Origin of the sequence: Streptomyces sp. NPDC005775 (assembly GCF_042871565.1) — a bacterium.
In the GTDB taxonomy this organism is placed as follows: Bacteria; Actinomycetota; Actinomycetes; order Streptomycetales; family Streptomycetaceae; genus Streptomyces.
This window is the reverse complement of record NZ_JBIAIU010000013.1, coordinates 57,672-169,925: the sequence shown is the minus strand read 5'-3', so window position 1 is coordinate 169,925 and position 112,254 is coordinate 57,672. Positions and strand designations below refer to the sequence as shown.

Annotated in this window: 102 protein-coding genes, 1 tRNA gene and 2 pseudogenes (2 of these 105 running past the window's edge); 57 read left to right on the top strand and 48 right to left on the bottom strand. The window is 71.1% G+C overall.

Going from position 1 to position 112,254, the window contains the following annotated elements:
• The 3 genes in view from ACFYPA_RS27875 to ccsB are tightly spaced (at most 6 nt apart) and all read left to right on the top strand, a layout consistent with a single transcriptional unit that may run on beyond the window.
• Window positions 1-89, top strand: partial view of a cytochrome c biogenesis protein CcdA gene (locus tag ACFYPA_RS27875; RefSeq protein ID WP_359085732.1) — the end only. It extends 673 nt beyond the left edge of the window; only the last 89 of its 762 coding nucleotides appear in the window; its start codon lies beyond the left edge, outside the window; it ends in the stop codon at window positions 87-89.
• Between the two features lie 6 nt (window positions 90-95).
• Window positions 96-1,883, top strand: coding sequence for a cytochrome c biogenesis protein ResB (locus ACFYPA_RS27870; RefSeq protein WP_389134849.1), 1,788 nt, complete (start codon window positions 96-98; stop codon window positions 1,881-1,883).
• Window positions 1,880-2,962, top strand: a complete 1,083-nt coding sequence (gene ccsB / locus ACFYPA_RS27865) for a c-type cytochrome biogenesis protein CcsB (protein ID WP_359085734.1) — start codon at window positions 1,880-1,882, stop codon at window positions 2,960-2,962. Before ACFYPA_RS27870 ends, ccsB begins: the two co-directional genes overlap by 4 nt.
• 65 nt (window positions 2,963-3,027) lie before the next feature.
• Here ccsB and ACFYPA_RS27860 read toward each other — a convergent pair whose 3' ends face one another.
• The 4 genes from ACFYPA_RS27860 to ACFYPA_RS27845 form a co-directional block, all read right to left on the bottom strand.
• Window positions 3,028-4,593 (bottom strand): ABC transporter substrate-binding protein, encoded by a 1,566-nt coding sequence (locus ACFYPA_RS27860; protein WP_389134846.1) that lies wholly within the window; start codon window positions 4,591-4,593, stop codon window positions 3,028-3,030.
• Window positions 4,586-6,706 (bottom strand): hypothetical protein, encoded by a 2,121-nt coding sequence (locus ACFYPA_RS27855; RefSeq protein ID WP_389134844.1) that lies wholly within the window; start codon window positions 6,704-6,706, stop codon window positions 4,586-4,588. The genes ACFYPA_RS27860 and ACFYPA_RS27855 overlap by 8 nt, the downstream gene beginning before the upstream one ends.
• Before the next feature lie 134 nt (window positions 6,707-6,840).
• Complete coding sequence (locus ACFYPA_RS27850; protein ID WP_359085737.1) at window positions 6,841-7,296, bottom strand: nucleoside deaminase; 456 nt, start codon at window positions 7,294-7,296, stop codon at window positions 6,841-6,843.
• Window positions 7,293-8,642: an aldehyde dehydrogenase family protein gene (locus tag ACFYPA_RS27845; RefSeq protein WP_389134843.1), complete on the bottom strand. Its 1,350-nt coding sequence runs from the start codon at window positions 8,640-8,642 to the stop codon at window positions 7,293-7,295. The genes ACFYPA_RS27850 and ACFYPA_RS27845 overlap by 4 nt, the downstream gene beginning before the upstream one ends.
• Window positions 8,643-8,794: 152 nt before the next feature.
• Here ACFYPA_RS27845 and ACFYPA_RS27840 point away from each other — a divergent pair, with 152 nt between their 5' ends.
• The gene (locus ACFYPA_RS27840) at window positions 8,795-9,259 is read left to right on the top strand and encodes a MarR family winged helix-turn-helix transcriptional regulator (RefSeq protein WP_389134841.1); all 465 of its coding nucleotides are present in this window, start codon (window positions 8,795-8,797) and stop codon (window positions 9,257-9,259) included.
• Window positions 9,260-9,292: 33 nt separating this feature from the next.
• Here ACFYPA_RS27840 and ACFYPA_RS27835 read toward each other — a convergent pair whose 3' ends face one another.
• Complete coding sequence (locus ACFYPA_RS27835; protein ID WP_359315392.1) at window positions 9,293-9,670, bottom strand: PLD nuclease N-terminal domain-containing protein; 378 nt, start codon at window positions 9,668-9,670, stop codon at window positions 9,293-9,295.
• 521 nt (window positions 9,671-10,191) lie between these two features.
• Between ACFYPA_RS27835 and ACFYPA_RS27830 the strand changes: the two genes are divergently transcribed.
• The 4 genes from ACFYPA_RS27830 (at window position 10,192) to ACFYPA_RS27815 (ending at window position 14,150) form a co-directional block, all read left to right on the top strand.
• Window positions 10,192-10,902 (top strand): lytic polysaccharide monooxygenase, encoded by a 711-nt coding sequence (locus ACFYPA_RS27830; protein ID WP_389134838.1) that lies wholly within the window; start codon window positions 10,192-10,194, stop codon window positions 10,900-10,902.
• A gap of 131 nt (window positions 10,903-11,033) precedes the next feature.
• Window positions 11,034-12,491, top strand: coding sequence for a menaquinone biosynthesis decarboxylase (locus tag ACFYPA_RS27825; protein ID WP_359085741.1), 1,458 nt, complete (start codon window positions 11,034-11,036; stop codon window positions 12,489-12,491).
• Complete coding sequence (gene mqnP / locus ACFYPA_RS27820) at window positions 12,488-13,402, top strand: menaquinone biosynthesis prenyltransferase MqnP (RefSeq protein ID WP_359085742.1); 915 nt, start codon at window positions 12,488-12,490, stop codon at window positions 13,400-13,402. The genes ACFYPA_RS27825 and mqnP overlap by 4 nt, the downstream gene beginning before the upstream one ends.
• An 82-nt stretch (window positions 13,403-13,484) precedes the next feature.
• On the top strand, window positions 13,485-14,150 hold the full coding sequence (locus ACFYPA_RS27815) for a UbiX family flavin prenyltransferase (protein ID WP_359085798.1): 666 nt from the start codon (window positions 13,485-13,487) through the stop codon (window positions 14,148-14,150).
• An 11-nt stretch (window positions 14,151-14,161) separates the two neighbouring features.
• Here ACFYPA_RS27815 and ACFYPA_RS27810 read toward each other — a convergent pair whose 3' ends face one another.
• Window positions 14,162-14,296, bottom strand: coding sequence for a hypothetical protein (locus tag ACFYPA_RS27810; protein WP_359085743.1), 135 nt, complete (start codon window positions 14,294-14,296; stop codon window positions 14,162-14,164).
• 132 nt (window positions 14,297-14,428) lie between these two features.
• Here ACFYPA_RS27810 and ACFYPA_RS27805 point away from each other — a divergent pair, with 132 nt between their 5' ends.
• The 5 genes from ACFYPA_RS27805 (at window position 14,429) to ACFYPA_RS27785 (ending at window position 19,145) form a co-directional block, all read left to right on the top strand.
• On the top strand, window positions 14,429-14,884 hold the full coding sequence (locus tag ACFYPA_RS27805) for an Lrp/AsnC family transcriptional regulator (protein ID WP_148020139.1): 456 nt from the start codon (window positions 14,429-14,431) through the stop codon (window positions 14,882-14,884).
• A 276-nt stretch (window positions 14,885-15,160) separates the two neighbouring features.
• Window positions 15,161-16,324 carry an aminofutalosine synthase MqnE gene (mqnE, locus tag ACFYPA_RS27800; protein WP_326740653.1) on the top strand — a complete coding sequence of 388 codons (1,164 nt, stop codon included), beginning with the start codon at window positions 15,161-15,163 and terminating at the stop codon, window positions 16,322-16,324.
• Window positions 16,325-16,446: 122 nt separating this feature from the next.
• On the top strand, window positions 16,447-16,971 hold the full coding sequence (locus tag ACFYPA_RS27795) for a GNAT family N-acetyltransferase (RefSeq protein ID WP_359354095.1): 525 nt from the start codon (window positions 16,447-16,449) through the stop codon (window positions 16,969-16,971).
• Window positions 16,972-17,126: 155 nt separating this feature from the next.
• On the top strand, window positions 17,127-17,381 hold the full coding sequence (locus ACFYPA_RS27790) for a DUF4229 domain-containing protein (protein ID WP_359085745.1): 255 nt from the start codon (window positions 17,127-17,129) through the stop codon (window positions 17,379-17,381).
• Window positions 17,382-17,801: 420 nt separating this feature from the next.
• Window positions 17,802-19,145 carry a dicarboxylate/amino acid:cation symporter gene (locus ACFYPA_RS27785; protein ID WP_359085746.1) on the top strand — a complete coding sequence of 448 codons (1,344 nt, stop codon included), beginning with the start codon at window positions 17,802-17,804 and terminating at the stop codon, window positions 19,143-19,145.
• 72 nt (window positions 19,146-19,217) lie between these two features.
• Here ACFYPA_RS27785 and ACFYPA_RS27780 read toward each other — a convergent pair whose 3' ends face one another.
• Window positions 19,218-20,423 carry an alpha/beta hydrolase family protein gene (locus tag ACFYPA_RS27780; protein WP_389134833.1) on the bottom strand — a complete coding sequence of 402 codons (1,206 nt, stop codon included), beginning with the start codon at window positions 20,421-20,423 and terminating at the stop codon, window positions 19,218-19,220.
• A gap of 241 nt (window positions 20,424-20,664) precedes the next feature.
• On the opposite strand from ACFYPA_RS27780, the gene ACFYPA_RS27775 reads away from it, so the two are divergent.
• A complete protein-coding gene (locus tag ACFYPA_RS27775) occupies window positions 20,665-21,303 on the top strand; it encodes a TetR/AcrR family transcriptional regulator (protein WP_359085799.1) in 639 nt (212 codons plus the stop codon).
• Here the strand turns inward: ACFYPA_RS27775 and ACFYPA_RS27770 are convergent.
• Window positions 21,248-22,102 (bottom strand): MaoC/PaaZ C-terminal domain-containing protein, encoded by an 855-nt coding sequence (locus ACFYPA_RS27770; protein ID WP_389134831.1) that lies wholly within the window; start codon window positions 22,100-22,102, stop codon window positions 21,248-21,250. The two genes, ACFYPA_RS27775 and ACFYPA_RS27770, sit on opposite strands and share 56 nt — an antisense overlap.
• Before the next feature lie 5 nt (window positions 22,103-22,107).
• Window positions 22,108-23,427, bottom strand: coding sequence for a 3-oxoacyl-ACP reductase (locus ACFYPA_RS27765; protein ID WP_389134828.1), 1,320 nt, complete (start codon window positions 23,425-23,427; stop codon window positions 22,108-22,110).
• 88 nt (window positions 23,428-23,515) lie between these two features.
• On the opposite strand from ACFYPA_RS27765, the gene ACFYPA_RS27760 reads away from it, so the two are divergent.
• The 10 genes and pseudogenes from ACFYPA_RS27760 to ACFYPA_RS27715 form a co-directional block, all read left to right on the top strand.
• Window positions 23,516-24,790 (top strand): acetyl-CoA C-acetyltransferase, encoded by a 1,275-nt coding sequence (locus ACFYPA_RS27760; protein WP_359085750.1) that lies wholly within the window; start codon window positions 23,516-23,518, stop codon window positions 24,788-24,790.
• A gap of 77 nt (window positions 24,791-24,867) precedes the next feature.
• Window positions 24,868-26,781: an AMP-dependent synthetase/ligase gene (locus tag ACFYPA_RS27755; RefSeq protein ID WP_359315378.1), complete on the top strand. Its 1,914-nt coding sequence runs from the start codon at window positions 24,868-24,870 to the stop codon at window positions 26,779-26,781.
• 99 nt (window positions 26,782-26,880) lie between these two features.
• On the top strand, window positions 26,881-27,465 hold the full coding sequence (locus tag ACFYPA_RS27750) for a class I SAM-dependent methyltransferase (RefSeq protein WP_359315376.1): 585 nt from the start codon (window positions 26,881-26,883) through the stop codon (window positions 27,463-27,465).
• 150 nt (window positions 27,466-27,615) lie between these two features.
• A complete protein-coding gene (locus ACFYPA_RS27745; protein ID WP_389134824.1) occupies window positions 27,616-28,569 on the top strand; it encodes a TIGR03619 family F420-dependent LLM class oxidoreductase in 954 nt (317 codons plus the stop codon).
• Between the two features lie 10 nt (window positions 28,570-28,579).
• Window positions 28,580-29,365, top strand: a complete 786-nt coding sequence (locus ACFYPA_RS27740) for a glucose 1-dehydrogenase (RefSeq protein ID WP_359315371.1) — start codon at window positions 28,580-28,582, stop codon at window positions 29,363-29,365.
• Between the two features lie 125 nt (window positions 29,366-29,490).
• A complete protein-coding gene (locus ACFYPA_RS27735) occupies window positions 29,491-30,612 on the top strand; it encodes an LLM class flavin-dependent oxidoreductase (RefSeq protein ID WP_359085755.1) in 1,122 nt (373 codons plus the stop codon).
• Between the two features lie 197 nt (window positions 30,613-30,809).
• Window positions 30,810-32,549: a D-aminoacylase gene (locus tag ACFYPA_RS27730; RefSeq protein ID WP_359315368.1), complete on the top strand. Its 1,740-nt coding sequence runs from the start codon at window positions 30,810-30,812 to the stop codon at window positions 32,547-32,549.
• Complete coding sequence (locus tag ACFYPA_RS27725; protein ID WP_359085757.1) at window positions 32,546-34,024, top strand: aldehyde dehydrogenase family protein; 1,479 nt, start codon at window positions 32,546-32,548, stop codon at window positions 34,022-34,024. The genes ACFYPA_RS27730 and ACFYPA_RS27725 overlap by 4 nt, the downstream gene beginning before the upstream one ends.
• A 191-nt stretch (window positions 34,025-34,215) precedes the next feature.
• A complete protein-coding gene (locus ACFYPA_RS27720; protein ID WP_359315365.1) occupies window positions 34,216-35,595 on the top strand; it encodes an MFS transporter in 1,380 nt (459 codons plus the stop codon).
• Between the two features lie 497 nt (window positions 35,596-36,092).
• A pseudogene (locus ACFYPA_RS27715) lies at window positions 36,093-36,234 on the top strand (RNA polymerase subunit sigma-24); the annotation flags it as partial.
• 241 nt (window positions 36,235-36,475) lie between these two features.
• Here the strand turns inward: ACFYPA_RS27715 and ACFYPA_RS27710 are convergent.
• On the bottom strand, window positions 36,476-37,207 hold the full coding sequence (locus ACFYPA_RS27710; protein ID WP_389134819.1) for an SDR family oxidoreductase: 732 nt from the start codon (window positions 37,205-37,207) through the stop codon (window positions 36,476-36,478).
• Between the two features lie 70 nt (window positions 37,208-37,277).
• Here ACFYPA_RS27710 and ACFYPA_RS27705 point away from each other — a divergent pair, with 70 nt between their 5' ends.
• Window positions 37,278-38,135: a LysR family transcriptional regulator gene (locus ACFYPA_RS27705; RefSeq protein WP_389134818.1), complete on the top strand. Its 858-nt coding sequence runs from the start codon at window positions 37,278-37,280 to the stop codon at window positions 38,133-38,135.
• A 161-nt stretch (window positions 38,136-38,296) separates the two neighbouring features.
• On the opposite strand, the gene ACFYPA_RS27700 is transcribed toward ACFYPA_RS27705, so the two are convergent.
• Window positions 38,297-38,653, bottom strand: coding sequence for a hypothetical protein (locus tag ACFYPA_RS27700; protein ID WP_389134815.1), 357 nt, complete (start codon window positions 38,651-38,653; stop codon window positions 38,297-38,299).
• Window positions 38,654-38,751: 98 nt separating this feature from the next.
• Here ACFYPA_RS27700 and ACFYPA_RS27695 point away from each other — a divergent pair, with 98 nt between their 5' ends.
• On the top strand, window positions 38,752-39,597 hold the full coding sequence (locus ACFYPA_RS27695) for an LLM class F420-dependent oxidoreductase (RefSeq protein WP_389134813.1): 846 nt from the start codon (window positions 38,752-38,754) through the stop codon (window positions 39,595-39,597).
• Between the two features lie 126 nt (window positions 39,598-39,723).
• Here the strand turns inward: ACFYPA_RS27695 and ACFYPA_RS27690 are convergent, their stop codons facing one another.
• Both ACFYPA_RS27690 and tnpA read right to left on the bottom strand, forming a co-directional pair.
• Entirely contained in the window at window positions 39,724-40,026 is a 303-nt protein-coding gene (locus tag ACFYPA_RS27690) for a hypothetical protein (protein ID WP_389134810.1), read from the bottom strand.
• A 100-nt stretch (window positions 40,027-40,126) separates the two neighbouring features.
• Window positions 40,127-40,555 carry an IS200/IS605 family transposase gene (gene tnpA / locus ACFYPA_RS27685; protein WP_389134807.1) on the bottom strand — a complete coding sequence of 143 codons (429 nt, stop codon included), beginning with the start codon at window positions 40,553-40,555 and terminating at the stop codon, window positions 40,127-40,129.
• A gap of 48 nt (window positions 40,556-40,603) precedes the next feature.
• Between tnpA and ACFYPA_RS27680 the strand changes: the two genes are divergently transcribed.
• On the top strand, window positions 40,604-41,818 hold the full coding sequence (locus ACFYPA_RS27680; RefSeq protein WP_389134805.1) for an RNA-guided endonuclease InsQ/TnpB family protein: 1,215 nt from the start codon (window positions 40,604-40,606) through the stop codon (window positions 41,816-41,818).
• A gap of 16 nt (window positions 41,819-41,834) precedes the next feature.
• Here the strand turns inward: ACFYPA_RS27680 and ACFYPA_RS27675 are convergent, their stop codons facing one another.
• On the bottom strand, window positions 41,835-42,104 hold the full coding sequence (locus ACFYPA_RS27675; protein ID WP_389134803.1) for a hypothetical protein: 270 nt from the start codon (window positions 42,102-42,104) through the stop codon (window positions 41,835-41,837).
• Between the two features lie 40 nt (window positions 42,105-42,144).
• Window positions 42,145-43,518, bottom strand: a complete 1,374-nt coding sequence (locus tag ACFYPA_RS27670) for a hypothetical protein (RefSeq protein WP_389134801.1) — start codon at window positions 43,516-43,518, stop codon at window positions 42,145-42,147.
• Window positions 43,519-43,776: 258 nt separating this feature from the next.
• On the opposite strand from ACFYPA_RS27670, the gene ACFYPA_RS27665 reads away from it, so the two are divergent.
• Window positions 43,777-44,541 (top strand): MerR family transcriptional regulator, encoded by a 765-nt coding sequence (locus tag ACFYPA_RS27665; protein ID WP_389134928.1) that lies wholly within the window; start codon window positions 43,777-43,779, stop codon window positions 44,539-44,541.
• An 8-nt stretch (window positions 44,542-44,549) separates the two neighbouring features.
• On the opposite strand, the gene ACFYPA_RS27660 is transcribed toward ACFYPA_RS27665, so the two are convergent.
• The 3 genes from ACFYPA_RS27660 to ACFYPA_RS27650 all read right to left on the bottom strand — a co-directional run bounded on the left by ACFYPA_RS27660 (window position 44,550) and on the right by ACFYPA_RS27650 (window position 46,803).
• A complete protein-coding gene (locus ACFYPA_RS27660) occupies window positions 44,550-45,410 on the bottom strand; it encodes a helix-turn-helix domain-containing protein (protein ID WP_389134799.1) in 861 nt (286 codons plus the stop codon).
• A 284-nt stretch (window positions 45,411-45,694) separates the two neighbouring features.
• Window positions 45,695-45,940, bottom strand: a complete 246-nt coding sequence (locus ACFYPA_RS27655) for a DUF397 domain-containing protein (RefSeq protein ID WP_389134797.1) — start codon at window positions 45,938-45,940, stop codon at window positions 45,695-45,697.
• Window positions 45,937-46,803 (bottom strand): helix-turn-helix transcriptional regulator, encoded by an 867-nt coding sequence (locus ACFYPA_RS27650; protein WP_359315346.1) that lies wholly within the window; start codon window positions 46,801-46,803, stop codon window positions 45,937-45,939. Before ACFYPA_RS27650 ends, ACFYPA_RS27655 begins: the two co-directional genes overlap by 4 nt.
• Window positions 46,804-46,938: 135 nt before the next feature.
• On the opposite strand from ACFYPA_RS27650, the gene ACFYPA_RS27645 reads away from it, so the two are divergent.
• Window positions 46,939-47,367 carry an ATP-binding protein gene (locus ACFYPA_RS27645; protein ID WP_389134795.1) on the top strand — a complete coding sequence of 143 codons (429 nt, stop codon included), beginning with the start codon at window positions 46,939-46,941 and terminating at the stop codon, window positions 47,365-47,367.
• 103 nt (window positions 47,368-47,470) lie between these two features.
• On the opposite strand, the gene ACFYPA_RS27640 is transcribed toward ACFYPA_RS27645, so the two are convergent.
• Window positions 47,471-48,019: a hypothetical protein gene (locus tag ACFYPA_RS27640; RefSeq protein ID WP_389134792.1), complete on the bottom strand. Its 549-nt coding sequence runs from the start codon at window positions 48,017-48,019 to the stop codon at window positions 47,471-47,473.
• Between the two features lie 281 nt (window positions 48,020-48,300).
• On the opposite strand from ACFYPA_RS27640, the gene ACFYPA_RS27635 reads away from it, so the two are divergent.
• On the top strand, window positions 48,301-49,497 hold the full coding sequence (locus tag ACFYPA_RS27635; protein WP_389134790.1) for a serine/threonine-protein kinase: 1,197 nt from the start codon (window positions 48,301-48,303) through the stop codon (window positions 49,495-49,497).
• Here ACFYPA_RS27635 and ACFYPA_RS27630 read toward each other — a convergent pair.
• The 3 genes from ACFYPA_RS27630 to ACFYPA_RS27620 all read right to left on the bottom strand — a co-directional run bounded on the left by ACFYPA_RS27630 (window position 49,490) and on the right by ACFYPA_RS27620 (window position 51,284).
• Entirely contained in the window at window positions 49,490-49,897 is a 408-nt protein-coding gene (locus ACFYPA_RS27630; RefSeq protein ID WP_389134788.1) for a hypothetical protein, read from the bottom strand. The two genes, ACFYPA_RS27635 and ACFYPA_RS27630, sit on opposite strands and share 8 nt — an antisense overlap.
• Before the next feature lie 171 nt (window positions 49,898-50,068).
• Window positions 50,069-50,665 carry a hypothetical protein gene (locus ACFYPA_RS27625; RefSeq protein WP_389134786.1) on the bottom strand — a complete coding sequence of 199 codons (597 nt, stop codon included), beginning with the start codon at window positions 50,663-50,665 and terminating at the stop codon, window positions 50,069-50,071.
• 163 nt (window positions 50,666-50,828) lie between these two features.
• Window positions 50,829-51,284, bottom strand: coding sequence for a VOC family protein (locus tag ACFYPA_RS27620; protein ID WP_389134783.1), 456 nt, complete (start codon window positions 51,282-51,284; stop codon window positions 50,829-50,831).
• A 311-nt stretch (window positions 51,285-51,595) separates the two neighbouring features.
• On the opposite strand from ACFYPA_RS27620, the gene ACFYPA_RS27615 reads away from it, so the two are divergent.
• Window positions 51,596-52,207, top strand: coding sequence for a TetR/AcrR family transcriptional regulator (locus ACFYPA_RS27615; RefSeq protein ID WP_359085773.1), 612 nt, complete (start codon window positions 51,596-51,598; stop codon window positions 52,205-52,207).
• 56 nt (window positions 52,208-52,263) lie between these two features.
• Entirely contained in the window at window positions 52,264-52,857 is a 594-nt protein-coding gene (locus ACFYPA_RS27610) for an SRPBCC family protein (protein WP_389134780.1), read from the top strand.
• 49 nt (window positions 52,858-52,906) lie between these two features.
• On the opposite strand, the gene ACFYPA_RS27605 is transcribed toward ACFYPA_RS27610, so the two are convergent.
• From ACFYPA_RS27605 to ACFYPA_RS27575, 7 genes are all read right to left on the bottom strand, one after another.
• Complete coding sequence (locus ACFYPA_RS27605; protein WP_389134778.1) at window positions 52,907-53,725, bottom strand: HAD hydrolase family protein; 819 nt, start codon at window positions 53,723-53,725, stop codon at window positions 52,907-52,909.
• The gene (locus ACFYPA_RS27600; protein ID WP_359354135.1) at window positions 53,722-54,552 is read right to left on the bottom strand and encodes an inositol monophosphatase family protein; all 831 of its coding nucleotides are present in this window, start codon (window positions 54,550-54,552) and stop codon (window positions 53,722-53,724) included. Before ACFYPA_RS27600 ends, ACFYPA_RS27605 begins: the two co-directional genes overlap by 4 nt.
• Entirely contained in the window at window positions 54,549-55,427 is an 879-nt protein-coding gene (locus ACFYPA_RS27595) for an HAD family hydrolase (RefSeq protein ID WP_359354137.1), read from the bottom strand. Before ACFYPA_RS27595 ends, ACFYPA_RS27600 begins: the two co-directional genes overlap by 4 nt.
• Window positions 55,417-56,220: an HAD-IA family hydrolase gene (locus ACFYPA_RS27590; RefSeq protein WP_359315325.1), complete on the bottom strand. Its 804-nt coding sequence runs from the start codon at window positions 56,218-56,220 to the stop codon at window positions 55,417-55,419. Before ACFYPA_RS27590 ends, ACFYPA_RS27595 begins: the two co-directional genes overlap by 11 nt.
• 43 nt (window positions 56,221-56,263) lie before the next feature.
• Window positions 56,264-57,400 (bottom strand): ABC transporter ATP-binding protein, encoded by a 1,137-nt coding sequence (locus ACFYPA_RS27585; RefSeq protein WP_359315322.1) that lies wholly within the window; start codon window positions 57,398-57,400, stop codon window positions 56,264-56,266.
• Window positions 57,401-57,404: 4 nt separating this feature from the next.
• Window positions 57,405-59,297, bottom strand: a complete 1,893-nt coding sequence (locus ACFYPA_RS27580) for an iron ABC transporter permease (RefSeq protein ID WP_359085780.1) — start codon at window positions 59,295-59,297, stop codon at window positions 57,405-57,407.
• Window positions 59,298-59,422: 125 nt separating this feature from the next.
• The gene (locus ACFYPA_RS27575; RefSeq protein ID WP_359085781.1) at window positions 59,423-60,640 is read right to left on the bottom strand and encodes an ABC transporter substrate-binding protein; all 1,218 of its coding nucleotides are present in this window, start codon (window positions 60,638-60,640) and stop codon (window positions 59,423-59,425) included.
• Between the two features lie 291 nt (window positions 60,641-60,931).
• Here ACFYPA_RS27575 and ACFYPA_RS27570 point away from each other — a divergent pair, with 291 nt between their 5' ends.
• From ACFYPA_RS27570 to ACFYPA_RS27560, 3 genes are all read left to right on the top strand, one after another.
• A complete protein-coding gene (locus ACFYPA_RS27570; RefSeq protein ID WP_359354144.1) occupies window positions 60,932-62,239 on the top strand; it encodes a phytase in 1,308 nt (435 codons plus the stop codon).
• Window positions 62,240-62,310: 71 nt separating this feature from the next.
• Window positions 62,311-63,288 (top strand): inorganic phosphate transporter, encoded by a 978-nt coding sequence (locus ACFYPA_RS27565; protein WP_359085783.1) that lies wholly within the window; start codon window positions 62,311-62,313, stop codon window positions 63,286-63,288.
• Complete coding sequence (locus ACFYPA_RS27560; RefSeq protein ID WP_359085784.1) at window positions 63,285-63,920, top strand: DUF47 family protein; 636 nt, start codon at window positions 63,285-63,287, stop codon at window positions 63,918-63,920. The genes ACFYPA_RS27565 and ACFYPA_RS27560 overlap by 4 nt, the downstream gene beginning before the upstream one ends.
• Before the next feature lie 67 nt (window positions 63,921-63,987).
• Here the strand turns inward: ACFYPA_RS27560 and ACFYPA_RS27555 are convergent, their stop codons facing one another.
• Window positions 63,988-64,731, bottom strand: coding sequence for a GntR family transcriptional regulator (locus tag ACFYPA_RS27555; protein ID WP_359085785.1), 744 nt, complete (start codon window positions 64,729-64,731; stop codon window positions 63,988-63,990).
• 172 nt (window positions 64,732-64,903) lie between these two features.
• Between ACFYPA_RS27555 and ACFYPA_RS27550 the strand changes: the two genes are divergently transcribed.
• Genes ACFYPA_RS27550 through iolD form a run of 6 tightly spaced genes read left to right on the top strand, consistent with a single transcriptional unit; the run spans window position 64,904 to window position 71,308 of the window.
• Window positions 64,904-65,902 carry a Gfo/Idh/MocA family oxidoreductase gene (locus ACFYPA_RS27550; protein ID WP_359085786.1) on the top strand — a complete coding sequence of 333 codons (999 nt, stop codon included), beginning with the start codon at window positions 64,904-64,906 and terminating at the stop codon, window positions 65,900-65,902.
• Window positions 65,902-66,759, top strand: a complete 858-nt coding sequence (locus ACFYPA_RS27545) for a TIM barrel protein (protein ID WP_389134925.1) — start codon at window positions 65,902-65,904, stop codon at window positions 66,757-66,759. The genes ACFYPA_RS27550 and ACFYPA_RS27545 overlap by 1 nt, the downstream gene beginning before the upstream one ends.
• 32 nt (window positions 66,760-66,791) lie before the next feature.
• Window positions 66,792-67,736 (top strand): 5-dehydro-2-deoxygluconokinase, encoded by a 945-nt coding sequence (iolC, locus tag ACFYPA_RS27540; RefSeq protein ID WP_389134922.1) that lies wholly within the window; start codon window positions 66,792-66,794, stop codon window positions 67,734-67,736.
• Window positions 67,729-68,604 carry a deoxyribose-phosphate aldolase gene (locus ACFYPA_RS27535; RefSeq protein ID WP_359315317.1) on the top strand — a complete coding sequence of 292 codons (876 nt, stop codon included), beginning with the start codon at window positions 67,729-67,731 and terminating at the stop codon, window positions 68,602-68,604. Before iolC ends, ACFYPA_RS27535 begins: the two co-directional genes overlap by 8 nt.
• An 11-nt stretch (window positions 68,605-68,615) precedes the next feature.
• Window positions 68,616-69,455 (top strand): 5-deoxy-glucuronate isomerase, encoded by an 840-nt coding sequence (iolB, locus tag ACFYPA_RS27530; protein ID WP_359085788.1) that lies wholly within the window; start codon window positions 68,616-68,618, stop codon window positions 69,453-69,455.
• Window positions 69,452-71,308, top strand: a complete 1,857-nt coding sequence (gene iolD, locus ACFYPA_RS27525) for a 3D-(3,5/4)-trihydroxycyclohexane-1,2-dione acylhydrolase (decyclizing) (protein WP_389134770.1) — start codon at window positions 69,452-69,454, stop codon at window positions 71,306-71,308. The genes iolB and iolD overlap by 4 nt, the downstream gene beginning before the upstream one ends.
• A gap of 64 nt (window positions 71,309-71,372) precedes the next feature.
• On the opposite strand, the gene ACFYPA_RS27520 is transcribed toward iolD, so the two are convergent.
• On the bottom strand, window positions 71,373-72,059 hold the full coding sequence (locus tag ACFYPA_RS27520) for an HAD family hydrolase (protein WP_389134919.1): 687 nt from the start codon (window positions 72,057-72,059) through the stop codon (window positions 71,373-71,375).
• Between the two features lie 150 nt (window positions 72,060-72,209).
• Between ACFYPA_RS27520 and ACFYPA_RS27515 the strand changes: the two genes are divergently transcribed.
• On the top strand, window positions 72,210-74,792 hold the full coding sequence (locus ACFYPA_RS27515) for a bifunctional FO biosynthesis protein CofGH (RefSeq protein ID WP_359085790.1): 2,583 nt from the start codon (window positions 72,210-72,212) through the stop codon (window positions 74,790-74,792).
• A gap of 113 nt (window positions 74,793-74,905) precedes the next feature.
• Here the strand turns inward: ACFYPA_RS27515 and ACFYPA_RS27510 are convergent, their stop codons facing one another.
• The gene (locus ACFYPA_RS27510) at window positions 74,906-75,814 is read right to left on the bottom strand and encodes an aminoglycoside phosphotransferase family protein (protein ID WP_389134767.1); all 909 of its coding nucleotides are present in this window, start codon (window positions 75,812-75,814) and stop codon (window positions 74,906-74,908) included.
• Window positions 75,815-76,081: 267 nt separating this feature from the next.
• Here ACFYPA_RS27510 and ACFYPA_RS27505 point away from each other — a divergent pair, with 267 nt between their 5' ends.
• The 3 genes and pseudogenes from ACFYPA_RS27505 (at window position 76,082) to ACFYPA_RS27495 (ending at window position 78,831) form a co-directional block, all read left to right on the top strand.
• A complete protein-coding gene (locus ACFYPA_RS27505; RefSeq protein ID WP_389134764.1) occupies window positions 76,082-76,978 on the top strand; it encodes a hypothetical protein in 897 nt (298 codons plus the stop codon).
• Window positions 76,979-77,140: 162 nt separating this feature from the next.
• Window positions 77,141-77,494: pseudogene (locus ACFYPA_RS27500) on the top strand (hypothetical protein); the annotation flags it as partial.
• Window positions 77,495-77,715: 221 nt separating this feature from the next.
• The gene (locus tag ACFYPA_RS27495; RefSeq protein WP_389134762.1) at window positions 77,716-78,831 is read left to right on the top strand and encodes an ADP-ribosylglycohydrolase family protein; all 1,116 of its coding nucleotides are present in this window, start codon (window positions 77,716-77,718) and stop codon (window positions 78,829-78,831) included.
• 93 nt (window positions 78,832-78,924) lie between these two features.
• Here the strand turns inward: ACFYPA_RS27495 and ACFYPA_RS27490 are convergent, their stop codons facing one another.
• Window positions 78,925-80,496: a sodium:solute symporter family protein gene (locus tag ACFYPA_RS27490; protein WP_359085794.1), complete on the bottom strand. Its 1,572-nt coding sequence runs from the start codon at window positions 80,494-80,496 to the stop codon at window positions 78,925-78,927.
• Window positions 80,497-80,883: 387 nt separating this feature from the next.
• On the bottom strand, window positions 80,884-81,666 hold the full coding sequence (locus tag ACFYPA_RS27485) for an SDR family oxidoreductase (RefSeq protein WP_359085795.1): 783 nt from the start codon (window positions 81,664-81,666) through the stop codon (window positions 80,884-80,886).
• A gap of 79 nt (window positions 81,667-81,745) precedes the next feature.
• On the opposite strand from ACFYPA_RS27485, the gene ACFYPA_RS27480 reads away from it, so the two are divergent.
• On the top strand, window positions 81,746-82,630 hold the full coding sequence (locus ACFYPA_RS27480) for a hypothetical protein (RefSeq protein WP_359085796.1): 885 nt from the start codon (window positions 81,746-81,748) through the stop codon (window positions 82,628-82,630).
• 161 nt (window positions 82,631-82,791) lie between these two features.
• Here the strand turns inward: ACFYPA_RS27480 and ACFYPA_RS27475 are convergent, their stop codons facing one another.
• The 3 genes from ACFYPA_RS27475 to ACFYPA_RS27465 form a co-directional block, all read right to left on the bottom strand.
• Window positions 82,792-82,998, bottom strand: a complete 207-nt coding sequence (locus tag ACFYPA_RS27475; RefSeq protein WP_359085797.1) for a DUF397 domain-containing protein — start codon at window positions 82,996-82,998, stop codon at window positions 82,792-82,794.
• A 243-nt stretch (window positions 82,999-83,241) separates the two neighbouring features.
• The gene (locus ACFYPA_RS27470) at window positions 83,242-84,111 is read right to left on the bottom strand and encodes a helix-turn-helix transcriptional regulator (RefSeq protein ID WP_356350377.1); all 870 of its coding nucleotides are present in this window, start codon (window positions 84,109-84,111) and stop codon (window positions 83,242-83,244) included.
• 266 nt (window positions 84,112-84,377) lie between these two features.
• Complete coding sequence (locus ACFYPA_RS27465) at window positions 84,378-85,100, bottom strand: GPP34 family phosphoprotein (RefSeq protein ID WP_326736782.1); 723 nt, start codon at window positions 85,098-85,100, stop codon at window positions 84,378-84,380.
• A 178-nt stretch (window positions 85,101-85,278) separates the two neighbouring features.
• Between ACFYPA_RS27465 and ACFYPA_RS27460 the strand changes: the two genes are divergently transcribed.
• The 4 genes from ACFYPA_RS27460 to ACFYPA_RS27445 all read left to right on the top strand — a co-directional run bounded on the left by ACFYPA_RS27460 (window position 85,279) and on the right by ACFYPA_RS27445 (window position 91,558).
• Window positions 85,279-87,849: a serine hydrolase gene (locus ACFYPA_RS27460; RefSeq protein ID WP_389134758.1), complete on the top strand. Its 2,571-nt coding sequence runs from the start codon at window positions 85,279-85,281 to the stop codon at window positions 87,847-87,849.
• A gap of 195 nt (window positions 87,850-88,044) precedes the next feature.
• Window positions 88,045-89,880, top strand: coding sequence for an MFS transporter (locus tag ACFYPA_RS27455; protein ID WP_389134756.1), 1,836 nt, complete (start codon window positions 88,045-88,047; stop codon window positions 89,878-89,880).
• 155 nt (window positions 89,881-90,035) lie between these two features.
• The gene (locus ACFYPA_RS27450) at window positions 90,036-90,902 is read left to right on the top strand and encodes an adhesin (RefSeq protein ID WP_359315297.1); all 867 of its coding nucleotides are present in this window, start codon (window positions 90,036-90,038) and stop codon (window positions 90,900-90,902) included.
• 23 nt (window positions 90,903-90,925) lie between these two features.
• Window positions 90,926-91,558, top strand: a complete 633-nt coding sequence (locus ACFYPA_RS27445) for an ATP-binding protein (RefSeq protein WP_359086420.1) — start codon at window positions 90,926-90,928, stop codon at window positions 91,556-91,558.
• 5 nt (window positions 91,559-91,563) lie between these two features.
• On the opposite strand, the gene ACFYPA_RS27440 is transcribed toward ACFYPA_RS27445, so the two are convergent.
• Window positions 91,564-93,663 (bottom strand): restriction endonuclease, encoded by a 2,100-nt coding sequence (locus ACFYPA_RS27440; protein ID WP_389134752.1) that lies wholly within the window; start codon window positions 93,661-93,663, stop codon window positions 91,564-91,566.
• An 812-nt stretch (window positions 93,664-94,475) separates the two neighbouring features.
• Between ACFYPA_RS27440 and ACFYPA_RS27435 the strand changes: the two genes are divergently transcribed.
• On the top strand, window positions 94,476-95,027 hold the full coding sequence (locus tag ACFYPA_RS27435) for a tyrosine-type recombinase/integrase (RefSeq protein ID WP_389134750.1): 552 nt from the start codon (window positions 94,476-94,478) through the stop codon (window positions 95,025-95,027).
• 81 nt (window positions 95,028-95,108) lie between these two features.
• Here ACFYPA_RS27435 and ACFYPA_RS27430 read toward each other — a convergent pair.
• From ACFYPA_RS27430 to ACFYPA_RS27420, 3 genes are all read right to left on the bottom strand, one after another.
• Window positions 95,109-95,181: transfer RNA gene (locus ACFYPA_RS27430), tRNA-Arg, on the bottom strand.
• 468 nt (window positions 95,182-95,649) lie between these two features.
• A complete protein-coding gene (locus tag ACFYPA_RS27425) occupies window positions 95,650-96,291 on the bottom strand; it encodes a TetR/AcrR family transcriptional regulator (RefSeq protein ID WP_389134748.1) in 642 nt (213 codons plus the stop codon).
• Window positions 96,292-96,553: 262 nt separating this feature from the next.
• A complete protein-coding gene (locus tag ACFYPA_RS27420) occupies window positions 96,554-97,177 on the bottom strand; it encodes a glyoxalase (protein ID WP_359086426.1) in 624 nt (207 codons plus the stop codon).
• Window positions 97,178-97,472: 295 nt separating this feature from the next.
• Here ACFYPA_RS27420 and ACFYPA_RS27415 point away from each other — a divergent pair, with 295 nt between their 5' ends.
• On the top strand, window positions 97,473-99,275 hold the full coding sequence (locus tag ACFYPA_RS27415; RefSeq protein ID WP_389134746.1) for a class I adenylate-forming enzyme family protein: 1,803 nt from the start codon (window positions 97,473-97,475) through the stop codon (window positions 99,273-99,275).
• Here the strand turns inward: ACFYPA_RS27415 and ACFYPA_RS27410 are convergent.
• Window positions 99,262-100,539, bottom strand: coding sequence for a M6 family metalloprotease domain-containing protein (locus ACFYPA_RS27410; protein ID WP_389134743.1), 1,278 nt, complete (start codon window positions 100,537-100,539; stop codon window positions 99,262-99,264). The genes ACFYPA_RS27415 and ACFYPA_RS27410 overlap by 14 nt on opposite strands.
• A 365-nt stretch (window positions 100,540-100,904) precedes the next feature.
• Here ACFYPA_RS27410 and ACFYPA_RS27405 point away from each other — a divergent pair, with 365 nt between their 5' ends.
• Both ACFYPA_RS27405 and ACFYPA_RS27400 read left to right on the top strand, forming a co-directional pair.
• Window positions 100,905-101,567, top strand: coding sequence for a TetR/AcrR family transcriptional regulator (locus tag ACFYPA_RS27405; RefSeq protein ID WP_359355340.1), 663 nt, complete (start codon window positions 100,905-100,907; stop codon window positions 101,565-101,567).
• A 214-nt stretch (window positions 101,568-101,781) separates the two neighbouring features.
• Complete coding sequence (locus ACFYPA_RS27400; protein ID WP_359086431.1) at window positions 101,782-103,314, top strand: MFS transporter; 1,533 nt, start codon at window positions 101,782-101,784, stop codon at window positions 103,312-103,314.
• Between the two features lie 107 nt (window positions 103,315-103,421).
• Here the strand turns inward: ACFYPA_RS27400 and ACFYPA_RS27395 are convergent, their stop codons facing one another.
• Entirely contained in the window at window positions 103,422-103,934 is a 513-nt protein-coding gene (locus tag ACFYPA_RS27395) for a MarR family transcriptional regulator (protein WP_359086433.1), read from the bottom strand.
• Between the two features lie 133 nt (window positions 103,935-104,067).
• On the opposite strand from ACFYPA_RS27395, the gene ACFYPA_RS27390 reads away from it, so the two are divergent.
• On the top strand, window positions 104,068-104,850 hold the full coding sequence (locus ACFYPA_RS27390; protein WP_359086434.1) for a class III extradiol ring-cleavage dioxygenase: 783 nt from the start codon (window positions 104,068-104,070) through the stop codon (window positions 104,848-104,850).
• Between the two features lie 64 nt (window positions 104,851-104,914).
• On the opposite strand, the gene ACFYPA_RS27385 is transcribed toward ACFYPA_RS27390, so the two are convergent.
• Entirely contained in the window at window positions 104,915-105,955 is a 1,041-nt protein-coding gene (locus tag ACFYPA_RS27385; RefSeq protein ID WP_389134739.1) for a questin oxidase family protein, read from the bottom strand.
• A gap of 71 nt (window positions 105,956-106,026) precedes the next feature.
• Complete coding sequence (locus ACFYPA_RS27380) at window positions 106,027-106,581, bottom strand: N-acetyltransferase family protein (RefSeq protein ID WP_359355349.1); 555 nt, start codon at window positions 106,579-106,581, stop codon at window positions 106,027-106,029.
• 147 nt (window positions 106,582-106,728) lie between these two features.
• On the opposite strand from ACFYPA_RS27380, the gene ACFYPA_RS27375 reads away from it, so the two are divergent.
• Entirely contained in the window at window positions 106,729-107,727 is a 999-nt protein-coding gene (locus tag ACFYPA_RS27375; protein WP_359086439.1) for a sigma-70 family RNA polymerase sigma factor, read from the top strand.
• A gap of 150 nt (window positions 107,728-107,877) precedes the next feature.
• On the opposite strand, the gene ACFYPA_RS27370 is transcribed toward ACFYPA_RS27375, so the two are convergent.
• Window positions 107,878-108,849 (bottom strand): transcriptional regulator, encoded by a 972-nt coding sequence (locus ACFYPA_RS27370; RefSeq protein ID WP_359086440.1) that lies wholly within the window; start codon window positions 108,847-108,849, stop codon window positions 107,878-107,880.
• Between the two features lie 62 nt (window positions 108,850-108,911).
• Between ACFYPA_RS27370 and ACFYPA_RS27365 the strand changes: the two genes are divergently transcribed.
• Window positions 108,912-110,453: an MFS transporter gene (locus ACFYPA_RS27365; RefSeq protein WP_359086442.1), complete on the top strand. Its 1,542-nt coding sequence runs from the start codon at window positions 108,912-108,914 to the stop codon at window positions 110,451-110,453.
• Window positions 110,454-110,555: 102 nt separating this feature from the next.
• Here ACFYPA_RS27365 and ACFYPA_RS27360 read toward each other — a convergent pair whose 3' ends face one another.
• Window positions 110,556-111,326 (bottom strand): DUF6227 family protein, encoded by a 771-nt coding sequence (locus tag ACFYPA_RS27360; protein ID WP_359086444.1) that lies wholly within the window; start codon window positions 111,324-111,326, stop codon window positions 110,556-110,558.
• A gap of 184 nt (window positions 111,327-111,510) precedes the next feature.
• A protein-coding gene (locus ACFYPA_RS27355; protein WP_389134734.1) for a P1 family peptidase crosses the window boundary here: on the bottom strand, window positions 111,511-112,254 show its 3' portion. It continues 342 nt past the right edge of the window; 744 of the gene's 1,086 nt are visible here — the last part of the coding sequence; its start codon lies beyond the right edge, outside the window; it ends in the stop codon at window positions 111,511-111,513.

Sequence of the window (112,254 nt, the reverse complement as noted above, 5' to 3'; positions counted from 1 at the left end):
TGACCGGGCTGCTCCTGCTGACCGGCGCGTGGGGCAGCATGATGCAAGAACTGCAGGGCTGGTCTGCCGGCTTCACGGTGGGGATCTGAGTACCGATGAGCAACACCAAGTCCAACCCTCCTCAGGAGCGCGAGCGCCCCGATGAGCGGGAGGTGCGCGCGGAGCAGGACCGGGAGACCGCCCGGGAGCTCGGCGCCGCGGGCTCCCAGCTCTCCACCGCTCCGCGCGAGGAGGCCCTGGCGAACCTTCCCGCCATGGGCGTCATCGGCTGGGCACGCTGGTTCTGGCGTCAGCTGACCTCCATGCGGGTCGCGCTGATCCTGCTCTTCCTGCTGTCGCTCGGCGCCATCCCCGGCTCGCTGATTCCGCAGAACAGCGTCGACGAACTCAAGGTGCAGACCTTCAAGGGGCTCCACACCACCGTCACGCCGATCTACGAGAAGCTCCAGTTCTTCGACGTCTACAGCTCCGTGTGGTTCTCCGCGATCTACATCCTGCTGTTCGTCTCGCTCATCGGCTGCATCGTGCCGCGCACCGGCACGTTCATCGGCCAGCTGCGCAGCCGCCCGCCGGGCGCCCCCAGGCGCCTGACCCGGCTGCCCGCGTACACCACCTGGCGCACCGACGCCGAGCCCGAGCAGGTCCGCGAGGCCGCGCTCAGGATGATGCGCGGGCGCCGCTACCGGGCTCACGCGGCCGGGGACGCCGTCGCGGCCGAGAAGGGCTACCTGCGCGAGGCCGGGAACCTGATGTTCCACATCGCGCTCATCGTGATGCTGGTGGCGTTCGGCTGGGGACAGCTCTTCAAGTCCGAGGGTGCCAAGCTGATCGTCGAGGGCGACGGGTTCTCCAACACGATCACCCAGTACGACAACTTCAAGTCCGGCTCGCTCTTCGACGACGACTCGCTGGCCCCCTTCAGCTTCACCCTCGACGACTTCATCGGTACGTACGAGCGCAGCGGCCCGCAGATCGGCACGCCCCGGACGTACGAGGCCCGGGTGACGTACTCCGACGGCGCCTACGGCAAGCCGAAGAAGAAGGTCATCAAGGTCAACGAACCCCTCGTCGTCGACGGGACGAAGGTCTATCTCAACGCCCACGGCTACGCGCCCGTCATCTCCGTCAAGGACGGCAGGGGCAAGGAGGTCTACAAGGCCGCCGTGCCGCTGCTGCCCCTCGACAACAACGTCACCTCGTCCGGCGCGATCAAGGTGATGGACGGCTACCGCGACAAGAACGGCAAGAAGGACCAGCTGGGTTTCCAGGCCTTCTTCGTGCCGACCTTCGCCGGCGAGGGCAAGGGCACGATGTGGTCGCAGTTCCCGGCCGCCGACATGCCGGTCCTCGCGCTCAACGGCTACCACGGCTCGCTCGGCGTGGACTCCGGACTGGCGCAGAACGTGTACCAGCTCGACAAGTCCAAGATGACCGAGTTCAAGGACGCCGACGGCAAGCAGCTCAAGGAGCGGCTGCTCAAGGGCGAGACGATGACGCTGCCCGGCGGCGCCGGCTCCATCACCTTCGAGGGCCTCCAGGAGTGGGCGAGCTTCCAGATCTCGGAGCAGCCCGCCAGCGGCTGGGCGCTCACCGGAGCCATCGGCGCGATCGCCGGACTGGCCGGCTCGCTGTTCATCCAGCGGCGCCGGGTCTGGATCCGTGCCGTGCGCGGCGCCGACGGCGTCACGGTCGTCGAAATGGCGGGGCTCGGCCGCAGCGAGTCCGCGAAGCTTCCCGAGGAGCTGGCCGATCTCGCGGTCACGCTCAACGCCGAGGCGCCCACGGCGCCCGGCCCAGACACCGACCCCGACACCGATCCGGATTCCGGCACCCCCGCCGTCGCCGCGTCCTCCGCAGAGCCTTCCGAAGGGGCTGAGAAGTGAATCTCGCCGCCGCAACCAACGAGAACCTGGCACACACCAGCAATGTGCTGATCTATTCGTCGATGGCCGTCTACACCCTGGCCTTCTTCGCGCACATCGCGGAGTGGGTGTTCGGCTCCCGCAGCAAGGTCGGCCGCACCGCCGCCGAGCTGACCGCCGAACAGTCCACCGCCGGGACGGTGAAGGTCCAGGTCGCGCAGAAGGGCGGGACCACCGCCGTACTGGAGCGGCCGAAGGTCGTCACCCGTTCCGCGGCCGGATCGCGTGACGTACCGGACGGTCCCGGCGCCGCGGGCGGCACGTTCAAGGGCGACCTCTACGGGCGGATCGCGGTCTCCATGACCGTGCTCGCCTTCCTCGTCCAGGCCGGCGGGGTCGTCGCCCGCGCGATGTCCGTGCAGCGTGCCCCCTGGGGCAACATGTACGAGTTCTCCATCACCTTCTCCACGGTGGCGGTCGGCGCGTACCTGGCGCTGCTCGCCCTCAAGAAGAACGTCCGCTGGATGGGCCTGATCCTGATCACGGCCATCCTGCTGGACCTCGGGCTCGCGACCACGGTGCTCTACACCTCCAGTGACCAGCTGGTGCCCGCCCTGCACTCGTACTGGCTGTGGATCCACGTCTCGACGGCCATCATCTGCGGCGCGGTGTTCTTCATCGGGGGCATCGGCACCCTCATCTACCTCTTCCGCGACAGCTACGAGAGCAAGATCGCCAATGGGGGGGAGCCGGGCACGTTCGCCCATTCCGTCCTCTCCCGGATGCCGTCCGCGTCGACCCTCGACAAGTTCTCGTACCGGATCAACGCGGCGGTCTTCCCGCTGTGGACGTTCACGATCATCGCGGGCGCGATCTGGGCCGGTGACGCCTGGGGCCGCTACTGGGGCTGGGACCCCAAGGAGGTCTGGTCCTTCATCACCTGGGTCGCGTACGCCTGCTACCTGCACGCCCGCGCCACCGCAGGCTGGAAGGGCCGCAAGGCCGCCTACCTGGCGCTGATCGCCTTCGGCTGCTGGATCTTCAACTACTACGGCGTCAACATCTTCGTCACCGGCAAGCACTCCTACGCCGGCGTCTGAGCCCTGGGACCACGGCTGCCCGTTCCCGCTCCGGCGGGGGCGGGCAGCCGTTCTCGTAGCGCGCGTCAGGGTGCGGACGACGGGGGCAGACACTGCTCCTTCGGCGGCGCCCCCTCCGGCCACGCCAGCTCCGCGAACCGCTGATGCGGCGGGTCCGGTGCCAGTTCCACCACCGGTACGGCCTTGTTGTACGGGTTGCCGTGGTTGTCCAGGCAGATCCAGCCGCCGGCCCCCCGCACCCGCAGCGACCCCTTCACGCGGGGCCACTGGCCGCCCACGTCCTCCAGCCCCGGGAGCTGTTTCCCGTCCGTGGTCGCCCGCCGGATGCCCGCCACCGCGAGCGTCATCGCGTCATGGGCGATGATCACCTGCCCGTCGGTCAGGTCGTCGTGCGCGGTCGGCCCGATCGGGCCGACCGGCTTCTTCCCCACCTCGGCCAGCAGATCGGTGAACGCCCGGTAGTCCTCCGCCGAACCGCCCGTCGGCGTCTTCTTCCCCGCCGCCACCGCGGGCCAGGCGTCCGGGTGCGCCAGGGAGGCGTAGCGGACCGTCACCTTGCGCCGCAGGGCGTTGCGGTCGAGCTTCTTGTCGTCGCCCAGGTAGGAGCCCTCGTCGCCGGTGAGCACCGTGAAGCTCCGGCTCTGACAGCCGCGCGCCCCCAGCGCGTTGACGAACTGGCGGAGCTGCACATGACGCCCCGCGAAGAACACCGTCTCCGCGTCCGTGTCGCAGATGAGGTGGGTGATCTGCTCGAAGGTGTTGGCGGTGGTGCCCTCGTCGTACGGGTCCTTCCGCGAGGTGAACAGCTCCGGCTCGTACTTCGAGCCCTTCAGCAGCGTGCTGAACGCCGACTTCAGGGTGTCGGTGTAGTGGTCGCCACTGCGGGTGTCCTGCACGAGCAGCGCCCTGTCCGCCTTGACCTCGCCGAACGAGGCGAGGGCGCGGGCCTCGTCCCGGTTGGTCGGTGACACCCGGGCGAGGCCGGGGAACGGGTCGCCGGAGGGGCCGTTGGCGATGTCGTCGGCGGTGATCGTGGAGCCCACGACGGGGATGCCGGCCCCGGTCAGCTCCTTCACCGCCTCCTTGGCCTGGGTACTGCTGATCGCGACACCCGACACCGCGCGCAGCCGGTCCGGTGCCCCCGTCATCGTCACCAGCCGGTCCACCACCGGCCGCCACAGCAGGCTGTTGTTCCCGATGTTGGCGAGCACCACCCGGATCTGCGGGACCTGCCCGTTCGCGTGGTGGTTGGCCCGGTACTGTGCGGCGAACGCGCCCTGGAGCTCGTGCAGCACCTTCGTCCGCATCGACCCGTCGGTCGAGGTGAGCGGGAGCAGCAGCGCCACCGTCGCGTACTTCCCGGCCTTGAGCGAGCTGTTCTCCCGGCCGATCGCCGCGGCGACGGCGGTCAGCTGTGACTGCCCGAAGTCGTAGCCGCTCCCGGACACCCCGACGCACTCGTCGCTGCCCTGCGGACGGGCGACCCCCGCCGTGCAGGAACGGTCCTCGGGTGCGGTCAGGCGGTCCACTCCGTACCAGCCGGTCGTGATCAGCAGGGCGCCCACCACGACCGACGTGACGATCTTCTGCCGGGTCGTCCACCACAGGCGGTACCGCAACGGGTTACGCATCCGGGCCACCGCCCCCCGGGCCGAGCGCCGCGGCCCCGGCGGGTACGGGCGCCCCCGGTGGCATGGACAGCGCCCGCCAGTCCCGCAGGTCGCGCGGCCAGTGCGTCGCCGCGTCCCAGAGCACGGCGTGACCCGTCGGATGCCTGCCGGACAACTGCCGCAGCTCGTGCGCCATCTTGTCGATCACCTCTTCGTCGGGCAGGGCCAGCGGATCGGACAGCAGCCACACGGCGTGGAGCAACCGCCTCAGCTGCGACTGGAGTTCGGCGCCGCGCTCGTCGAGCCCAGCGAGTGCGGCCCGTTCGTCGTCGGAGGCGGCCGCCCGGCCCAGCGCGACGGCCCGCCGCGGGTCGGGGCCGGTGCTGCCGGGCGGGCGGGGGCAGGGGGCCGAGGCGATGAACCGCAGCGCGTCGAGCCAGCTCAGCACGTCGGGCCGGGCGAACCGCACCCGTAGATGCGTCACGCAGTCCTCCGTCGCGCCCAGCACCAGCTCCTGGTGCAGCCGGTGCGGTTCGCTCGGGCAGCTGCCCCCGGCGGCGTACGCCGAGCGCAGCGTCTCGTGCACCGCGCGCCACACCGCGTAGTACGGCGGATCGTCGTCCTGGAACCTCAGCCGGTGCAGCAGCAGCGACCGCAGCAGCGGATCGGCGACGAAGTGCTCCGGCCCCACCGGCCAGTCCTCCGCGCGCAGCGCGTCCCGCACCCGCAGGGCCACATCGCCGTCCAGCGACTCGCCGCGCAGCCGGGTCGTCGCCAGCAGCCGCGCCGAGTCCTCGCCGTGCGCCGCGGCCAGCACGCTCAGCACGTCCGGGCGCTGACCGGGCAGCAGCCGCTCCAGCAGCTCCTCGGCCACCCGGACCGGCGGCCGGTCCTCCCGCAGCTCCACCGTGCGCTCCAGCAGCGCACCCGGCACCAGGCCGCCCGGGTCGGGCGCCTCGCCCGCCGCCTGTGCCAGCAGGGCGACTCCGAGCGGCCGGCCGCCCGTCAGCCGGTGCACCCCGCGTGCGAGGCCCGCGGGGGTGCGGCCGTGCGGGTCGTGCCGGTCGAGCGCGGAGCGCACATGGCCGGCGTCCAGCGGGGTGAGGCCGACGGCCAGGATGCCGGACGTCACCTCCGTGCCCCGCGCCCAGTGCGAGGCGTGCGCCACCTCGGGCAGCCGCCGGCGCACCGCGTGGCTCAGCCCCGCGTGGTCGTGGACGCGCGAGGACGCGAACACCGCGATCTGGTCGCGGACCCCGGCCGCGCGCTGCCGCAGCAGCGGTTCGACGAGCTGCCGTCCGAGCACCGTGTGCGCGTTGTCGAGGAGGAGGACCGGTCGGCCCCGCCGGGCGCCGCGCCCCATGCCGCGGTAGGCCCGCATCAGGTCAGTGACCAGGGCCAGCACCAGATGGTCCTCGGCGCGGCGGCGCAGATCACCGCCCCGTTCGAAGTCGACCGCGAGCTGGCGCAGTCCGATGCGGCCGTTGCCGCCCGCGTGCGGATACGTTCCGTACCAGTCCGCCGAGCGCCGCTGGAACCGGCTGAACGTCTCCTCCAGCACCGTTTCCACGGTCGCCTCGGCCACCATCCCGGCCATCGGCGCCATCGAGTCGAACGCCCCGGCCGCCAGCTTCGTCAGCACCTTGGTGACCCAGCCGGTCGCGGTGTCGGCCCGGGTGTCGAGCGTCGCGAGCACCGGCCCGAGCGACTGCAGGTCACGCTGGGCCCGCGACTCGTCCTCCCGCCGCCAGGAGACCGAGGCGACCGCCACCAGCCCCAGGCTCAGGCGGGGGAACTGCACCGGCCGGGCGGCGTGCACCCGTGCCGTGAGCTGGGTGGCGAGCTCCGGCAGCACCCCCGTCACCGGTGTCCAGCCGGGCCCGGGGTCGGCGGGCGGCCGTACGGCCTCGCAGTCCACCAGCGCGACCGGGGTGATCTCCCGGTACAGGCTGCGCAGTTGCTTGAGCACGGCCGTCTTGCCCATGCCGCGGCCACCGGTCAGTACCGCGACCGGCGGGTCGTCACCGTGCTCGTGACCGGCTCGCCTGGCGCCGTGTGGAGTGAGCCCGGTCAGGCGCGCCGCAAGTCCGTCGTCACCGAAAATCGCCTCGCGCCCGTACAGCTCTCGCTCCACAGCACCCCCAGCGCCGCCGCCCACGACGGTCTGTCACACCGTCAACATCAGGATATCGGCAGGGTGTTGGAGGAAGGTGAAGATTTTCGAACGATCGTCACGGATCGGGGCACGGGGCGGGGCGCCCAGCGGGCTCAGTCTTCGCCGATGTCCTCGTTCCACAGCGCGGGGTGCTCCCGTACGAAACCGCGCATGAGGTCCACGCAGGCCGCGTCGTCGAGCAGCACGATCTCCACCCCGTGCCCGGCCAGCCAGTCGTGTCCGCCGCGGAAGGTCTCGGCCTCGCCGATCACGACCCGCGAAATCCCGAACTGCCGTACCAGGCCGGAGCAGTACCAGCACGGGGACAGCGTCGTCACCATCGTCGTGCCGCGGTACGAGCGCTGCCGGCCGGCGGCCCGGAAGGCGGCCGTCTCCGCGTGCGCCGACGGATCGCCGTCCTGCACCCGGCGGTTGCGGCCCCTGCCGAGCAGCGTGCCGTCCGCCCCGTACAGCGCGGCGCCGATGGGGACGCCGCCCTCGGCCAGGCCCGCGCGGGCCTCGCCGAGAGCGGTCGCCAGCCACGCCTCGTCGCGTCCGGACGGGCTCACGCGGGCATCGGGGTGTCCAGGACGGCCTTGCGGTGGCTGAAGGTCTCCAACGAGTACCGGCCGTGGTAACTCCCCATCCCGCTCTCGCCGACCCCGCCGAAGGGCAGGTCCGACACCGTGAGGTGGGCCAGCGGCAGCCCGATCCCGACCGCGCCCGATGAGGTCTCCGCGATCAGCCGCTCCCGTACGGCGTCCGCGTCGGTGAACGCGTACAGGGCCAGCGGCTTGTCGCGGTCGTTGATGAACGCGATCGCCTCGTCCAGTCCGCCGACCGTCACGATCGGGAGCACCGGCCCGAAGATCTCCTCCCGCATCACGGGCGCGTCCGGTGCCACGTCGGCCAGCACGGTCGGGGCGATGTACTTGCTGTCGCGGTCGTACGTCCCGCCCGTCACCGTGCGGCCCGAGCCGAGCAGGCCCGTCAGCCGGTCGAAGTGCCGGTGGTTCACGATCCGCCCGTACTCCGGGTGCGTCGAGGCGTCCGCCCCGAACAGGCCCTCGACCGCGGCGGCGAGCGCGTCCGCGAGGGCGGCGCCGGTCTCCGGGTCGGTCAGGACGTAGTCGGGGGCCACGCACGTCTGGCCCGCGTTCAGGAACTTTCCGGCCGCCAGTCGCCCCGCGACCGCCTTCAGGTCCGTGTCCCGGTCCACGAACACCGGGGACTTGCCGCCCAGTTCGAGCGTCACCGGGGTGAGGTGCTCCGCCGCGGCGGCCATCACGATCCGGCCCACCGTGCCGTTGCCGGTGTAGAAGATGTGGTCGAAGCGCTCGGCGAGCAGCGCGGTGGTCTCGGGGACCGCCCCCTCCACGACGGCGACCGCGTCCGTGTCCAGATAGCGCGGCAGCAGCCGCGCGACGGCGGCGGAGGTCGCGGGCGCCAGCTCGCTCGGCTTGACCACGACCGCGTTGCCCCCGGCCAGCGCGCCGGCGAGCGGGGCCAGCAGCAGTTGCACCGGGTAGTTCCACGGGGCGATGACGAGGACGACGCCGAGCGGGTCCTGCACGGTGTACGCCTGCGCCCCGCCCAGCGTGGCCGGTACGGGGGCGGGCTCGGGCCGCAGCCAGTCGGCCAGGTGCTCCAGCGTGTGGTCGATCTCGCGGATCGTGAAGTCGATCTCGGTGCGGTACGCCTCCTTGCGGCTCTTGCCGAGGTCGGCGTGGAGCGCGTCGGCGATCTCGTCCCCGCGCTCGGTGAGCAGGGCGCGCAGTTGCCGGAGCTGTCCCGTACGCCAGTCGAGGCCCTTGGTGCGGCCGGCGCGGAAGGTGGCGCGGAGGCGGCCGACGATCTCGGCCGGGGACTCGGCGGGGCGGGTGGTGTCGTCGACACCGGACGGTACGGAGGACATGGGGGTACTCCTTGCGGCGCGGGATGCGGGTGGGGCTCAGATGCGGGTGGGGCTTAGAACTTGATATGCTCAAGCAATTACTTCCATGTAACTGCCAACAGTTGAGCATGTCAAATAAATGTCGGCAGTCGCCGATCGAAGAATGGCCGACCATGACCACGGAACCGACGCCCCGCGCCGCCACTGCTCCGGACGATCGAGCCGCCCCCTCCCCGGAGGATCTCCTGGAGCCGCTGGCCCTCGTCGTCCGAGGTCACCACGACGACCTCACCGCCGTCGCCGCCCGTCACGGCCTGTCCACCTCGCAGGCGCGGGCGCTGATCGCGCTCAACGCGCCCATGCCGATGAGCGCGCTCGCCGCCCACCTGGTCTGCGACGCGTCCAACGCCACCGGCCTCGTCGGCCGCATGGAGACCCGTGGCCTGGTCCGCCGCACCCCGTCCCCCGACGACCGCCGCTCCAAGGTCGCGGCCCGCACCCCCGAGGGCACGGAGCTCGCCCGGACCATCCGCGCCGAGATGCGTGCCGTGCACGGCGCACTGGAAGCGCTCACCGCCGAGGAGCGCAGAGCACTGCTGCCCCTGCTCGAGAAGCTGGGGCAGCAGTTGTACGCGTGATCGGGTACCGGGCGTCCGGCGTCCGGTACCGGGTCAGGAGGCGGGCGGGGCCTCCGGGCCGCTCTCACGCCGCTTGAGCTCGTCCTCGCGGCGGCGCAGGTCCGCCTCCCAGTCCTTGAGGACCGTCTCGTCCTTCTCCTTAACGTCCTTTTCGCTGTCGTCCTTCAGCGACTTCAGGAAGTCGGGATTGTCGTCGGGTGCCACCCACCCCTGACGTCGGCCGGCCGGCCCCTGGCGCACCTTGCCCGCGGCCAGCCACACGATCGGGCCGACGATCCAGAACAGCAGGATGATGAAGACCCAGGCGACCTTCGGCAGGTGCTTGGCCTCGTCCTCCGGCGTGTTCAGGCAGTCGATGAACGCGTAGATCGTCAGTGCCAGAGGCAGGAGAAAGATCAGGGCCCGGAGCATGGTGGAAAGGTCCCCCCGAGGAGAGTTGGCGGGGCAGTGCACCGCCCCGGTGACGCGTCCAGCGTAGCCGGTGTCCTATACGTCCCCCTTGCGAGCGGTCCCGGGTGCGGTGCGGGACGGGGGTCCACGCGACCGTGACCGTGCGCTGTCGGCCCGGGGTGGCCGGCCCCCCCTGCGTCGCAGGGTCGCGTGTCTCGCGACCAACGCCCGTGCCGGGCGCCGCTGTTGGCGGGCCGTCACCTCCGGCGGGGCGACCCGGCTCCGGGGTGCGCGATCTCTTGACGGGTGCCCGGCCCTGAGTATGGTCTAGACCTGGGGCCGGAAAGGCCCTCCAGGTGAGCCCCGGTCGCCGTGCGCGACCGAGGGCGCGCGAAGGGATTGCGGGGCGGCGCCCCCCTCGCCACCGGCCGCACCCGTGTGTTCACCGTGACCGGTACGCAGCACGCCACGGGACCGCACCGGTGCGGGCGCGTCCTGATGCTGCCGTTGCCCTCGGCAGCCCCTTCAGCGAAGGAGTCGGCATGAACACCAAGCGAAGACTGGCCCTCGTGATCGGTGCGGGCATCGCCCCCCTGATCGCGGTGGCCCTTCCCGCCACCACCGCCAGTGCGCACGGATACGTGTCCTCGCCCCCCAGCCGCCAGGCCCAGTGCGCCGCGGGCGTCGTCGACTGCGGCCAGATCAAGTACGAGCCGCAGAGCGTCGAGGGCCCGAAGGGGCTGCAGAGCTGCAGCGGCGGTCACGCGGACTACGCCGAACTGGATGACAACAGCAAGAACTGGCAGGTGACGCCGGTCGGCAGCTCGGCCGACTTCTCCTGGCACCTGACCGCCCGGCACGCCACCAGCAACTGGCAGTACTTCGTCGGTGGCACCAAGGTGGCGCAGTTCAACGACGGCGGCGCCCAGCCCGGGGCCACGGTGACCCACCGGGTGGACTTCGGCGGCATCACCGGCCGGCAGAAGGTCCTCGCCGTCTGGAACATCTCCGACACGGCCAACGCGTTCTACGCCTGCGTCGACGTACAGATCGGCGGCGGTGGCGGCGACCCGGGCGACCCCGGTGACCCGGGGGACTGCGCGACGTCCGCCTGGGACGCCGGCCGGGTCTACAACGGCGGCGACACCGCCTCGCTGGGCGGCCACACCTGGCGCGCCAAGTGGTGGACGCAGGGCGAGCAGCCCGGCAGCACCGGCGAATGGGGCGTCTGGGAGGACCTCGGCACCTGCTGAGGCCGTCACACCGGCCCGGCCCCACGGGCCGCCTCTCCGCCGGATGCCGATATCCCGCGGAGAGGCACGGCCCGCCCCCGACGCGGGGAGCCCCGACTGCCGCCGTCAGACGGGATGACAGACTGGACGGCATGGCTTACGACGATCTTCGATCCCTCCTCCGGGCTCTGGAGCGCGAGGGCGAGCTCAAGCGCATCAAGGCCGAGGTCGACCCCCACCTGGAGGTCGGCGAGATCGTCGACCGGGTGAACAAGGCCGGCGGGCCCGCGCTGCTCTTCGAGAACGTCAAGGGGTCCTCGATGCCCCTGGCCATGAACGTCTTCGGGACCGACAAGCGCCTCCTCAAGGCGCTCGGGCTGAAGTCCTACACCGACATCAGCGACAAGATCGGCGGCCTGCTCAAGCCCGAGCTGCCGCACGGCTTCGTCGGCGTACGGGAGGCCTTCGGCAAGCTCGGCACCATGGTGCACGTGCCGCCGAAGAAGGTGAAGCCGGAGAACGCCCCCGTCCAGGAGGTCGTCCTCACCGGCGACGACGTGGACCTCGACCAGCTGCCCGCGCTCTTCACCTGGCCCAAGGACGGCGGCTCCTTCTTCAACCTGGGCCTCACCCACACCAAGCACCCCGAGACCGGCGTACGGAACCTGGGGCTCTACCGCCTCCAGCGCCACGACCGCCGCACCATCGGGATGCACTGGCAGATCCACAAGGACAGCCGCAACCACTACCAGGTCGCCGCCAAGCGCGGGGAGCGGCTGCCGGTCGCCATCGCCTTCGGCGCGCCGCCCGCGGTGACGTACGCCTCCACCGCACCGCTGCCCGGGGACATCGACGAGTACCTCTTCGCCGGCTTCATCCAGGGCAAGCGCATCGAGATGGTGGACTGCAAGACCGTCCCGCTCCAGGTCCCGGCCAACGCCGAGGTCGTCATCGAGGGGTGGCTGGAGCCCGGGGAGATGCTCCCCGAGGGCCCGTTCGGCGACCACACCGGCTTCTACACGCCGCAGGAACCGTTCCCCGCGCTGACCATCGACTGCGTCACCATGCGGAAGCGTCCGCTGCTCCAGTCCATCGTCGTGGGCCGGCCGCCGACCGAGGACGGTCCGCTGGGGCGGGCCACGGAGCGGTTCTTCCTGCCGCTGCTCAAGATCATCGTGCCGGACATCGTGGACTACCACCTGCCCGAGTCCGGTGGTTTCCACAACTGCGCGATCGTCTCGATCGACAAGAAGTACCCGAAGCACGCCCAGAAGGTGATGAGCGCGATCTGGGGCGCGCACATGATGTCGCTGACGAAGCTGATCGTCGTCGTGGACTCCGACTGCGACGTCCACGATCTGCACGAGGTCTCCTGGCGGGCACTCGGCAACACCGACTACGCGCGCGACCTCACCGTCGCCGAGGGGCCGGTCGACCACCTCGACCACGCCTCCTACCAGCAGTTCTGGGGCGGCAAGGCGGGCATCGACGCGACGAAGAAGTGGCCCGAGGAGGGCTACACCCGGGACGGGGGCTGGCCCGACATGGTCGAGTCCGACCCGGACACGGCGGCGAAGGTCGACCGCCGGTGGAAGGAATACGGACTGTGAGCGCCGCCGAAGCGACCCTGGGCTCCGGGCCCGCGCAACCCAGCAAGGTCAAGGCATTCCTGCGGCTCGTGATGATCGAGCACTCGGTCTTCGCGCTGCCCTTCGCGTACATCGCCGCCCTGACCGCGATGTTCCTGGACGACGGGTCGATCCAGTGGGTGACGCTGTTGCTGGTCACCGTCGCGATGGTCGGGCTGCGCACCTTCGCGATGGCCGCGAACCGGATCATCGACCGCGAGATCGACGCCCGTAACCCGCGCACCGCGACCCGCGAGCTGGTGACCGGTGCGGTCTCGGTGAAGTCGGCGTGGACGGGCGCGCTCGTCGCCGTCGTGGTGTTCCTCGGAGCGGCGGCCCTGCTGAACCCGCTCTGTCTGGCGCTGGCACCGATCGCCGTGATCCCGATGGTCGTCTACCCGTACGGCAAGCGGTTCACGAACTACCCGCACGCGATCCTCGGCATCGCCCAGGCCATGGGCCCGGTCGGTGCCTGGCTGGCGGTGACGGGTGACTGGTCGTGGGACGCGGTGATCCTGGGGCTGGCCGTCGGCGTCTGGATCGGCGGTTTCGACCTGATCTTCGCCTGCCAGGACGTGCAGGCGGACCGTGCCCACGGCGTGCTGTCCGTCCCGGCACGCTTCGGTATCCCGGCGGCGCTGTGGGGGGCGCGGGTCTGTCACGTGGTGACGACGGGCCTGCTGGTCTGGTTCGGTCTGGCCACGGAGGCCGGGCTCTTCTACTGGATCGGCATGGTGATCGTCGCCGTGGCGTTCGTGTACGAGCACCGGGTGGTGCGGCCGCACGACCTCTCGCGGCTCAACCGGGCGTTCTTCCAGGTCAACGGCTTCATCGGGATAGCGCTGTTCGTGTGCGCGCTGCTGGACCTGCTGGTGAGGGGCCTGACGGTGTAGTACCCGTTCCGGCTCCGAACTCCTGACGCGCCTGCGCCGCAGGGTGCCGGATAGGCTCAGGGGTGTGGATTCCGGGACTTCAGTGAGTCAACAGCAGCGAAAGCCTTGGATTGTCGGGGTTTCGGGCGCTTCGGGCACCCCATTCGCCGCCGCCGTGCTGCGCGGTCTGCTGGCTGCGGGGGAGAGCGTCGATCTGGTGGTGAGCCGCGCCTCGCGGCTGACCCTGCTGGACGAGACCGGGATCGCGTTCCGCGACGGGCACTGGCGGGAGGACCTGGCCGGCTGGCTGGCGCGAGGGGCGGACGGGAAGCCGCACACCTTCGACGTGGACGTGTCCGGCGTACGGCACTGGCCGGCCGGCGATCTGGCCGCGGGGCCGTCCTCGGGGTCGTACCCCGCGAAGGGGATGCTGATCGTGCCCGCGTCGACGGCCTGCGTGGCCGGGGTGGCGCTGGGTCTCTCGAAGGACCTGCTGCAACGGGCCGCGAGCGTGACGCTCAAGGAGCGGCGGACGCTGGTCGTCGCGGTGCGCGAGACGCCGCTGAACGGCCAGACGCTGCGGCACATGGTGGCCCTGGACGAGGCGGGCGCGGTCGTGCTGCCCGCCTCTCCGGCGTTCTACGCGGGTGCCACGCACATCCAGGATCTGGTGGACTTCGTCGCGGGGCGGGTGCTGGACGCGGCAGGGGTGCCGCACCTGCTGTACCGCCGCTGGGAGGGAGAGCTCGGTGGCGGCTCTCGCGGCTGACCCGGCCGGGGTCAGCGCTTCTTGGGGGTGCGCGGGTTGCGGGTCCTGTCGACCCGGTGGGCCGCGGCGGGCTGGTGGGCACGCGAGCGGTTGGCCAGGTCCTGCAGCTCGCGCATCCGGGCGTAGGCCATCTCGATCGTGTACACGGTGTATCCACTCCTGAAGATTCGAAAGCATTTTTAGGAAGTTCGGAAAGATTTGCAGGCCGTGAAGCCTGCATGCCTTAGATTCTACACGTAGACTCGCGAAACTGCTGAACAATGGAAGGTTTCAGTCACATGGACGCGGTGGACAGGCAGCTCATTCAGGCCCTCAGGGAGAACGGCAGGGCCTCGTACGCCGAGCTGGGGCGGCTCGTGGGGCTCTCCGGGCCCAGCGTCACCGACCGCATCAACCGGCTGGAAACCGCCGGTGTCATCACCGGTTACCGCGCCACCGTCGACGCCGCCTCGCTCGGGCTCGGGGTCACCGCCCTGATCGGCATCTCGCTCTCGGACGCCGCCGACCACGAGGACGTGGCGCACCGGCTGAAGGACCTCGCGGAGATCGAGGACGCCTGGTTCATCGCGGGCGACGACTCCTACATGCTCAAGGTCCGGGTCGGCGACGTGGACGGCCTGGAGAAGACCATCCGCCGCCTCAGCGGCACCAAGGGTGTCTCCCGTACGCGTACGACGATCGTGCTCTCCACCAAGTGGGAGAACCGGGTCGGAGACCTTCCCGAAGAGGGCTAGGGCGTGCTTCGAAAGGAGCGCCGTCCGCCCGGAGGGCGGGTCCGGCGGCGTCCGGTGCGTGCGATCGCAAGGCGGAGGGTCGCCCCGATACTGGGTGTATCGGGGTGATCCCGACAACGCGGCGAGCAGGGGGAGGCCCCATTCGCCATGCCTCAATCCTCCGCCTTGCAACCGCACGCACCGGACCCCGCTCCCCGACCCGCCGTGATCCGAACGGGAGACCCTAGGCGTACGGTGAGCTGAGTCTGTTACGAAGAGGAAATGGGAGGCGCCCTAGTGGACGCGGGACTCAAGCGCGAGCTGGAGCAGAAGGTCCGGGACGGCGAGCGGCTGTCCCGCGAGGACGGGATCGCGCTCTACGAGTCCGACGATCTGGCCTGGCTGGGCGGGCTGGCCCATGAGGTGCGCACGCGCAAGAACGGCGACGTCGTTCACTTCAACGTCAACCGCCACCTCAACATGACCAACGTGTGCACCGCCTCGTGCGCGTACTGCTCCTTCCAGCGCAAGCCGGGGGAGAAGGACGCGTACACGATGCGCATCGAGGAGGCCGTCCGCCTCGCGAAGGCGATGGAGGGCGAGAGCCTCACCGAGCTGCACATCGTCAACGGGCTGCACCCCACCCTGCCGTGGCGCTACTACCCGCGTTCGCTGAGCGCGCTCAAGGAAGCGCTGCCGGAGGTCTCCCTCAAGGCGTTCACCGCCACCGAGATCCACCACTTCGAGACCATCTCCGGGCTGTCCGCCTCCGAGATCCTCGACGAGCTCATCGAGGCGGGTCTGGAGTCGCTGACCGGCGGCGGCGCGGAGATCTTCGACTGGGAGGTCCGTCAGCACATCGTCGACCACGCCACCCACTGGGAGGACTGGTCGCGCATCCACCGGCTCGCGCACGAGAAGGGTCTGAAGACCCCGGCGACGATGCTGTACGGGCACATCGAGGAGCCCCGTCACCGCGTCGACCACGTGCTGCGGCTGCGTGAGCTGCAGGACGAGACCGGCGGCTTCCAGGTCTTCATCCCGCTGCGCTACCAGCACGACTTCGTCGACATGAAGGACGGCAAGGTCCGCAACAAGCTCCAGGCGCGGACGACGATGGCGACCGGCGCGGAGGCGCTGAAGACCTTCGCGGTCTCGCGGCTGCTGTTCGACAACGTCCCGCACGTCAAGGTCTTCTGGGTGATGCACGGCGTGCAGACCGCTCAGCTCGCCCTCCAGCACGGCGCGGACGACATGGACGGCTCGGTCGTCGAGTACAAGATCACGCACGACGCGGACAACTACGGCACGCCGAACAAGCTCGGCCGTGAGGATCTGCTGGACCTGATCCGCGACGCCGGCTTCCGGCCCGTGGAGCGCAACACCCGGTACGAGATCATCCGCGAGTACCCGGGCCCGGACGCGGATCGGCGCGAGTCGCCGCAGCCGATGCGGGTCTGACCCGGCGCGCGCCCGCCGCGCGCGGTGCAGTACGAAAGCTCCGGCCGCCGTCCCCGGCCGGAGCTTTCTCGCGTTTCGGACGGTGTTTGAGCCGACGGAGCGGTAAGGGTTAATCTGCGCTTATGGCGCTTACGTTTGAGTTCGATCCCGCATTCGACCGCTCCGTCCGGGACGGGGTGGCCACACTCTGGGCCGACGTGTCCAACGCGGGTGGCGCGGTGGGCTTCGTGCCGCCCGTGACCGCCGACGACGTGCGCCCCGAGCTGGTCAAGCACCTCGTCGCCATGGCCGAGGGCCGCACCCGCCTCCTCGTCGGCTACGACGAGGAGGGCGCCGTCGCCGCCACGGCCTTCCTCGCCCACAACACGCACCGGCTGATGACGCACTGGCTCTGGATCTACACCGTCATGGTCCACCCCCGCCACCAGGGCCGCGGTTACGGCCGCGACCTGATGGCCGCGGCCGCGGACGCCGCGCGCACCATCGACGGCATCGAGGCGATCCGGCTCACCTGCCGCGGCGGCACAGGCGCCGACCGCTTCTACGGTGCCTGCGGATACAAGGAGGTCGGACGGGTTCCGGGCGCTATCCGGGTGGCCGAGGGCGACGACCGCGACGACGTCATCATGCTGCTGCCGCTCGGCTGAGGCGCCCCGTCGGCGCGTCCGGTGCCCGCTTTGCGCAGCCCTCCGAACTGATCGATTGTGGGGCATGCTTCACTGGACGGGCAGGACTGTCGCACGTAGAGAGAAGGCCAGCTGTGTCCGCTGCCAAGCCGAGCGCAACGATCCGGTACACCGCGATGCGTCTCAGCATCTTCGTCGGCTGCCTCGTCGTCGCCGCCGTCGCCGTCAACTTCGGGCTCATCCCCTCCGGCGCGGGAGGATCCAACGTCATCTGGGTCGTCCTGCTCGCGCTGGTGCTCTCCGCGCCGCTCAGCTACGTACTCCTGCGCAAGCAGCGCGACGAGATGTCCGAGCAGATCGTGTCCTCGGTCGACCGCGCCAAGGCCCGTCTCGAGTCGAACCGCACGCGCGAGGACAGCGTCACCCAGTGATGATGGCGTGAGGGCAGGGTAAGGAACTTGTAAGCTTCCTCACACCCACCCCCTTTCTCTTCGAAACCCCGGCACCGGAGCGAGCGCTCCTGTACTGGGGTTTTCGCGTTCCCAGGGGCGTAGCGTGCGGGAACGCGGACCGTCGGCCGCCCCGGAAGCCCAAAGAACACCTTTGAGGTTCTCAAAGTTCAAGTGTTAACGTGTTCGGCATGAAGACAGCTGTGCGCCTCCGACCTGCCACGAGCATCCCGCTCGTGGAGCGCCTTCATGTCGATCTCTGCCGCTGTATGTCCGCGGTCTGTTGCCGCAACGTCTGATACCGGCATCATGCAGCGGCGCCGTCCCTGACACGGGCGCCGCACCCCCGTCCCCCGCACACCGTCCCCGTGCGTCCCGATGCGTCACATCTGGAGTGTGTCCGTGTCCGCGAACCCCGCGTCCACCACCACCGATGAGCCCTCCGGCTCCGGTTTCCGCATACCCAAGGTCCCGTTCTGGGCCCAGATCGTCGCCGGCCTCGTGCTCGGCGTACTCCTCGGCTGGCTCGCCCGCAGCCAGGACATCGGCTGGCTCTACACCACGCTCGACAAGGTCGGCCACATCTTCGTCCAGCTGCTGAAGCTGGCCGTCGCGCCCCTCGTCTTCTTCGCGATCCTGGTGTCGATCACCAACCTGCGCAAGGTCAACAACGCCGCCAGGCTGGCCACCCGCACGCTGCTCTGGTTCATGATCACGTCGCTCATCTCGGTCGCCATCGGCCTCGCGATCGGCCTGATCACCAACCCGGGCTCCGGCACCGGCCTCACGCCGAAGGACGGCAAGCTCCCCGAGCACTCCGGCTCCTGGCTCGACTTCCTGACCGGCATCATCCCGGACAACGTGATCACGCCGTTCAGCGAGCTGAACGTCCTGCAGATCGTCTTCATGGCGGCCGTCGCCGGCATCGCCGCGCTTCAGCTCGGTGAGAAGGCCCAGCCGATCCTCACCCTCAGCGAGTCGGTCCTGGAACTCCTCCAGAAGGCCCTGTGGTGGGTCATCCGCCTCGCCCCCCTCGGCACCGTCGGCCTCATCGGCTACGCCATCGCCGACTACGGCTGGGACCTGATCGGCAAGTACGCCACGTTCACCGCCGACGTCTACATCGGCTGCGCCCTGGTCATGTTCGGCGTCTACCCGCTGCTGCTCGCCACCGTCGCCAAGGTCAGCCCGCTCCAGTTCTTCAAGGGCGCCTGGCCCGCGATCCAGCTGGCCTTCGTCTCCCGCTCCTCGGTCGGCACGATGCCGGTCACCCAGAAGGTCACCGAGCGCCTCGGCGTCCCGAAGGAGTACGCCTCCTTCGCGGTCCCGTTCGGTTCGACGACCAAGATGGACGGCTGCGCCGCGATCTACCCGGCGCTCGCCGCGATCTTCATCGCGCAGATCTTCGACGTGCAGCTGGGTGTCGGTGACTACATCCTCATCGCGTTCGTCTCGGTGATCGGTTCGGCGGCCACCGCCGGTCTGACCGGCGCCACGGTCATGCTGACCCTGACCCTGTCGACGCTGGGCCTCCCGCTGGAGGGCGTCGGCCTGCTGATGGCCATCGACCCGATCCTGGACATGATGAGGACGGCGACGAACGTCGCAGGTCAGGCGCTCGTCCCGGTGATCGTCGCGGCCCGCGAGAAGATCCTCGACCACGACCTGTACAACTCGGCCTCGGCCTCCCCGGTCGACGACGAGGTGCCGGCGACCGAGCCGGAGCGCGTGCCGGTCGCCGCGTAACCCCACGCACGATCCTCCGGAGCGCCCCCGGTCCCACTGGACCGGGGGCGCTCCGTTGCGTGGCGGGGGCCGTCAGGGCTGCTGGAAGACGACCTCGGGGTTGCCCGGTGTGGGGCCGTCCAGCAGGGGCTGAGGCCGGTCCCGCAGATGCCGGTCGAGGAAGGCCGCCACGTAGTCACGGGTGATCCGCGTCGACCGGCCGGCGGAGAGGGGGGCCTCCGGGTCCACCGGCAGGCCGAGCTGTTCGGCGAGCTCCGGGTTGTCCGTGAAGGTGAAGTGCCCCGAGCCCTTGACGGTCAGCCAGCGCTTCCAGCCGTCCAGGTGCCGCCATCCCTCGTCCCAGGAACCGTCGAGGCTGCCGGGGTGGTGGCCCGCGTCGGTGCCGAGCATCAGGAACGGACGGTTCCCGATGCCCGAGCGGGGGACCGGCTCGAAGAAGGTGCCGTCCATGTCGACCCCGGCGTCGAAGCGAGGATCGGCGAGCATCGCTGAGGCGGCCGCGCTGCCGCCTATGGAGTGGCCGGCCGCGGCGACCCTGTGCCGGTCGATCATGCGGGCGCTCTTCCAGACCGGGTGGGTGCCGGTCAGCCGGTCGAGCACGAAGGAGAGGTCGGCGGCCCGTCCGGTGGAGACGGTCCTCAGCACCTCCCGTTCGGCCTCCTCGTCCGGTGCCGCCTCGGCCGCGTCGCAGGCCGCGCACGTGAGGACCCGTCCGCCGGGGAACGTCGTTCCGGTGGACTCGTAGGCGTGATCGACGCTCGCCACGACATAGCCGCGGCTCGCCAGGTCCTCCGCGAGGGAGGTCAGGGTGGCGCGGGGCATGCCGAAGCCGGGGGAGAGCAGCACGAGGGGGAACCGGCCTCGGGCGGCGGGAGCGCCCGCAAGGGCGTGGGTGGAGGTGGAGCTGACGACGGAGGCGGGCACGACCCCGTCCAGTCCGCGCCCCGCCAGCATCAGCCGGGCCTCTTCGACGCTCATGTACGGGGCGGCGGCGCGACCGCCCGCGGCACGGGCCGGGTAGTGGACGGACACCATCAGTTCACGGTCCCCGGCCTCGGGCACCCAGGGGTCGGTGCGTGCGTGGTCGGTGAGGTGCAGGACCTCGGCGCCGACGGCGTACGGGCCGGTCGGGCGGGGCAGTTCGAGCGTGACGGCGGCTGAGGCCGGCGGTGCCGGTGCCGGTCTCGTTAAGGCCTGGGCGGTGGCGGCGGGTGCGGACAGCAGGAGTGCGGCGGAGAGGAAGGCGACGGCCGTCCGGCTGCGGAGTCTGGTGGTCATGCCGGGACACTAGGCGGCGGTACGGGTCGAAGGCATCGGACCCTGGGTCGACCCCCGGGTGGGACCACGGTCGTACACGGGTCATCCCACAGGGGGGCACACCGGTGGACGGCTACCGGCCATCGTGGCCGGGCCGCTCCCGTTGCGTACGACGGTGAGGCGGTCCGCGCCGTACGCTTACCGAGGAGTAGGGCATCGGGGGCGGGAGGAAGTCGACGTGGGTGCTGTGAAGAGCAAACGGATGCCGCGCGCGGTGCGTGAGCAGCAGATGATGGATGCCGCGGTGCGGATCTTCGGGCAGCGCGGGTTCCGTGCCGCCTCGATGGACGAGATCGCCGAGTTGGCCGGGGTTTCCAAGCCGTTGGTCTATCTCTATCTGAATTCCAAGGACGAGCTCTTCTCCGCCTGTATCGGGCGCGAGGCGAAGGCGCTGGTCGAAGCGGTGCAGGCGGGCGTGGAGCCGGGGTTGCCGGCGGACCGGCAACTCTGGGAGGGGCTGCGGGCGTTCTTCACGCACACCGCGGAAAACCCCGACGGCTGGGCGGTGTTGTACCGGCAGGCGCGGACCCACGGGGAGCCGTTCGCCGGTGAGGTGAACGTGATGCGCGAGGAGATCGTTGCGTTCGTGACGGGTCTGATCGGGGCCGCCGCACGCCAGGCACACCGTGATCCGGCGTTCGCGGACCGGGACGTGGCGGGGCTGGCGCAGGCGTTGGTGGGCGCGGCGGAGTCGCTCGCCGGCTGGGCGAACGAGACTCCGGGTGTCTCGGCGAAGGAGGCCGCGGCCACCTTGATGAACTTCTCCTGGGCCGGTCTGGAGAACCTCATGAACGGCCGTCCCTGGCAGCCTCCGGGGCAGTCCGCGCCGTCGTCCCGGTGAGGTGGACGCGGTCGCCGTCGCCGCGCAGCAGGAACGCGACGCCGTCCGAGGCGTAGGTGACGGTGCCGGGCAGCAGGACGGGGGCCCTGAAGTCGGCCCGTACCGAGCGGATCAGGTGCGGTTGCGGGGCTTCGGCGAGGCAGCGGGCGACGGTCCACATGCCGTGGGCGATGGCGCGGGGGAAGCCGAACAGCCGGGCGGTCAGCGGGTACAGGTGGATCGGGTTGCGGTCGCCCGACGCGGCTCCGTAGCGGCGTCCGAGGTCGGCGGGCAGCCGCCACTCGGTGACGGCGGGGAGCGGGGGTCCGTCGGCGGCGGGAGCCGGGGCCGTACCCGCACCGGGACGCGTCGCATGGCGGGAGAGGTAGCCGCTGCGGGACTCCCAGACCAGCTCGCCGGCGAGCCTGGCCTCCGTGACCACGGTGACCTCGGTGCCGCGCCGGTGGGGCGTCAACGCCTGCGCGTACACCGTGAGTTCGAGCGGGTCCGTGGGGTGCAGCGTCCTGTGTGCGGTGATCTCGATCCAGGTGTGGACGAGTCCGGTGACCGGTAGCGGGAAGCGGCGGCCGGTCATCAGCCGCATGGCGAGCGGGAAGGCCAGGACGTGCGGGTAGGTGACGGGGAGGGCGCCGGTCTCCGTGAAGCCGCAGAGGGCGCGGTACGCGGCCAGGGGACGGGGGGCGGCCGGTGCGGCCGGCAGGTGCGGGCGGTCGGCGGGGAGTGCGGCGCCCGGCCCGCCCGCCTTCTTGAACGGGGCGGTGAGGGCGCCGCGTATGAGGGAGAGGGGCAGGCTCGGCATCCGCGTCACGCTCCCAGCAGGCTCTGGCCGCAGACCCGGACGACCTGGCCGTTGACGGCGCTGGAGGCGGGCTGGGCGAACCAGGCGGTCGTCTCGGCGACGTCGACGGGGAGGCCGCCCTGCGAGAGGGAGTTCATCCGGCGGCCGGCCTCCCTGATGAGGAGCGGGACGGCGGCGGTCATCTTCGTCTCGATGAAGCCGGGGGCCACCGCGTTGACGGTCACGCCGTGGTCGGCGGCGGCGCGCGGGGCGAGCGAGCGGACCAGTCCGATGATGCCCGCCTTGCTGGCCGCGTAGTTCGTCTGGCCGTTGTTGCCCGCGATGCCGGCGATGGAGGCGGTGGCGACGATCCGGCCGCCGTGGTTGACGGTGCCGGCCTTGAGCAGGGCGTCGGTGGTGCGCAGGACGCTGTCGAGGTTGACGTCGATGACCGAGGCCCAGCGGTCGGCGGGCATGTTGGCGAGGCGTCGGTCGCGGGTGATGCCGGCGTTGTGGACGAGGATGTCGAGGCCGTCCGGGGCGGCGGCGGCGATGCGTTCGGCGGCGTCGTCCGCGGTGATGTCCAGCGGGAGGGCGGTGGCGCCGAGCCGGTCGGCGGTGCGGACCAGGTCCTCCTGGGCCTGCGGGATGTCCAGGCAGATGACGTGGGCACCGTCCCGCGCGAGTACGGAGGCGACCGAGGCGCCGATGCCCCGGGCGGCGCCGGTGACCAGTGCGGTGCGGCCGGTGAGCGGGGCGACCCAGTCGGCGAGGGGGTCGGGGACCGCGTCGGTCAGCTCGATGACCTGGCCGCTGATGTAGGCGGACCGGGGCGAGAGCAGGAACCGCAGGGTGGACTCGGCACCGGCGACCGCTCCGGGTGCGATGCGCACCAGCTGGGCCGTGGCGCCCCTGCCGATCTCCTTGCCCAGGGAGCGTACGAACCCTTCGAGGGCCTGCTGGGCGGCGGCCTGGTGGTGGTCGTCCGGGGACGGGTGCGTGCCGATGACGACGATGCGGCCGCCCGTCGCGAGCGAGCGGACGACGGGGTGCAGCGCGGCGTGTACGGCTCCGAGGCCGGCGGCGGTGTCGACGGCCGTCGCGTCCAGGACGATTCCGGCCGGCCGGTCGGCGCGGGCCACGACCTCGGGTCCGCATGCGGCGAGGACGGTGCCGAGTGCGTCCGTGACGGTGGAGTCCCCGGCCGTGAGGTGGATGACCGGGCCGGGCAGCGTCGGGGTCTCCAGCGTCCAGCGGCGCAGTCGGGCGGGCTGGGGAAGGCCGATCCTCCGGGTCAGAAATCGGCCGGTTGCTGTGCCGGTGAGGTGCAGATAGCGGTCGGCCATTGTCCAGACTCCCTGCTCGGTCGTAGATTTACTCTGGAGTAAGGTTACTCAAGAGTCAGGAGTTGGTCGAGATGAGTTGGTCGAGTTGATGCCCAGAGCGCCCCTCGCACTCCCGCGGCCCCGCAGGGTCGCGGTCATCGGCGGCAGTCGCATCCCGTTCGCGCGCTCCGACGGGCCGTACGCACAGGCCTCCAACCAGCAGATGCTCACCGCCGCGCTGGACGGTCTGGTCGAGCGGTTCGGACTCCGGGGGCAGCAGGTCGGCGAGTTCGCCGCGGGTGCGGTCCTCAAGCACAGCCGGGACTTCAACCTGGCCAGGGAGACCGTGCTCGGTTCACGGCTCGACCCGCGTACCCCCGCGTACGACATCCAGCAGGCGTGCGGCACCGGTCTCCAGGCGGTGATCGCCGCCGCCAACAAGATCATGCTCGGGGCCATCGACTCCGCGATCGCGGGCGGCGCCGACACCACGAGCGACGCGCCGCTCGGCGTCAACGACGAACTGCGCAGGCTGCTGCTGTCGGCCCGGCGCGCGAAGTCGACGGGAGGCAGGGCGAAGGCCCTCGCGGGGGTACGTCCCCGGCACCTCGTCCCGGACATCCCGCGCAACGCCGAACCGCGCACCGGTCTCTCGATGGGCGACCACGCGGCCGTCACCGCCCGGCAGTGGGACATCGGCCGCGCGGAGCAGGACCTCCTCGCCGCCACCAGCCACCAGCGGCTCGCCGCCGCGTACGACCGGGGCTTCCTGGACGACCTCGTCGTCCCGTACCTCGGCCTGGAACGTGACCAGAACCTGCGCCCCGGCTCCACGGTGGAGAAACTCGCCACGCTGAAGCCGGTGTTCGGCGCGGACCACCCGGACGCGACGATGACCGCGGGGAACTCGACGCCCCTCACCGACGGCGCCGCGACCGTACTGCTGGCGAGCGAGGAGTGGGCCGAGCGGCACGGTCTGGAGCCGCAGGCATACCTCTCCCTGTACGAAACGGCCGCGGTCGACTACGTGGGCGGGGAGGACGGGCTGCTGATGGCGCCCGCGTACGCCGTGCCGCGGATGCTGGAGCGAGCCGGGCTGGGCGTCGGGGACTTCGACCTCTTCGAGGTCCACGAGGCCTTCGCCTCCCAGGTGCTGGCCACGCTGGCGGCCTGGGAGAAGCAGGGGCTCGCGCCCGTGGACCGGGACAGGCTCAACGTGGCCGGCTCCTCCCTCGCGACCGGGCACCCTTTCGCGGCGACGGGCGCGAGGATCGTCGCGACCCTCGCGAAGCTCCTCGCGGAGCGCGACGCCCCGGGCCGCGGGCTGATCTCGATCTGCGCGGCGGGCGGCCAGGGGGTCACGGCGATCCTCGAACGCGTGTGAGCCGCCCGGCCCAGGACGACCCGGCCGCAGGCGGCCGGACCAGGTGAACCGCCCGACCCGATGCTGAGGAGCCGCACGTGTCCACGCCACCCGCCCCTTCCCCCGCACCCTCCGCCCCCGTCCTGGTCGAGCCGACGAAGGTCAGGGCCGCCGACGGCAGCGTCCAGCAGGTCTCCGTACCGGCGTTCGCCCGGCCCGTGCGCCGCGGTTCGCTCGCCGAGATCCCGTTCGACAACGCCCGCGAGGCGCCCTCGGACGCCGTACTCAGCCGCAAGCAGCCGGACGGCGGCTGGCAGGACGTGACGGCGGCGGAGTTCGCGGCCGAGGTCCTCGCCGTCGCCAAGGGGCTGATCGCCGAGGGCCTGCGGGGCGGCGACCGCATCGCGATCATGGCGCGTACGACGTACGAGTGGACCCTGCTCGACTTCGCGTCCTGGGCCGCCGGTCTGATCACCGTCCCCATCTACCCGACCTCGTCCGCCTTCCAGGCCCGCTGGATACTCCAGGACTCGGGCGCGGTCGCCTGCGCCGTCGAGACGGCCGAGCAGGGCCGGATCATCAGCCAGGAACGCAAACAGCTCGGCGGCCTCACGCACCTCTGGCAGTTCGACACGGGCGCGCTGGGACGGCTGAGACAGCTCGGCAAGGACATCCCCGACGACGCCGTCGCCGCCCGCCGCGCCACCCTGGAACCGGAGACCCCGGCCACCCTCATCTACACCTCGGGCACCACGGGCCGCCCCAAGGGCTGCGTCCTGACGCACGGCAACTTCTTCGCCGAGGTCGACAACGCCATCGAGCTGCTGCACCCGGTCTTCAAGTCCGTCAGCAAGTACCCCGCGTCCACCCTGCTGTTCCTGCCGCTCTCGCACGTCTTCGGCCGGATGGTCGCGATCGGCTGCCTGCGCGCCCGGGTCCGCCTCGGCCATGCCCCGTCGATCAAGACCGAGGACCTGCTCGCCGATCTGGCCGGCTTCAAGCCGTCGTTCCTGCTGGCGATCCCGTACGTACTGGAGAAGGTCTACAACACCGGTCGGGCCACCGCCGAGAAGATGGGCCGCGCCTCGTCCTTCGACCGGGCCGCACGCATCGCCCAGCGCTACGGCCAGGCCGTCGAGGCGGCCGAGCACGGCACGGGCCCCGGGCCGGGCCTGGGCCTGCGCGCCGCCCGCGCGCTCTACGACCCGCTGGTCTACCGCCGCATCCGGGCCGCGCTCGGCGGCCACGTCCGGTACGCGATCTGCGGCGGCTCACCGCTGGGCCGCCGGCTCGCCGCCTTCTACGCGGGCGCCGGCATCGAGATCTTCGAGGGCTACGGCCTGACGGAGACCACGGCCGCCGCCACGGTCACCCCGCCCCTCAAACCGCGCCTGGGCACGGTCGGCTGGCCGATGCCGGGCACCGCCGTACGCCTCGCGCAGGACGGCGAGGTGCTGCTCAGCGGCGGCCAGGTGTTCCAGGGCTACTGGGACAGCGAACGCGGCGAGGCCGTCCCCGCCCTGGACGGCGGCTGGTTCGCCACCGGCGACCTGGGCGCGCTCGACGAGGACGGCTACCTCACGATCACCGGCCGCAAGAAGGACATCATCATCACGTCGGGCGGCAAGAACGTCACCCCGGCCCCGCTGGAGGACTGGCTGCGGGCCCACCCGCTGGTCAGCCAGTGCATGGTGGTCGGCGACAACCGCTCCTTCGTTACCGCCCTGATCACGCTGGAGCCGGACGGCCTGTCCCACTGGCGCCAGATGAAGAAGAAGCAGGGCGTCCCGATGCGGGAACTCGTCCACGACGAGGACCTGCGCGCCGCGCTCCAGCGGGCGGTGGACGAGGCCAACCGCCTGGTCTCGCGCGCGGAGTCGATCCGTAAGTTCACCGTCCTGACCGTGGACTTCACGGAGGACGGCGGGCATCTCACGCCGTCCCTGAAGCTGAAGCGGGACGCGATCGCGAGGGACTTCGAGGCGGAGATCGAGGAGTTGTACCGGAAGTAGCCGGGGGCGGTGCCCGGGGCGGGGAATCCGCATGACGGCCGACGCCCCGGCAGGGCACGTGGTGTTGCGGGGTGGGCAGGGCGGCTGCATGATCCCCCGATGGATGACAAACCGAGCACACTGCCCACTTCACTGCCGGCTCTGCGCGCGGCCGCGCGCGAAGCCGGCTTCACCCTGTCCTGCGAGGAGCGCACCGGCAACCTGCTGACGGTCCTCGCCGCCCAACGTCCCGGTGGCCGCGTCCTCGAACTCGGCACGGGTGTGGGCGAGGGCACCGCCTGGCTCCTCAGCGGGATGGACGACGCTTCTCACCTGGTCACGGTCGAACTCGACGAGACCGTGCAGGAAGTCGCCCGCGAGCAGCTGGGGTCCGATCCGCGGGTGACCTTCGTGGCCGGGGACGGCGGCGCATGGCTGCAGAGCTACGAGGGGGAGCCGTTCGACCTGCTGTTCGCGGACACCTGGCCCGGCAAGTTCACCCACCTGGAACGAGCCCTGCGACTCGTGGCCCCCGGCGGAACGTACCTGATCGACGACCTCGACCCGCAGCCCGGCTGGCCGGAAGGGCACGGCGCCTCGGTCGAGCGGCTCCTGGCCGATCTGGAGGGGCGAGAGGACTTCCGCACCGTCCGCATGGCCTGGGCGAGCGGGCTCCTCATGGCGGTGCGGTCAGCCCGGTCCTGAGAGCGATCCGGGAAGCAGCGGCCGACGGGCGATCGGCCACCCCTTGCCTGATGGAGCGTCAGGTACGACTATGACTCCGCTCGCGATATGACGTGCCGTCAGATTTGCGCAGGGCCATGCCAGGTCGTTTCAGGGGAAGGAGGCCGTTCGGTGCCGATACTGCCCGCCGGACCGCTGTCGTACGGGATGCAGCTCCCGATCCAGTCGCAGAGCGCCATCTACGCAGAGCCGTGGGAGGCCGGGGCGACCCCGGCCGACCTCGCCGAGATCGCCCGCACCGCGGACCGCGCCGGATTCACCTACCTGGCGAGCTGTGACCACGTCGCCATTCCGCGACGGCTCGCGGGGGCCATGAGCACCGTCTGGTACGACCCCGTCGCCACGCTCGCCTACCTCGCGGGGATCACCGAGCGCGTGCTGCTCATGAGCCATGTCGCCGTCGTCGGGCTGCGGCATCCGCTGGCCCTTGCCAAGCAGTACGCGACCCTCGACCACCTCAGCGGCGGCCGGCTGATCCTCGGGGTCGGGGCCGGGCACGTGCGCGAGGAGTTCGACGCGCTCGGGGCGGACTTCGACGGGCGGGGCGGCGTGCTCGACGAGAGCATCGACGCGCTCAAGGCCGCCCTCGGGCCCGAGGAGTATCCGGAGTTCGCGGGGGAGCGGTTCTCCTTCAGCGGGCTCGGGCAGCTGCCCCGGCCCGCCCAGGAGCGGGTGCCGGTCTGGGTGGGCGGTTCGTCGCCCGCGGCGGTGCGGCGGGCCGCCGTGCGCGGGGACGGCTGGCTGCCGCAGGGCGACCCGCGGGAGAAGCTGCCCGCGCAGATCGGGCGGCTGTACGCGCTCCGCGAGGCGGCGGGCGTCGCCGAGCCGATCGTCGTCGGCGCCATCACCGAGCCGCTGTACGTGGGGGAGCCGGGCTGGTCCGTGGGGCGGCGCACGCTCAGCGGGAAGCCGGAGGTCCTCGCGGAGTCGCTGCGGGAGTACGGCGCGATGGGGGTGCACCAGATCCAGGTGCGCTTCCGCAGTCGCGGAAGAAGTGAACTGACCGATCAGATGGCGGCGTTCGCCGCCGATGTCGCACCTCACCTCGGCAACCTCGACAGGTAGGAGTCAGGCCATGGGCAAGCTGGACGGGCGGGTCGTACTGATCAGCGGCGCGGCGCGCGGACAGGGCGAGCAGGAGGCGCGGCTCTTCGCCGCCGAGGGGGCGCGGGTGGTGATCGCCGATGTGCTCGACGAGCAGGGCGAGGCCCTCGCCAAGGAGCTGGGGGAGGATGTCGCGCTCTTCACGCACCTGGACGTGAGCCGGGAGGAGGACTGGCAAGCCGCCGTGACCGCCGCGAAGGGGGCTTTCGGGAAGATCGACGGGCTGGTCAACAACGCGGGCATCCTTCGCTTCAACGAGCTGGTGGCCACGCCGCTGGAGGAGTTCCAGCAGGTGGTGCAGGTGAACCAGGTGGGGGCTTTCCTGGGGATCAGGAACGTCGCACCCGAGATCGAGGCGGCCGGCGGCGGAACCGTCGTCAACACCTCCTCGTACACCGGGCTCACCGGCATGGCGTTCGTCGGGGCGTACGCGGCGACGAAGCACGCCGTGCTGGGGCTGACCAAGGTGGCGGCCGTGGAGCTGGCCGCGAAGGGCATCCGGGTCAACGCCATGTGCCCCGGGGCCGTGGACACCCCGATGACCAATCCGGCGGCGCTGGACCCGGACGCCGACCCGGAGGAGACGGCGGCTGCCGTGGGGGAGCTGTACAAGAAGCTCGTGCCGCTCGGGCGGATCGGCCGGCCCGAGGAGGTGGCGGCGCTCGCGCTCTTCCTGACCTCGGACGACTCCTCGTACATCACCGGTCAGCCGTTCGTCATCGACGGCGGGTGGCTGGCGGGGGTGAGCCTGTTCTGACCGGGGCGCCCCGCCCGTCGTAGCTGACGCGGCATCAGCTATTGACGGGTCGGGGTGTCGGTGGAACAGTCGGACGCATCAGAATCTGACGGTGTGTCAGAAACGATTGAGGACGGTGAACCCCCTTGGAATTCGGGCTCTTTGTACAGGGGTACGTGCCCGCCGCGCGGGCCAAGGCGGACCCCGGGGCAGAGCACAAGGCGCTGATCGAGGAGACCGAGTACGTCATCCAGGCGGACAAGTCCGGCTTCAAGTACGCCTGGGCCTCCGAGCACCACTTCCTGGAGGAGTACTCGCACCTGTCGGCCAACGACGTGTACCTGGGCTATCTCGCCCACGCCACGGACCGCATCCACCTCGGCTCCGGCATCTTCAACCCGCTCGCCCCGGTCAACCACCCGGTGAAGGTGGCCGAGAAGGTCGCCATGATGGATCACCTCTCCGAGGGGCGCTTCGAGTTCGGCTCCGGTCGCGGGGCGGGCACCCACGAGATCCTCGGGTTCATGCCGGGCATCACCGACATGAACCACACGAAGGAGCTCTGGGAGGAGACCATCGCCGAGTTCCCCAAGATGTGGCTCCAGGACGAGTACGTCGGCTTCCAGGGCAAGCACTGGTCCCTGCCGCCGCGCAAGATCCTGCCCAAGCCGTACGGGAAGTCGCACCCGGCGATGTGGTACGCGGCCGGCTCGCCGCCCTCGTACGCCATGGCGGGGAAGAAGGGGCTCGGGGTGCTGGGCTTCAGTGTGCAGAAGGTCTCCGACATGGAGTGGGTCGTCGAGTCCTACAAGAACGCGGTCAAGGACGCCGAGCCGGTCGGTGACTTCGTCAACGACAACGTCATGGTGACCTCGACGGCGATCTGCGCCGAGACCCACAAGAAGGCCGTCGAGATCGCGGTGGGCGGCGGGCTGAACTACCTCCAGTCGCTGCTGTTCCGCTACCACGACACGTTCCCCCGGCCGGAGGGCATCCCGGAGTGGCCGGAGCTGCTGCCGGAGTACTCCGAGGAGATCATCGAGCTCCTGATCGCCGAGGAGCTGATGATCTGCGGCGACCCGGACGAGGTGCTGACCCAGTGCCGGCGGTGGGAGCAGGCCGGGGCGGACCAGCTGAGCTTCGGGCTGCCGATCGGGATCAGTCCCGAGGACACGATCAACTCGATCAAGCTGATCGGCGAGCACGTGATCCCGAAGATCGACACGGACCCGGTGCACCGGACGACGCGGTTCCGCGACGCGGCGTAGGTCGCGGGGGCCGCTGCCCCCGTGCCCCCGCCCCTCGATGGCCCAAGGGGCTTGCTCCTGCCCGGCCGGGCCCGATCCGCGGGCGGCGTCTTCCCGGACCGCCGCTCCGCGAGCCGGGGTGCGTACCGCGGCCGTACGCACCCCGGCGCACCGGACCACCACGGAGACCAGACCACCACGGAGAAAGGAACCCCGTCATGCTCGACCACCTCATTCGCGGAGCGACCGTCGTGGACGGCACCGGCGGGCCCTCCTACCCCGCGGACGTCGGCATCCGGGACGGCCGCATCGCCGTCATCGCGGAGCCCGGCACCGTCGCCGAGGAGGCTGTGACCAGCGAGGACGCCACCGGCCTGGTCCTCGCGCCCGGCTTCGTCGACCCGCACACGCATTACGACGCGCAGCTCTTCTGGGACCCGTACGCCACCCCGTCGATGAACCACGGCGTCACCACCGTCGCCGGCGGCAACTGCGGGTTCACCCTCGCCCCGCTCCACCCGGACCGTCCCGAGGACGCCGACTACACCCGGCGCATGATGTCGCGGGTCGAGGGGATGGCGCTGAAGGCCCTGGAGGAGGGCGTCGACTGGAGCTGGTCCAGCTTCCGTGAGTACCTCGACGCACTCGACGGGCGCATCGCCGTGAACGCCGGTTTCATGGTCGGGCACTGCGCCCTGCGCCGCCACGTCATGGGCGCGGACGCGGTCGGTGGACGGCCCACGCCCGCCCAACTCGACGCCATGCTCGCGCTGTTCCACGACGCGATGGACGCGGGCGCGTGGGGTCTGTCCACCACCCAGTCCTCCACGCACTCCGACGGCGACGGACAGCCGGTCGCCTCCCGGCACGCACTGCCCGAGGAACTCCTCGCACTCTCCAGGGCCGTCGGCGAGCACGAGGGCACGCAGATCGAGGCGATCGTGGCCGGCTGCCTCGACCAGTTCTCGGACGACGAGATCGACCTGCTCGTCGACATGACGGCCGCCGCCGGGCGCCCGCTCAACTGGAACGTCCTGACCATCGACGCCGCCGTCCCCGAACGCGTACCGCGTCAGCTGATCCCCAGCGAACGGGCACGCCGCGCGGGCGGCCGGATCGTGGCGCTGACGATGCCGATCCTCACTCCGATGAACATGTCGCTCGGCACGTTCTGCGCCCTCAACCTGATCCCCGGCTGGGGCGACGTCCTCGCCCTCCCCGTACCCGAACGCATCGAGCGGCTCCGTGACGCGGACACCCGCGCCGAGATGCTGCGCCGCGCCGACAGCAGGGAGGCGGGCGTCTTCCGCCGCCTCGCGAACTTCGGCCGGTACGTCATCGGCGACACGTACAGCGAGGCGAACGAGGGCCTCAGCGGGCGGGTGGTCAAGGACATCGCCGCCGAGCGCGGAATGGACCCCTTCCACTGCCTCGTCGAGATCTGCGCGGCCGACGACCTGCGGACGGTCCTGTGGCCGATGCCCACCGACAACGACCCCGACTCGTGGGCGCTGCGGCAGCAAACCTGGGACCACGAGGACGTCATGCTCGGCGGCTCCGACGCGGGCGCCCACCTGGACCGGATGTGCGGCGCCCCGTACACGACCCGCTTCCTCGGCGACTGTCTGCGCGGCCGCCGGCTCATGCCGCTGGAACGGGCCGTCAAGATGCTGACCGACGACCCGGCCCGCCTCTTCGGGCTGCGTGACCGAGGACGCGTCGAGGAGGGCTTCCACGCCGACCTCGTGCTCTTCGACCCCGAACGCATCGACGCGGGCCCCGCCACCCTCGTCCACGACCTGCCCGGCGACAGCCCCCGGCTGGACTCCAAGGCGCTCGGCATCGTGTCGGTCCGCGTCAACGGGGTGGAGACCCTGCGCGAGGACAAGGTGACCGGCGCGGTCCCCGGCACGGTGCTGCGCTCCGGCCGCGACACCCGGACGGTGAGCACGGTATGAGCGAGCACGCTGCGAGCAGCACGCCCCAGCGCCTGTTCATCGGCGGCGAGTGGACCGAACCCGCCGACGGCCACTACGAGGTCATCGACCCGGCCACCGAGGAGGTTGTCGGCCTCGCCCCCGAGGCGAGCCGCGCCCAGGTGTACGAGGCGGCCGCCGCCGCCCGCGACGCCTTCGGCCCCTGGTCCCGCACCCGCCCCGAGGAACGCGCCGCGATCCTCGACCGCGCCGCCGGCCTGATGCAGCGTGACTTCACGGCCAACGCGGCCCTCGCCCAGGCGGAGAGCGGCGCCACCACCGGTACGGCCCGCGGGATGCAGGTCGCGGTCGGCGCGGCCCGCTTCCGGCGGTACGCGAAGGGGGCGCTGGAACCCGCCGAGGAGGCGGTGCCGCCGCAGATCAACGAGGCCGGGCCGATGGGCCGGGCCGGGATCTTCGGGGCGCTCGCCGTGCGCCAGCCGGTCGGCGTCGTCACCTGCATCACCTCGTACAACAACCCCTGGGCCAACCCGGCCGGCAAGATCGCCCCCGCGCTCGCGATGGGCAACACGGTCGTCGTGAAGCCGGCCCCGCAGGACCCGCTCTCCGTCTACCGGATGGCCGAGGCCCTCGCGGAGGCGGGCGTGCCGGCCGGTGTCGTCAACGTGGTCAGCGGTTCGGGCCCGGTCGTCGGCGAGGCCGCGGTCGACTCACCGGACGTCGACATGGTCAGCTTCACCGGTTCCACCTCCGTCGGGCAGCGCATCGCGGAGGTCTGCGGCCGTTCGATGAAGCGGCAGTTGATGGAGCTGGGCGGGAAGGGCGCCGCCGTCGTCCTCGACGACGCGGACCTGGACTCGGCGGTCGCGGGCATCGGGACGACGTTCTCGTTCTACAGCGGCCAGATCTGTACGGCTCCGACCCGCGTCCTGGTCCAGAGGGGCGTCCACGACGCGCTGATCGAGAAGCTCACCGCGTACGCCGGGTATCTGACGGTCGGCGATCCGAGGGCGAAGGGCACGGTCGTCGGCCCGGTCATCTCGGCGGCCCACCGCGACCGCGTCGAGGCGTACGTGGAGCTGGGCCGCAAGGAGGGGGCCCGCGTCGTCACTGGCGGCGAACGCCCCGACCCGACCGGCCGCGGCTTCTACGTCGCGCCCACGCTGCTGGCCGACTGCACGAACGACATGCGTGTGGTGCGGGAGGAGATCTTCGGCCCGGTCGTGGTGGTCGTCCCCTTCGACGACGAGGAGGAAGCCATCGCACTGGCCAACGACAGCGACTACGGACTGATCGACTACGTCTGGTCCGGCGACGTGGCCCGCGCCTTCCGCGTCGCCCGCCGGCTGCGCGCGGGCGGGGTCGGGGTGAACACCATCGGCCGCAACATGGAAGCCCCGTTCGGCGGGTTCAAGCGCAGCGGGGTCGGGCGGGACGTCGGTTCGTACGCGCTGCACGCGTACAGCGAACTCCAGGCGATCGTCTGGCCGGGCTGAGCCGGCCGGTCTGCCGGGCTGAGCCGACCGGCCCGCACGAGAGAGTCCGCTCGCCGCCTTCTGCGAGAGGGGTCGCCCTCCACGAGCGAGAGTAAGTCTCTCGCCATCAAGTATCTTGACATCGAGAATAACTCCCGGCAGGCTGCCCTGGTCTGTATATATCTTGACGTCGAGATACCCGGGGGTGAGCGGTGCGCCGCAGGTCAGGGAGCGGAAGCGCGCGGAAGCGGAAGGGCCAGGGCGGGAGCGAGGGCCGGGGCGGGGCGGGGCTGCTGGCCCAGTTGCGCCATCCGCCGGGCGGCCGGAACGCCCGCATCATGCTGCTCGCCCTGGCCGTCGACCGCACCGGCTCCGGCCTGTGGGCCGCCTCTTCGGTCCTCTACCTCACCTTCGTCACGCATCTGAGTCCGCAGCAGATCGGTGTGCTGCTCGGGGTGGCCGGCGTCGCGGGCATCGCAGGGTCGCCCCTGGCCGGACGCCTGGCCGGCCGCTTCCCGGTCCGCCCGCTGCTGATCGGCTGCCACCTGCTCCGACTGGTGACCCTGACCCTGGTGCTCACGTGCACCGGCTTCGCGGCCCTGCTCCCCGTCATCGCGGCCACCTATCTCGGCGACCGGTCGGCGAAGACACTGGAGATGCTGTTCGCCACCCGAACGGCCGGTGAACGTCGCGCCGCCTACCAGGCGTTGTCCCGCAGCGCGGCCAACGCCGGTTACGGCGTCGGCGCGGGGCTGGCCGCCATCGGGCTGGCCCTCGGCACCACGGAGGCCTACCGGGCGATGATCCTCGCCAACGCGCTGTCCTTCGTCGTCGCCGCGCTCCTGGTCCGCCGCACCCGCGAGCCACGGGACACGGTGACGGTGGAAGTGGCGAGGAACGAGGCGCCCGGCACCGCCCCGGCGGCCCCCCACGGGACCGCCTCTCCCAGGAGCCCGTGGCGGGACCGCGGATACCTCCGCTTCGTCCTCCTCGACATCCCGATGAACCTCGACGACTCCGTCCTCGGCGTAGGCCTGCCGCTGTGGCTGGTGAGCAGCACGTCCGCGCCGCACGCCCTCGTACCGGCCGTCCTGGTCATCAACACCGTGCTCGTCGTCACGCTCCAACTGACCATCTCCAACCGGGCGGAGGGCCCGCACCGCGTGCTGCGGACGGTCGCCCTGTACGGAGTCCTGATGTTCGCGTGCTGCGCCCTGCTCGCCGCCGCCACCCGGTGCGGGACCTGGACGGCCGCGGTGGTCCTGCTCGCGGCGGCGGTCCTGGTCACCCTGGCGGAGCTGATGCGCTCGGTGAGCTCCTGGGAGCTGGCCGTCCTGCTCGCACCGCCCGACGCGCGGGCCGCGTACCTGGGCGTGGCCGGCATGTCCCAGTCCATCCAGAAGTCCGCCGGGCCGCCGCTGCTGACCGGCGTCGTGATGGCGGCCGGACCGGCGGGCTGGCTGGTGCTCGGGACGGTCGTCGCGGGGCTCGCGTACGTACAACGACGCACCTGCGAGCGGCGGTTGCGACCTCTCGCGCCGCCCGCGCCGGACCGCACGTCGGCGGCCGTCCCGCAGCACCGCCCGTCCTGAGACCCCGCCCGCCCACCCCGGCAACGAGCCCTCGGAGGACGGCTCCACGCTGTGGCGACGCTGCCCGCGCCGGACCCGACCCGCCATCACGCGTGTCGCCCGCCTCGGGCAACTCGCGCATGGCGTCGGGCCGGCCTTGCCGTCGCCACGCGAACGATCCGCGCGGCAAGCGACTCCACAAGTGAGGACGAAGTCATGGAACCCCGTTTCGACCTGTTCGCCAACGAGCTCGGCGCCAAGATCAGCAAGCGGCTCTACAACGTCAGCCTGGCGATCCAGCAGTCTCCGCTGCCCCAGCCCACCCAAGAACTGGTCATGCTGCGACGCATGGTCGAGGGGTCCACAAGAGCGTGCTCGGATAGGGGTCGGCCCGGTGGGCCGTTGTCGGGGTTTTCGTCAGTTCGTGAGGGCGGCGAGGTTGCCGGGTTCGTAGGGGCCGCCCTGGTTTCAGACTATGACGCCGACGCGGTTCGCGGCGTTGATCACGGCGATCAACGGCGCTGGTTCTCCGGATCGACGGCGAGATCGACACCGTCGTGGCGGTGCGCATCGACGAGGGCCTCATCAGCGGGTTGTACGCCGTGCGCAACCCGGAAAAACTGTCGCGCATGGAGCGGGGAGACCACCCTGCGCCGCTGACCGAGCCCTCGCCCGCGCCGAACCGAAGACCAGCTTTGCCCCGACTCACCCATCCGCACCTGGACCGAGCACCCGGCCAAGGCCGCCTGACGGTCCGCTTCCCTTCCGTCGGCTGTTGCCGGGGCGGTCCGGCGGGTAACCCGGGCGCTGCGGCCCCTCGGGCGCCGGCGCGGTCCCCGGCTCGCCCATCCCGTCCGGGCTGACCCCCACCACCCCGTCCCTCGGTTCCCTGACAGGCAGCTCACCAGGGAACCGGGCCGTGCTCGTCGAAGAAGCCGCCGGTCGGCCCGTCATCGGGCAGCGTGGCGAGCCGGACGACCACGGCCGCGCCGTCGGCCGCGGTGCGGGTGAGGCCGGGGAACGCGGTGGTGAAGTCGGTCGCACACGGCCCCGGATCGGCGGCGTTGACCAGGATGTTGCGGCTGCGCAGTTCCTTGGCGTACTGCACGGTCAGCGAGTTGAGTGCGGTCTTGGACGGGACGTACGCGGCCAACGGGGGCCGGGTTGTGAAGTAGTCCTCGGGATCGGTCATCCGGGCGATGGAGCCCAGTCCACTGCTGACATTGACGATCCGGGCGGCGGGGGAGCGGGCGAGCAGCGGCAGCATCGTGGTGGTCACGCTGATCACGCCGAACACGTTGGTCTCGAACACCTCGCGTACAGCGGGCAGTTCGACACTGCCAGGGCTTTGGGCGGCGAGGTCGCCAGAGATGCCGGCGTTGTTGACCAGGATGTCCAGCCGGCCAAAGCGCTCCTCGATCCAGCGGGCGGCGGACAGGACGCCGGCGCGGTCGGTGACGTCCAGGGGGACCGGGTACACCCGCGGGCCCAGGTCGGCTGCGGCTGCCGCACCGCGGTGCGGGTCGCGCGAGGCCAGCAGGACGTTCGTCCCGAGCGAGGCGAGCCGGGCTGCGACCTCGCGCCCGATGCCCTTGTTGGCACCGGTGACCAGGGCAGTCGTGGTTTCTGTCATGCGTTCAGCCAACCACGGGGGCGGCCGGGAGTTCCAACACCAACCAGGTACGCAGCGATACCGTGCGGGTATGGAAAGACTGGAGGTCCGCGAGCTCGTCTACTTCACCGCTGTCGCCGAAGAACTGCACTTCGGTCGGGCGGCCGCCCGGCTAGGGATGACCCAACCGCCGCTTTCCCGCGCCATTCAGCAGCTCGAACGACGCCTGGGCGTAGCCCTGTTGGAACGTGGCAGTCGCCGGCTCGCACTGACCGAGGCGGGGGCCGTCCTGCTCCGCGAGAGCCGTACGGTGCTCGACGCCGCGTCGGCCGCGGCACACCGCACCCGGCGGGCCGGCCGCGCCGACCCGCGTCTGGTCCTGGTCATCAAGCCGGGCGGCGACGGTGGCCTGCTGCCCGCGATCCTCGACGCCTATCAGACTGAGCCGGGTGCGCTGCCGGTCGAGCTGGTGTGCAGCTTCGGCGAGCGTGAGATCCTCCTGCGGGAGGGTCGTGCCGACGCCGCCCTGCTCCACCGCCCCCACCACGACCTCACCGGCCTGGACACCCAGGACCTCCTGACCGAGACTCAACTTCTCGTGATGCCGAGTTCGCATCGCCTCGCGGGCCGTACCCGAGTTCGCCTGAACGACCTCGCCGGGGAGCCGCTGCCGCGCTGGCCGGGCGCACCTGAGGGTGACCCACCCGGCCCCGAGATCCACGACCTCGGGCAGCTTCTCCACCTCATCGCCTTGCGCCGCATGGTCGCCGTCCTCCCCTCCTCCATCCGCGACCAGCTCCGCGACGACCTGGTCGCCGTCCCAGTCGATGATGCCGAGCCCACCACGCTCGTCCTCGCCTGGCCCGAGCACGCCACCTCCCCAGCCCTGGCCGCCTTCGTCCGCGCGGCCGCCACCGTCGCGGGCAAGGCGACGGGCCACGGCGGGTAGAGCGGGGAGACACGCGGGGTGAGAGGCGCCCTCGCTCATGCTCGCAGGCGTGCGAACACTCCAGGACGCCCTCACGGCCACCGTCGAGATCACACCTGGCGGCAGAACGACGGGCACCGGACGGCGAACCAATTACGCGGTCGACAATCCGAGCCGACCCACTAGGAGTTGCGCCGGGCGCGGGCGACGAGCACGAACGCGATGATGCCGACGACGATCACGGCGAGCACGATCCCCAGGATCAGCCCGCCGCCGAACCCGCCGGAGCCGTGCTTCCGCCGCTTCTTGCTCCTACTTTTGCTTTTGCTCTTGCTCGTGGCCTTGTACGTGTGCGCGGCCTCGCGCACACCGGTGTGGACGGCTGCGGCCCCCTCCACATGCCCCGCGTTCTGCACCGACGCGGTACGGGAGACGGCGGCGGCGGGCGTGGCAGCGGATGCCGCGACGGGCGCGCCGCCGATGAGTACGCCCGTCAGGAACAGGGCGGTGAGAACGGTGCGGGTACGCGTACGAATCATGGCGAAAGGACCTCCCCCGAAGTCGCCGAAGCCTCGGCTTTGCGCACCGTACGGCATACGTTTGAGCCGCCACCAGACAACGACGGAGGTGTTCTCGCATGCGGATCGGCACAACGATCTTCCTCACCGACGAAACGATCACACCGGTGCGGCTCGCGCACCAGCTTGAGCAGCGGGGATTCGCCGGGCTCTATCTTCCGGAGCACACGCACATCCCGGTGAGCAGGGAAACTCTTTACCCGGCGGGCGGCGACCTCCCGCCCGAGTACGGCCGCACCCTGGACCCGTTCGTCGCCCTCGCGCAGGCCGCCGCGGTGACCGAACGGCTGCACCTGGGCACCGGAATCACGCTGATCACCCAGCACGACCCGATCGATCTGGCCAAACAGATCGCCACCCTCGACCACCTCTCCGGCGGCCGCTTCACGCTGGGCCTCGGCTTCGGCTGGAACGTGGAGGAAGCGGCGGACCACGGTGTGCACTGGTCGACGCGCCGGGAGCTCGGCCGTGACCGGATGGCGTTGATGCGCGCCCTGTGGTCGGCCGAACCGACGGCCTACGAGGGTGATTTCGGCTCGGTGCGGGCGAGTCACGCCTACCCGAAGCCCGTCCAGGAGCCGCACGGCCCGCTGGTCGGCCCGCGCACCCTGATCGGCGGCGCGGCCGGCCCGAAGCTGTTCGCACACATCGCGGAGTACGCGGACGGCTGGCTGCCGATCGGCGGCCGGGGTCTGACGGAGTCCGTGCCCAAGCTCCGTACGGTCTGGGAGGCGGCGGGCCGCGACCCGAAGGACCTCCAGGTGGTCCCGTACGCGGTCCTCCCGAGCCCGGGCAAGCTGACGCACTACGCGGACCTGGGCATCGAGGAGGTCGTCCTCCAACTGCCCCCCGCCGCCGAACCGGAGGTCCTGCGGACGCTCGACGCGTTCGCGGAGTACCTCTAGGGCGGCAGGCCCCGCCCTTCTCGTCCTCGACGCGCCCGGTGACGCGTCGAGGGCGAGTCGGGGGTTGGTCGCGCCCGCTCCGCGCCGGAGAAGGGCCGGAAACCGCGTTCCCGACCCCTCGTCCGTTCATCCGTCCGGCATCGGGAGCGGCCACGCCCAGACCACATCGGCGGCATCCCGCTCCCTGAGGATGCGCCGGTGGCGTGATGCTTCGCGCTTCGTTCCCGAGTTGACCGGGCGGTACCGGACCCAGTCCAGCGGGACGATGTGGAGCGCCAGCGTCTCCCGCGCGCGTTCCTGATCGACCGAGTGCGCGAGCACCACGGCGAAGCGCTGGATGGACCACACGCACTCCCAGCGCCCTCCGTTGATGACGGCTCCGGCGGCGATGAGCTTCCGGCCGTACCCCTCGTCGGGATCGAGGTCCATCTCCGCGTGGAAGAAGTCCCCGCCATCCCCGATCTTCGCAGGGAATCCCGGCCTTCAGGCCGGGCGGGAATGCGATCTCGTGGCTGCTCTGACGTGATGGTCAGAGCGGACGTTTCTGCTGCTCGATGTACTGCTTGACGATGCTCAGCGGTGCTCCGCCGCAGGACCCTGCGAAGTAGGACGGGGACCAGAAGCGGCCGTGCGTGATTGCTCGGTTGGTGCGGCCGCTGAACTCCTGGCGCAAGTACCGAGAGGAGACCCCTTTGAGGGAGTTGACCAGTTTGGACAGCTGGACCTTCGGTGGGTAGTGCACCAGAAGGTGGACGTGATCATCCTCGCCGTTGAACTCGCGCAGCTCCGCCTCGAAGGACCGACAGACGTCCCGCATGATCTCTTCGCAGCGGGTCAGCATGTCGTCGTTGAAGACACCGCGCCGATACTTGGTGACAAACACCAAGTGCACGTGCAAGTTGAAAACGACATGATTTCCCCTGCGAACTTCGGGATCGGTTTCCCAGCGCGGTGACATTCACCAAGGGTAGTGTGTTGGACAAGCCGGGCGAAGGGGGTGGGCTGGTTGATTCGTGCGTACAAGTTTCTCTTACGGCCCACCGTGGGGCAGGCGATCGCGCTGGGTGAAATGCTGCGTGATCACTGCTCGCTCTACAACGGTGCGTTGCAGGAACGCCGTGACGCCTACCGCCACCCCTCGAGAACGAGCATCAAGTACGGGATGCAGTCCGGACAGCTCAAGGACATCAGGGCCTTCGACCCCGAGCGTCAGGGCCGCTGGTCGTTCAGCTCCCAGCAGGCAACCTTGCGAAGGCTGGACAAGGCGTTTACCGCGTTCTTCCGTCGGGTCAAGGCAGGGGACAAGCCCGGCTACCCGCGCTTTCGCGGGGTGAATTGGTTCGACACGGTGGACTTCCCCCGGGACGGGGACGGGTGCCGCTGGGACTCGACCCCGCACGACCCGGTCACCCGGGTCCGCTTCCAGGGCGTCGGGCACGTCAGGGTCAACCAGCACCGGGCGGTGCTCGGCACGGTCAAGACCGTCAGCGTGAAACGCGAGGGCCGCAAGTGGTTCGTCGTACTCACAGCCGAACAGGCCGTGCCCGAGCCACTGCCCGCGACCGGCTCCGACATCGGAATCGACCTCGGGATCGCCTCGTTCCTCACCGATTCCGACGGCACCCACATCCCCAACCCGCGCCACGCCCGCAAGGCCGCCGCCAGGCTGGAGGCCGCGCAGCGGGCGCTGTCTCGGTTCCCACGATGCAGGGCCAAGGACCGCACCCGCAACCATCAGCGGGCGGTGGAGAAGGTGGGAGCCCTGCACGGCAAGGTGCGGCGTCGGCGGCTCGACCACGCACACAAGACCGCGCTCACCCTGGTCCGCGCGCACGACTTCATCGCGCACGAAGACCTAAAGATCCGCAACATGAGCAAGGCCCCCGCACCGAAGCCCGATCCCGAGAGGCCGGGCGTGTTCCTGTCCAACGGGGCTGCGGCCAAGGCCGGGCTGAACCGTTCGATCGCTGATGCCGGTTGGGGGGTGTTCCTGACGATCCTGAACGCGAAGGCTGAGAGTGCCGGGCGGGAAGTGATGGCCGTGGACCCCCGCAACACCTCCCGGCGGTGTCCCGCATGCGGGCACACCGCGAAGGAGAACCGGCCCACACAGGAGAAGTTCCACTGCGTCGACTGCGGCCACCGGGCTCATGCCGACGAGGTCGGGGCACTCAACGTTCTACGGGCCGGGCTGGTCCGTCGCAACGCCAACACGGCATAGCGAGAAGCCCCGCCCTTCAGGGCGGGGAGGAGTCACAGAGGTGGACGCAGTGGCGCTCGATGCTGCTCCGCATGCCGGACAGGCGCCCGGCCCCTGCGGAACCGCCGTCCTCCCGCCCATGGGCCACCGCGAGCGGGAAGATCGCGTACGGGCCCCGGTCGATCACGGGAAAGCCCAGGTCCGCCCACTGAGGGGTCTTCTCCGAGTAGCGGTGACCGAGCACGCGCTCAAGCTCCCGCATGATGGCCAGGCCGTCCGAGATGTGCTCCTGTTCCTGGTCGGTCAACGGTCCCCACCTCCTCCTCCCCGGAGTTCTGCACCCGAGGTCAACGGTGCCCGCCATGCGCGTGGGCGGCGATCAGTTCGTACATCGTCGCGGCCGGCAACGCCGGGTTGGCTGCGGCCCGGTGTCCGAGCTCGGGGTCGTCGAGGAGCGCGGCGATCCGGTCCTGTGGCAGCCGCGGGTGGCGTGCCGCGTCCGCGCGGACCTGCGGATCGGGGTCGCGGGTGAGACGGTCGGCGGTGTCCGCGCGTACCTCGGGGTCGAGGAGGGCCAGCCGCCGGACCGCAGGGTCTTCGTCGCCTGCGAACCGGGCGAGCCCGGCGCGGGGGAAGTTGCCGTGCCCGGTCAGATGCCACCGGTCGCGGCCGGTGTACTCCAGGAAGCAGCGGAGCAGCAGCGCCGCCGGGGCGTCCGGATGGTTCTGGCCGAGCAGGACCCGTACCCCGAGGTCGGGGTCGTCCGCCAGGAGCGCGACCAGGTCGGCGGGGAGGTTCGGCCGGCTGGCGGCCCGCCGCCGAAGAAGCGGGTGGGCGGACAGTGCGAGGGGGCGGCTCTCCTCCGGGTCGGGCAGCAACTCCGGTTCATAGGAGGGGAAGTGGCTGTACGCGTCGTCCTGTTCCACCTCGTAGTCGATCGCGGCGCGTTCCGTCTCGCTCAGCGCCGGATGTACGGAGAGGGCGAGGCGCACCTCAGGGTCGGGATCCACGGCAAGGGCGCGGCGCTCGGACGGTCCCAGATCGGGCCGCTCGGCGACGCGGGCCCGCACCTCGGGATCGGGGTGTGCGGCCAGCAGCGCCACGGTCTCCGGCGGGATGCTGTCGTTGGCAGCGATCAGCCGAGGGTTCTGCGGCAACGCCTCCGCCACGACATCCGGGGCGAGCGTCCCGTACATCAACAGGTGAGTGCGCGCGTGGCAGTTCTGCGCGGGCAGGTCCTCCCGAACCGCGTCGGGGTCGCGGAGCCGTTCGTACCAGCCTCTGCTGGAGCCGGCCGCCGCCCGTACGTCCGGGTCCGGGTCGGCCAGCAGGGCGTCCCGGACGCCGGGTGTCAGGGAGTCCCAGGAGAGGCGGCCGATCCCCATGCAGCGGACCTTCGCAGAGGGATGAGCGGTCATCGCCCGCTGGAGACCGGGCGAGATCAGCCGGTTGAGCTCCCAGAGGTGGTCGCTTTCGTACGTCTCGATGATCCGCACGATGGTCCGGTCCGGCAACGGCGGGGGCAGGCAGATGTCGTCGGCCCGGGGCTCCCGGGCCAGATGCCCCCGTACGAGATAATGCGGATCGTCCACCAGCCGTGCCCGCTGCTCCGGATCGGCGTACGGGTTCCGGGCGAAGAGGCTGCGCGTGCGCGGGTCGGGGTGGGACACGACCGCGTCCACCACGGGGCCGGGCAGCACCCGGTCACGGGCCAGCACCATCCGCGCGGCGTCCGGCCCGTCCTCGAGTATCCGCAGCAGGAGTCGACGGGCGCGGCCGGATTGAGCGCCACACCGGACAGTCGCTGCTCGGCCGGCCCGGCGGCTTCCCATATCTCTTCAGGAGTCACGGCGGAATGCTCCCATGTGCCCCACGCAGGAGCGGCCCGCCGCCGTGTCCGGGTTGCGCTTGCCGTTGCGTCAACTCCTACGGTCAAGTGTGTGGCCGGAGGAACCGGCCCGGTGAGGGGAGGCACGGCCATGGCCTGGTCGATCGCGGAGGTCGTGCGGATGTCCGGGGTGACGTCCCGGACACTGCGGTACTACGACGAGATCGGCCTGCTGCCGCCTGCGGGATTCGGAAGCAATGGGCACCGCTCCTACGAAGAGGCTGACCTGCTGCGCCTGCAGCGGATTCTGCTGATGCGGGAGCTGGGCCTGGGGCTGAGCGAGATCCGGCGCGTGCTGGATGAGCGCACCGACCCGGTGAGCGCACTGCGTGAGCACCACAGGCGGCTGTGCGAGGAGCGTGACCGGCTGGACACGCTCGTCAGCACCGTCGAGCGGACCATCACCGAACTGGAGGAAGGGAAGGGCGACCACGACATGGCGAAGATCAGCAGGCCGGAGAACCTGTTCGAGGGCCTTGAGCACACCGCCGAGGAAGACGCCGAAGTGCGCGAGCGCTGGCCGAAGGCGTGGGAGGAGGCCCGCCGGTCCAGGGAGACGATGACCGACGCGGACCAGGAGGCGTGGCAACGCGAGGCCACCGCGCAGATGATCCGCTTCGCGGAATTCATGGTGGCGGGCACACCGCCCGACGACCCGGCGGTGCAGGCGGAGACGGCTGCGCACTACCAGGCCATCTGCCGGTTCTGGACGCCGAACGCGGAGGCCTACGTGGGCCTCGGCCGGATCTACGTCGACGACCCCCGGATGCGGGTCAACTTCGACCGGGTCGCCGACGGCCTGGCCGCGTACCAGCGTGACGCGATGGTGGCCTACGCCGAAGCCCGTCTGAGCTGACCGGCGGGCTACGCGGAGCCTTCGCAGTCGTCGCACCTGCCCGGTTCGGGTGCCCGGAACCCTCGATCGCAGCCGTCGCAGTTCTGCATCGGCACGGGCCGGTAGGCGGCGGGGAGGGTCTGCCCGGACGGCAGGGACACGGTGAGCCGGTACCTCACCAACTGCGCGGGGAACCGCACGGGCCGGGGTAGTTCCTCGGTCAGTGCCTTGCGTACGTCGGCGGGCGACGCGTCCCGCTCGAACCAGGCGGCGACGCCGGGTGCGAGGTAAGCGATCTGGGCGTCGGTCAGGCTGAGTTCGGCATCCTGGTGCTTCAGTCGGGCGAGGAGGAGAGCGGCGGCCCGGAGGAACTGCGGCAGGGGATTCTGCGGCTGCGGAAGTGGCCGACGCGAGGCCTTCTTGGCGGTGGGCGCGGGGACACGGGGGAGGGGAGCTGGGTCTGCGAGCGGCGCCGGGGCAGGGGGCGGTGTCGGAGCCGAGCGGGGCTTGCGGGGTGCGACCGATTGGGCCTTGCCGCCAGCGGCGGGGTCCGGGTGGTTGTACGACACGGTGCGGGTGTAGATCCGCCCGTCCGGCGAACGTTCCCGGGTCCGCTTGAGGTAGCCGTGCTGCTCCAGCTCCCGCAGGGCGCCCGCGATGCGGTGCTCACTGTCGGAGGGCAGACGGGCGGCGAGGGCCTTGATGCCGATCCTGGCGCCCGGCGGCAGCGACTGGATGTGCAGGGCCAGGCCCCGGGCGGCGAGCGAGAGCTCGCGGTGCTGGCTGAGGTGGTTGCCGACGACGGTGAAGCGGTCGGCGTGGCGGACGTTGACGTGCTCCACACCGCGTGGCGGGGCATATGGGGTCGCGATAGCCTGCGAGGCATCCATCAGGAAGCGTTCTCTTCCTCGTTGGTCAGGCCCCCGCCTCGGGATTGCTGTCCCGGCGGGGGCCGTCAGAAGTCTTGATTTGGTGCGGCGAGCATATGCCAGGCAACCCGGTGGAAAGCCAGCCCAGTTGGCGAACCTCACCCGTGCGGGTGACGGGGGCGCCGGTGAGGTTGGGTGGGTATTCAGTTCTCTCCAAGAGCCTTTAAAAGCCTTTACGTCGTGGGCCACCGCGACGCGGCGGACCGGGTCGCGGATTCCCGCGACCCGGTGGCGTGCGATCCGGGTCAGCCCCGGGAGGCGTAGGCGACGAAGGCGGACCAGGCGGCGGGGGCCACGTCGACGTGGGGGGCCTGGAGGTTCTTGGAGTCGCGGATGTGGACGGTGGCGGGGGAGGCGGCTACCTCGATGCAGTTGCCGCCTTCGCCGTCGCTGTAGCTGGACTTGCGCCAGGCGTAGGCGACTTCGACGCAGGTTCCACCCTCGCCGCCGCTGTAGCTGCTTTTGAACCAGTGCAGTTGCTCGGTGTTCATCGCTCTCCCAGCATCTTCTCGATGAGTGTCAGGGACTCCCTCGGGGTGAGAGCCTGCGCTCGGATGATTCCATAGCGCTCAGCGAAGACGCTGACTTCATCCGGTTCGGTGACCAGCCGGGGGTAGCCCTGCACTTCCATGTATGCGACCTGCGGACGTCCTCTGGGAGTGAGCAGAGTGAAGGAGCCACCGAGGCTCGGGTGCTCCTCACAGTCGGTCGGCATTACCTGCAACTGAACGGTCCGCATGAGGCCAACCTGGCGGAGCCTCTTCAGCTGTTGCCGTTGAACACCCCGCCCTCCGACTGGTCGCTGCAACGCCGACTCTTCGAGTACGTAGCTAAAGGTGGGGGCAGGCCATCGTTCGAAGATCTGTTGCCGCGCAATCCTGTCGGCCACCCTCTTCTCAATGGTGGCCTCGTCCAGAAGCGGCCGCCTCTGCGTGAAGACGGCACGCGCATAGTCCTCGGTCTGAAGCAGGCCGGGGACTGCCTGACTGCTGTACTCGTGCAGGACGACTGCCTCCGCCTCTGTTCGCGCATAGTCCCGGAACCAAGCCGGATGCCGCGTCCGCGTCCGGGCCAACGCTTCCCGCACCTCGTCGGCGGCCGCTGCCAGCACCCCGCCCCCACCGAGCACGTGGTCGACGCGCTCAAGGAAGTCCGGCTGAGGCGTCCGTACGCCCCGCTCCACCGCCGACACCAGGTCCTCCCCGCAATGCGCCGCGAGGCCCAGCTCCCGCTGGCTCATGCCCGCACGTTCGCGCAGGACCTTGATCTGTTTGCCCAGCGCCCTGAACAAGTGCGCCGTACCGTCCGACTCGGCCGGCCGCTCCGGCCGCTCTTCGCGTTCCGCGTTCGCCATCTGCCCCGTACCGCCTCTGTCCGTCAGGTCACGGCCCGACTGGCCCGTACAGCCGGCGGGGAGGTCCCGTACAGCTTCACGGCGTCGTGGTGTCACTCCTGGTCAGCGTACGATCACGCGGCCACGCTGAGTCACATGAAAGCCGAAATCACCCTTGCGGGCGCCGAGTTCGTCCAACGCCTCAGCTCCACCCACCGTGGTGCCCGGCTCGCGCGCAGGCTCGCGGTGCATCAGCTGGACGAGTGGGGTGTGCCGTACGGGAGCGAGCTGTCGGACGATGTAGCGGTGATCGTGGCCGAGCTGGCGACGAACGCGGTGGTGCACGGGTCCGTACCGGGACGGGACTTCGAGCTGCGGCTGACGATCGGTGCGGCCGGGCTCCGTATCGAGGTGTCCGATGCGCGCGGGGAGCGACGGCCGGAGGCGTGCGAACGGGAGCCCGGTGCGGAGGCGGGGCGCGGCTTGCGACTCGTCGAGGCGCTCGCGGAGAAGTGGGGCGTGGCCGAGCGGGTGGTCGGGAAGACGGTGTGGGCGGAGTGCCGGACCGGCGGCTTCGCGCCGTAGACAGACGGTCGTGGGGGGAGGGCCTGTCACGCGCCCATCCCGGAAACGCCGCGACGGCGGTTGCTGAAGGTGCCCAACCGAAGGGGGCGAGGCCATGGCCGGGTCAGCGTACGTCGGGGGCGGCGTCCTTCGCCCTCACGCAGGCGTCCTCGAAAGCCGTCAGGCTGATCTCACTGTTCTCGCCGAAGGTCTGGTACGTGGCGACCACGGTCCAGCCACGCTGCTTGAGGACCGTCTGGCGTGTGTGGATCGCCCTGTCGCCCCGGTCGTTGCGTTCCGTCTCTGTCCGGGTTTCCTGCCAGTCGCGCTCGCGCAGCTCGTTGACCGCCGCCTTGTGGCGGTCGACATCGACCGGAGTGGCCTCGGTTCCGAATCCTTTGAAGCTGACGGCGCACGATCGTGACGAGTCGGCGGGGGCATCTTCGTACCCGCTGCCCCAGTCAGGTGCGTTCGCGGGAATGCCCGCCTCGGCGGCCGAGGTCGTGACGTCGCTGCGCACGATGTCTTTCGTGAGCGGCCCGGTGCCCTTGGGGCGGGGCGGTGTCGATATCGGGGTGGCGGCCCCCTCGGTGCCCGCGTCGCTCGTGCCGCAGCCTGCGGTTCCGAGCGCGACGACCGCTATCGCTACAGCGGCCCACTTCGTCCTGCGCACAGTCGTACCCTCCCGAGCCACAGGGGCCGTGCGCCCCGCGAACAGGAGAGGAGTGTGCCACGGGGGAGGGCAGCGTCGGCACTGACGCCTGGCTGCTCCGCCTACGGGAGAACCGGGCGCCCGCTCCTGAATGTGGACGGGGATGCCGTGGACGGGGAGCGTGGGGCACCCCGGGCCACTCCACCCGAGGCCGCCTGTTCGAGCCTGCGGTCCCGTACCTCCTGCCCACTACACCTACGCCATACTGATGCGCCGGAGACACAGGGGGAGGCGCACAGCGCATGGAGTACGGGGCGGACGGCGCGGGCTTGCCGCAGAGCATCGGCGGGTACGCCGTGGAGCGGGAGTTGGGCGCCGGCGGGATGGGCGTCGTCTATCTGGCGCGTTCGCGGGGCGGGCGTGCGGTGGCCGTGAAGGTGGCGCGCTCCGAGCTCGCGACCGACCCGCACTTCCGGGAGCGGTTCCGTGCCGAGGTCGAGGCCGCGCGCAGCGTGGGCGGCTTCCACACGGCACCGGTGGTGGACGCGGACCCGGCTGCGGCGGCGCCCTGGCTGGCCACGGCCTACATACCCGGGCCGACGCTCTCCGCCCTGATCGAGGCCGAGGGGCCGATGGACGAGGCACGGCTACGGCGACTGGGCGCTGCGCTCGCCGAGGCGCTGGTGGCGATCCATCGCTGCGGGCTGGTGCACCGCGACCTGAAGCCCGGAAACATCATCATGGCGTCGGACGGGCCGAGGGTCCTGGACTTCGGCATCGCGCGGGCGTTGGAGTCGACCCGTCTGACGGCCACCGGGGTGGCGTTCGGGACGCCGGGGTTCCTGGCGCCCGAGCAGGCGCAGGGGCAGGCGGTCGGCGGAGCGACCGACGTGTTCGCGCTCGGCGCGGTGCTCGTGGCGGCAGCGGGCGGCAGCGCGTTCGGGGCGGGCACCCCGATGGGGCTGATGTACCGGTCGGTGCACGAGGCTCCGGATCTGACGGTGGTGCCGGACGGCCTGCGGGCGATCGTGGCGTCGTGCCTGGCCAAGGAGCCCGGCGGACGGCCGACGCCCGAGCGCCTGCTGGACCTGTTCGCGCCGGGCGGCGCCGCGTACTCCCCGACGCTGGCGGTGCCGCCGCCGCCTTCCTACGCGCCGTCCGGGGGCGTCCCGTTCCACCAGGCACCCACCGGATTCGGTCCGCCGAATTACCCGGGGCCCGACACCGGGGACGACCTCGACTTCATGGCGGTCAGCTCGGACAGCTTCCTGCTGGTCGATGCCTCGGGGGTCGAACTGGGCACGCCCGCCGGTGAAGTGCGGTTCACCTGGGCGGACATCCATACGGTCGAGTACGCGGCCTTGAGCCCGAAACACCTCGGGGTGACCGTCCGCCTCCGCAACGGCGCCGCCTACCCGTGCGTGCTGGCGGCCCGCAAGCGAGCCCGGCTCCGTGAGTGGCTGGCGGACCTGCCGCTGATCCTGGAGTGCTTCAGTTAGTCCCGAGCGCCTCGGCCACGAAGCGCATGTGCGCGGGAGCGCAGCCGATCATGATGTCGGCCTGCCCGTCACGGCATTCGGCGAGTTGCCAGTAGGGAGGGACGGTCCGCGGATCCGTTCGCGCCCGGCGGCGGATCCGCTGTATACGGATCTGCTCGGTCGGCAGTGTGCCGCGCCGGAGCTCCTTCACCTCCGTGGGCGATACGTGCAGAGCGGTGCGGGAGGCGGAGATGAAGACGGGGACCGGTCGGCAGTACGGGCGGTCGCCCAGGATGTACGCCTGGAAGGTCACTTCGCCGCCTCGCGCGAAGGTGCGCTCCTGGGCTCGTTCCCGGCGTCGTTCGGGGAGCGCTGGGACCAGTAGCTGATCTGCGACGAAGGAGAGCAGGGATGCGATCACTGGGACGGCTTCACATGCCTTCCACACTCGGGCCGGGGCCGCGCCACGGGGCCTGTCGGCCACGGTCCCAAGGTTACGGCCATGGTGGCGGTAATCAAGGGCGGAGCCCTTTCCAGTAGCAACCGCCCCCACCTGTGGTGGCACCTGGGCCGGGCGCCGATGGCGCCCCGCTCAGCGGAGACCGCGCTTCGCGCGTTCCGCTTCGATCAGCTCCTTCATGAGGTCCTCCGGGTCCACCACGTACTCGGTGTCATCGAGGGCGTCGAAATCCTGGGTGCTCAACGGCAGGCCGAGCGCGGCAAGTTCGGCGGCCAGTCGTGTGAACGCCACGCGCTCGTCCGGCTCGTCCTGGTAGCCGGCCTGTTCGGCTGCGGCTCCCTCGGTCAGGGTGAGGCCGACCGGGCGCCAGTAGGTGAACTCGGTGTCCAGTTCCACGAGGCGCCAGGCGCGGTCCGCGGGTTCGTCGGGGTGCAGCCAGTAGCCCACCCACCCCTTGCCGCCCTCCGCCACGAGCTTGACGTACTGGGACATCTCCGCAGCTGCGGCGTTGACCGCCCGCATCTCCGGGGCCGCGAGTTCCTCCGCGCTCAGGTAGCTGGTGTCCAGGAGCGGGTGGGCCGCTCCCGCCTCGAAGAAGTCGAGGTGGAGCAGAAGGGCGAAGGCGGTGTGGCCCTCCCACTGCGCCACCAGCAGCACGCGCAGGTCGTCGGGTACCGGACGGCCGTCCAGTCGCTCGCGGGAGAACTCGGCGAGCTGTGCGTCGTACATACGCCCTCTCCAGAAGGTGAACCAAGATCCTCGCGTCAACGTAACAGCGGTGTCCGACAAGAGGCGTGGGCATGCGCCGACGACGGCGACGGGCCGGGGTGGGTGCGAGGCGCTCCGGGCCCGACGCGGCGGCGGCCGTTGTCAGCGGGCGGCGTGACAGTTCTCAGACGACGTCGAACTCGTTGCCCTCGGGGTCCTGCAAGGCGGCGGCGTAGAACCCCATGTCCGGCTCTTCCCTGATCCGCAGCACGGTGGCGCCGGCTTTGACCAGCCGATCCACCGTGGTCCTCACCCGTCGTGTGCGGACGTCCAGGGGGACGTCGCGGCCCCCACCGACCTTGAGGTCGAAGTGCCACCGGTTCTTGGCGGCCTTCGGCTCCGGAACCTGCTGGAACCACACCCTCGGCCCCTGCCCCGAGGGATCGATGATCGACTCCGGTACGTCGCCGGCGCCGGTCGGCAGCTCTTCCCCGGGCACCCCCGCTGCCGCCCAGTAAGCACGCCACGTGGCGTGTCCGCCCGGCGGAGGCTCGGCGACGTATCCCAGGGCCTCCGCCCAGAAAGCCACCATTCTCTGCGGATCGGAGCAGTCGATCGTCAGCTGCACTGTCATCTCCATGCGCGGAGCATCCCAGCCAGGTCTGACAGCCGATCCGCCTCGCACCGGTCCTCAGAAGCCAGAAGCCAGGAGCCGGCACGACGCCCGGCCGCGACGGGGGCACACCGCTGGGGCGGTAGGAGGTGGTGCCTCCCCAGAGGAGCGAGACGGCGCACCCGGTACTGGGCGAGGGCCAAAGCCTCTGTCCGTGTCGCGGCCCGCACAGCCGCCTCTTCTCGCTGTGCTCATCTTTCCGCTACCACCGTTGCGTAATTCGGTGGCGCGGGCTACCTTCGTTTTACGAGACGGTCGTAGCGATAAGGGGTGGGCTCATGGAACAAGCAGTCCGGCGCGGGCGGCCACGCAGTGAGGCGGCGGATGCCCGAATCGCCGGTGCAGCCCTGGCGTTGCTGCTCGATCGCGGGTACGACGCCTTCTCGGTCGACGAAGTGGCGGTGAAGGCCGGCGTCGCCAAGACCACGTTGTACCGGCGGTGGCCCACCAAGGATCACCTCGTCGTCGCCGTCGTGGCGCGGATGCAGGACGAGGTCCCCGTCGACTATCGGGGCGACGTGCGCGCCGATCTCACGCGCTACCTGGGCGCGATCGTCGACGGCCTCAACCGGATGCGGCTTGCCGGGCGTCCCGCGGCGGCCGGTGACACGTCCGCCGGGCTCGTCGCCGAGGTCGCCGCCGCCGCCGCGCGCCACGCGGACATCGGCTCCGCCGTGCACGCCATGTTCGTCCGGCGCAACGCCCTGGTGCTCCGGCTCATCGAACAGGCGCGGGACGCCGGTGAGTTGCACGAGGACGTCGAGGGCGAAGTGCTCTTCGACCAGTTGGCCGGTGCTCTGTACTACCGGCTGCTCATCACCGGCCGACCCATCGACGCCGCGTACGTCGACCGGCTCGTGACCGGCGTGCTGCGGGGTGCCGCCGCCTGAAGCCGGGCCATTCCGCCCCCCCCCGCCATGCCCGCTGATGGAGAGGAAGTCCGACTGTGACCACCGCTTTACCGACCCAGCCGACCGATACGCCCCCGGCCCCCGCCCGGCGCCGCAGGCGCCGCGTACTCCTCGGGGTCACAGCGGCGCTCGTCGCCCTGCTCTGCGGCTACACGGCGTGGAGCAACACCCACCCCGTCCGGCTGACCGCTTCCATCGAGATGGAGGCGTCGCCCGACGAGGTCTGGCAGGTGCTGACCGACCTGGCCGCCTATCCGCAGTGGAACCCGTTCATGACCTCGACGGAGGTGACCTCGAAGGGCGGTCGTCTCGAAGAGGGCGCGACCCTGCGCAACGTGATGCATGACAGGACCGGGGACACCGTCTTCACGCCGGAGGTCCTGACCCTGGAGCCGGGCCGGGAGCTGCGGTGGCTCGGGAAGATGGGGCCCGGCTGGATCGCGGACGGGGAGCACCGGTTCGTGATCGAGGAGATCGGGGGCGGCCGGGTCCGCCTCACGCAGAGCGAGTCGTTCACCGGGGTCGCGGTGCCTTTCGTCGAGGGGCAGTTGAGAGCCGACACGCTCCCGCAGTTCCGTGCGATGAACGAGGCCCTGGCCCGGCGGGTCGAGGCGGTGGGGCGGGAGTGACGGGTCGCCCCGGCCATCGGGGCCGCGCCGACGGCCGGGGCCCGTCCCGTCACGGCAGGGGACCGTCCAGGATGCGGCCCACCAGGTCGGCCACCGCTCCCTCGGTGCAGGCCGCGACCACGATGTCCGCGGCCTTCAGGACCTGCGGGTGGCCGTCGCCGACCGCCGCGCCCAGGCCCGCGAGGCTGATCATGCCGGTGTCGTTGGGGTTGTCCCCGATAGCGGCGATCCGGGCCGTGTCCATGCCGTAGTGGGCGGCCAGCTCCCGCAGTGCGGCCTCCTTGCCGGCGCCGGGAGGCAGCACCTCCAGGTACGTGTCCTCCGACTGGACCAGCAGGGCGTCCGGGCAGTGGCGGGTCACCAATTCGGCGAGCGGGGCGGGGTTCCGGCCGTCGGAGATCAGCATCACCTTGGTGGGCGGGCCGTCCGGAGGGTCGGGGAGCAGCGCGATGCGGTCGCGGCGCGCGTAGTCCGTCAGGGCCGGGGCGGGGCGCAGGATGTGGGCGTCGCCCCCGCTGAAGGCGACCGCGCCCACGCCGTCGGGGAGGGCGGGGACGACCAGGGCCCGGAGGTGGGGCCAGACGGCGCCCAGGTCCAGGTCCACGAGGTGGGCGCCGGTCCCGGGGTCGGTGATGCGGGCGCCGTTGTAGAGGATCATCGGGGTGTCCAGGCCGAGTTCGCGGTGGTACGGGGTGGCGGACTCCTCGTTGCGGCCGGTCGCGATGAACACCGTGCCGCCGCGGTCCCGGTAGCGGCGCAGCGCCTCGACGCTGCGGGGGACGAGGCCCAGGTCCCGGTCGACGAGGGTGCCGTCGAGGTCGGTGACGATCCAGGCGTGGCTCAGGTCGGCGGCGCGGGGGACGGTCATCCGTTGGCCCCCGAAGCGGCCCGGGCCGTGTACCAGGTGGTGAACTCCCGTAGCGCGGTGGGCTCCAGGTCGCGCGTGTGTGCCGCGTAGCACGGCTGGTCCCAGCCGGGGTGGCCGCCGAAGGGGACGTATGTGCCGCCCGCCTGCTCCACGAGCAGGTGGGCGGCACAGATGTCCCACGCGTTGACGGTCGTGCCCAGGGCCGCGTCGCACCAGCCCGCGGCCACGTGGGCGAGGGTGAGCGCGGCGCTGCCCGTGCGGCGGACGGTGCCGTAGCGGGAGACGAGGCCGGCGAACCGTACCGGGGACTCGGGGTCGCCCGACGCGAGCTCCCTGCTGTTGGGGAAGCCGGTGATGAGGAGGGCGCGGGCCTCGTCCGTCGTGCCCGTCGATGCCAGCGGGCGGTCGCCGAGGCGGGCGCCGGAGAGGTCGGCGGAGAAGACGTGGCCCGCGATCGGGTCGACGACGGCGGCGGCCACCGGGCGGCCGTCGACGACGGCGCCGATCGCGGTGCAGAAGAACGCGAGGCCGTGCGCGAAGTTCGCGGTGCCGTCGATCGGGTCGACGTACCAGGAGATGCTGCCGCTGCCGTCCCGGCGGCCGCCCTCCTCGCCGATGACCGTGCTGTCGGGCACCTTGCCGAGGAGGGCGTGGCGGATGCGCTCCTCGGCCCGTCGGTCGTGTTCGGTCACGGGGTCGTGCTCGTCGCGCTTGAACTCCACGTCCATCCGGCCGCGGAACGCTGCCCGCAGGTCGGGTGCGACGGCGAGCGCGGCCTCGACCGCCACGGTGCGCAGATGGGCGGAGAGTTCCTCGGTCTCGGTCATGCGTGTTCCCCTCGGTCGGCGGTCTCGGTCGTGCGCGTTCCGCCTCGGTCGGCCGTGTCGGGCGCGGTCAGTGCGGAGTGGAGGAGGGCCAGGAGTCCTTCGCCGTCGTGGACGACCGTGTCGGGCTGCGGGTGTGCGGTGGGGTCGAGGCGGTCCTCGGGGCGCATCAGGACCGTGCGTCCGATGCCCGCCCGTATCCCGCACACCACGTCGCGGTCGTAGTTGTCGCCCACGTACCAGCAGTCCGCCGGGTCCGTGCCCAGCGCCCGGGCGGCCAGCAGCACCAGCTCGGGGCCGGGCTTGCGGTGGCCGGTCTCGTCCGAGTAGACCTGCACGCCGAGGTAGGGCGCGAGGCCGCCGGCCGCCGCCATCTCGCGGTTGAGCGCGCCGACCAGGGTGTTGCTGACGATGCCGGTGCGGATGCCGTGCTCCGCGCAGAGGCGGAGCACGTCGACCATGGCGGGGTCGTGGGTCTTGTCGCTCTCGGCGAGGACCAGGGCGCGGCACAGCCCGGTCGCCTCGGCGCTCACGGCCGCGCGGGCCGGTCCGGGCCAGTCGGCCGCGATGAACTCCGCCCACAGCTCGCGGTGGGTGACCTCGCGCGGGGCGGTGGAGCGGGCGGTGCCGTTCTTCCAGTTCCCGTACGCGGCCCGGCCGGCCCGGATGTCCTGGAGGACGCGGCCGCGGTCGAGGCCGGTCAGGCCGCCGGCGAGGGCGAGCACGTGGTCGGCGAACGCGGGGAGGCGCTCGGGGCGTTTCACCGACCGGGCCAGGACGCCGCCGTGGTCCAGGAGCAGGGCGCGGGGAGGGAGCAGGGGGAGGGGAGGGTGCGGGGCGCGGGACGGGCCGCCCCTCGCCCCGGGGTCACGCGGCATCGTCCGCCTCCGGGCCCGGCCGCGTGAACGTGGCGATCAGCAGGTCGCGGAGCTCGTACGGGTCGGCGACCACGGCGTCCGGCTCGACCCGGACCACGTACGGGCGCTCGTACGTGCCGCGGGCCTCCATCAGGACGCTCGCCCCGACCCCGGCGCGGCGCCCGCACAGCACGTCGCGGTCGAAGTTGTCGCCGACGTACCAGGTCCGGGCGGCGGGGACGTCGAGGGCCCGGGCCGCGAGGTGGATCATCTCGGGGTTGGGCTTACGGACGCCCGCCTCGTCGCTGTAGACCTGAAGGGCGAAACGCTTGTCCAGGCCGGTGTTCCGCAGGTAGTCGCGGTGCACGGAGCCGCTCAGGGCGTTCGAGACGATGGCGACCGGCAGGCCGAACCGGTCGGCCGCGTCGAGGAGTTCGCCCATGCCGGCCCGTGTCTCGCGGTCCTGGCGCAGCTCCCCCTGGCGGTGGCACAGCACCGGGGCGTGGGCGGTGACGAAGGCGCGTGCGGCGGGGGGCCAGTCGGCGGCGACGAACTGTGTCCAGTAGCGGTGGGCGGTCATCTCGACGGGCGCGGCCGGACGGGACATCGCGTTCTTCCAGTGCGAGTCGGCGGCGGCCGCCGCCCTGAGGTCGCTGACGATGTCGTCGTGGCTCAGCTCGTGGCAGCCCGCGGCCCCGAGGTCGTGGTGCAGTTCGGCGGCCAGCTCCTCGGTCCAGGAGGGGCGGTTGGTGGTGGCGACGACGACTCCACCGAAGTCGAGCAGCAGAGCTGCGGGGCGGATCAGCTGGTCCACGGTGCGGTGATCTCCTTGCTGGGCGGGACGTACGGAACACGCCCTACGGCGCGGTGACGACTGACGGCTCCGGGAGCCTTGCCTGGGCGCCGTCGAACAGGTGCAGGTCGCTCAGGTCGACGGCGCAGCGGACCCGCTCGCCGGGGGCGGCGGTCACCGGCCGGAAGGACACCAGGTACAGCTCGGTGTCCGCCGCGTCCAGCGACACGGTGGTGCTGGAGCCGGTCGGCAGGACGGTGGTGACCGTGGCGTCGAACTCCAGGACGCCGTCCGGTGCGGGGCCGGCCGACGCGGCGCCGGTGACGGTGACGGTCCGGATCGACTCCGGGCGGACGCCGACCGTGCGCAGCCTGCCGGTCAGTTCCGGGCGTTCGGCGACGATCCGGTCGTGGACGGCGCCGCGGAAGGGGCCGTCCGCGTCGGTCCCGACGTCGAAGAGGTTCATCGGGGGGCTGCCGACGAACTGGGCCACGAAGGTGTTGGCCGGGCGGTGGTAGACCTCCAGCGGCGGGGCGAGCTGCTGCACCTCCCCCTTGTTCATCACGACCACGTGGGTGGCCATCGTCATGGCCTCCAGCTGGTCGTGGGTGACGAAGACGATGGTGTGGCCCGTCTCGTCGTGGAGCCGTTTGAGTTCGGCCCGCATCTCCAGCCGCAGTTGGGCATCCAGGTTGGACAACGGCTCGTCCAGCAACAGTACTTCGGGGTTGATGACGAGCATGCGGGCCAGTGAGACGCGCTGCTGCTGGCCACCGGAGAGCTGTGCGGGGTAGCGGTCGGCGGCCCAGTCGATCTGCATCATCTTCAGGGCCTTCATGGTGCGTTCGGCCCGCTCGGCCGCGCGCACCTTGCGTACCCGCAGGCCGAACTCGACGTTCCTGGCCACTGTCAGATGCGGCCACAGGGCGTAGTTCTGGAAGACCAGCCCCATGCCGCGCTCCTCGGGCGGCACGAAAACGCCCTGCTCCACGCTGTCGCGGACCCGGCCGCCGACCTCGATGGAGCCCGAGTCGAGGTGTTCCAGGCCGGCGATCATGCGGAGCGTGGTGGTCTTTCCGCAGCCGGAGGGGCCGAGCAGACAGGTGAAGGACCCGTCGGGTATCTCCAGGTCGAGATTGTCGATGGCGGGGGGATTCGAGCCGTAGCTCTTCCGCACCGCGGTGAGCGCAATGGTGGGCATGGCGTCAGCCTCCGAGTCCCGAGGACAGGTTGGTCTTGGTCAGGCGCTGGGTCAGGTACGTGGCGAGGAAGGAGATCAGCGAGATGACGAGCACCACCGCGTTCGCCATCTGGTCGTAGGCGTAGTCCACGAGGTTGATGGAGAGCGTGGTGAGCAGCTGGGTGCCGGTGGTGGTCAGCATGATCACGATGCTGAGTTCCTTGAGCCCGGAGATGAAGGGGAGCACCACTCCGGTGACCAGGGCCCCGCGCTGGATGGGGATGACCACCTTGCGCATCCGCGTGAACCAGCCGGCGCCCGTCACCTGCGCCGCCTCCTCCGGTTCCGGGCCGAGTTGCATCATGGCGCTGATGCCCGAGCGCGAGGAGTACGGGAGATGGGTCACCGCGAGCACGATGACGAGCAGGGTGATCGAGCCGTAGAGGGCCGGAACGGGACCGCGCTGTACGGCGAACAGGGTCAGGAACGCGGCGGCGAAGGCGATGCCGGGGACCATGTAGGGCAGGAAGCTGATCTGTCTCAGCGCCGTACCCAGCCTGCTCGCGCCCGAGCGGACCACGACGTAACCGATCAGCAGTCCCACGGCCCCGCAGATCAGTGAGGCCAGTCCGACGATGCGCAGGCTGTTCCAGGCGGCGTCCCACAGCTGGGTGCCGCGCAGTACGCCGTGCGGGAAGCCGGGGGCTCCGGCGATGTGCTCGCCGATCCAGTACTTGAGCGTGAAGTTGTCGAGGCTGAAGACGCCGGGCGTCTTGCTGACGGTGGACAGCGCCAGCGTGGCGACGGGGACCACCACACCCACGGCGAAGATGGAGAGCGCGACGCCCAATGCGGCCGGGCGCCAGCGGCCGAGCGGACTGATCCGGTCCATGGCGCCCTTGCCGCCGACGGTCACGAACCGGCGCTGCTCGCGCACCAGCCGGGTGTCGATGATGATCACGACGATGCCGATCGCCACGATGACTCCGGCGAGCACGGCGGTGACGCCCTGCTGGTGGTCGTGGACGGCGCGGAACAGCGAGGTGGACAGCAGCTCGTAGTTGACCGGCAGCCCGAGGATGTACGGCGTACCGAAGGTGCCCAGGATGCGGCCGAAGACCAGCAGCACGGACGAGGACATGGCCGGCAGCATCAGGGGCAGGGTGATCCGTCCCAGTACCGTCCTCCGCCGTGCCCCGAGGACGCGGGCGGAGTCCTCCAGCTGGCTGTCGATGCGCCGCAGCGCGTTGCCGAGCAGCAGGAGGACGAACGGGTAGTAGTGCAGTCCGAGGCAGATGATGATGGGTACGGCGCCGTAGGCGAGCCAGTCGGGGGTGTGGACGCCCCAGGCCTCCAGCAGGCCGATCTGCCCGCCCGAACTGTCGTTCTTGAACAGCGCCAGCCAGGCCAGCGCGAAGGTCCAGGACGGCAGCATGTAGGGGACGACCAGTGCCGTCGACAGCCACTTGCGGCCGGGTATGTCGGTACGGGTGAGCAGCCAGGCGGCGGTGCCGCCGAGGACCACCGCGAGCAGTGTGACGCCGAGGGCGACGACCACCGTGTGCCTCAGCGGTTCCCAGAAGAGGATGTCGCTGACCGGCGAGCGGAAGACGCGCCAGAGGTAGTACCCGCTGAGCGCGCCGACCGACTGCCCGGACTTCCCGTCGTCGCCGACCTGGACGCGTGCGGCGTCGGAGAGCACGGCGACCAGGGGGGCCACCACGAGATAGGCGAGCAGGAGGACGAGTACGCCCCCGACCAGGTAGGTCGGCTCGTGGCGCAGCACGTTCAGGCGGTAGCGCAGTCGGTTCAGTCGTCCGGAGCCGCGCTTCCCGTTCGGGCCGCCTCCCCCGGCGGGGGCAGGGGCGGGGCGGGGCGGATCGGCTGCGGGGGCGGAGTCGGGGTCGGCCACGGCCATGGGCGTTCTCCAGAGGGGTGCGTGGTCCGGCCGGCCCGTCGGGGGAGGCCGGGCCGGCCGGAAGAGGGACTACGCGGAAGGGGGCTGCGTCCGGGGCCACGTCCGCGAGGGCGGGGCCGGGGAGGTCAGCTGTGGCTGATGCGCCAGAGGTCCTGCATGGCCTCGGTGTCGGCGAAGTCCTTCGCCAGGTACTTGGGGTCGAAGGTGAACAGCTCCTTGTTCCAGTCGGTCAGACCGGGCGGGGTGAAGGCGCCCTGCTTGACCGCCGAGCTGCCGGGAATCCCACCGGCACCCATCTCGTGGCTGATCCCCTCCTCGGTGAGGATGAAGTGGGTGAAGAGCTTGGCGGCGTTGGGGTGCTTGCTCTTCGTGGCGATCGCCGAGTACTTCGGGTAGAGGTAGCCGCTCCACGGCTTGAGCGTGTCGCAGACCCGCATCGAGTAGTTCTTCTCCTCGACGTCACGGAACTTGGCGTTGGACACGAGCCCGATGCGCGGCTGCTTCTGGTTCGGCGAGGCCACCGCGGCCGCCACGTCGTCGTCGGCGGAGGTGAGCACGGGGGAGTTCTTCGCCAGCCTGACGACCCACTCCTCGCCGGCCGACTTCTGCGAGGTCTTCAGCTCCTCGCCGGGGTTCGCCGCGCTGTGCGCGTCGCGCAGGGCCTGATCGGCGCCGTTGGACAGCTGGTTGAACCACTCGACGATGTTCGGCTTGCCCAGCGGGTCCTGGAGGGCGACCTTGCCCTTCCACTCGGGACCGACCAGGTCCCAGACGTTGTCGACCGGGCAGCCCTTGGGGAAGAGCTTCGGGTTGTACACCCAGACGTTGGCCTTCTGCAGGACGAGCAGCGGGCTGCGGTTCGCCGCCGGGATCTTCTCCGCCAGGTCGGCGGGTATCCAGGTCTGGACGACCTTCTGCGGCAGCAGCTCGCCGACGAGGCTGGGGCCGTCCTCGTACAGCGTCATGTCGATGGTGACGTTGTCGGCCTGCGCCTCCCTGGTCATCTTCTCCAGGGTGTCGCCGACCTTGTTCTTCACGCCGGTCGCCTTGATGCCGTACTTGGCGGTGAACGCCTTGGCGACCTTGGTGATGTCGCCCGAGCTGTCGTAGACGGTGATCGAGCCCTCCTTCTTCGCGGCCGCCACCAGGGCGTCCAGGTCGAAGTCGGCGGGATCGTCGATGACGGCGGTCGGGGCCGCGCTGCCGGGGGCGGCGGCGTCGTCTCCCGTCCGGCTCGACGGTGCGCAGGCCGCCGCGCCGGCGAGCACGGCGACCAGGGCTGCGAGGGCGATTCTTGGGACCGGCCGCTGTGCGCCACCGGTGCCGCGGGTGCTGCTGGACAATGCCTGACCTCCTGCGTGGGCCCGGCGGAGCCGGGCTGCTCCTGAGTGGGTCGGCCTCAGACCGCCCGGCACATCGGGGGGCGGTCCCATCCGCAAGGCGGCCGGGGCGACTTGGGGAGCAGCTTCCGCCCGCTTTCTTCACTATGTCAAGACATGCTGATGTAACTCTGTGGCAAAGCACGGATGTTGGCGCATCTGTGAAGCGTTCATGTCCGCAGCCTTTTATGTCAGCACATACTTATGTACTGTCCTGGCCATCCCGCACCGCCCAACCCATTTCCGGGAGGCACGATGCACCTGCCCAGACGTCTGACCATCGCCGCGCTGGCGGCGGCGACCGCCGCACTGATCGCGACACCGGCCAACCCCGCGGCCGCCGCGAACACCCCCTCCGTGTACGCCACCAGCGAGACCCCCGCCCTGTTCGACGACGCGGCCGGCGGTGACGCCAACGCGGACGACCCGGCGATCTGGTTCAACGCGGCGGACCCCGACGCCAGCCTCGTCATCGCCACCGCCAAGCAGGGCGGTCTGCGCGTCCACGACCTCGGCGGCAACGAAATCCAGTCGATCCAGGCACCCGCCGCCCCCGGACCGGAGAACGAACCCGGCCGGTACAACAACGTCGACCTGCTGTCGGGCCTGAAGATCAAGGGCACCCGCACCGACATCGCCGTCGTCTCCGACCGGGGACGCGACCGGCTGCGGATCTACGGGATCGACCGCGACCACCCCGACGCACCGCTCACCGACCTCACCGACCCCGCCGCCCCCCGGGTCTTCAGCGCCACCGAGGCCGACGTGGACGACCAGCAGACCGCCTACGGGCTCGCCACCTGGCGCAACGCCGCGAACGGGCGCTACTACGCGCTCGCCAGCCAGCGCCACACGACCGGCCTGGCGCTGATGGAGCTGACCGCGACCGCCACCGGCACGGTCACCTACCACCGGATCCGGACCCTGGCCCTGCCCTCCTCGTTCGACATCGGCCACGGCACCCGCTGGACCCCCTGTGACGAGCCCGGACGCACCCCCCAGGTCGAGGGCATGGTCGTGGACGCCGAACGAGGCTTCCTCTACGCGGCCCAGGAGGACGTCGGCATCTGGCGGATGCGCGCCGACCTCACGGGAACGCCCCACATCGTCGACAAGGTGCGCGAGTTCGGGATCCCGGGGACCTACGACCCGGTAGCCGACGAGTGCGTCGCCGGTGCGGACCCGGGAGTCGGCGGCAAGCGCATCACCGCCGACGTCGAGGGGCTGACGATCTACCGCGAGGACGACGGCGAGGGCTACCTGCTCGCCTCCAGCCAGGGCGACAACACCTTCGTCGCCTACGAGCGCGAGGGCGACAACGACTACGTCGGCAACTTCCGCGTCGCCCCGGCGGCCGGTGCCGGCGCGATCGACGGCTCCGAGGAGTGCGACGGCGCGGCGGTGCTCAACGCCCCGCTGGGCGACGCGTACCCCCACGGCCTGCTCGTGGTCCACGACGGCTTCAACGCCCCGGACGTGACCGGGGAGGACGGGGAGGTCCGCACCGACACGAACTTCAAGTTCGTCGACTGGGACGACGTGGACGACGCGCTGGACGACTGACGGCCCACGGGGCGGCGCGCACACCGGTCACCGGGTGCGCGCCGCCCCCACCACGTGAGGTAGTACCTTCCTTGACCACCACGATCGCGCTCTTCATCACCGCCCTGGCCTTCGTCCTCGTCTGCGGTGCCAACGACGGTGCCTCGCTGCTGGCCATGGCCGTACGCCACAGCAGCGGTTCGGCCGTGCCCGTACTGCTGATGCTGACCGCCGCGGTGGCGGCCGGGCCCGCCCTGTTCGGGGTGCGGGTGGCCCGTACCTTCACCGACGGGCTGATACCCGGTGACGCCGCGCACCCCGCGCTCATCTTCCTGTGCGGCGCCGCCGCCTCCCTCGCCCTCGTGCTGCTGCTCACCTGGCGGGGCATCCCCACCTCGATCACGCTGGCCGTCCTCGGGGGGCTGGCCGGTGCAGGTTCCGGACTCGGGGAACGCCCGCAGTGGGGCAGGCTCGGGCTGGTGCTGGGGATCGCCGCGGCAGCCCCGCTGATCGGCGCCGCCGCCGGGTTCGCCCTGGGCCGCGGCGCCCGGCGGATGCCGACGACGCCCGGCATGCCGCGCCTCGTGCACGGGGCGCACATCGCCGCCTTCGGCTGCCAGTGCCTGGCGTACGCGGCCAACGACGGCCAGAAGATGTTCGCCGTCGCGGCCGTGGCATCGGCCGGCCACGTCGGCGGCAGCCTGGACACACCGCCCGGTCTCGCACCGGCCGTCGCGGTGGCACTCGTCTTCGCCGCGGGGGCCGTCCTCAGCCTGCGCAGGGTGTCCGGCGGTGCGTCGGTCCGGCTGCTGGCCGCCCGCCCCTGGCAGGTCGCCTCGGCCGAGGTCGCCTCCTCCGCCACCGTGCTCTCCAGCGCCGCCCTGGGCGCGCCGGTGAGCATGACCCAGACGGTGATCGGCGGACTGGTGGGTGCGGGGGCCAGTGAGGGGGGCCGCCGGGTGCGCTGGCAGTTCGCCGTCCCCCTGGTCACCGCCTGGGGCGTGACCCTGCCCGCCGCCTACGCGGCCGGCCTGCTGGCCGGCCTTCTCGCCAGAGGAGTGACCGCATGACCTTCCGCAGAATCGTCGACGACCTCACCGGCCGATCGCACCACCAGCTGACCGACCTGCTGGCCACCCAACTCGACGCGGCCATCGAAGGGGTGGGGCTGGCCTCCGCGATGGCCGAGGGCACGCTCACGCCCGCCGAGGCCCGCGAGGCCATGGTCGACGTCGAGCACCGGGGCGACACCGGACGGGCCGGACTGGTCGCCGAACTCGCCGTCGCCCTCACCACACCGATCGACCGCGAGGACCTCTACCGCTTCTCCCGCAGCGTCGACGACGTGCTGGACAACCTCCGTGACCTGGTGCGGGAGACCGATCTCTACGGCGCGGAGGGCGACCCCGCGCACCTGCCCGCACTGGCCGGTGTGGCGGAGGGCCTGGCGATGCTGCGGGGCGCGGTCCAGGGGCTCGCCGACCGGCCCGGGGAAGTGGACGCGGCCACCTCGGCGGCCCGTAAGTCCGCCGGACAGGTGCGCAGGCACTACCAGCTGGCGATGGCCGAGCTGCTGCGGCAGGAGGTCGGCTCCGACACTCTCACCCGGCGCGAACTGCTGCGCCGGCTGGACGTCGTGGGGCTGCGGCTGGGGGAGTCCGTGGCCGCGCTGTCGGACGCGATGCTGAAGCGCAGCCACTGAGCGGACGGCTCCGGGCGGGCGGCCCCGCGGGCGGCCCGGGACCGCCCGCACGGAGCCGTGCGGCCGTTCAGTGCGCGGTCAGCGTCATCTCGAAGGAGTACCGCGACGCCCGGTAGAGGTGGGATCCGAACTCCACCGGGCGTCCCGCGTCGCCCAGGACCGTGCGCTCCATGGTGAGCAGGGTGCCGCTGCGGCCCTCGTCCAGCAGGCGGGCCTCCGCCGCCGTGGCCCTGCGCGCCCCGATGTTCTGGCGCGCGGTGCGCAGGGCGACGCCGGCCCGCTTGAGCAGCTCGTAGAGCCCGTACTGGGTGAGTTCTTCCTCGGTCAGGGTCAGCAGATCCGCCGGCAGGTGGTTGTGCATGACGGCTATGGGCTCGTCGTCCGCGTAACGCAGCCTGCGCAGCGCCACGGTGGGCGTGCCCGGTTCGAGTGCGAGCGCGGACGCGACGGTGCCCGCGGCGGGCACGGTCTGCATGGACAGCACCTCGGTACGGGGCCGGCGGTCGTCCCGCTTGAGGTCCTCGAAGAGGCTGGTCAGCTCGACCTGCCTGCGTACCCGGTTGTTGACGACCTGTGTGCCCACGCCGCGCTTGCGTGCGAGGAGCCCCTTGTCGACGAGGTGCTGCATGGCCTGACGCATCGTCGGGCGCGAAAGTCCGAACTTGTCCGCCAGGGCGATCTCGTTCTCCAGCCGGGTGCCGGGCGCCAAGGTGCCCGACTCGATGAGCTGTTGGAGCTGCTGCGCGACCTGGAAGTACAGCGGTACGGGACTGCTGCGGTCGATGCTTATCAGCCTGGTGATCGATTCCATGGGGACTCCTCGACGCGTAGAACCAGGCGTTCAGTATGCCGCACGGTTCGACTCAAGCTCTGTACGTATATATGTCAGAACAAATGCTTGACGCGTTGTGAGTGCCGGGATACAAATCGGGGAGACGCATCAGGACAGCATCCACTCCTCCTCGAACCGGAGGCATTCGCGCATGCGCATCGGACTCATCGGTACCGGCCGGATCGGCACGTTCCACGCCGAGACCCTGATCGGACTGCCCGCCGTGACGCGGGTCGTCCTGCACGACGCCCACGAAAGCCAGGCACACGAACTGGCCGTCAAACTAGGTGCCGAGCACGCCCCCGACCTCGACGGCCTGCTGGGCTCCGGCCTGGACGGCATCGTGATCGCCGCCCCCACCGCCGCCCACGCGGACCTCGTACGGGCCGCGGCGGGCGCCGGACTGCCCGTCTTCTGCGAGAAGCCGATCGCCGGCACCCTCGAAGGAACCCGCGCCCTGCTGGCCGAGCTCGACGGCACCGCCGTCCCGCTCCAGGTCGGCTTCCAGCGCCGCTTCGACGCCGGCTACACCGCGCTGCGCGACGCCGTCGCCGCCGGTGAACTGGGCTGGCTCCACACGATCCGGGCCTGCACCGCGGACCCGGCGCCGCCACCGGCGGGATACCTGCCCGCCTCCGGCGGCATCTTCCGCGACTGCGCCGTGCACGACTTCGACATCGTGCGCTGGGTCACCGGCCGCGAGGTCGTCGAGGTCGGCGCCACCGGTTCCAACCGGGGCGATGCCTGCTTCACCGCAGCCGGTGACGTCGACACCGCCGTCACCGTCCTCACCCTCGACGACGGCACACTCGTGACGTGCACCGCCACCCGTTACAACGGCGCCGGTTACGACGTACGGATGGAAGTGGCCGGCTCCACCGGCACCCTGGCCACCGGCCTCGACCCGCACGCCCCCCTCCGTTTCACCGCCGGCGGGCCCCAGCCCGGGGCCGTCTCCCACGACGGATTCCTGAGCCGCTTCCGTGACGCGTACGTCGCCGAGCTGACGGCCTTCACCGAAGTCGCCGCCGGCACCCGCCCCAGCCCCTGCACGGGGCAGGACGCGCTGGCCGCCCTGCTGATCGCCGAGGCCGCCGACCTGTCGTGCCGCAGCGGCCGTCCCGTACGCGTAGAGGAGGCGGGCCGATGATCCGCGTTGCCGGAGCACCCATCTCCTGGGGCGTGTGCGAAGTCCCCGGCTGGGGACACCAGATGGCCCCCGGGCGGGTCCTCGACGAGATGGCCGCCGCCGGTCTCGCCGCCACCGAGTTCGGGCCCGACGGCTTCCTGCCGCAGGACCCGGACGCCCGCGCGGAACTGCTCGCCGGGCACGGCCTGGCCGCCGTCGGCGGGTTCGTCCCCGTCGTCCTGCACGACCCCGGCCGCGACCCGCTGCCCGAGGTCCGGCGCGCCCTGGCCGGGTTCGGCTCCGCCCGGACCCTGGTCCTGGCCGCCGCCACCGGGTCTGACGGCTACGACGCCCGGCCCGAACTCTCCGCACGCGAGTGGGACACCCTGCTGTCCCACCTCGACAAGATCGATGCCCACGCCCGCGCCGAAGGCATCACCGCCACCCTGCACCCGCACATCGGCACGATGGTCGAGGGCCCGGACGAGGTCGAACGCGTCCTCACCGGAAGCTCCGTCCCCCTCTGCCTGGACACCGGCCACCTGCTGGCCGGCGGCAACGACCCCGTCGCCCTCGCCCGCCGGGCCGCCGACCGCATCGCCCACGTCCACCTCAAGGACGTCGACGCGGCGCTCGCCGCCATGGTCCGGGCCGGGGACGTCACGTACACGGAAGCGGTCCGGACCGGCCTCTACCAGCCGCTCGGCCAAGGAGACGTGGACATCTCCGCGATCACCACCGCCCTGGACGCGGCCGGATACGACGGGTGGTACGTACTGGAACAGGACACCGTCCTCGACGCCGAACCCGCGCCCGGCGAAGGCCCGCTGGCGGACGTCGTGGCCTCCCTCGCCCACCTGCGCCAGGTGACGTCGTGACGGCGGCAGGACCTGCGCCCGAGGTCCTGGTGATGGGGCGGCTCGGCGTGGACCTCTACCCGCTCCAGCAGGGGGTGGGCCTGGCCGACGTCGAGACCTTCGGCAAGCACCTGGGCGGCAGCGCGGCCAACGTCTCCGTGGCCGCCGCCCGGCACGGCCGCCGCACCGCCCTGATCAGCCGCACCGGACAGGACCCCTTCGGGGACTACCTCAGGGCCGAGCTGGGCCGTTACGGAGTCGACGCGGCCCGCGTCAGCCCCGTCGCCGGGCCCCCGACCCCGGTCACCTTCTGCGAGGTCTTCCCGCCCGACGACTTCCCCCTCTGGTTCTACCGCCCGCCCGGCACCCCGGACCTCCGGATCAACCGGGAGGAGCTGGACCTGGAGGAGGTGCGCACGGCCGGGCTGCTCTGGGTCACCGGCACCGGGCTGTCCGCCGAACCCAGCGCGGCCGCCCACCTGGCCGCCCTGACCGCCCGCGACCGGTCGGGGATCACCGTGCTCGACCTCGACTACCGCCCCGGGCTCTGGCCCTCCCCGCAGGCCGCCGGGCCCGCCCTGCGGGCCGCCCTCGCGGGGGCAACCGTGGCCGTCGGCAACCTCGACGAGTGCGAGGCCGCCGTCGGCGAACGCGACCCGGACGCCGCGGCCGACGCCCTGCTGGCCACGGGCATCGAACTGGCCGTGGTCAAACAAGGGCCCGCGGGGGTGCTGGCACGCACCCGCACCGAACGCGTCGTGGTCGCGCCCCACCCCGTCCGCGTCGTCAACGGCCTCGGAGCGGGCGACGCCTTCGGTGGCGCCCTCTGCCACGGCCTCCTCGCGGGCTGGCCACTGACGCGGATCCTCCGCTTCGCCAACGCCGCAGGCGCTCACGTCGCGGGGCGGCTCTTCTGCGCCCCGGACATGCCGACTACCCCCCAGGTGGAGGACATGATGGAACACGCCCACACCCCCGAAGCGGCACCGCATGCGTGACGGAGCGCTCCAGACCCTGATGGAGACCCGGGCCCGGCGGCCCGAGGCGATCCTGGAAGCGGCCCAGCGGCGCAGCCGGCGCCCGATGGTCCAGCCGTCGGGCCGGCTGATGCTGGTGGCCGCCGACCATCCCGCCCGCGGCGCACTCGCCGTACGCGGCCGTCCCGACGCCATGGCGAACCGTGCCGGGCTCCTCGACCGCCTGCTGACCGCCCTGGAACGCCCGGGGGTGGACGGCGTGCTCGGCACCCCCGACGTGCTGGAGGACCTGCTGCTGCTCGGCGCCCTGGAGGACAAGGTCGTCATCGGCTCGATGAACCGGGGCGGCGTGCCCGACACCGTCTTCGAGATGGACGACCGGTTCACGGCTTACGACGCCGCCTCCATCGAGGAGATGGGCTTCAACGCCGGGAAGATGCTCCTGCGCATCGACCCGACCGACCCCGCCACCGCCACCACCTTGGCGGGCTGCGCGGACGCGGTCTCCTCCCTCGCCGACCGGAGGCTGACCGCCCTGGTCGAGCCGTTCTGGGTCCGGCGCGGCCCCGACGGACGAGCCGGCAACGACCTGCGGCCCGAGGCCATGACGCGCGCGCTGGCCATCGCCCAGGGGCTGGGACGCACCTCCGCCTACACCTGGCTGAAGGTGCCGGTGGTCGCGAACATGGAGGCGGTGATGGAGGCGTCGACGCTGCCCGCGCTGCTGCTCGGCGGAGACCCCCCGGGCACTCCCGAGGAGACATACGCCTCCTGGGAGAAGGCGCTCCGGCTCCCCACCGTGCGCGGCCTGGTCGCGGGCCGCTCGCTGCTCTACCCGCCCGACGACGACGTGGCCGCCGCGGTGGACACCGCCGTCGGCCTGCTGTGAGAGGAGACGCCATGGACGGCCATCAGCCCGCGGGCAGCACCGCACACGGCCCCTGGACCGTGGACACCGGCATGCGGCACACCGGACTCAGAGTGCTGGAACTCGCCCCCGGCGGCTCGCAGTCCTTCGGTACGCAGGAGCGCGAGGTGATCGTGCTGCCCCTGGCCGGTTCCTGCTCCGTACGCTGCGGAGCCGAGGAGTTCGCCCTGGCCGGGCGGCCCGGAGTCTTCGAGGGCGTGAGCGACTTCGCGTACGTTCCCCGGCGCAGCGACGCCGTCATCAGCAGCGACGGCGGCGGCCGCTTCGCGGTGGCGAGCGGCACCGCCCGGCGGGACCTGCCGTTCCGCCGCGGCCCCGCCGAGGCGGTGCCGGTCGAGACGCGCGGTACGGGTTCCTGCCGCCGGCAGGTCAACAACCTGGCCAGCGCCGACGGCTTCACGTGCGACCGGCTGATCGTGGTGGAGGTCCTCACCCCGGACGGGAACTGGTCCAGCTACCCGCCGCACAAGCACGACGAGCACACGGCGACCGAGTCGGAGCTGGAGGAGGTCTACTACTTCGAGATCGGCCGCGGCGGCTTCGGCCAGCACCGGCTCGGCGGCAGCCCGCCCGGCCCCGCCGGCGAGACGGCCGAGGTCCGCACCGGTGACGTCGTGCTGGTCCCGGACGGCTGGCACGGCCCCTCGGCCGCCCTGCCCGGCTACCCGATGTACTACCTCAACGTGATGGCCGGCCCGCACGACGAGCGCGCCTGGCGGATCACCGACGACCCGGCGCACGCCTGGGTCCGTGAAACCTGGGAAGGCGCGACGGAGACCTCCGGAGCACCGTCCGCGGAAGGGGCAGCATGATCCGGCTCACCGTCGCCCAGGCACTGGTGCGCTTCCTGGTCGCCCAGCACACCGAACGGGACGGGGAGAGCCGGCGCCTGTTCGCCGGCTGCTTCGGCATCTTCGGGCACGGCAACGTCGCGGGCCTGGGGCAGGCGCTCTGGGAGAACCGCGACCTGACGTACTACCAGGCGCGCAACGAGCAGGCGATGGTGCACACCGCCGCCGCGTACGCCCGGATGTCCGACCGGCTCTCGACGTTCGCCTGCACCGCGTCGGTCGGCCCCGGCGCCACCAACATGATCACCGCCGCCGCCGGGGCCACCATCAACCGGCTGCCCGTGCTGCTCCTGCCGGGGGACACCTTCGCCACGCGCGTCGCCGAACCGGTGCTCCAGCAGCTGGAGATGCCGTGGGCGGGTGATGTCACCGTCAACGACGCCTTCCGCCCCGTCTCCCGGTACTTCGACCGGATCGGCCGCCCCGAGCAGCTGATCGGCGCCGCCCTGGCGGCCGTACGCACGCTCACCGATCCGGTGGACACCGGCGCGGTGACGCTCGCGCTGCCCCAGGACGTGCAGGCGGAGGCGTACGACTGGCCGGAGGAGTTCCTGGCCCACCGCGTCTGGCGGATCGACCGGCCGGTTCCACAGCCCCAGGTGCTGGCGGATGCCGTCCGGATGATCCGGGCCGCCCGCCGCCCGCTCGTGGTGGCCGGGGGAGGCGTGGTCTACGCGGGCGCCACCGAGGCGCTGGACACCTTCGCCCGCGCCACCGGCATCCCGGTCGCCGAGACCCAGGCAGGCAAGGGGTCGCTGCGGCACGGCCACCCGTCCTCGGCCGGCGCCATCGGGCACACCGGCACGACGGCGGCCGACGCGCTGGCCCGGGAGGCCGACCTGGTCATCGGCATCGGCACCCGCTACAGCGACTTCACCACCGCCTCGCACACCCAGTTCGCCGACCCCGGCGTCCGCTTCCTCAACATCAACGTGGCCCGGCTCGACGCGGTGAAGCACGCCGGCCTGGCGATGGTCGCCGACGCCCGCACCGCGCTGGAGGCGCTGACGGCCGAACTGTCGGACTGGCAGGCACCCCCGGAGCACCGCGCACGGACCGCGGCCCTGGCCCGCGACTGGGACGCGGCCGTGGACGCCGCGCACCACCTGGGGCACACCCCGAAACCGGCCCAGTCGGAAGTGGTCGGAGCGGTCAACGAGGCGGCGGCCGAGGACGGAGTCGTGGTCTGCGCGGCCGGATCGCTCCCCGGCGACCTGCACAAGCTCTGGCGGGCGGCGGACCCGAAGCAGTACCACGTCGAGTACGGCTACTCCTGCATGGGTTACGAGATCGCCGGCGGCCTCGGCGTGAAACTCGCCGCCCCCGAGCGCGAGGTCTTCGTCATGGTGGGCGACGGCTCCTACCTGATGATGGCGCAGGAACTGCTGACGGCCGTGGCCGAAGGGGTCAAGCTCATCGTGGTCCTGATCCAGAACCACGGCTTCGCGTCGATCGGCGCGCTCTCCGAGACGGTGGGCGCCCCGCGCTTCGGCACCTGGTACCGCTACCGCGACGCGGACAGCGGAGCGCTGGAGGGTGACCGGCTGCCCGTCGACCTGGCGGCCAACGCGGCGAGCCTGGGGGCGGACGTCCTGCGCGTCGCCGGAATCGCCGAACTCCGGGACGCCCTCACCAAGGCCAGGGCCTCCGACCGGTGCACGGTGATCCACATCGAAACGGACCCGCTGGCCCCCTCGCCGTCCTCCGGCGCCTGGTGGGACGTGCCGGTCGCGGAGGTCTCCGACGCGCCCGAGACCAGGGCGGCCCGGGAGGCGTACGTGAAGGCCAAGTCGGACCAGCGGCCGTACCTCTGAGGGGCCGTGTCGACGGGCCGGACCCCTTGGGGAGCCCGGCCCGTCGACGGGGTGCGGCTCGTGGCTACAACGCCCGCAACGCCCTCGGGCGCGGCGGCGCCGGCGCGTCCGGCGCCTTGTTCAGCAGCGCCGGCAGCTCCGTCAGCGCGTTGATGCGGAAGTCCGCCGCCTCCACCACGTCCGGGTGATCCGCCCACCAGTACCCGCACGCGCCCCGCCGGATGTGCGCCGCGCGCAGCCCGGAGGACTTGGCCGGGAAAAGGTCGCCCGCCGGGTGGTCGCCCACGTACAGCGTCGACCGCGGGTCCGAGCCGGACACCTCCAGGACGCGGGCGAAGAACTCCGGGTCCGGCTTGGCGACGCCCCACTCGTCCGAGGTGACGACCACGTCCGCGGGCAGGTCCAGCCCCCGCAGCAGCTCCCCGGCCCGCACGGTCCCGTTGCTCGCGACGATCACCCGTACGCCCAGCGCCCGCAGCTCCGCCAGGGCCGGCCGCACGTCCGGGTAGAGGTCCGACTCGTCCAGGTGCTCGCCGCGTCCGGCGGCGGCGCGCGCCAGTGACGCCTCGGTGACGTCCATGTCGGGCCGCAGCATGGTCAGCGCGTCGGCGCTGTCCCGGCCCTGGACGACCGCGGCCCCGACCAGCGCACTCAGCGTGTGCGGCGGGACGCCGAGCCAGTTGGCCCAGGACGCCCAGTAGCGGTCGTCGCGGACGAGTGTCTCGCCGATGTCGAAGACGATCGTTTCCATCACCGGACCGAGCCTACGGGTCGGGGGCCCTCGCGCGGCCGAGGCGCCAGGGGCGGGGGTGACCCGCGGGAGATCCGGCAGGTCACCGCCGGGCTGTCCGCGGGAGAACCGGTCGGTCACCGCCCGACTACTCGCTCGTATGCTCGGTTCATGACCGATCCTCAGCGCGGACGCCCCACCACCAACTCCATGCGACGTGCCCTCAAGCGAGCCAGAGACGGCGTCGCCCTCGACGTGACCGAGGCCGCCGTCCTCCTCCAGGCGCGCGGCGACGACCTGACGGATCTCGCCGCGTCCGCCGCCCGGGTGCGGGACGCGGGCCTGGCGGCGGCGGACCGGCCCGGTGTCATCACGTACTCCCGCAAGGTCTTCATCCCGCTGACCCGCCTCTGCCGCGACAAGTGCCACTACTGCACCTTCGTCACCGTCCCCGGCAAGCTCAGGCGCGAGGGCCACGGCATGTTCCTGTCCCCGGACGAGGTGCTCACCATCGCCCGCGACGGCGCGGCGATGGGCTGCAAGGAAGCGCTGTTCACGCTGGGCGACCGGCCGGAGGACCGCTGGCCGGAGGCGCGGGAGTGGCTGGAGGCCGAGGGGTACGACGACACCCTCGCGTACGTACGCGCCATGGCGATCCGCGTCCTCGAGGAGACCGGCCTCCTCCCGCACCTCAACCCGGGCGTCATGACCTGGACCGACCTCCAGCGCCTCAAGCCCGTCGCCCCGTCCATGGGCATGATGCTGGAGACGACCGCGACCCGCCTGTGGTCCGAGCCCGGTGGCCCGCACCACGGCTCCCCGGACAAGGAACCGGCCGTGCGGCTGCGGGTGCTGGAGGACGCGGGCCGGTCCAACGTCCCGTTCACCACCGGCATCCTCATCGGCATCGGGGAGTCGTACGAGGAGCGCGCCGACTCCCTCTTCGAGCTGCGCAGGACCGCCCGCGCCTATCACGGCATCCAGGAAGTCATCGTCCAGAACTTCCGCGCCAAGCCCGACACGGCGATGCGCGCCATGCCGGACGCGGAGCTGGAGGAACTGGCCGCCGCCATCGCCGTCGCCCGCCACATCCTCGGCCCGTCCGCCCGCATCCAGGCCCCGCCGAACCTCGTCGACGCGGAGTACGCCCTGATCATCGGCGCCGGCATCGACGACTGGGGCGGCGTCTCGCCGCTCACCCCGGACCATGTGAACCCCGAACGCCCCTGGCCGCACATCGACGAGCTCGCCGCGCGGACCGCGGAGTCCGGCTTCCAGCTCCGCGAACGCCTCACCATCTACCCGGAGTTCATCCGGCGCGGCGAACCGTGGCTCGACCCCCGCCTCCTCCCGCACGTCCGCGCCCTCGCCGACCCGGAGACCGGGCTCGCGAAGGAGGGGGCGGTCCCCACCGGCCTGCCCTGGCAGGAACCCGACGAGGAGTTCGGCGCCTCCGGCCGCACCGACCTGCACCGCACCATCGACACGGAGGGCCGCACCGGCGACCGCCGCGACGACTTCGACGAGGTGTACGGGGACTGGGAGGCGCTCCGCGAGGCTGCGGCGCCCGGCATGGTCCCGTCCCGCATCGACACCGATGTGAAGGGCGCCCTGAGCCAGGCCGCCGCCGACCCCACGAAGCTCACCGACGCCCAGGCACTCACGCTGCTCCACGCGGACGGCCCCGCGCTCGACGAGCTGTGCCGGATCGCGGACACCCTGCGCCGTGACGTCGTCGGCGACGACGTCACGTACATCGTCACGCGCAACATCAACTTCACCAACGTCTGCTACACCGGCTGCCGCTTCTGCGCCTTCGCCCAGCGGCGCACCGACGCCGACGCGTACACCCTCTCCCTGGACCAGGTCGCCGACCGGGCCGCGCAGGCCTGGGACGTCGGCGCGGTCGAGGTGTGCATGCAGGGCGGCATCCACCCGGACCTGCCCGGCACCGCGTACTTCGACATCGCCCGCGCGGTGAAGGAACGCGTGCCCGGCATGCACGTCCACGCCTTCTCCCCGATGGAGGTCGTCAACGGGGCCACCCGCACCGGCATGTCCATCCGCGACTGGCTGATCGCCGCGAAGGAGGCCGGACTCGACTCCATCCCCGGCACGGCGGCGGAGATCCTGGACGACGAGGTCCGCTGGGTCCTCACCAAGGGCAAGCTGCCGACGGCGACCTGGCTGGAGGTCATCAAGACCGCTCACGAAGTGGGTCTGCGTTCGTCCTCCACGATGATGTACGGCCACGTCGACCAGCCCCGCCACTGGCTGGGCCACCTGCGCACGCTCGCCGGCCTCCAGCAGGAGTCGGGCGGCTTCACGGAGTTCGTGACGCTCCCCTTCATCCACACCAACGCCCCCGTCTACCTGGCCGGCATCGCCCGCCCCGGCCCCACCGACCGGGACAACCGCGCCGTCACCGCGATGGCCCGCCTGCTGCTCCACCCGCACATCACCAACATCCAGACCAGCTGGGTGAAGCTGGGCACGGAGGGCGCGGCGGAGATGCTCCGCTCTGGGGCGAACGACCTGGGCGGCACGCTGATGGAGGAGACCATCTCCCGGATGGCCGGTTCGGGCTACGGCTCGTACAAGTCGGTCCAGGACCTGGTCGCGGTGGCCGAGGCGGCGGGCCGCCCGGCGAAGCCGCGTACGACGCTGTACGGAGAGGTGCCCGAGGAGCGGGTGGCGGCGGCCGCAGCCTCGGACGGGCACCTGCCGGAGCTGCTGCCGGTACTGACCGACTGAGGGCCTCGGGGCTCCCCGCCGCCGGCGGGGGGCCCGGGCGCCGATCGGTCGGCTACGGCCCGAGAGGCCGGGGGGCGGCGCGGCGTTGCTGTGGGCCGGGCCGGCCTGCCGCGTCAGCCGGACCGGTCGTGGTCGGCCAGCACGGCCTGGATGACGCGCAGTTCGTTGTCCGCCCGTTCCCGGTCCGTGTCGAGGAACCCCGTCAGGTTCAGCAGCGCCTTCCACAACGCCCAGCCCCGGGCCCGCGCCCAGGTGCCCTCGTCCTGGCCGACCGCGCGCCGGAACGCCTCCCGGCTGTCGCCGGAGAACATCCCCCACGCGATGACCAGGTCACAGGCCGGGTCGCCGATGCCCGACGTACCGAAGTCGATGACGGCGGACAGTTCGCCGCCGTCGACCAGCAGGTTGCCTGAGGCGATGTCGCCGTGGAACCACACGGGCTCCCCGTGCCACTCGGCGGCGAGCGCGGCGTCCCAGACCACGCGTGCCCGGTCCGTGTCGACCCGGCACTCCAGCACGGCCAGGCAGCGCCGGGTCTCCTCGTTGTAGTGGGCGGGGGACGCGCCCCGGTACCAGCTGTGCTCCCCGGCGGGCGGCCCTCCCGTGGTGTCGCAGCCCTGGAGGGCGCGGACGAAGCCGGCCACCTGGACCGCGAACGGTGCGAGGCCGCCGATACGGCCCCGAGCCGCGGTCTCACCCCGCAGCCACCGCCGGACCGACCACGGATACGGGTAGCCCTCGCCCGGAACGCCCAGGGCGAGGACCGGGGGCACCGCCACGGGCAGGGCCGGGGCGAGGCGCGGCAGCCAGTGGTGCTCCTTCTCCACAGCGGGGACGTACCCGGCTGCCGTCGGGAGGCGTACCGTCATCGCGTCGCCGAGACGGTAGGTCCGGTTGTCCCAGCCGTCGACCTCGACCGGAGACACGGGCAGCGCGCTCCACTGCGGGAACTGGGCGGCGATCAGGCGCTTCACGAGCGCGGCGTCGATTCCGGCGCGGCCGTCGGGGTGGGGGGAAGCCATCGCGCGATCATCGCGCCGGGGGACCGCCCGGCACAACGGGATTTGACGCCGGCCGCTTCCGGGGCCGCGCGGCGGACTCCCGCCTCCGGGCTCCGGCCTCCCGAAGCGGCCGCCTGCAACTCCCCTGATCACTACGTCACTCACATGGGTGAGGCTTCGCCGGGGACGGCGTCGTACGACACCGGCGGACATATGCTCCCGGCAATAACGACCCCGCGCTCGGGGGCACTTCGGGCATCGCACGCACACCACTCGCAGGAGACCCGCATGGTCAGTTCGCCGCATGAGGCGATGCACCGCATCTTCCAGGAGCACCCGGGCCTGTTCTCCCGCGTCTCGGAACTGCTGGGGATCACCATCTCCCCGCCCGTCTCGGTCACCGTGATGCCCACCGACCTGACCGAGAACCGGCCCGTCGAACGTCGCGTGGACACCCTGCTGCGCCTGGACACGGAGAACGACGAGCCGTTTCTCCTGGCCATCGAAGCGCAAGGGAAGAAGGACCTCGACAAGCCGGCGAGCTGGGCCTACTACCTGTCCTACCTGTACACGAAGTACCGTCTCCCGCCGCTGCTGCTGGTCGTCTGTCAGGACCGTGCGACTGCTGAATGGGCCTCCGGCCCGGTCTCCATCGGGCCCCGCCAGTGGCCCGCGCTCACCCTGCGTCCACTCGTCGCGGGCCCGCACAACATGCCGGTGATCACCAACGTCGCCGAGGCCCGCAAGGACCTGGCGCTCACCACGCTGGCGGCGATCACACACGCCGCCGATCCGGACATCGGTGCCATACTGAAGACGCTGTCGACCGCTCTGCGGGACGTACCGGAAACCATCGCCGATCCCCTTGTCGAACTCACCGCACAAGGCCTGGGCAACCGCCCGGCCGCACAACAGTGGAGGAACCTGGTGGCCGTGGACCTCTCTTTCTACAAGTCCTTCATGGCAGAGGAAATCAGGGACGAGGGCCGAGCGGAGGGCCGTACGGAGGGCCGAGCGGAGGCCATTGCGCAGGGGATCCTTCTGTTCCTCGCGCAGGCGGGCGTCGAGGTGTCGGATGAGGCTCGTGAACGGATCACCACCTGTGGTGATCTCGACACCCTGAACCGCTGGCTTCTGCGCGCCCCCACCGCCCGGTCGGCCGAGGACGTCTTCGCCGAGGAGTAGGCGGCCCTCGGCAGCAGTGCTGCGCGTGATCGACCGAACACGGTCTTGATCACGCGCAGTTCTTTGTACCCCCGCTCCGGGCCGGTGCCGAGGAATTCGGCCAGGTTCAGCAGCGCCACCCTGTGGCGGAACGCCTGTCGGTTGTCACCGGAGAACCGTCGTCCGGAAACCATCGCCGATCCCCTTGTCGAACTCACCGCACAAGGCCTGGGCAACCGCCCGGCCGCACAACAGTGGAGGAACCTGGTGGCCGTGGACCTCTCTTTCTACAAGTCCTTCATGGCAGAGGAAATCAGGGACGAGGGCCGAGCGGAGGGCCGAGCGGAGGGCCGTACGGAGGGCCGAGCGGAGGCCATTGCGCAGGGCATCCTTCTGTTCCTCGCGCAGGCGGGCGTCGACGTGTCGGATGAGGCTCGTGAACGGATCACCACCTGTGGTGATCTCGACACCCTGAACCGCTGGCTTCTGCGCGCCCCCACCGCCCGGTCGGCCGAGGACGTCTTCGCCGAGGAGTAGGCGGCCCTCGAGGATGAGCGCGGGACCGGTTCCGCCGACCTTGCGGAGGAGCCTGATGCAACGGCAAACCCCGGAGATTGCCGCGCAAAACTGAACCGAACCAGCAACTTCGTACATACCGTTCCGCCCCCGTCGGCCCCGTGGCCGTTCGATTACAGTGCTGCGCAGTTACCGCGAGTCGCACACGGAAACGAACCGACGGACCGACGGGGAGGGGCACGGTGAGCTCAGCGACCACAGCTGTCTGGGGCCGTGCCGAGCAGCAGGACTTCCGCAGCCGGGTACGCGGCGCCCTGCTCGGCGGCGCCATCGGTGACGCGCTCGGCGCGGGTGTCAGCGGGCTCACGCTGGAGGAGATCCGCGAGGCCCACGGGGCCGACGCCGTCACCGACTTCGTCCCCGCACACGGTGGGCGCGGTTGCGTCACCTCGGTCACCCAGCTCACCCTGTTCACCGTCGACGGGCTGATACGCGCCCAGGTCCGCCGCGACACCGGCGCCTGGCACCCGCCCACGGACGTGCACCGGGCCCATCTGCGCTGGGCCGCCACCCAGCACGACTGGGGGCCCGACGAACGGCGCAAGGACAACGGCTGGCTCGCCGGTCAGGAATGGCTCTACAGCCGCCGCGCGCCCACGCGGGAGTGCCTGGGCGGATTGGGCGACTCCGTCATGGGCTCCCTCGAACAGCCGAAGAACCCCACCGCGCGCGACTCCGCCGCGCTCACCCGCTCCGCTCCGTTCGGGCTGCTCGTCGGCTGGGAGCCGCAGCTCGTGTTCCAGCTCGCCGTCGAGTGCGCCGCACAGACGCACGGCCACCCCACCGCCCTGCTCTCGGCCGGCGCCCTCGCCGTGATCGTGCACGGGCTGGCGCGCGGCGAGACGCTGGACGGTTCCGTGCAGCACGCGCTGGCCGTGCTCGCCGAGCGGCCGGGCCACGAGCCCGTCACCGAGGCGCTCCAACAGGCCCTCGGTACGGTGCGCCAGGGCATCCCCGGGCCCGCCCTCATCGAGTCGCTGGGCGCCACGGACTCCGCCGAGGAGGTCCTCGCGGTGGCCGTGTACTGCGCGCTGGTCGGTGAGGACATCCGGCAGGGCTTGCGACTGGCCGTCAACCACGGCGGGCCGTCCGCGGCCACCGGGGCCCTGTGCGGGGCGCTGCTCGGCGCGTTGCACGGCGAGACCGCGCTGCCGCCGGCCTGGCTGGCCGAGCTGGAGGGGCGCCCCACGCTCCTGGAGCTCGCCGACGACTTCGCCATGGAGATGACGCAGGGGCCCGCCCTGCATGGCCCTGCCGCCGCCGCACCGGGCTGGCTGGCCCGCTACCCGCGCGGCTGAGCGGGAGCCCGAACGAGTGAGGGGCGGGAGCCCGTACGGAAGCCGCCGCAACCATACGTAATCCCGCCCCTCACCCCCGTACAGCCGCAGGCGTCAGTCCTTCACGCCCTCCACGACCGCAACGTCCTCGGGACCGCCCTGCGCCGGGACGGTCGCACCGGTGGCCGGGCCGTCGCCGTCCGAGTTGATCTGCTCGATGACCGCGTCGCGCTCCGGGGTGTCCTCCGGCTTGATGAAGCCGATGACGATGTAGAGCACCAGCGAGATCGCCAGCGGCAGTGCCACCTGGTACTGCAGGGCGACGTCCGTCTTCACCGAACCGTCGAAGTTGTAGTTGGTGAAGTAGAACGCCAGCAGACCCGCCGCCCAGCTGGTGAGCGCCGCCGTCGGTCCCGACTTACGGAACCTGCGCAGCAGACCCAGCATGAACGGGATGGCGATCGGGCCCATCAGTCCGGCGACCCACTTGATGACGACCGAGATGATGTCCTTGAACGTCGGCGAGTTGATCTGGGTCGCCAGCGCCATGGACAGGCCCAGGAAGCCGAGCGTGGAGAGCCGTGCGGCGAGCAGGCCGGCCCGGGCGTTCCAGTTGCGGGCGGCCTTGGAGAAGACCGGGGCGATGTCGCGGGTGAAGACCGCCGCGATGGCGTTGGCGTCCGAGGAGCACATCGCCATCGTGTGCGAGAAGAATCCGACGACGACCAGGCCCAGCAGGCCGTGCGGCAGGAGCTGCTCGGTCATCAGCGCGTAGCTGTCCGAGGCGTCCGGCTTCTGCGCGTCGACGAGCAGCGGGGCGCACCACATCGGGAAGAACAGGACCGTCGGCCAGACCAGCCACAGGATGGCGGAGAGGCGCGCCGAGCGGGTCGCGGAGGCGGCGGAGTCCGTGGCCATGTAGCGCTGGGCCTGGTTCCACATGCCGCCGTTGTACTCGAAGGTCTTGATGAACAGGTACGCCAGCAGGAAGGTCACGGTGTACGGGCCGGCCGTCGGGTCCGTGTGGCCCTCGGGCAGCTTGTCCCAGACCGTCCACAGCGTGCTGAAGCCGTCGAGCTTGCTCATCGCCGTGACGAGCATCGCGAGACCGGCGAACAGCTGGATGACGAACTGCCCCAGCTCGGTGAGCGCGTCGGCCCACAGTCCGCCGACCGTGCAGTAGATCGCCGTGATGAGGCCGGTGATGAAGATGCCCTGGGTCAGGCTGATGCCGGTGAAGACGGAGAGCAGGGTGGCGATCGCCGCCCACTTGGCGCCGACGTCCACGATCTTCAGCAGCAGACCGGACCAGGCGAGTGCCTGCTGGGTCTGGATGTTGTACCGGGTCTTCAGGTATTCGAGCGGCGAGGCGACGTGCAGCCGCGAACGCAGCCGGTTGAGCCGGGGGGCGAAGAGCTTGGCGCCGATCCCGATGCCGATCGCGATGGGGAGCGACCACGTCACGAAGGACGTGACGCCGTACTGGTACGCGATGCCGGCGTAGCCGGTGAACATCACGGCGCTGTAGCCGGACATGTGGTGCGAGATGCCGGACAGCCACCACGGCATCTTGCCGCCGGCCGTGAAGAAGTCGCTGACGTTGTCCACACGCTTGTGGGACCAGAGTCCGATCGCGATCATCACGCCGAAGTAGCCGATGAGCACGACCCAGTCGAGACTGTTCATGTCCCCCTCCTGGGGTCCGCCTTATGAACGGGTACGCACTTCGTCAGTACGGCCGCTCAGCGGGGTCCCCGTGCGGGAGCGGGGACATCGGGGATTGAACCGCCTGTTCGGCCCCCCGGTCAAGGTCTCCAGCGGTCAGGGATGTGAACACAGATCAGCAAGACGAACGATTTTACTTGTTCTTGACCCGTGAAGCCGTTGTCGCGCACGTGACGGCGGCCACACGATGATCGGGCACTTCGTCAGGCTGTGCAGAGAAGACAAGAGAACGTTCAGGAGCGCCGAAGAGCACAGAAAGACCGCACGGGATGCGGGTCCCGTGCGGCCGAGAAGGAGGAGAACTGACCTTGCCGAACTCCCTGCGGAGCGCGCCCGCGTGTCAGCGCCTCAGCGCATCAGCTCGCCGGCGTTGACCAGCAGGGACTGCCCGGTGATCGCCCGTGCCCGGTCGGAGGCCAGGAAGACGGCGGCCTCCGCCACATCGCCGTCCGTCGCCAGCTCCGGCAGCGCCATGCGCCCGGAGAGCCTCCCCAGTACCTCGGCCTCGGGCACCTTCTCGGTGTGCGCGGTGAACTGTACGTAGGCCTGCACCGGCGGCCCCCACATCCAGCCCGGCAGCACGGTGTTCACCCGGATCCGGTGCGGCCCGAACTCCCACGCCATGGAGTACATCGCGGACGTGAGCGCGCCCTTGGAGGCCGCGTACGCCGCCTGCCGCACCTGGGACGGCGCCGCCACCGCGGACTGCGTGCCGATGACGACGACCGCACCGCCCCGCTCCTTGAGGGCGGGCAGGCAGGCGCGCGTCATCCGCAGGGTGCCGAGCAGATTGACGTCGACGACCGCCTTCCACGTGTCCAGGTCGGCGTCCTCGACCCCGCCGAAGTAGCTGTCCCAGGCGGCGACATGGACCACCGCGTCGATCCGCCCGAACCGCTCCACGGCCAGTGCGGCGAGCGCCTCGCACTGGGCCTCGTCGGTGATGTCGGTGGCCAGGTGAGCGGTGTGCAGCCCCTCCGGGTCGATCTCGGCGGCCGACTTCGCGAGATTGGCCGCGGTGCGCGCCCCGAGGACCGCGTTGCCCCCGTCGCGCACCACCGTGGCGGCGATCTGATGCCCGAGCCCGGCTCCGACCCCGGACACGATGACGGTCTTCCCCGCGAGCAACATCGGTGCCTCCCGGCTCTGGAACTTCTTCTGACGGGGCGTCAGAGTAGGTCCCTCCGGCGGAGTACGGAAGGGGAACGGCATGAGCGAGGGAGCGAAGGGCGAGAGCGCGAAGGGTGAGGGGGCGCGGGGCGGTGGGACACGCAGTGACACGTATGCCGAACTGGCCGCGCTGGGGCCGTACGGAGTCCATCCCGGACACGCGCTGATCACCATGGTCGAACCGCACCCGGGCCACGAGTTCGCCTACAACCGGTGGTACGAGGACGATCACTTCTACGCGGGCGCGATGGCGATGCCGTGGATGTTCTCCGGCCGGCGCTGGGTGGCCACGCGGGAGCTCCAGGAGCTGCGCTACCCGGACAAGTCCGCGATCGCGCAGCCGGTCGGTGCCGGCTGCTACCTGTCCACGTACTGGGTGACGGACGGGCGCTACGACGACCACATGAAGTGGACCGTCGGCATCAACAAGCGGCTGAACCGCGACGGCCGGGTCTACCAGGACCGTACGCACGTCTTCACGGCGTTCCAGGACCATGAGGCGACGGTCTACCGGGACGGGGCCGCGGGGCCCCGGGACTTCCACGCCCTGGACCACCCGTACCGCGGACTGGTCCTGGAGGTGATCGACGCAGAAGGCCCCGCGCAGCGCGCCGAGTTGCTGGAGTGGCTGCGCTCACGGCATCTGCCGAAGCGGCTGAACGGGTCGCCCGCGGCGATGGTGACCGTGTTCCGTCCCACGCCGTTGCCGGGCGACCGGATGACCTACGTGAAGCAGGTCGAGGGCGTCGACACCCGGCTGACCCTGCTCTGGTTCCTCCAGGAGGACCCGGGGGAGTGCTGGGCCGGTCACTTCGCCGGGCTCGACGCGGCGGTGGCGGAGTCGGGCCTGGGGCGGGTGGAGCTGGTGGCGCCGTTCATCCCGACCGTTCCGGGGACGGACCGGTACGTCGATCAGCTGCGCTGAAGCGGGCGGCGGGTGATGGTGGTGGTGCCGTGCGCCGTTCCCGCTCCCCGTGGTGGCGCCGGTCGCGCGGGGAGCCCCCTCGGCCAGGACGGCGGACCGGACGAGAGGGCTGCCGGCAGCACCTGGATCGGTGCCGCGGTACGGCGTAAGGGAAACATTGCTCAGGCGTCGACGGAACCCTCGGCGACATCACGCACGAACGCGTTCCAGGCGCCGGGGACGAAGGTGAGCGAAGGGCCCTCGGGGGCCTTCGAGTCACGTACGGCAATCGCCTGCACAAGAGGGGACTTGACTTCGACGCAGGCGCCGTTGCCCCCGGAATACGACGACTTCGTCCAGATTTCCGTAGCACCCTGACGAATGGCCATGTTCACTCCGGTTCAGAGAGTTGTGTGAGCGCCAGCGGTTTGCCCGGTGGCGTGATCGACGCTACTCGCCAAGCTCCCCGAGTGAAGGGGCCGTTCACTCGACCGGATGGCATCTACCCTGCAGGTCTTCCGTTACGAGGTGGCGACGGTGTACCGTGCCGTCGCCCCACTCGTAACATCGCTTCATTGCTCTCATACCGGACTTTGTGAGCTGGCTGGTTTACGCGCCCGTCCGGCCGGAGTTCACGCCGTGTTCAGGCGGGTGTACTCCTTCGCGATCCCGTCGATGAAGTGCCGGGTCTGCTCCACATTCAGCGCCTGCGCCCTCAAGTGCTCGTACATGACGCTGTACCGCTGCACGTCGTTCGCCTTCTCCAGATAGAGGTCGCTGGTGACGCCCTCGATATAGACGACGCTGGAATCCGCGGCGTCCGGGAATTCCAGAATGGCGTACTGCCCGTTGATGCCCGGGTGCGCCCCCATGTCGAAGGGCAGCACCTGAACGGTCACGTGCGGCAGGTGCGACAGCTCCACCAGGCGCTCCAGCTGCTCGATCATCACCTGCTTGCCGCCGACCAGCCGGCGCAGCGCGGACTCGTCGATGACCGCCCACAGCCGCAGCGGGGTCTCGGGGGCGGTGATGCGGTCCTGGCGGCGCGCACGGACGCTGACGCGCTTGTCGATGTCCGTCTGGGGCGCTTCCGGCAAGGCGCCGTTGATCAGTGCCTCGGCGTACTGCCGCGTCTGCAACAGGCCCGGGATCACCTGGGGCTCGTACACGCGCAGCGACTCGGCATCGGTCTCCAGGCCGATGTAGACGCTGTACGGGATGTCGCCGAAGGCGTGCCACCAGCCCTGCTGGCGGGAGTCCTTGGCCATCTGCATGAGCGAGTCGACGACCCGGTGGTCCTCGACGTCGTACACCCCGCAGAGATCGCGGACGTCGCGCTGGCTGATGGAGCGGCGGCCGTTCTCCAGGCGGCTGATCTTGGACTGCGAGACCAGCAGCCGCTCCGCGACCTCCTCGGCCGTCATGCCCTTGATCTCGCGCAGTCGGCGCAATTCCTGACCCAACCGGCGTCGCCTGACGGTGGGATTGACGTTGGACGGCACGGAAACGGCACCTCCGGCTATGTAGCTGTGCGTATCTACTGCTCAGCAGATTGCCACCCGTGCCCCCGGCCGCGCTGGAAAACGGCCACACGCAGCGGCGCGGGGCAGCCGGTGGTTACCGGCTGCCCCGCGCTTGGTGCGGCTCCCGAACCGGGTCTTTGGGGACGACGGTGCGGCGGTATTCGGTTGGTGCGGTGGTGCGTTGTGCGTTGCGTGGTGCAGGTGGAGCTCAGTGGTGCGGGTGCTGCTTCGACGCCCGTGCGGCCCTAATGGACCGCCGTGTGCGCCATGCTGTCGCGACGTGACTGCGACTGCACTTGCTGTTGCAACGGAACGCCGGCCGCCTGATTGCGGCGCGGTTGTGCGACCGCCCCGTTCTGGACGTCCATCACGGCATGCGCCACGAGACCGCCCATCGGGTCGTGTCTGATCAGGTCCCGGAGCCGGGAGCGCGAGGAGCGCCCCTCGTTCCCGGGGTACAGGTGCTTGCCGAGTCCGACCGCGTGGGCCAGCGCGGCGAGCGCCGCGGTCCGCGGGTCCGGCGGTACGCCGGTGCGGATCGCACTGTCCAGCCTGGTTCTGATGTCCCGGCTGATTGCCGTGTCCGTCGCCTGGTAGCGAGTTGTCGGCAGCACTCCGCACATCTGGCCCGCCACGGCATGCACCATGCCGCACCGCTCCAGATGAGCGAGGTAAATCTGGCGGAGCCCCAGCCGGGGTCCGCCGATCCAGTGGACGGCCCGGACCGGGCTGCCGCGTCTGCGCAGCAGTTCCAGTGCGGAGTCCAGAGTCGGATCTCCTGTCGGCCGTGGCATCACCACGGCGATACGATCCCCATCAGGGGCTATCCGTCCTGCCAGGGCCAGCTCTACTAGCTGGGCCCCGGCGAGGCCGAGGTCGAGCGACTGCGGCTGCGCTGTGGTACCCGTGGTCGGGTCCAGAGCGAGCAACAGAAGCTCCTCCGGAATTGTTCTGCGGCTCCTGCCCATCCATGCCTCCCCGCGTGGATGAGTGACAGGGTGACCCCTCTCACATCTGTCTGTCGAGAGCGCCTGGGTGCTTTATACGGGAACCAGTAGGTATGTCGTTCTCGTCTAGCAGCCCGGCCAAGGGTTCACACGGGACACTGGTAGATGGTTCGGACAGCGCGGGGATGTCCCGCGCCGCATGGAGGAGGCATCGGTGGCGGGCGAGTCCCCCGACAAGTCGGAGCAGCAGAAGTCGTCGGGAACGACTCGGAGCGAGGCCGATCCGCGTCTTGCCGTGTTCCGTGAACCCGCCTCTCCGGCGGAGTCCGGAAGCGGTACGGACACGGCGACGGCCGTTTTCAGCACCCAGCGGGCGAAGCCGGGGACGGCGGACGCCGAGGGCGGGGCGGTGGACGACGGTGCGGCTGAGGTCGACGCCGTCGATTCCGGGGCCGTGGCGGAGGGCGCTGCCGCTGCCGATGCCGATCCCGATGCCGACGCCGATCCCGATCCAGGCGCCGAAGCGTCGGCTTCGAGTGGCGGCGCGGAGCCGGACGCGAAGTCGGAAGCCCAGCAGGACGAGGTGACTCCTGCGGAGCCCGGGGCTGCCGCGGGCGCCGAAGGGGCCGCGAAGGCCGCAGAGGGCGCTGAGAGCCCGGCAGAGGCCCCCGAGGCCGGTCCGGACGCTCCGCGGGCGCCCAAGGAGCCCGCGGAGGACGTGGAGCCCGCAGAGGACGAGGAGGCCGTCGAGCCCTCCGAGGCCGCGGGAGTGTCGGCGGATGAGGCCGCGGACGAGCCCGACGCGCAGTCGGCGGAGACTGCCGAGCCCGAGGGGGGCGATGCGCGGCTGCGTGCCGCCGTTGCCGCTTGGGTCTCCAAGGGCGAGGACGCGGACGACGCGGGCGAGGACGCGAAGAGCGAAGCGCCCGATGCCGGCGACGCGGCCGACGCCGAAGCCGACGAAGCTGTCGAGCCCGAGGCGTCGGACGGCGACGACGCGGCGCCCGACGACGTCAAGACGCCGACCGGATCCGCCGATGCCGATGCCGATGCCGATGCCGAAGTCGATGTCGACGCCGAGGACGCCTCCGTCTCCGAGGCGGCGGACAGCGCTGCCGAGGCGCGCGTCCCCCGGACCCGTGAGGAGCCCGGCGACGAGGCGCGGCCCGCCGGGGACACCCGTGGCATCGATCAGGCAACGGCCGTCTTCAAGGCGCCGAGGCTGCCCCGCGTGGACCAGCCGACGACCGCGCTGAAGATCACTTCGCCCCCCGCGAAGAAGCCGGAGACCGGGCCCCAGCCGGAGACCCCTGCCGAGCGCACCAGCAAGTTCGTACCGCTGCGTGCGGACGACGTGCGTCCGGCCCCCGCGCCCCGCGTGCCGGAGGCGCCCGCGCCCGCGCCCACGCCCTCCTGGGCCGCTCAGCAGTCGCCCGACGCGTCGCTCAGCGGTGCCGAGCGGACCCGGCAGCAGCCGATGCCGCCCCGGCCGCCGCTCGACCTGCTGGCGGAGCTGACGAACACCCCGCCGCCGCCGGAGACCCCGGTCCGCACCGCCGTGCGCCGGGTCAAGATCTGGACCCCGCTGGTCTTCCTGCTGCTGATCGTCTTTGCAGTCGTGCAGATGGTGCGGCCGTTGCCGGCCCCCGCGCTCACGATGACGGCGCAGTCGTCGTACTCCTTCAAGGGCGGCGACCTGAAGCTCACCTGGCCGGCGCAGGGGCAGTCGGCCGTCACCGTTGACGGTGTCGGCACGATGGGTTCGGCGGGGGCGCAGAAGCCGGCGCCCATCGCGAGCGTCGCCAAGATCATGACGGCGTACGTGGTGCTCAAGGAGCACCCGCTCACCGGCAAGGAGCAGGGCGAGGAGATCACCGTCGACCAGCAGGCGGAGGACGAGTCCAAGATCGACGGCGAGTCCACCGCGCCGATCAGCAAGGGGCAGAAGTTCAGCGAGAAGCAGATGCTGCAGCTCCTGATGATCCCGTCGGGGAACAACGCCGCGCGCCTCTTCGCCCGCTGGGACTCGTCCGAGACCGAGTTCATCGCGAAGATGAACGCCGCGGCCAAGGACCTCGGCATGGACGGCACCACGTACACGGACCCGAGCGGTCTGAAGAAGACGACGGTCTCCACCGCCGCCGACCAGTTGAAGCTGGCCAAGGCCGTGATGCAGAACGAGATCTTCCGCGAGATCGTCGACACCCCGCAGATCAAGATCGACGGCATCGACTCGACGATCTACAACAACAACACGATCCTGCTGCAGCCGGGCGTGAGCGGTATCAAGACCGGCTCCTCCACGCCGGCCGGCGGCAACCTGGTCTGGTCCGCCAACACGGTCGTGGACGGCAAGAAGCTGTGGATCTACGGCGCGGTCATGGGGCAGCAGGCGGGCACGGGCCAGCCCTACGACAGCCTGGTGATGTCGCTGGACAACAGCCTCAAGCTGATCAAGGACGCGCAGAAGGCCGTGACGTCCGCCACGGTCGTCAAGAAGGGCGATGTCGTCGGATACGTCGACGACGGGTTCGGCGGTCGGACCCCGCTCGTCGCGACCGGTGACCTGAAGGCGAAGGGCTGGCCGGGTCTCGAGGTCGAGCTGTCCGTGAAGGGCAACGGCAAGGAGATCTCGCGCGACATGACGGCGGGCACGAAGGTCGGCGTCGTGACCGTGGGGACGGGCCCCGGCAAGGTCAGCACCCCGGTCGCCCTCCAGCAGGACCTGCGGGACCCGAGCTTCACGCAGAAGCTGACCCGGATCAGCTGACGTGCCGTACCGGCCCCCGGGTCGTGCGAGCCACCTCACGGGCCGTCGCGGCACCTTTCCGGGCGATGACGAGATGGTGCGTGTTAGCGTCCCGGGGGCAACGCGTGGACCCTGGAACGCGTCTTTCCGCCCATGAGACCCGAGCAGGCAAGCCGGCGGTTCCAACGCGTCCGGGGAGGGACGGGGAGAGTCGCAGTGACCACTGCCGAGCCGACACGGGCGAGCAGCAAGGCTTCCGCAGCTTCCGAGGGGAGCGCGGGCGGGGCGGACGGACCGGGTGGGCCGGACGTGACCCATGGGCTCACCGGGTGGCTCCACGGTTTCAAGGAGCGCTGCCTCAGGCATCCGGTCCTGCTGACGACCGCGGTCGCGGCAGTCGTCCACATGCTGTGGTTCCTCTTCTTCGCCAACAGCGGCGGTGACATCGCGGCCCAGGACGCCTGGGCCGAGTTCGTCGGCCGGCACCCCGGGACCGCGTACAACCTGGCCTGGTACGGGGGCATGCACCCCGTCTCGTACAGCGTCGTCTCGCCGTACCTGATGTCCCTGCTCGGCGTCCGTACGACGATGATGATCGCCGGGACGGTCTCGGCGGGGCTGACCTCGCTGATCCTCTACCGGGTGAAGGCGGTGCGCAATCCGCTGGCCTGCTCGATGGCTGGTGTCTTCGCGTACCTGTGCAACGCGCTGTCGGGCCGGGTGACGTTCGGGCTCGGCATGATGTTCGCGGTCGGTGCGACGGCCGCGGTGTTCTGCTGGCCCCACCGCTGGCGGTACAAGCGCTGGGCGAAGGCGGCCGTCGCCGCACCGCTCGCCGCCCTCGCGACGGCGGGCAGCCCGGTGGCCGGGCTCTTCCTCGGCGTGGTCGCGGCAGCGCTGTTCCTGAACAAGCGGCGCCCCGGCGCGTACGCCCTGGGGCTGGCGCCGGTCGCGGTGGTGGCGCTCTCCTCGTGGCTGTTCCCCTTCTCCGGGACGCAGCCGATGTCGATCGCGACGCTGTCGGGTCCGTTCATCTTCGCCTGGCTCGTCTTCTTCCTGGTGCCGGGCGACTGGAAGACGGTGCGCACCGCCGCCGCCGTGTACGGCATCGGGACGCTGCTGACGTATGTGATCGACTCGCAGATCGGCTCGAACGTCTCACGGATGGCGATGCTGTTCGGCGGAGTGCTGCTGCTCGCCGCGCTGCCGTACACGGTGCCCCGCTCCCGTAAGTGGTACGCGCTGGTCATCGCGTTCGCCGCACTGAACTTCTGGATCGGGTTCAAGGGCGTCGACGACATCGTCCGGACCGCGCCCACCGCGTCCTGGGCGCGCGAACTGGCACCGCTGGTGGACCAGCTCCAGAAGGTGGGTGCGGACAGGGGCCGGGTCGAGGTGGTCCCGCCGAGCAGCCACCGGGAGGCCGCCGCGATGCTGCCGTACGTCAACCTGGCCCGCGGCTGGAACCGGCAGGCCGACATGGAGCGCAACCCGCTCTTCTACGACGACACCCTGAACCCGGTCAACTACCGCCAGTGGCTCGACCGCTGGGCGGTGCACTACGTGGTGCTGCCGACGGGTGACCCCGACTCCAGCGGAGCCGTCCAGGAGGCGGAGCTGGTCGGCAAGGGACAGCCGTACCTCAAGGCGATCTGGTCCGATGCCAACTGGCGGCTCTTCGCGGTCGACAGCCCGGTGCCGATGGCCGATCCGCCGGCGACGGTGGACGAGGCCGGCGCGGGGGAGCTGACCATCCACGTGAAGGAGGCGGGCCGGGTGCTGATCCGTATCCCGTACTCGCGCTGGCTCGCCGTCGTCGACGAGAAGGGCAAGGGCCTGGAGCGGCCTCAGGAGACCGAGGTGTCCAAGAACCGCGCGGACGAGGACAGTCCGCGGTCCTTCGTCAACACCAACGGCTGCCTGATCAAGCTGGACGAGGACGAGCACGGCGACGAGTGGACGGAACTGCTGGCACCGCGCGCCGGGGTCTACCGGCTGGGCGCGCCCTACCAGCTGTCGCCCGGGACACCGTGCCCGGACGAACTGCGCTGACGCCCGCCCCCGGTCACCGCCTCGCGGTGCGGTAACCGGCCGGACGGCCCGACCAATTCCGTACGAGCTCTCCCTGCGGGGACGCGGCACTGGCAGGGTGTGCTGCCATGACGTGCCAACAGTGCGGCGGCGGACGACGTGGTGCGCTGCCCGGTATGAGCTGTCCCGACTGCGGTTCCGTGGCGCGCTCGGGCGGTGGCGGCGGTACGTGGATCGCCCGGGAGACGCTCGCGGGCCGGATATCCACGCTTCCCGGGAGCCGGAAGGCCTGGCTGGCGGCGGGCGTGGTGGTGCTGGCCGGCTCCCTGGTCACGGTGGCCTCGCTCATCGCGTCGGCGGGCGGCGAGACCCGCACCGGGGCGGTGGGCCGCGGGGGTGGCGGGGCCGGTGACCGGGTGGGCGGCGCCCCCACCCGGATCAGCCCCTCGGCCGCCGGACCGGCCCCCGGCGCCTCCGCCTCCGCCGCCACCTCCTCACCGGCCACGCCGGCCGCCCCGCCGGGGGAGCCCGCCTACCGGTACACGGCGTGGGCGGGCCCCGGCTGTTCGACGGGGGAGTACCGCGAGTACGGGCGCTTCGAGAACGGCGACGCGGGCTGGTACACGGTCACCTCGGGCGGCTTCCGCGGTGGGGCGTGCGACGGCCGGTTCAGCGCCGTCCCGATGTCCGGCAGCCCGGACGAGGACCGCGGCTCCACCGCCACCTGGTCCTGGCATCTGGGGTCCGGTTTCCGGGAGTGCGCGCTGACCGTCTTCGTGCCGCGCTCGGACCGGGACCGGGACGTCGCGGGGAACCCCACCGTGTACCGGGTGCTCTCCGATCCCCAGGACGCGGACTCGGCGTACACGGGCTTCGCCGTACGCCAGACCGTGCACCGGGGCAGCGCGGTCGACGTGAACAGCTACCCGGTCAAGGGCGACACCTTCGCGGTCCAGTTGATCGACCGGGGCCGGGACTGGGGCAGCACGCGGTTGGTGGGTGCGCACCACGCGGCGGCTCAGCTGAAGGTCTCCTGCCGTTGAGCGAAATGCCGCATGATTCCTCCATGGGGACATCGACATCAAGGGCCGGCTGGCGCAACACGACGCACGACTGGGCGGGCGTCGTCGATCTCGGCCACCTGGAGGGCATCCGGCGCGCTCCCGCCGAGTTCGCCCCGGGTGGCGTGGGGCACCTGATCCTCGAAGTCGTCGCGTACGCCGCCGACGAGGCGGAGTGCGACGGCGGGGGCAGCGCCCTCGTCACGCTGCATGCCGACGGTTCGGTGTCCGTGGCGGACGACGGGCGGGGCACCGACACCCGTCGCGACGAGCGGGGCGAGGTCGTGAAGAAGCCCGTCATGGCCACGAAGGACCTGCGGTTCTTCGACCGCCCCGGAGCGCGGACCCTTCCCGACGGGCATCCGCGGCGGGGCATGTCCGTCGTCGCCGCGCTCAGCGAGCACCTCGTCCACACCAACCGCCGCCGCAACGGCTGCTGGACCCAGCGCTACGAGCACGGCGTTCCGGTGACCGGCCTGGACCCGGTCGACGACGACGGCACTACGGGCACGCTGGTCCGCTTCCGCCCGGCGGAGCCCCTGTGCGCAGGCCCCGGTCCGGCGACGGACGAACTGGCGCGGTGGGCCGGGGTGTGGCCGTACCTGACCATCGAAATCGATGACCGGCGCGGGGGCTGAGCGCACTACTCCACGTCGATGCCGTACTCCTGGATCAGTTCCTCCAAGCCGCCGCGATAACCCTTGCCTCCGGTGACGAACTCCCAGTCGCCGTTGGAGCGACGGCGGAAGGATCCGAGCACGAGTGCCGTCTCGCCGGCGCGGCCGTCGGAGACGTCCAGCCGGTCGAGCGGCTTCCACTCGGAGTCGAGCAGCCGGATACCGGCGTCGGTGAAGCCGGACAGGTCGCCGGCGGGATCGGCCAGGGGATCGACGGCGGCGATGACGACGAGGCGGTCGGCCCGCGCCGGCAGGGCGTCGAAGGAGACCTGGATGGCGGCCCGGTCCGGCGCGACGGGCGGGAGCGCACGGACCGTACCGTCCGGTGTCCGCGGATTGTTGAAGAAGACGAAGTGGTCGTCGTCCAGCACCCGGTTGCCGTGGCAGACGATCGCGCACACGTCCAGGGCCGCGCTCCCCGACCAGTACATGCCCAACACGTTGTGCTCGTCCGTCTGGGCCTCGCTGTCCGGCGCCGTCCGCTGGGAGGGCACCCCCGGACGCTCCCCGGTGCCCAGACGCCCCCGCAGGCCGTGGCGGTGCAGAAGGTCGACGAGCTCGGCGCCCGCCAGCAGCTCCAAGGGCTTTCCGTCGGCGAAGTCGCGCGAGCCCGGCCCGAACCCGGACGTCGTGACCAGGACGCCCTTGTTGGCGCCGGCGTGCTGGACGGTGCCGTACAGATCGCGGACAGCGGTCGGCGGAACGGTGTTGCGGTAGCGCTTGACCTGGACGACGATCTTGCCGCCGCGAATCGGGGTCGGGTCCAGCGCGTCGACGTCCACACCACCGTCGTTCGAGCGCTGGGTGGTCACGGCCTGCATGCCCATGGCCCGGAACAGTTCGGCGACCAGCCCTTCGAAGACGAGGGGATCCATCGCGTACAGATCCGGCTCCTCCTGATCGTCGACGCCCCCATGGGTGACGACACCGTTGCCGACCTCGTCGGGCACCCGCCCGGGCCGCACGGCCGTGTACTGGTCGGGGCGCGCGGAGAGCTGCCCGTGGAGCCCGTCCACCAAGCAGTTGACCGCGTTCACCTGTTCCAGGTTCAGCGCGTCGAACGTCGCACGCGGCGCCATGACCGTACCGAGGAACATGGACGCCCGACGACCGGTCACCGGGTCGTGATCGTCCACGAAACCGTTCAACGCGACCGACTCCAGCGCACCGAACTCATCCGCCGCGAAGAGATCACGCAGAACGAGCAGCAGACACTGCGCGAGCACGTCCCGGTACAGGGCGCGGCGCTGCGTGACCGGCCGGGGTGACTCCTTCTCCTGATCGGCGTTGATCATGTAGCGCACCGACTTCGCCTCCGGGACGACGTCGTACCGGGGCAGCTCCCAGTTCAGTACCAACTGGCGGGCGTCGGAGTCGTACGCCGCCGAGACCTGACGGGGCAGGTCCTCGGGCCAACTGGCCGACGCGTAGAGCGCGGCGGAGAAGTACTCCACCGCCGCCTCGGCATCTCCGCCACGCAGCCCCGTCGCCATCTCGGCGACCCCGGCGTTGTGCCGACGGATCTCGCCCAGCCGCTCCCCGGCCCACTGCTGGTACTGACGCTGATATGTGCCCAGTTGGTGCTGCCGCCGCACTTCGGCCGCCTGCGCGGCCTGCCAGTCGCGTTCGAACCTGGCCCGGGCATCGGCCTGTGCCTGAGCCCGCCCGCCGGCGGTCCAGCCACCCCCCTGCGGCTGGTACTGGTACTCGTTCGGGTCGGGCATCCGGACGGGCTGCGCGAGCTGCCCCGGGGCGAACGCCTCGACCTGCTCCACCCGGGTCAGGGCCGCGGCCCTGAACGCCGGAGCACGGCACCCGGCCGCCAACAGCCCCTGCAACGACTCGACCCGTGCGTCGATCTCCGCCGTACGCCGCCGTGCCTCCGCCTCGCGCTGCTCGCGGTAGGCCGCCTTCTGCTCGCGATGACTGCGCGCGAGGTCCCGCTGGTGCGTGCGTTGTCGCCTCTCCTGATCCTGTTGGTACCTGGCTTGCGCCTCACGTTGACGTTGCTGTTGGCGCTGCGCTTCAGCCCAGACACCGACCAACCCATTGGAGCGACGGCTCATGCTCGACAGGCCCTCCCCACCAGCGCCCCGGCGCCCGCGCGTCAGGACCTGGCCCCATAACCAGCAGTGATGAGGCGACTTTACTGGGCAACTACGCGGGCGCCCATGCCCTTGCCGCACCGGCTCGCACTGACCGGCCCGGACCGCCGCGGATCGGGTGGCCGGTTGACCAATCGTTGGTCAACTGTTGGTCAACCGCTGGACCACCCTGAGGACTTGGCCCGCTCCGTCCTCGGTCTGCATCCGCTGTGCCGCCATCGAGGCGGCTCGTGCGTACGTCTGCTGCCGCACGACCTGGCGGAGAGACCCGGCGAGGCGTTCGGCGGTCAGGGACCGGAACGGTTGGTGGGTCCGGGAAGACGAGGGCAGTCCGACCCCGGTCTCACGTTCCGGCCAACCAGCAACCAGAGCACTCCGCTCCCGTCCCGCGCCAGCTCACGCAAACGGCCCCGGACGAGAAGTCCGAGGCCGAGTAGAGCCCGTCTCCGGGGGAAACCCCAGGTCGTGGCACCGTCGCTCCTCCTGGGGTCGGACCGGTGTCAGTGCCACTTGCTAGATTGCCTGGTGGATAGAGACCGGTCAGAGAACCTTCGAGGTCCGCGGTCAAGGGGGGCGGGCATAAAGGTCCCCGGGAGCCACCTCGGGACTATGCTGCAAGCCGTAGATCCCCGCCCCCCTCACCCTCCAAGAGGCCAGCGGTCGGCACCTCCACTGAACGGTGGTACTGGGAAGGCTCCCTCAAATGTCCCCAGGTGCGATACGGCGATCGGCGCTCTCGGTGTCGTCGTCGTCCACGTCTCCGTGGGCGCACCATGCCTGACAGGGATGAGGCCTCACCTCATCCCTGGCAGGTCGATCTCCAGCTCTGTCCAACAGCGCGGATATGCCTGATCCCCACCACTCACGCGAGTGCGAAGCATGAAGACAGTGCCGGCCTCGATGGTCAACAACAGGCGATTGACAAGGCTCCGAAGTCTGCGGCCGTCCGCCCCGTCGCCTTCCCGGACGAGATCCTGCCCGACGTCATCGAGCACCTTGAGCGCTACGCCGGTGCCGGCCGTGACGGTCACGTCTCCCTCGGGCCCCAGGGCGGACAGCTGCGGCGCAGCAACTTTCGGGACGACTGGATCAAGGCGCGCAAGGATGCGGGCATCGCTGCCGACGTCCACTTTCACGATCTGCGCCACACGGGAAACAACCTCGTCGCTGCCACGGCGAGCACGCGTGAGCTGATGACGCGCATGGGACACAGCACCGCCCGCGCTGCGCTGATCTATCAGCACATGACCGCCGACGGGGACCGGGCCATCGCTGACCGGCTGGGGGCGATGATCCGCAAGCAGCAGGGAAACACCGGGACGTAGTGGCACGCGCGTGGCACAGACGTGATCATGCGAAAGGGCCAGTTCGAGAGGATCAAGCCTCCGAACTGGCCCTTAATGCTGTGCCCCCGGCAGGATTCGAACCTGCGACACCCGCTTTAGGAGAGCGGTGCTCTATCCCCTGAGCTACGAAGGCGGGGCTTGCCGAGCACGTTTCCGGAAACCCCAGGGGGATACCGGGCGGAGTGTGGCAAACGCCCTGGTCATACGGCCTTGGGGCGGTGCCGGGGCAACATCCGGAGGGATGCTTCTCCCGAGCAGGCGCACAAAAGGTCGACTGACCGCTGACAGCCTAGCGGATGGGGGTTGCGGAGTTCGCCCCCGTTGCCGCTGAGCGGCGTCAGGGGTCTGCGGCGCGCAGTCCGACCTGGCGGAGGTGGTGCGGGTGCGTCGCCGACCTCCGGGGGGAGAGCGGACTGTGCGGGGTTTCGCGCGATCGTCCGTGCGCTCTCCGGGTTGCGGAGAAGGGCGAGTGGTCCTTGGGGGGGGGGAGGGGGGGGCTGGTGGGTGCATTTGAGGGGACGCATGCCGATGAGGAGCCGGGCGGCCCCTCATCGGCCCTTGGCTGTCGTGGCGGGCGAGGGCCCGCTCAGCTGCCGCTCTGTCAGGGGGCGGGGAGTGGCGACGTGTCGGTGGCCACGCCGCGCAGGCGGGTCAGGATGCCCTTGGTCGCCTTGTCGTAGCAGGTGAACTCGTTGTGCAGCACGGATTCGGCGTTGGCCATCTCCATCAGTGCCGCGAGCTCGAACGCGAGCTGCGGTGCGTCGGCGTCCCTCTCGATCTCGCCCGCCTGCTGCGCCTCGCGGACCGTCTGCTCGATGAAGGCGAACCAGTCGGTGCGGGCGGCGGCGAGCGCGTCGTGGACCTTGCCGTCGCGGGCGTCGTACTCGGCCGAGACCGAGTAGAAGAAGCAGCCGCCCGGGAAGACCCGCTGCCGTGAGTAGTCGAGCCAGCCGGCACACAGCCGCCACAGGCGGTCCAGCCCCGGTGGCAGGTCGCTGACCGGCTGGACGACGTGGGCCAGGTAGACCTTGACGGCCGCCCGGACCGTGGCGAGCTGCAGGTCCTCCTTGGAGCCGAACAGCGCGAACACGCCGCTCTTGCTGAGCTTCAGCTCGGTCGCGAGCCGGCCCAGCGAGAGGCCCTCCAAGCCCTCGATGGAGGCGATCTCCACGGTGCGCTCGAGGACCAGCCGGCGAGTCTGGTTCCCGCGCGCGATCCGCCCGTCGGTGTGTGTCTCCGGCATGCCCCGCCTATTCCCTGGGCCAGACCCTCATGGTGCCGCCGCTGGTGGCTCAGTCTACCGAGTAGGTGGACGATCGTGCGGTTAGTGTGGTGGCCGCTACGGCGTCCGGGCTGTGCTCGACGAAGACCAGGACGGCGCGTACGACGTCGGGGGTCACCCAGAATCCGGCGGTGGCCCCCGCTCGTGGTGATCAGTCGTGCCTGATCGCCGAATGCGGTGGTATCGCGCCATGCCGGCTTTCGAGGTGCCCCCGGGAGCCGGATCAAGGTGCGGATGTCAGGGACGCGGCCTCCCATCCGAATCCGTCCGGGTCGGTGAAGGCGCCGGAATCGCCCACGAGCGCGATGCGGTGCGATCCCGTGCCGTCGACAGGGACGCCGACGTCCTTGGCGAGCGCGCGGCGCCCGTACAGGGCCAGCTTCACGGGGCTTCCCTGGGTGTCGAACTCGACGTACTTGCTGCCGAAGCTCTTGGCCACGGTGAGGCCTTGCTCGACGTAGAAGCGCTTGCTGGCGGTCACACTCGCGGTGCCCAGCAGGAGCACCATCTGGTCGATCCGGCCGGTGGCCGGGGCCGTGTCCTTCTTGGCGGATGTCGCGATCTTCCAGATCGTTCCGTCCGGGGCCCGGAAGACGCCGCCGTAGCCCCAGAACGACTTCGAGACGGGCTTCAGTGCCGTGGCGCCGGCGGCGAGTGCCGCGTCGACGAAGCCGCGGACGTCGGCCGGCTGGGAGAACGTGAGCGAGAGCGAGAACCCGCGGAATCCCGTGGTGGGCGCGTCGGAGGCGCGGAGGTTCACACGCTCGTCCAGGCCGAGGGCGGTGTAGAAGCGGTGGGCGGCCGTGGTGTCGGCCACCTCAAGGGTGAGGGCTTCGATGGAGGTCATGTGCTTCACGCTAGATGTGACCCTGCCGCGGGTGCTTCTTGATTCCTGACCGGTTCGGAGCCGGGCAGCCGGGCATTCGCCCGGTCGCCGCTTGCCGTGCGCGCGCAGGGCGCGCTGTACGGAGCCGATCGGAGTGGGGGAGGCGATGGGTGGCAAGGACACGGCCGCTCCGGAGCAGGTTTCCGCGACTGCTCGTGCCCGGCGGGGGCGCGCTGTGCGCAGGGGTCTCTTGACGGGGTGTGGGTGCGGGCCTAGCGTCGCGAAGATCGTGAGCATGCGCCCAGGAAGGTCGTTCGTGCCGCACACCGATCGGACCTCAGCCACACCTCCCTCACCCGAGCCGGCCCCGGCGAACGCCGCAGCCGCGACCGAGGCCGCGACCGAGGCCGCGACCGAGGCGGCCCGGGTGCGTGCCGCGCTGACCGGTCCCGGTGGCCCGTTCGCTGTCGTACGGGCCGAGGACGGGCCGCAGGCGGGCGCGCTGGTGTACGCGGACGGGCCCAGGACGCTCCGTGAGTTCGTGGAGACCACGTGGGCGTTCGGGGACCAGCCGTTCCTGATCGCGGGGGAGCGCAGCTGTTCGTACGGGGAGTTCTTCGCCGCCGCGTCAGCGCTGGCGTGCCGGCTGAGCGAGACGTACGGGCTCCGGCCGGGAGACCGGGCCGTGGTCGCGATGCGCAACCATCCGGAGTGGCAGATCGCGTTCTGGGCCGCCCAACTGGCCGGGCTGGTCGCCGTTCCGCTGAACGCGTGGTGGACGGAGGGCGAGTTCACGTACGCGCTCGACGACTCCGGACCACGGGTGCTGCTGGTCGACGGGGAAAGGCTGCCGCTGGTCGCGGACTGGGCGCGGAAGGCCGGGGCGCGCGTGATCGTCTTCCACGGCGAGGACCAGCACGGCCACGACCGGCACGGCGAGGGCGTCGAGAGGTACGAGGACCTGCCCGCGCCCGATCCGCTCGCCGCGCCGCCCGAGGTCGAGATCCGGCCCGAGGACGACGCGACGATCATCTACACCTCGGGCACCACCGGCAGGCCCAAGGGGGCCGTCGCCACTCAGCTCGCCCAGGCGGGCGCCGCCCGCAACCCCCGCTTCCACGCGGCGGCCTCCGCGCTCGCCCGGGGAGTCATCCCCGGGCAGGGGCCCGCACCCGTCACGCTGCTGACGTTCCCGTTCTTCCACGTCGCGGCGTTCACCAGCCTCTGTGCGGCGATGTCGGCGGGTGGTGCCGTCGTCCTGATGCACAAGTGGGACGCGGAGGAGGCGTTGCGGCTGATCCGGAAGCACGGCGTCACGCACTACGCCGGTGTGCCGGCGACCGCCCTGCAACTGCTGGCCGCGGCCGCCGGGACGGGAGACCGGCTGGAGAGCCTTCACATGCTCAACACCGGTGGGGCGGCGGCACCCCGGGACCTGGTCGCCCAGCTGACCGCCCGCTACGGGGAGCGGATCGAGCCGCGCAACGGGTACGGGCTGACCGAGACCGGCGGCGGCGTCCTGGCGAACTTCGGCGCCGAGTACCGGCTCCATCCGGGCAGCGTGGGGCGGCCGACGCCGACCACCGAGGTGCGGATCGCCGGTCCGGCGGGCGAGGCGCTGCCCGAGGGGGAGACAGGGGAGCTGTGGCTCCGGGGCCAGGCGCTGGTCCGTGGCTACTGGCAGGACGAGGAGGCCACGGCGCAGGCGTTCACCGGCGGCTGGTTCCGTACCGGCGACCTGGCGGTGATGCGGGAGGGGAGGGTCGACGTCGTCGACCGGATCAAGGACATGGTCGTCCGAGGCGGCGAGAACGTGTACTGCGTCGAGGTCGAGTCGGTGCTGCACGACCACCCGGACGTGGAGGACGCGGCAGTGCTGGGGGTGGCCCACCCGGTGCTGGGCGAGGAGGTCGCCGCGGTCGTCCGGCTCCGCCCCGGTGCCGGCGTCACGGTCGAGGAGCTGCGGGAGCACGTGGGCCACGCCCTGGCCGCGTTCAAGGTCCCCGCCCACGTGCTGGTGTCCGAGGGGCCGCTGCCTCGCAACGCCTCCGGAAAGATCCTCAAGCGCGAGTTGCGCGGACGGGTGGCGGCCGAGGTGGAGCGGGTCAGAGGCGCGTGATGCGTACGCGGTAGTCCCCCTTGGAGTCCTTGTCGAGCACCGAGATGTGGATTCCGTTGGCCCGGTCGGTGAAGGACTGGCCGGGCTGGAACGGGGCGTCGGAGAGCTCGGTGTGCACGTTGGGCAGCCGGGTGCAGCCGCTGCTGTCCTTGGTGCTGTCCGTGACGGACACGGGCCCCTGGCCGGTGTCGACGTCCGAGCTCACCTTGTAGATCAGCACGCCCGGGCGGCACACCTCCTGGTCGTTGCCCGACTGCGTCCGTACCTCCACCGCGTAGCCGGATTCCGCGGTCAGCGGGACGAACGCCAGCTTCGTGCCGCCGTGGGTGGCCAGCGGTTCCAGGACGTGGTCGCTGGTGCCGGGCCGGGAGGCGCAGCTGATCTGGTCGTTGTCGAGCCAGCCGAGCTTCCACTTGTGCCAGCCCAGCAGGTCGTTGTTGGCGCCCCAGTCCTCCGACATGATGTCCCAGTGCCCGACAGAGCCCCCGCCCTCCATCGTGTAGAGGTCGGGCAGGCCGAAGACGTGGCCGTTCTCGTGCGGGAGGACGCGGTAGCCGGTCTGGGGGTACGAGCCCGAGCCGTCGTCCTGGCGGCTGTAGATGAAGGACGTGTTGGAGAGCGGGACGCCGTCGGCGTACGGGGCGTCGTCGTTGCCCGAGAAGGTCACGGACAGCACGGTGTCCAGGGCCGAGGGCCCGGCGTTCGGGGTGACCAGGATGTTGATCAGGTCGTACGCGGTGAAGTCCACCTTGGGGTCGGCGACGGCGACGATGTCCTGGACGAGGCGGCGGTAACCCGGTTCGTACGGTGATCCGCGCTCGATCCCGTACTCCGCGAACGGCAGCGGCATCCGCAGCCAGGACTTCACCGGTGCTTCGGGTACGTAGGTGAGCCGCCCGTAGGAGCTGGTGCGGAACCAGTCCGTGGTCTGCGGGAAGAACTCCGCGAGCCGGTCCATCGCCGGATCCTTCCCCGGCGCGTCAGGGAAGTCGATCATCAGGTTGAGCGCGTGGACCTGGCCGGTGGAACGGGCGTAGCCCGGTTGTGTGGGCATGCCCTCCGACATCTGGACCCCCATGGTCGTCGATATCCGGCACGGGCCCAGACCGGCCGGCTGTGCGGTGGTCATCGGTCCCGCGGAGGCCCGGCTGGGCAGGGGGAGGGTGTTGCTGGCCGAGGCCAGGGCCGCGATGACCAGGGCCGTTGCCGCGCCGAGGACGACCGGGTGGCGGTGCTTGCGTATCCGGTGGCGGGGCTGCTGCATAGAGGCGCCTTCGGGTCCGCGGCAGCCGGCCGACCCCTGACTGCGCTCTGTCGATCAGCATTGGCCGGGCGGTGCGGCGCCGCGCGGTGGGTGCGCCGATCGGCTGGTTTTCCCGGTTTCGAGCTGCGTGACCCAGGTCACAGAGCGGCCGGAAATAACCGGGGATCATTTCCCCGTTTGCACCGGTGTCCCTGCGAAGCGGGGAGGCGGTCCCCGGTTAGCCGGGAGCCGTACCTCGGCAGAGGACCGCAGAGCCGAGAGGCCGCAGTACCGACAGACCGCAGTACCCCGACAGACCGCAGTACCGACACACCGCACGCAGCGGAAGCAGTAACCGGAAGACCAGGAAGAGAAGGAGCGCCGTCGTGGACACCGTCGCCCGCACCGCAGCCGGAACCGCGCAGCCGCGTACGCCCCGCCCGAGGGCCGACGCGCTGCGCAACCGGGAGCGGATCGTGACGGCCGCGCGCGAGATGTTCGTCGAGTTCGGCCCCGATGTGCCGCTCGACGAGGTCGCCCGCCGCGCGGGCGTCGGCAACGCCACCCTCTACCGCAACTTCCCCGACCGGGCCGCACTGACCCATGAGGTCGTCCTCGCGGTCACCTCCCGCACCACCGACCGCGCCGAGGAGGCCGCGCAGGAGGAGCAGGATCCCTTCGTCGCGCTCAGCCGCTTCGTGCACGCGGCGGCCGACGAACGGATCGGGGCCCTGTGCCCCATGCTGTCCGGCGGCTTCGACAAGGACCACCCCGAACTGCTCGCCGAGCTCCGGCGCCTCGAAGAGGCCGTCGACGGGCTGGTCGAGCGTGCCATGTCCGCGGGACGCCTGCGCACCGACATCGCCGTCGGCGACGTACTGGTCGTCCTCTCCCAGCTCACCCGGCCGCTGCCGGGCATCGCCTGTCCGAACATCGACCGGTTCACCCACCGCCACATCCAGCTGTTCCTGGACGGCCTGGAGGCTCCGGCCCGTTCCCGGCTGCCCGGGACGACGGCGACCTTGGAGGACCTGCGGCGCCGCGCGTGACCGCCACGCAGGGTTTCCGGACCGGACGCCCGGCCGTGTGTCCACGACGCCCGGGCCACCGCCTCGACCACTGCCTTCTGCCTGATCAGAACTGACCCACCACCCACCCTCGCTCTTCTCCTCACCGACCGGCCTTCACCGGGTTCACCGGCCTTCACCGAACGCACGGTCCACGACCTCGCGCGCCTTCGCGCGTCCTTAGGTGGCTACTCCCATGTCAAAAACAGCTGATATCCGGCTTCCGGACCCCAGTCGCTGGAAAGCGCTGGCGTTCATCGCGCTCGCGCAGTTGATGGTCGTGCTCGACGCCACGATCGTGAACATCGCGCTTCCGCACGCCCAGACGGACCTCGGCATCACCGATGCCAACAAGCAGTGGGTCATCACGGCCTACGCCCTCGCCTTCGGCGGGCTGCTGCTCTTCGGAGGCCGGATCGCCGACCTCTGGGGCCGTAAGCGCACCTTCGTCGTCGGTCTGATCGGCTTCGCGCTGGCCTCCGCACTCGGTGGCGCGGCACAGAACCAGGGGATGCTGTTCGGCTCCCGCGCCCTCCAGGGCGTGTTCGGCGCGCTGCTCGCCCCGGCGGCCCTCTCGCTGCTCGCGGTGATGTTCACCGATGCCAAGGAGCGCGCCAAGGCGTTCGGCATCTACGGGGCGATCGCCGGTGGCGGTGGCGCCGTCGGCCTGATCCTCGGCGGCCTCCTCACCCAGACGCTGAACTGGCGCTGGACGTTCTTCGTCAACATCCCGTTCGCGATCGTCGCCGCGGCCGGTGCGTACTTCGTGATCCGCGAGCCGGCCGGCAGCCGCAACCGCTCGTCGCTCGACATCCCCGGCGTCGTGCTGTCCGCCCTGGGTCTGGTCGCGCTGGTCTACGGCTTCACCCGCGCCGAGTCCAGCGGCTGGTCGGACACGCTGACCATCGGTACGTTCGTCGCCTCGGCCGTGCTGCTGCTGGCGTTCGTCCTGACCGAGGCCAAGGTCAAGTCGCCGCTGCTCCCGCTGCGCGTCGTGATGGACCGCAACCGCGGTGGCGTCTACCTCTCGCTGGGTCTGGCCATCATCGCGATGTTCGGCCTGTTCCTGTTCCTCACGTACTACCTGCAGGTCGTCCAGGGCTACTCGCCGATCAAGACGGGCTTCGCCTTCATGCCGATGATCGTCGGCATGATCACCGGCTCGACGCAGATCGGCGCCCGGCTGATGACGCGGGTTCCGGCCCGCATGCTGATGGCCCCCGGCTTCCTGACCGCCGGCATCGGCATGCTGCTCCTCACGCAGCTGGAGATCGACTCGTCCTACGCGGCGGTCATCCTGCCGGGCCAGCTCCTGCTGGGCCTCGGTATGGGCACGGCGTTCATGCCCGCCATGTCGCTCGCCACGCACGGCATCGAGCCGCGTGACGCGGGTGTCGCCTCCGCGATGGTCAACACCTCGCAGCAGGTCGGCGGTGCGATCGGTACGGCGCTGCTCAACACCATCGCCGCCTCGGCCGCCACGGCGTACGCCACCTCGCACGCCGCGCTCGGTGCCACCGACCCGGAACTGCTGAAGCTCCAGTCGATGGTGCACGGCTTCACCGGTGCCATCTGGTGGGCCGTCGGCATCCTGGTGGTGGCCGCCGCGATCGCGGGGACCTTCATCAACGCCGGCCGTCCGTCGGCCACCACGACGTCCGGGGGCTCCGGCTCCGGTGACGCCGAGGGTGTCGAGGACGAGTTCAGGGTGCCGGTCGTCGCACACTGACGCCTGCGCGAGAAGGCCCGTGCCCTCTGTGACGGGGTGAAGCGAGTTCTGCCCCGGTTCCGTATCCATCTACGGAACCGGGGCAGAGGAGTATGCGGCGTGGGTGGTCAGCGGAGCCAGGGGAGGTCCGCGTCGGTGCCTTCCGGCTGGAGCCCGGCCGCCATGACCTGCATGACCTCGCCGAGCGTACGCACCTGCTCGGGGGTGAGCCGGTCGAACATCGCCTGGCGTACGGCGCTGACGTGGCCGGGGGCCGAGCGGCGGAGCATCTCGTAGCCCTCGTCGGTGAGGACCGCATTCTGGCCGCGCTTGTCGGACGGGCAGTCCTCGCGGCGCACCCAGCCGCTCTTCTCCAGCCGGGCGACGGCGTGCGAGAGCCGGGAGCGCGTGATCTTGGCGTTCTTCGCCAGTTCGGTCATCCGCATCTGGCGGCGGGGCGCCTGGGAGAGCTGCACGAGCAGCCCGTAGTAGATGTGCGGCATGCCGGCATCGCGCTGCAACTGGCGGTCGAGATGGTCCTCCAGGAGCGTGGTGGCGTGCAGATACGCACGCCAGACGCTCTGTTCTTCGTCGGTGAGCCAGCGCGGCCCACCGGTGGATGCCGTGGTCATGTACTCCACTGTACGACCTTTTCTTGAAAGTTGAACTAGATAGAGCTAAGGTCTCCAGAAGTAGGAACTTGAAGATTAAAGGAAAGTTCCTGTGGAAGACCCGTAGAAGACTTACCTTGAGTAGCAGTGGATGGGGAGTGTCATGACAGTCACCGCGGAGCGCATGCCCGCCCTCTATCTCTCCCACGGCGCTCCGCCGCTCGCCGACGACCCCGTGTGGCCGGGCGAACTGGCGGCCTGGTCCGCCGGGCTGCCGCGACCCACCGCCGTCCTCATGGTCTCCGCCCATTGGGAGGAGGCCCCGCTCGCGCTCGGCGCCACCGAGACGATCCCGCTGGTCTACGACTTCTGGGGCTTCCCCGAGCACTACTACCAGGTCCAGTACGCCGCACCGGGCGCCCCCGCGCTGGCCGAGAGCGTCCGCAAGCTGCTGCGTGGCGCCGGTACGCCGGTCCAGGACATCCCGGACCGGGGCCTCGACCACGGGGCGTACGTCCCGCTGGTGGAGATGTTCCCGGCGGCCGACATCCCGGTACTGCAGATCTCCATGCCGACGCTGGACCCGCAGAAGCTGATGGACATAGGGCGCAAGCTCGCGCCGCTGCGCGACGAGGGAGTACTGATCGTCGGCAGCGGCTTCTTCACCCACAACCTGGCCGCGCTGCGGCATCAGGGCGGCGGCACCCCCGCATGGTCGGCGGAGTTCGACGACTGGGGGCACCGCGCGCTCCAGGCGCAGGACATCGACGCGCTGCTGGACTTCGAGCACAAGTCACCGGCCGGCCGGCTGGCCCACCCGCGCACCGAGCACTTCGCCCCCCTGTTCGTCACGCTCGGGGCGGCGGAGCACGAGCTGGACCAGGGGCGCAGCGTGATCGACGGCTTCTGGCTGGGTCTGGCCAAGCGCTCGGTGCAGTTCGGCTGAGGCGTGGGCGCGTTCTCCGCGCCCTCACCTGCCGGGCGAAGGGCCGGCAGGTGAGGGCGGGCGGTCAGAGCGCCGGAGGGTTCAGCTCGACCGACTGGAGCGCGGCGGCCAGGGCCGTCGCGTCACCGACGTCCAGCGCGGTGTCGGTGAACTTGATGGTGTGGTCGTCGCCGTGCTCGGCCGCCCGCGCGAACACCTCTTCCGGGGACAGTCCGCCGGACACGGCCACCCGCTCGGCGGGCCGCGCAGGGGAGTACGCGGCGGTGACCGCCGCGCTCGCCGCCCAGGCGGCCCCCAGGCTCGGCGCCCACAGCTCGCGGGGGAGCGCGGGCAGGGTGCGCAGGACTGCGTTGGGCGCGGTCGCGGCGTGGACCAGCATGATCGGCTCGCCGTACCCGTACGCCGCGTAGCGATGGGTGGCGGCCCGCACCAGTTCCTCCAGCCGGGCGCGCGCCGCGTCGGGGTCGGCGACGGCGTGACCCGGCCACGCCGGGATCGCGGTCAGCTGGCCCAGCCGGTGCCGGATGCCGCCGCTCTGGTCGGGAACCGGGGCCACGGCGTCCAGCGCGGTGGCGGCGTCGGCCGCCGGGGCGAGCGAGGACAGCTGGGGCAGTGGCTGCCGGCGGGCGGCCCAGTAACCGAGTGCGTGGGCCAGCTCGGTCACGCGGGGCGCGCTCTCCGGTGCGCCCAGCAGGGTGCGCACGCTGTGGCCGACCCGGATCACCGGGTGCGTGGCACCGGCCGCGATGCCGGGCAGGAGTCTCGGCCACCACTCGGCGAGGACCTCGCGCCAGGGGCGGGCGGCCGTCTCGCGCTCGAAGTACACCGCCCAGTCGGCGATGCGCCGCGGATCGCCGAGCGCCTCCTGCCAGTTCTGTGAGGTCACCTCGGCGACCGGGTCCGGCATGTCCTCCAGCTTCTCCCGGTAGTGGTCCAGCCACCGGTGCACCCCCGGCGCCCCGCCGTGGCGCACCAGCGCCTCGACGGCCATCGGGGCGTGATTGCTCAGCCAGCCGCCGCGCTCGGGGCCGAAGGTGTGGAGCCGCTCCAGTGCTTCGTCGAGCGTGCCGGAGGCATCGGGCGGGGTGTGTGTCGTGAGGTCCATGCGGGATCACGCTAGGGGCCGCCCGGGGGCCCCGTAACGGGCTGCGGTCCCGGGTGGGGCGGGCGCCGGGACTAGGTCTGCGGTCCCAGGCGTTTCTCGTACCAGGCGACGTCCCAGTACCGGTCGAACTTCCGGCCGACCTCCTCGTACGTACCGATGTGGCGGAAGCCGAAGCGCTCGTGCAGCCGGACCGAGGAGGCGTTCGGCTGGGTGATCCCCGCGTACGCGCGGTGCAGGTCCTCACCGGCCAGGGCCTCGAAGAGCGCCGAGTAGAGGAGGGTGCCGACGCCCCGCCCCGTGGCTTCGGCGGAGCAGTAGACGCTCACCTCGACGGATGTGGAGTACGCCGCCTTCGGGCGGAACGCGCTGCTGGTGGCGTAGCCCACGACCCTGGGGGCCGTCCCGCTCGTTTCGTCCACATTACGGACATCCTGAGCAACCAGAAGCCGGTGCGGGCCGTCTTCAGGGTGGGAGAGCAACCACGGCAGGCGTTGCTCGGGGGTGAAGGGGGCCGTGTCGAATGTGAGGGCGGTCTCACGTACGTAATGGTTGTAGATGTCCGTGAGGGCCTCCAGATCGCTCTCGATGCCCGCCCTGACCTGCACTTCCGTGACCGGCTGTGTCATGTGCCCTCCCTGGTGGCGCGACAGGGTACTGCATGATCGCGAAAATGAATGCCGGCCGTGGGAATTCTGTCCGGATTCCAGTCGTTGTTTCCATCGGATGCAGGGCACTCGAAAGGGTGTCGCGACCTACTCAGCAAGGGAGCTCGCATGGCAACCCGTGCCGTCGCCCGTCGTTCGTCCGCCACCGGCGGGACCAACCGGGCAAGCAGTGTTCGCGCCGTGGGCGGGGAGATCGCCGATCGCGACCTGGTCGGCATGTACCTGGACGAGATCGCGCGCACGCCGCTGCTCGATGCCGCCAAGGAGGTCGAGCTGTCGCAGACCCTGGAAGCAGGTGTTTTCGCGCGGCAGGTCCTCGACGGTGCGGTGGAGAGCGAAGCCGGCGGGGCCTCGCGCGAGGAGCTGGAGGCGCTGGTCGCCGAGGGCGAGCGCGCCAAGGACGTATTCATCCGTTCCAACCTGCGGCTCGTCGTCGCGGTCGCCCGCCGCTATCCGCGGGCCGGGCTGCCCCTGCTCGACCTGATCCAGGAGGGCAACGCAGGTCTGGTGCGCGCGGTCGAGAAGTTCGACTACGCCAAGGGCTTCAAGTTCTCCACGTATGCGACGTGGTGGATCCGGCAGGCCATCACCCGCTCCATAGCCGACCAGTCCCGCACGATCCGGCTCCCCGTCCACCTGGTGGAGGAGCTCGGCCGTATCCGCCGTGTCCAGCGCGAGTTCAACCGTGAGAACGGGCGGGACCCGGAGCACTCGGAGATCGCCGCCGAGCTGGACTCGACCACGTCGCGGGTCAGTGACGTCCTGGACTGGGCCCGTGACCCGGTCAGTCTCAACATGTCGGTGGACGACGCCGGCGACACGCAGTTCGGTGACCTCCTGGAGGACACCTCCGCCGTTTCGCCCGAGCAGTCCGTCATGACGCTGCTGCGCAGTGAGGAGCTGGAGGAGCTGATCGGCAAGCTCGACAACCGCACCGCGTCGATCATCCGCATGCGGTACGGCATCGAGGACGGCCGTGAGCGGACCTTGACCGAGGTGGGCAAGCAGCACGGGCTCACCCGCGAGCGGATCCGCCAGATCGAGAAGCACGCACTGCTCGAACTGAAGCGAATGGCTCACGACACGGGCTTTGACGCTGCGGCATGAGCTCGCGTCCAGTAACCTCCGAATTGGGCCGCTTCACATCGGCGGCCCCCTAGAGCTGAGTCCCGGCGCCCACCCCCCCTGGCGCCGGGGCTCATCCTTTTTTCCGGCACCGTTACGGGCTCCGGTGCCCCGGTACCGCGAAGGTCTCTCTCAGGCGGCAGGCGTCGCCGCCGCGCGGGTGAGCCTGCCGCCCAGGTCGTTCAGGTACGCCACCAGTTGCGCCGGCTGGTGCGCGGTGAACTCGCAGTCCACCAGAGCCAGGCGCAGCGCCACCCATTCCAGCGAGTCGGTCAGCACCGCCCGCAGCCGGCAGCCGTGCGCGCCGGTCTGCTCCAGCGGCCCCATCGAGGCCGGCAGACGTGAGGCCACGAACTCGGCGGGGGCCGCGAAGCTCACGTCGACCGCCAGCTCCGGCTGCCTGCGCGCCATGGAGCGGGTGAGGAACTCCGCCGCGTCGCCGGTCGGCAGCTCGCGCGGTGTGAAGCGGGCGCCGGTCGCGTACGGATCGCTCACCCGGTCGACACGGAAGGTGCGCCAGTCCTCCCGCTCCAGGTCGTACGCGACGAGATACCAGCGCCACCCGGTGCTCACCAGCCGGTACGGCTCCACCTGCCGCCGCGTCTCGGCGCCGTCCCCCGCGCGGTAGGCGAACCGCAGCCGCTCCCGCCCGGTGACCGCCGACGCCATCACGGTCAGCGTTTGCGGGTCGATCGTCGAGCCGTCACCGCGGGCCAGCGGCATCGTCGCGTTCTGGAGGGTGGAGACCCGGTGGCGCAGCCGGGAGGGCAGCACCTGCTCCAGCTTGGCCAGGGCCCGTACGGAGGCTTCGTCGACGCCCTCGATGGCATGCCCGGCCCCGGCCCGCAGGCCCACGGCGATGGCCACCGCCTCCTCGTCGTCCAGCAGCAGCGGCGGCATCGCCGTACCGGCCACGAGCCGGTAGCCGCCGATCGAGCCGCGGGACGCCTCGACGGGATAGCCCAGGTCCCGGAGGCGGTCGATGTCGCGGCGGATGGTGCGCGGACTGACGTCGAGCCGGTCGGCGAGTTCACTGCCCGGCCACTCGCGCGGCGTCTGGAGCAGTGACAGCAGATTCAGCAGTCGTGCCGGGGTGTCGGTCATGTCACTCAGGATGCCCGCCCATTGGGTCATGACCTGACCTAATCGACGTTTAACTTCCTCATATGACTTCTTCCGCATCCCTGCCGTCACCGGCGGACGCCCCGGCGGCGTCCCCGGACCCGTCGGACCGCCGCCGGTGGTTCGCGCTGGCCATCGTGATGACCGCGGCCTTCATGGACCTGGTCGACGTCACGATCGTCAACATCGCCATCCCCAGCATCAAGGCGGACACCGGCGCCTCGTTCAGCTCGATCCAGTGGATCACCGCCGGGTACGCCCTGGCCTTCGCCGCCGGTCTGATCACCGGTGGCCGGCTCGGTGACATCTACGGCCGCAAGCGGCTCTTCCTGATCGGGATCGGCGGCTTCACCGTCGCCTCCGCGCTCTGCGGATTCGCCGCCAACCCGGAGATGCTCGTCGCCTCGCGCATCCTCCAGGGCGGCACGGCCGCGCTGATGGTGCCGCAGGTGCTGTCCATCGTGCACGCCACGTTCCCCGCACACGAGCGCGGCAAGGTCTTCGGCCTCTTCGGCGCGATCGTCGGTCTCGGCGCCGTGTCCGGGCCGCTGCTGGGCGCACTGCTCACCGAGTGGAACATCGCCGGTCTCGAATGGCGCCCGATCTTCCTGATCAACCTGCCGGTCGGCATCGCGGGTCTGGTCCTGGGGCGGAAGTTCATCACGGAGTCCAAGGCGCCGAAGGCGCTGCGCCTCGACCTGGTCGGGGTGGTGCTGGTGACGCTGGGGATGCTCATGCTCATCTACCCGCTGACCCGTGGCGAGGAGCTGGGCTGGCCGCTCTGGGGCTATGTGTCGATGGGCGGCAGCGTCGTCGTCTTCGCCGCCCTCGTGCTGTTCGAGCGGGCGAAGGCGCGCCGGGACGGTTCGCCGCTGGTCGAGCTGTCGCTGTTCCGGGTCAAGAGCTTCGCCGCGGGCATCGCCGTGCAGCTGACCTTCGGCATCGGCCTCGGCATCTTCTTCCTGGTCTGGACGCTGTACATGCAGGAGGGGCTCGGCTGGAGCGCGCTGCGAGCCGGCACGACCGGTATCCCGTTCTCGGTCGCCGTCTCGTTCGCCGCCGGTATCTCCGTACAGAAGCTGGTACCGCGCTTCGGGCGCAAGGTGCTCCAGGTGGGGGCGCTGTTCATGATCGCCGGTCTGCTGCTCTACATCTGGGAGTCCGACCGCTACGGCATGGGCATCACGTCCTTGCAGATGGCGTTGCCGCTGGTGGTCATGGGCGTCGGCATGGGGCTGATCGTGGCCCCGCTGGCCGACGCGGTGCTGTCCGAGGTCCCCAAGGAGCACGCGGGATCGGCCTCCGGGCTGTTCAACACCGTGCAGCAGATGGGCAATGCGCTGGGGCTCGCGCTCGTCTCGGTCGTCTTCTTCGGGGCGATGGGTGACAGGCTGACGCCGCCGCAGGTCGGTCCGGCGTTCGCCGACGCCTTCGAGCACTCGCTGTGGTGGGTGGCCGGCGTGCTCGCGGTGATCTTCCTGGTGATGTTCGCGCTGCCGGCCCGGCCCAAGCAGCACGTGGAGGGCGGCGACGAGAGCGCCGACATCGCGGAGGAGCCCGTCAAGGAGCCGGTGCTGACGCACTGAGCCGGCGGTAGGCAGCAGCGGAGGACGGAAGATCCGACGGTGCCCGCATCCCCGAGGGGATGCGGGCACCGTCATGCTCGTACGGCGCCGGAACGCGGCGCGTCAGCAGATGCGGGTGCGGCTCTCCATCGCTTCACGCGCCGCTTCCTCGTCGCCGTACACCTCGCACATGTGGCGGCCGTCCGGTGTCGCCGTGTGCTCGACCTCCCACAGGCTCGTCTCGCTGCCGTCGAGGAGCAGGAAGGCGTGCTCGTACAGCGTGAATCCGGCGTCCCGCCCGTCCACCTGGCACTGCCGGCCGAAGATCTGGGTGATGTGGTGGGCGAACGCCGCTCGCAGCAGGTGGGCCGTCTCCTCGCCCGGCACGTTCCGGTTCTCCGCCCGGCGCAGGACCCGGCGGGCGTGGTCCGCGGAGTTGTCCGGGGCGTACATCCGGGGCAGCGGGGCCGGTGGCGCCGCCATGAGGGCGTCGAGGATCTCCAGGTCGGCCTGCGCCCCCTCCTGCCCGAAGACCGGGCCGTCGCAGAAGCCGCCGGTCAGGCGGGCCGCCGCGACGTGGGCGTCGGCCTCCTCGTCGTACAGCTCGTGCTGCCGCAGGCCGGACTCCGCGCCGAAACCGGTGTCCGCGGCGTCGCGCGGGCCGCAGTGCACCAGCTCCCACAGGGCGAGCGGCGTGCCGTCGGCCAGCAGATACGTGTGCCGGTAGGTCTCGCGGTGCAGGGAGGAACTGTGGTGCGAGGAATGCAGGGAGCTGCTGTGGGCCAGCGCGGTGCCGAGCCGCTCGACCGTACTGTCGGGCAGGTCGAACGAGTTGAGGGCCCGTCGGAGGAGTCGCTCGATGTGCTGCTCGGTTGTCTCGTACGGATCGCTCAAGGTGCTGTCTCCAGGCCGTCGCCGCGTGTGACTTGATGCGTGCTCAACGTAGTCCCTGGGTCTGACATCGTGACCGCGGTTGAGAAAAACGTACGACGCACGCAGAAGGTTCCCCCGGTTCTCATGAACTTCCCCATGCCGGGGGCGAGTCGGCTTCGCGCCCCGTGATGTCCGGCGACCGGGCCTATTGCGGCGGTGCGTCGTAGAGGTCGCCGTACGCGAGGTAGGTGGGGCCGCCGGCGCGGCCGTCGACCGCCGTCGCTGCCCGTACCGCCTTCACGATGGCCCGCGCCACGGCCTCCGCACCCGCCGCCAGCAGGTCGTTGATCGCGAGCGGGTCCGCCGGATCCACGGCCCGCGCACCGGTGGCCAGGGCGAAAACGGTGTCCCCGTCACTCATCAGATGGACGGGCCGGATGGCGCGCGCCAGCCCGTCGTGCGCCGTCCCCGCGAGCTTCTGCGCCTGCGCGCGGCCGAGTCCGGCGTCCGTGGCGACGACGGCGAGCGTGGTGTTGAGCGGGGGGCGCGCGTTCGCGTCGTGCGCCTGTGCCAGGCGCCGTTGCGCCGCCCGGTGGACGTCCGATGCGGGTGCGACGGCCGGTTCGGCGCCCCCGTACTCCCCGTACAGCACCCCGGTACGGGGGTCGAGCACGGAGCCCGCCGCGTTCACCACAGCCAGCGCCGCCACCGTGATCCCGGACGGCAGCAGGACGCTCGCCGTGCCCACCCCGCCCTTCAACTGCCCGGCGACCGCGCCCGTGCCCGCCCCGACGCAGCCCTCGGGGACCGCGGCGCCCGGTTCCGTGCGCGCCGCGGCCTCCACCGCCGCCCTGCCGGTCGAGGCGTCCGGCCGGGCCCGCCAGTCGCCACCTCGCCCGAGGTCGAAGACGCAGGCGGCGGGAACGACCGGCACCACCTGCGACGGATC

Excerpts from the sequence above, each read along its gene's own strand:
- ACFYPA_RS27870 (WP_389134849.1), top strand. The coding sequence starts at position 96 with ATGAGCAACACCAAGTCCAACCCTCCTCAGGAGCGCGAGCGCCCCGAT.
- ACFYPA_RS27860 (WP_389134846.1), bottom strand. The coding sequence starts at position 4,593 with ATGCGTAACCCGTTGCGGTACCGCCTGTGGTGGACGACCCGGCAGAAG.
- ACFYPA_RS27845 (WP_389134843.1), bottom strand. The coding sequence starts at position 8,642 with ATGTCCTCCGTACCGTCCGGTGTCGACGACACCACCCGCCCCGCCGAG.
- ACFYPA_RS27840 (WP_389134841.1), top strand. The coding sequence starts at position 8,795 with ATGACCACGGAACCGACGCCCCGCGCCGCCACTGCTCCGGACGATCGA.
- ACFYPA_RS27835 (WP_359315392.1), bottom strand. The coding sequence starts at position 9,670 with ATGCTCCGGGCCCTGATCTTTCTCCTGCCTCTGGCACTGACGATCTAC.
- ACFYPA_RS27830 (WP_389134838.1), top strand. The coding sequence starts at position 10,192 with ATGAACACCAAGCGAAGACTGGCCCTCGTGATCGGTGCGGGCATCGCC.
- ACFYPA_RS27825 (WP_359085741.1), top strand. The coding sequence starts at position 11,034 with ATGGCTTACGACGATCTTCGATCCCTCCTCCGGGCTCTGGAGCGCGAG.
- ACFYPA_RS27805 (WP_148020139.1), top strand. The coding sequence starts at position 14,429 with ATGGACGCGGTGGACAGGCAGCTCATTCAGGCCCTCAGGGAGAACGGC.
- ACFYPA_RS27795 (WP_359354095.1), top strand. The coding sequence starts at position 16,447 with ATGGCGCTTACGTTTGAGTTCGATCCCGCATTCGACCGCTCCGTCCGG.
- ACFYPA_RS27790 (WP_359085745.1), top strand. The coding sequence starts at position 17,127 with ATGCGTCTCAGCATCTTCGTCGGCTGCCTCGTCGTCGCCGCCGTCGCC.
- ACFYPA_RS27780 (WP_389134833.1), bottom strand. The coding sequence starts at position 20,423 with ATGACCACCAGACTCCGCAGCCGGACGGCCGTCGCCTTCCTCTCCGCC.
- ACFYPA_RS27775 (WP_359085799.1), top strand. The coding sequence starts at position 20,665 with ATGCCGCGCGCGGTGCGTGAGCAGCAGATGATGGATGCCGCGGTGCGG.
- ACFYPA_RS27770 (WP_389134831.1), bottom strand. The coding sequence starts at position 22,102 with ATGCCGAGCCTGCCCCTCTCCCTCATACGCGGCGCCCTCACCGCCCCG.
- ACFYPA_RS27765 (WP_389134828.1), bottom strand. The coding sequence starts at position 23,427 with ATGGCCGACCGCTATCTGCACCTCACCGGCACAGCAACCGGCCGATTT.
- ACFYPA_RS27760 (WP_359085750.1), top strand. The coding sequence starts at position 23,516 with ATGCCCAGAGCGCCCCTCGCACTCCCGCGGCCCCGCAGGGTCGCGGTC.
- ACFYPA_RS27750 (WP_359315376.1), top strand. The coding sequence starts at position 26,881 with ATGGATGACAAACCGAGCACACTGCCCACTTCACTGCCGGCTCTGCGC.
- ACFYPA_RS27740 (WP_359315371.1), top strand. The coding sequence starts at position 28,580 with ATGGGCAAGCTGGACGGGCGGGTCGTACTGATCAGCGGCGCGGCGCGC.
- ACFYPA_RS27730 (WP_359315368.1), top strand. The coding sequence starts at position 30,810 with ATGCTCGACCACCTCATTCGCGGAGCGACCGTCGTGGACGGCACCGGC.
- ACFYPA_RS27725 (WP_359085757.1), top strand. The coding sequence starts at position 32,546 with ATGAGCGAGCACGCTGCGAGCAGCACGCCCCAGCGCCTGTTCATCGGC.
- ACFYPA_RS27710 (WP_389134819.1), bottom strand. The coding sequence starts at position 37,207 with ATGACAGAAACCACGACTGCCCTGGTCACCGGTGCCAACAAGGGCATC.
- ACFYPA_RS27705 (WP_389134818.1), top strand. The coding sequence starts at position 37,278 with ATGGAAAGACTGGAGGTCCGCGAGCTCGTCTACTTCACCGCTGTCGCC.
- ACFYPA_RS27700 (WP_389134815.1), bottom strand. The coding sequence starts at position 38,653 with ATGATTCGTACGCGTACCCGCACCGTTCTCACCGCCCTGTTCCTGACG.
- ACFYPA_RS27695 (WP_389134813.1), top strand. The coding sequence starts at position 38,752 with ATGCGGATCGGCACAACGATCTTCCTCACCGACGAAACGATCACACCG.
- ACFYPA_RS27690 (WP_389134810.1), bottom strand. The coding sequence starts at position 40,026 with ATGGACCTCGATCCCGACGAGGGGTACGGCCGGAAGCTCATCGCCGCC.
- tnpA (WP_389134807.1), bottom strand. The coding sequence starts at position 40,555 with ATGTCACCGCGCTGGGAAACCGATCCCGAAGTTCGCAGGGGAAATCAT.
- ACFYPA_RS27670 (WP_389134801.1), bottom strand. The coding sequence starts at position 43,518 with ATGGTGCTGGCCCGTGACCGGGTGCTGCCCGGCCCCGTGGTGGACGCG.
- ACFYPA_RS27665 (WP_389134928.1), top strand. The coding sequence starts at position 43,777 with ATGGCCTGGTCGATCGCGGAGGTCGTGCGGATGTCCGGGGTGACGTCC.
- ACFYPA_RS27660 (WP_389134799.1), bottom strand. The coding sequence starts at position 45,410 with ATGGATGCCTCGCAGGCTATCGCGACCCCATATGCCCCGCCACGCGGT.
- ACFYPA_RS27655 (WP_389134797.1), bottom strand. The coding sequence starts at position 45,940 with ATGAACACCGAGCAACTGCACTGGTTCAAAAGCAGCTACAGCGGCGGC.
- ACFYPA_RS27650 (WP_359315346.1), bottom strand. The coding sequence starts at position 46,803 with ATGGCGAACGCGGAACGCGAAGAGCGGCCGGAGCGGCCGGCCGAGTCG.
- ACFYPA_RS27645 (WP_389134795.1), top strand. The coding sequence starts at position 46,939 with ATGAAAGCCGAAATCACCCTTGCGGGCGCCGAGTTCGTCCAACGCCTC.
- ACFYPA_RS27635 (WP_389134790.1), top strand. The coding sequence starts at position 48,301 with ATGGAGTACGGGGCGGACGGCGCGGGCTTGCCGCAGAGCATCGGCGGG.
- ACFYPA_RS27625 (WP_389134786.1), bottom strand. The coding sequence starts at position 50,665 with ATGTACGACGCACAGCTCGCCGAGTTCTCCCGCGAGCGACTGGACGGC.
- ACFYPA_RS27620 (WP_389134783.1), bottom strand. The coding sequence starts at position 51,284 with ATGGAGATGACAGTGCAGCTGACGATCGACTGCTCCGATCCGCAGAGA.
- ACFYPA_RS27615 (WP_359085773.1), top strand. The coding sequence starts at position 51,596 with ATGGAACAAGCAGTCCGGCGCGGGCGGCCACGCAGTGAGGCGGCGGAT.
- ACFYPA_RS27605 (WP_389134778.1), bottom strand. The coding sequence starts at position 53,725 with ATGACCGTCCCCCGCGCCGCCGACCTGAGCCACGCCTGGATCGTCACC.
- ACFYPA_RS27600 (WP_359354135.1), bottom strand. The coding sequence starts at position 54,552 with ATGACCGAGACCGAGGAACTCTCCGCCCATCTGCGCACCGTGGCGGTC.
- ACFYPA_RS27595 (WP_359354137.1), bottom strand. The coding sequence starts at position 55,427 with ATGCCGCGTGACCCCGGGGCGAGGGGCGGCCCGTCCCGCGCCCCGCAC.
- ACFYPA_RS27585 (WP_359315322.1), bottom strand. The coding sequence starts at position 57,400 with ATGCCCACCATTGCGCTCACCGCGGTGCGGAAGAGCTACGGCTCGAAT.
- ACFYPA_RS27580 (WP_359085780.1), bottom strand. The coding sequence starts at position 59,297 with ATGGCCGTGGCCGACCCCGACTCCGCCCCCGCAGCCGATCCGCCCCGC.
- ACFYPA_RS27570 (WP_359354144.1), top strand. The coding sequence starts at position 60,932 with ATGCACCTGCCCAGACGTCTGACCATCGCCGCGCTGGCGGCGGCGACC.
- ACFYPA_RS27560 (WP_359085784.1), top strand. The coding sequence starts at position 63,285 with ATGACCTTCCGCAGAATCGTCGACGACCTCACCGGCCGATCGCACCAC.
- ACFYPA_RS27555 (WP_359085785.1), bottom strand. The coding sequence starts at position 64,731 with ATGGAATCGATCACCAGGCTGATAAGCATCGACCGCAGCAGTCCCGTA.
- ACFYPA_RS27550 (WP_359085786.1), top strand. The coding sequence starts at position 64,904 with ATGCGCATCGGACTCATCGGTACCGGCCGGATCGGCACGTTCCACGCC.
- iolC (WP_389134922.1), top strand. The coding sequence starts at position 66,792 with ATGGGGCGGCTCGGCGTGGACCTCTACCCGCTCCAGCAGGGGGTGGGC.
- ACFYPA_RS27535 (WP_359315317.1), top strand. The coding sequence starts at position 67,729 with ATGCGTGACGGAGCGCTCCAGACCCTGATGGAGACCCGGGCCCGGCGG.
- iolB (WP_359085788.1), top strand. The coding sequence starts at position 68,616 with ATGGACGGCCATCAGCCCGCGGGCAGCACCGCACACGGCCCCTGGACC.
- iolD (WP_389134770.1), top strand. The coding sequence starts at position 69,452 with ATGATCCGGCTCACCGTCGCCCAGGCACTGGTGCGCTTCCTGGTCGCC.
- ACFYPA_RS27520 (WP_389134919.1), bottom strand. The coding sequence starts at position 72,059 with ATGGAAACGATCGTCTTCGACATCGGCGAGACACTCGTCCGCGACGAC.
- ACFYPA_RS27515 (WP_359085790.1), top strand. The coding sequence starts at position 72,210 with ATGACCGATCCTCAGCGCGGACGCCCCACCACCAACTCCATGCGACGT.
- ACFYPA_RS27510 (WP_389134767.1), bottom strand. The coding sequence starts at position 75,814 with ATGGCTTCCCCCCACCCCGACGGCCGCGCCGGAATCGACGCCGCGCTC.
- ACFYPA_RS27505 (WP_389134764.1), top strand. The coding sequence starts at position 76,082 with ATGGTCAGTTCGCCGCATGAGGCGATGCACCGCATCTTCCAGGAGCAC.
- ACFYPA_RS27490 (WP_359085794.1), bottom strand. The coding sequence starts at position 80,496 with ATGAACAGTCTCGACTGGGTCGTGCTCATCGGCTACTTCGGCGTGATG.
- ACFYPA_RS27485 (WP_359085795.1), bottom strand. The coding sequence starts at position 81,666 with ATGTTGCTCGCGGGGAAGACCGTCATCGTGTCCGGGGTCGGAGCCGGG.
- ACFYPA_RS27480 (WP_359085796.1), top strand. The coding sequence starts at position 81,746 with ATGAGCGAGGGAGCGAAGGGCGAGAGCGCGAAGGGTGAGGGGGCGCGG.
- ACFYPA_RS27475 (WP_359085797.1), bottom strand. The coding sequence starts at position 82,998 with ATGGCCATTCGTCAGGGTGCTACGGAAATCTGGACGAAGTCGTCGTAT.
- ACFYPA_RS27465 (WP_326736782.1), bottom strand. The coding sequence starts at position 85,100 with ATGGGCAGGAGCCGCAGAACAATTCCGGAGGAGCTTCTGTTGCTCGCT.
- ACFYPA_RS27460 (WP_389134758.1), top strand. The coding sequence starts at position 85,279 with ATGGAGGAGGCATCGGTGGCGGGCGAGTCCCCCGACAAGTCGGAGCAG.
- ACFYPA_RS27450 (WP_359315297.1), top strand. The coding sequence starts at position 90,036 with ATGAGCTGTCCCGACTGCGGTTCCGTGGCGCGCTCGGGCGGTGGCGGC.
- ACFYPA_RS27445 (WP_359086420.1), top strand. The coding sequence starts at position 90,926 with ATGGGGACATCGACATCAAGGGCCGGCTGGCGCAACACGACGCACGAC.
- ACFYPA_RS27440 (WP_389134752.1), bottom strand. The coding sequence starts at position 93,663 with ATGAGCCGTCGCTCCAATGGGTTGGTCGGTGTCTGGGCTGAAGCGCAG.
- ACFYPA_RS27435 (WP_389134750.1), top strand. The coding sequence starts at position 94,476 with ATGCCTGACAGGGATGAGGCCTCACCTCATCCCTGGCAGGTCGATCTC.
- ACFYPA_RS27425 (WP_389134748.1), bottom strand. The coding sequence starts at position 96,291 with ATGCCGGAGACACACACCGACGGGCGGATCGCGCGCGGGAACCAGACT.
- ACFYPA_RS27420 (WP_359086426.1), bottom strand. The coding sequence starts at position 97,177 with ATGACCTCCATCGAAGCCCTCACCCTTGAGGTGGCCGACACCACGGCC.
- ACFYPA_RS27410 (WP_389134743.1), bottom strand. The coding sequence starts at position 100,539 with ATGCAGCAGCCCCGCCACCGGATACGCAAGCACCGCCACCCGGTCGTC.
- ACFYPA_RS27400 (WP_359086431.1), top strand. The coding sequence starts at position 101,782 with ATGTCAAAAACAGCTGATATCCGGCTTCCGGACCCCAGTCGCTGGAAA.
- ACFYPA_RS27390 (WP_359086434.1), top strand. The coding sequence starts at position 104,068 with ATGACAGTCACCGCGGAGCGCATGCCCGCCCTCTATCTCTCCCACGGC.
- ACFYPA_RS27385 (WP_389134739.1), bottom strand. The coding sequence starts at position 105,955 with ATGGACCTCACGACACACACCCCGCCCGATGCCTCCGGCACGCTCGAC.
- ACFYPA_RS27380 (WP_359355349.1), bottom strand. The coding sequence starts at position 106,581 with ATGACACAGCCGGTCACGGAAGTGCAGGTCAGGGCGGGCATCGAGAGC.
- ACFYPA_RS27375 (WP_359086439.1), top strand. The coding sequence starts at position 106,729 with ATGGCAACCCGTGCCGTCGCCCGTCGTTCGTCCGCCACCGGCGGGACC.
- ACFYPA_RS27370 (WP_359086440.1), bottom strand. The coding sequence starts at position 108,849 with ATGACCGACACCCCGGCACGACTGCTGAATCTGCTGTCACTGCTCCAG.
- ACFYPA_RS27365 (WP_359086442.1), top strand. The coding sequence starts at position 108,912 with ATGACTTCTTCCGCATCCCTGCCGTCACCGGCGGACGCCCCGGCGGCG.